We start from the raw sequence: 113,772 nt of genomic DNA, 5'->3' as shown, positions 1-113,772 counted from the left end.
ATGTCAGCTCTTGCGTCATCACTCATCTGGCCTCTGCCAGCCCATGGAGTGCAAAGATCTTCAAGCCCTCGCCGCATGCAGGAATGCCAGCGGCACAGGCCAATCGCCGTTCTGTTCAATATCATTGGTAGAAACGGCCGGCATGGAAGTCAAGCGTGACGCTTCCTGGGGGCATAAGCCGCCCGCGCCGAACCGGACTTTCCCCTATTTGGAGTAATCGGCCGGTCGTGCTACGCTCATCAGCGAGCGATACCCGTCCCGACGTCGTGCCCCGGTGGGGCCGCGCATCTGCAGGGCAATCCGCAGGGCGTTTCGGGCTCATTCTCATCGCTTATCCAAATTAATCTGCATTCGAACCTGAGCGGCATTTCTCCGCTCGTGGAGCCGTGCGCGCGAAAAACCGGCACGGATGACGTCGCGTCGTGACTGGCGACGCGACGTCATTTGTGGTTGGTCATCCTCTTGCGCATGCACCTCAGGGACGTGCCGGACGGGGCATCTCCGTGATCGATCGCGATCCGGGCGCCCCGGGGATACGTGCGCCCAAATGAAGCTGCGGGTCTCGAATGCGATCGCCCCCACCCCTGGCAGCAGGGATGGGCGGAAGAAGAAATGACGATGAGACCACGATGACTTACACCACCAATATCGGACGTCGACAGTTCCTCAAGATCCTTGGCGTTGGATCTGTTGCCGTCTCGGCCTCGGCACTGGGCCTGGGTACAGCCTGGGCGCAGGCGCCTGCCGGCGTGCGCCCCTACAAGCTGCTGCGTGCGAAAGAGACGCGCAACAACTGCACCTATTGCTCGGTCGGGTGCGGCCTGCTGATGTATTCGCTGGGTGACGGCGCCAAAAACGCGAAGCCCCGCATCTTCCACATCGAGGGGGATCCCGATCACCCCGTCAGCCGTGGTTCGCTCTGCCCCAAGGGCGCGGGGCTGCTGGACATCGTCCATTCGAAAAACCGGCTGCAGTATCCGGAATACCGCGCGCCAGGGTCGAAGGAGTGGGTGCGCATCAGTTGGGACGATGCGACCAGGCGCATCGCCCGCCTGCTGAAGGACGACCGCGACAAGAACTTCATCGCGCGCAACGACAAGGGCCAACTGGTGAACCGCTGGCTCAGTTCGGGCATGCTCGCCTCATCCGCGGCGTCCAACGAAACCGGGGTTCTCGACTTCAAGTTTGCCCGCTCGCTCGGCATGCTGGCGCTGGACTGCCAGGCACGCCTGTGCCACGGGCCAACGGTTTCCGCACTGGGGCCGTCCTTCGGCCGCGGCGCGATGACCAACCACTGGGTGGACATCAAGAACGCCAATGTCGTCATCGTCATGGGCGGCAACCCGGCCGAGGCGCATCCGGTCGGCTTCAAGTGGGTGATCGAGGCCAAGATCAGGAACAAGGCCAAGGTCATCGTCATCGATCCGCGCTTCAACCGCACCGCCTCGGTTGCCGACATCTTCTCGCCGATCCGGGCGGGGTCGGACACGGCCTTCCTGATGGGCATGGTCAACTGGCTGCTGCAGCACGACAAGATCCAGCACGACTATGTGCGCGCGTACACCAACGCGTCGCTGATCGTGCGCGAGGATTTCGGCTTCGACGAAGGGTTGTTCTCGGGCTTCGATCCGCAGAAGCTCGTCTACGACAAATCCTCCTGGAACTATGAGCTGGACGCGGCGGGAAATGCGAAACGCGATCCCTCGATGCGCCATCCGCGCTGCGTGCTCAGCCTGCTGAAGCAGCACGTGTCACGCTACACGCCCGAGAAGGTCGAGGAGATCACCGGCGTCCGCAAGGCCGACTTCCTGCAGATCGCCGAGATCGTCGGCTCGTGCTCGGCAAAGGACAAGACCCTGACCTGGCTTTACGCGCTCGGCTGGACGCACCACACCGGCGGCGCGCAGATCATCCGCGGCGCCGCGATGATCCAGCTGCTGCTGGGCAATGTCGGCATGTCCGGCGGCGGAGTCAATGCGCTGCGCGGGCATTCCAACATCCAGGGCTATACCGACCTTGGCCTGCTGTCGGTGCGGCTGCCGGGCTACATGGACCTGCCCACCGACAGGCAGCAGACCCTGAAGCAATACCTGGCCGATGCCACGCCCAAGGCCGTGCTGCCCGATCAGGTGAACTACTGGAAGAACCTGCCCAAGTTCTTCGTCTCACTGCAGAAGAACCTGTTCGGCAAGCATGCCACTGCCGAAAACAACTGGGCCTTTGACCTGCTGCCAAAGTGGGACCGCAGCTACGACATGCTGGCCTATTTCGACCTGATGTACGAGGGCAAGGTCAACGGCTATGTGGTCCAGGGGTTCAACCCGCTGGCGGCGATGCCTGACAAGAACAAGACCTCGGCCGCGCTGTCGAAACTGAAGTTCCTCGTGGTCATCGACCCGCTGGTGACCGAGACCTCCAACTTCTGGCGCAACGAAGGCAAGTTCAACGACGTCAAGACCGAAGAGATCATGACCGAAGTCTTCCGGCTGCCGTCGAGCTGCTTTGCCGAGGAAGACGGGACGGTCGTGAACTCCGGCCGCTGGCTGCAATGGCACTACGCGGGCCAGCAGCCGCCGGGCGAGGCGCGCCATGATCCGGCCATTCTCGGCGGCATCATGATGGAGCTGCGGCGGCTTTACGAGAAGGAAGGCGGCGCCTGCCCGGAGCAGGTGCTGCACATGACCTGGGACGAGGCGACCTATCACGATCCGCACAGCCCGCATCCCGAGGAAATGGCCAAGGAAGCCAACGGCTACGCCTTGGCAGACGTGTTCGACGAGACCGGCAAGAAGATCCTGCGCAAGGGCCAGCTGCTGGATTCGTTCGCGCAACTGCGCGACGACGGCACCACCTCAAGCTATTGCTGGATCTTCGCCGGTTCCTGGACCGAGGCGGGCAACCAGATGGCCAGGCGCGACAACACCGACACGGGCCTGGGCAACACGCCGGGCTGGGCCTGGTCCTGGCCCGCGAACCGCCGCATTCTCTACAACCGCGCCTCGATGGACGAGATGGGAAATCCCTGGGACCCCAAGCGCCAGATCCTGCATTGGAACGGCGAGAAATGGGTCGGCGCTGACGTGCCCGACTTTCCGCTCACTGCGGCGCCCGGCACGCCCGTCGGACCCTTCATCATGCTGCCCGAAGGCGTCGGGCGCCTGTTCTCGGTCGGCGGCATGATCGACGGCCCCTTCCCCGAGCATTACGAGCCGGTTGAAAGCCCGATCGCGAAGAACCCCCTGCACGACAAGGTCACGCACAACCCGACCGCCCGCATCTTCCAGAACGATGCGCAGCGGATGGGCAACCGCACCGAGTTCCCCTATGTCGCCACGACCTATTCCATCACGGAACTGTTCCGCCACTGGACCAAGCACTCGCACCTGAACGCCATGCTCCAGCCCGAGCAATTCGTCGAGATCGGCGAAAAGCTGGCCGCGGACAAGGGCATCGCCCATGGCGACACGGTGAAGATCACGACCAAGCGCGGCCATATCACTGCCAAGGCCGTGGTGACCAAGCGCATGCGCACGCTCCGGGTGGCCGGGCAGGCGGTCGATCAGATCGGCATCCCCTGTCATTGGGGCTTCGAGGGGGCGACCCGCAAGGGCTATCTCGCCAATACGCTTGCGCCCGGTGTCGGCGACGCCAATTCGCAAACGCCGGAATTCAAGGCATTCCTTGTAAACATTGAAAAAGTGGCGGGAGCGCAAGCATGAACTCGCAAAACATCATCCGTAGCTCGGCCTCGTCGGAGCTGACACCCGCCCCCCGCATCCGCGACCATCAGATGGAAGTGGCCAAGCTGATCGACGTGTCGATCTGCATCGGCTGCAAGGCGTGCCAGGTCGCTTGCAACGAATGGAACGACCTGCGCGGCGACGTGCAGGAGAATGTCGGCGTCTACGACAATCCGCGCGACCTGTCGCCCAATACCTGGACCCTGATGCGCTTCACCGAGCATGAGGACCAGGCGGGCAAGCTGGAATGGCTGATCCGCAAGGACGGCTGCATGCATTGCGAGGATCCCGGCTGCCTGAAAGCCTGCCCTGCGCCGGGCGCCATCGTCCAGTATGCCAACGGCATCGTCGACTTCCAGTCCGACCTGTGCATCGGCTGCGGCTATTGCGTCGCTGGCTGCCCCTTCGACGTGCCGCGTATTTCCAAGCTGGACAACAAGGCCTACAAGTGCACGCTGTGCTCGGACCGCGTTTCGGTCGGGCAGGAGCCTGCCTGCGTCAAGACCTGCCCGACCGGCGCCATCGCCTTCGGCTCGAAGGCAGAGATGCAATCCCTTGCCGGCGAGCGCGTGGCCGAGCTGAACGAGCGCGGCTATGCCAGCGCCGGCCTGTATGACCCGGCGGGGGTCGGCGGCACCCACGTGATGTATGTGCTGCAACATGCCGACGACCCGAAGCGTTACGCGGGCTTGCCGAAGGACCCGGAGATCAGCACAGTCGTTTCGGGCTGGAAGGATGGCCTGAAACCCGTCGCCGGCTTCGTCGGCGCGGCGGCGGTCGTGGGCATGGCGGCGCATTTCATGGCGGTCGGCCCCAACACCCCCGAAACAGACGACCACGACGCCCCGACTGACGGCGCGGCATAAGCGGAGACCGGAAATGGCGACCAACAACGACAGGATCCTGCGCACGAAATTCGCCGAGCGGCTGTGTCACTGGGCAATCGTGCTCTGCTTCTTCCTTGCAGCGGTTTCGGGAATCTCGTGGTTCTTCCCGACGGTGAGCTGGCTGAGCGGCTTCCTTGGCACGCCGCAGATGGCGCGGCTGCTCCACCCGTTCCTGGGCATCGCGGTGTTCGCGGGGCTTTGCTACATGTTCTGGCGCTTCGTCGGCCACAACATGCCCGCGCGCACCGACGCGATCTGGTTCCGCCGCGCCAGGGAAGTGCTGCTGAACCAGCATGGCGGCGAACCGCTGCAGATCGGCAAGTACAACGCCGGCCAGAAGGTGCTGTTCTGGCTCATCATGGCTTCGATCCTGGCCCTGCTGGTCTCCGGCCTGATCATGTGGCGCGCCTATTTTGCCGAGTATTTCCCGATTCCCGTGCTCCGCCTGGCGATCCTGGCCCATTCCGTCGCGGGGATCGGCCTGATCCTGCTGATCGTGGGCCACATCTATCTGGCGATCTGGGTCCGCGGCTCGATCACCGGCATGGTGACGGGCTACGTCTCGCGCGCCTGGGCCAGGCAACACCATGACCGCTGGTATGGCGAGTTGCAGGCAAAGAAGTCGAAAGCGGCGCAAGCGAAGGGGAACGAGGCATGAACCAGCATCAGACCACGCCGGGAACACTGCCATCGGACGAGGCCTCCCGGCATTTCACGCCGCTGATCCAGCCAGAACTTGCCGGTCTTTACAGCCGCCGCGCCAGGCGCCTGCGCGCGCTGGCCGAAGGGCACGACCTTGCCGATTACCTGCGCCTGGCCGCCCGCGTGGCCGAGGTGCAGGCGTCGCTTGTGCCCGAGACCGGTGGTTCCGGCCCGGCAGACGCCGGGGCCATCCCGCAGGAGGGGCATTGGGGCGCCCTGCTTGATCGGTTGATCGAGCGGCTCGCGCACGATGTTCCCGCCCCGGTCGCCCCGCATCTTGCGGCGCTGCGCGCCCTCCCCGCGGATGCGCGCCTTGGCGCCGCCCAGGCGCTGACCGAGGGCCGCTTTGATGCGGTGCCGGCGGCAATCGCGCCCTTCCTCTGGGCTGCGCTCTCGCTGCAATGTGCCAGCGCCGCGCGGGCGGCGCCCGTGCCCGACAGCGGCCCGGCCGAGCACGCCTCCTGCCCGGTCTGCGGCACTGCCCCCGTGGCAAGCCTGATCCTGATCGGCGACCGCCAGGGCATGCGCTATCTGCATTGCGCGCTCTGCGAGAGCCAGTGGCACATGGTGCGGGCGAAATGCACCAACTGCGGCGAAGCCTCGGAGCTTGACTACCTCAGCTTCGACACCGCCGAAGCCACAGTACGCGCCGAAAGCTGCGGCGTGTGCCACGGCTACCTGAAGGTCATCTCACTGGAACGCGACCCGCAGGCCGAGGCCGTGGCCGATGACCTTGCCACCCTGGCCCTGGACGATGCCGTGACGGCGGAGGGCTATCAACGGACCGGGTTCAATCCCTTTGCTCTGCCGGGATGAGGCGTTGCCCGACCTGTCCTGCTGGCGACCAGATTCTTCGCCTACCCGAACGCCCGCACGCCAGTCATCCATTCGTGAAGCACGAATCCGAACAGCACCCAGCCTGCCAGCCCCGCGACCGCCACCATCGCATCGCGCGCAGGTGTCCCGGCCGGGCAGCTGGTTCCTGCTTCCCGGTCCCGCCGGCGCGCTGACACGAAGTCCGCCACCGCCCACGCCAGGAATGCGCCAAACAGCACCACTGCCGCGAGTGTGCCGTTGGCAAGCAGGTGCCCCAGGGCCCAGGCCTGCACGCCTGCCAGCATCGGATGACCAAGCGCAGCCTTGATGCGGTTGCGAGGCACATAGGCCGCCGCAATCAGCACAAAGGCCGGGATCGCGAGCAATGCGGCAACGTACCGCCCCCACACCGGCGGCGTCCAGACCACCACAGGATCCGCGCTGGCCAGCCCGTAGCCCCAGACAACCAGCGCCAGGCCGGCAATCGAAACCAGGGTGTACAAGCCCTTCCAGCGACGGGGGCCGAGCCTGGCAATCTGCGCGGTGCGCCATGGGTCGGCAACCATGCGTACCGAGTGCGAACCCAGAAAAATGAGCAATCCCAGAACCAGTACCGTCATGCTGATACCCCTTTCTCTAGCGCCCGTCCCACGCCTAAGCTAGTCACATTGCGTTGCAGCGGTCCAGCCTTGACCAGGAGGGTTTCCCATGCTTCAGAACAGTGACGTCGCGGCCAGGATTCCTGCGCAAGACCTCGCACGAGCGAGATCCTTCTATTCGAGCAAGCTCGGTCTTGAACCAGTGGAGGAACGGCCCGGCGGCCTGCGCTACAAGTGCGGCAACAGCTACTTCGTACTTTTCGAGTCGGCTGGCTCGGCCTCTGGCACTCACACACAAATGGCCTGGGAGGTCGATGACCTCCAGGCAACCGTTAGCGAGCTGCGGCAGCAGGGAGTCGTGTTCGAAGAATACGATCTTCCCGGCCTCAAGACCATCAATGGGATCGCCGAGGTCCAGGGGAACTACCCGTCCAAGGGTGGCATAGGCGAGAAAGGTGCCTGGTTCAGAGACAGCGAGGGCAACCTCCTTGCCGTCGGGCAACCGATCAGGTGAGTCGATCGACCTGATGGAACTGTTCCTTCGGACACCGCAGTTCGCGTCGCCCTGAACCCGGAGAAGCAAGATGCCATACGTCACGTCCGACGGTGTTTCGATCCACTACGAGGTCAAGGGCCAGGGTTCGCCCGTGCTACTCCTGGCGGGGCTTGCGGGAGTCGGCGCATCCTGGGGACCACAGATCGACCTGTTCGCCGGGCATCACCAGGTGATCGTGCCGGATCACCGCGGCACCGGCCAGTCCGAGCGCACCGCGCGCGACATGACGATTGCGCAACACGCGCGGGACATGGCGCGGGTCATCGAGGCAGTCGGGTGCGGGCCGGTCCATGTGGTCGGGTCATCGACCGGAGGCGCCATCGCGCAGCTGCTGGCAATCAAACACCGCGAGCGATTGCGCAGCGCGACCATTGTCTCTTCGATTGCCCGCGCGGACGCGTTCTACCGCCGCCAGTTCGACATGCGGCGACGCATGCTGACCGATTCCGGCCTGCGCGCGTCCACCGAGGCGAACGCACTATTCCTGTTCGACCCGAAATTCAGTCGCGAGCACCCGGAGCAGGTACAGGCGTGGGTGAATGCGGCATCGGCCGGCACATTCGACCCGGAGATCGGATTTGCCCGGATCGACATGATCGTAGGACACGACGCCTTCGATGATCTTCCATCGATCACGACGCCGACGCTGGTACTGGTGGGCGAGCGCGACTTCTGCGCCCCGCCGCACTTCTCTGCGGAGATTGCAGCGCGGATTCCGGGAGCGGAGTTTGCCACCCTGGACGGTGGTCATTTCATCTTCCTCGAGAAGCCGGTACTACTGCACGACACTGTCGAAGCCTTCATTGCCAGGCACGAACGATGATCGGTTCGAGGGCGCGGCGCCAACATGCCATGTCATGGCTCGCCGCCGCCCGCCTCTGCCTGCGCCGGGGCCGCCCCGTCCTCGCGCAGCCAGACAATGAACTCCGCCCCCTGTCCCACCGCGCTCTCCACGGTAATGCGGCCGCCGTAGCGCTCCACCAGCGCATAGCTGATGGATAGCCCCAGGCCCGTCCCCATCTGCTTCTTGGTCGTGAAGAACGGATTGAACAGGTTGGGCAGGTCTTCTTCCCGGATGCCGTGGCCGGTGTCGCGCACATGCAGCGTCACGCCCTGCCCGTCCCAGTCGCGCGTGCCCAGCGTGAGCGTGCCGCCCTCGGGCATGGCGTGGATGGCATTGGTCAGCAGGTTGACCACCACCTGCTGCAACTCGCTGCGGCTGATGCGCACCTGGCGCGTGGCCAGGCAATCCAGCTCGACCCGGATCGACGCGCCCTTCAGCATGTGCTGGACCAGGTCGACGCAGCCGGCCGCCACTTCACTCACATCCAGGCGCTCGATATTGCCGGCGTAGGCCTCTGGCCGGACAAACTGCAGCAGCCGGCTGGTCAGCAGGTGGATACGCCGCACCTGCTCGTCGATCAGCCTCAACTCGTGCCGGACTGGCTCGGCAGCCGGGCCAAGAATCTCGCGCGCCACGTCCAGGTTGCCCTGGATGACCGCGATCGGATTGTTGATCTCATGTGCCACGCCCGCTGTAAGGTGCCCTGCGACGGCGAGCTTCTCCGACGTGATCAGCTGCTGTCGGGTGGCACGCAGCTCGGCGTTTGCGTCCTCCAGCTCGCGCGTGCGCTCTGCCACCTTGCGATCGAGCGAGTCCGCCCAGTCCCTGAGCTGGTCATTGCGCTGCCGCAGGGCCGACAGCAGCTGGTCGAACTGGCTGGCGAGCTGGCCCAGCTCGTCATCGCTGCGCACCGGGCCCACGCGCGCATCGGTGTCGCCCGCCTTCAGCGCCTGCATGGTGCCGACCATCCGCGCCATCGGCGCGAACACGCGCCTGGCCCAGAACAAGGCCAATAACGACCCCGCCACGCCCAGCAGCAGGAACAGGCCCACCAGCACCCCAAAAGCCAGGTTCTTCACCTGGCCGATGGGCCTGGCAAGATAGCCAACATAGAGCATGCCGATCCGCTCGCCGCGGCTGTCCACGATCGGCTCATAGGCGCTCATGTACCAGTCGCTGACCACGAACGCCAGGTCCAGCCATTTCTCGCCGCGCAGCAGCACCTTGTCGCGCACCTCGCGGGAGACCCGCGTTCCCAGGGCGCGCTCGCCATGGAACAGCCGCACGTTGGTGGCAATGCGCGTGTCGTCCAGGAACAGGGTCGCCGTGCCCTCGCTGCCACGAGGCAGCGATTCCGGCTGGTAGACCAGCGCGTTGATCGTGTCGATGAAGCCGAGGTTGTGGTTCAGCAGCGTGCCGCCATGCAGGATCGCCACCAGCGTTCCCGCCTGGTCAAATACCGGTGCGGCCGCGTGCATCACCATGCCGCGGCTTTCCTGGGTCCTGTCGGTCGGCGCTGCGTTGGCGGTGGGGCGTAGCGCCACCTGTGCGCGTCGGGCAAGCTCGCCGGAAACCGCGGCCAGTTGCGTGGCAGACCATGCGTCGGTGGCGGCGTCCGTGCGGCCGGCGGCGGCGCTGGCCACCACGCGCCAGGCTGCGTAATCCGCCCCTGCCGCGACAGCAGGCGCAGCGGCAAGCAGCCGCCCTTGCGGATCGAGCAACTGCAGGAAATCGAGCCCATGCGTGCGCCGCGCGTCAGCCAGGATCCCGGGCATGGCGCCGCCGCGGCGAAGTCCGTCCACCAGCGCATACGACCTCGCCTCCTGCAGGACACGGTCGCCCACGCCGCCGACCATATGCTCGAAGTACTCGTGGGCGACCAGCAGGTCGCTGTTGACCTTATAGGCAAGCAAGGCCTGGAACGCGCGATTGCCCCACAACCCCATGATCAGCAGCAGCGCCAGCAGCGCCACCAGCAGGGGCGCGACCACGATGGATACAAGCTTGGCCCGCAGCGAGGCGCGATAGCGGCGCAGCAGCGCAGCCGGGCTCAAGGACGCAGGCCCCACTGCAGGCACTTGCGGTCCAGCGTGCGGCGCGAGATGCCAAGCCGGCGCGCCGCTTCCACCCGGTTGCCGCCCTCGGCCGCCAGCACCTGCAGGATGTGCCGCCGCTCCACCGACTCCAGCAGGGTGCCGTCGTCGGCCGGCATGGCTGCATCCTCGCGCTCTTCTTCCGGAAGGTTGGCTTGAGCCGGATCGGCCTGGTGCGCCAGCAGCTCGACCGGGTATTCGCCAAGGATCAGCGCCCGCTCCACCAGGTTGCGCAGTTCGCGCGCATTGCCTGGCCAGTCGTAGCCCTTGAGCACCCGGATCAATGAGGGCGAAAGCGGCACCGCCGGCAGCCCGAGCTGGGCCGACAGCTGCTCCGAGAAATGCTCGGCCAGCGGCACGATGTCTTCCGGCCGCGTGCGCAACGGCGGGATGCCGACGGACACGACGTCGAGCCGGTAGAACAGGTCCTGGCGGAAGCGCCCGGCGGCGACCTCGTTGGCCAGGTTGCGGTTGCAGGCCGCGACGATGCGCACGTCCACGGCAATCTCGCGCTCGGTGCCGAGCGGCCGGATGCGCCGATCCTCGATCACCCGCAACAGCTTGGCCTGCATCGGCAGCGGCAGCTCCGAGATCTCGTCCAGGAACAGCGTGCCGCCGTCGGCATAGAGGAACAGGCCATGGCGCCCGCCGGCCGCGCCGGTGAAGGCACCCTTGGCATGGCCGAACAATTCGCTTTCGATGATCTCGGGCGCCATCGCGCCGCAGTTCAGCGGCACGAACTGGCCCTGCCGTCCGCTCAGGCGGTGAAGCTCGCGCGCCACCACTTCCTTGCCGGTGCCGGACTCGCCCGTCACCAGTACCGTCGATGGCATCGGTGCCACCCGCGCCACCAGCGCCACGACCTTCTTCATGGCCTCGGACTCGCCGATGAAGTGCTTGTGGATGGTGTACTTGTCCAGCTCGCGGCGCAGCAGGTAGTTCTCGCGCGCGAGCCGGGTCCGGTCGAAGCAGCGCCGGATCGCATTGAGCATCTGGTCGACGCGGAACGGCTTGACGATGAAGTCCGCCGCGCCCGAGCGCAGCGCGGCAATCGCCGTGTCCATGTCGGCGAAGGCCGTCATCAGGATCACGTCGGCGGGGTTGCCGGCCGCGCGCAGTGCCTTGAGCCACTCCATCCCGCTGGCACCGGGCAGCGCCACATCGAGCAGGATCAGGTCGAAATGCCGTTGCTCCAGCAGCGCGGCACCCGCTTCGGCGCTGTCGGCCGTCACCACGCTGCCCACCTTGCCTTCGAGCGCGCGCGACAGGAACGAACGCATGCCGGCCTCGTCGTCCACCACCAGGATCGTGCGACGCTGCCAGTTGTCGGCATCGGGCGGGTTGCTTTGTCTTTCGCTCATCACTTTAGTTGTTGCGGGCCAAGGGAAGAGTCTAGCGACAGTCGGCCACCCGGCTGTATTGGGAATTAAACCGAGCCGGCCGCCGCACATGGACATTTTGGCCCGGGCAAGGGGCCTCCGTCCGGACATTTTGTCCAAGGCTGCGCCCCGGCGCGCGGGGCCGCGCGACGCAATCCATTGACGACAAAGGGATTGCGCCTTGGGCATGGCTTTTGCTGAACCACGCACTCCAGCCCGTCGCATCACGCGCAAAAAGAGGCTGCCACTTCCAGGTAGGAGACACCTTCATGTCATACCCCGCGCAAGCGCAAACGCCCACGCAGAAGTCCCAGCACGCGTCGCCGTCCCGGCCAGCATCACGCCCGTCGGCCTTCTCCAAGGAGGCCATCATCGCCCGCCCCGGCTTCAACCGCTGGATGGTGCCGCCCGCGGCGCTGGCGGTGCACCTGTGCATCGGCCAGGCCTATGCCTTCTCGGTCTTCAACGAACCGCTGACCCGGATCCTCGGCGTCACGCAGTCCGCGCCGGGCGACTGGCAACTGACCACGCTGGGCTGGGTGTTCTCGCTGGCGATCTTCTTCCTCGGCATCTCTGCCGCCTTTGCCGGCAAGTGGCTGGAGAAGGTCGGGCCGCGGCGCACCATGTTCACTGCGGCGTGCTGCTTCGGCGGCGGCTTCCTGGTGTCGGCGCTGGGCATCTGGCTGCATCAGATCTGGCTGCTCTACCTGGGCTACGGCGTGCTGGGCGGAATCGGGCTGGGGCTGGGCTACGTGTCGCCCGTGTCCACGCTGATCCGCTGGTTCCCCGACCGCCGCGGCATGGCCACCGGCATGGCGATCATGGGCTTCGGCGGCGGCGCGATGATCGGCGCGCCGCTGTCGGTCGCGCTGATGAACACCTTCAAGAGCGCGACCAGCGCGGGCGTGGCTCAGACCTTCCTGGTGATGGGCGTGGTCTACTTCATCTCGATGTCGATCGGCGCGCTGGCCATCCGCATCCCGGCCCCGGGCTGGGCGCCCCCGGGCTACGTTCCCACCACCAAGGCCCGCAAGATGGTCACGCACGCCAACGTGCATATCGACCAGGCGCTGAAGACGCCGCAATTCTACCTGCTGTGGGTGATCCTGTTCCTGAACATCACCGCCGGCATCGGCGTGCTGGGCCAGGCTGCGGTGATGATCCAGGAAACCTTCAAGGGCAGCATCACTGCGGCAGCCGCCGCCGGCTTCGTCGGCCTGCTCAGCATCGGCAACATGACGGGGCGCTTCCTGTGGAGCTCCGCCAGCGACTACTTCGGCCGCAAGATCACCTATGCCATCTTCTTCGCCTTCGGCGCCGCGCTGTACATGGCGGTGCCGGCCGTCGGCTCGTCCGGCAACGTGGCCCTGTTCGTGGCCTGCTACTTCCTGATCCTGACCATGTATGGCGGCGGCTTCAGCACCATTCCCGCCTACCTGGCCGACATGTTCGGCACGGCCTACGTCGGCGGCATCCATGGCCGCCTGCTGACCGCCTGGGCCGCTGCCGGCATTGCCGGCCCGGCGCTGGTCAACTACATCCGCGAGCACAAGCTGGCCATGGGTGTGCCCAGGTCAGAGGTCTATGTCGACACCCTGCACATCATGGCCGGCCTGCTGGTGGCGGGGTTCGTCTGCAACCTGCTGATCCGGCCGGTGCATGAGCGCCACCACCTGCGCGAAGCCACCAGCGCAGCCTGAGCGCCACCCCGGCTTCCGATACCAATACACAGGAGACACCACCGTGCAAGACGACCGTACTTTCGGCAAGACGCTGCTGCTGCTCGCGTTCTGGGCATACGTGCTGATCCCGCTGGGCGCGGGGATCTGGTCGACCCTCGGCAAGGCCATGAAGCTGTTCAGCTGAGCGCTCGCGCCGGCCATCCGCTGCGTCCTGATCCATCTTCGCAGCGCACACCCGAGTGCCTCCTGACTGGTGCCGCGGGATCCTGTCGCATGACTGTGATCCCGCGCAATCGCGTCATCTGTACCGGTGGCGCGAAGTGCCTGGCAAGCGCTGCTTCCGGCCTGAAGAACTGAGCTTGAACGGTTCCGCAAGAACTGTATCCCTAGCGGGCAGGCTGTAGTCCTTACGCTTGTCCGTAGTCTCGCGCGACACGCCGTCGTGCCGGCGGCCACCCCACGGAGAGCACATCGATGTACGGACTCACAGCCCTGGAACTCGCTCGAATCCAGTTCGGATTCACGGTTTCCTTCCACATATTATTTCCCGCCATCACGATCGGGCTGGCATGTTTCCTGGCGTTCCTGGAAGCACGCTGGCTCTACACCAAGGACACGGTGTACAGGACCCTGTACCAGTTCTGGATCAAGATCTTCGCGTTGAACTTCGGCATGGGGGTCGTTTCCGGCCTGGTCATGGCCTATGAGTTCGGCACCAACTGGTCTGGCTTCTCGCAGTTTGCGGGGAGCGTCACCGGACCGCTGCTGACCTACGAGGTGCTGACCGCCTTCTTCCTGGAAGCGGGCTTCCTGGGCGTGATGCTGTTCGGCTGGAACCGGGTCGGGCCGGGGCTGCATTACTTCTCGACGGTGATGGTGGCGCTCGGCACCATGATTTCCTCCACCTGGATCCTGGCATCCAACAGCTGGATGCATACGCCGGCCGGCTACGTCATCGTTGCCGGCAAGGTGGTGCCGACCGACTGGCTCGAGGTGATCTTCAACCCGTCGTTCCCCTACCGCCTGGCGCACATGGTGATCGCCGCGCTGCTGTCGACGGCACTGTTCGTGGCGGCATCCTCGGCCTGGCAGCTGCTGCATGGCCGCGCCGTGCCCGCCGCCCGCAAGATGCTGTCGATGGCGCTGTGGATGGTGCTGATCGCTGCGCCGATCCAGGCGGTGGTGGGCGACGCCCACGGCCTCAACACGCTGGAGCACCAGCCCGCCAAGATCGCGGCGATGGAGGGGCACTGGGACACCGCGGCCAAGGATGACAAGGGCGGCTTCCCGCTGATCGTCTTCGGCATCCCCGACATGGAACGCGAGGAAACCCGCTACGCCATCGAGATTCCGCGCCTCGGCAGCCTGATCCTCACGCACAGCCTTGACGGCCAGATCCGCGGCCTGAAGGACTTCCCCAAGGAAGACCGCCCCAATGCCACGGTGCTGTTCTTCACCTTCCGCATCATGGTTGGCCTGGGCGTGGCGATGATCCTGTTCGGCCTGCTGGGCTGGGTGCTGCGCCGCAACGGCGCCCTGTACCGGTCCAAGGCTTTCCTGCGCCTCGCGGTGCTGATGGGCCCCGCCGGCCTGATCGCGCTGCTGGCCGGCTGGATGACCACCGAGATCGGCCGCCAGCCGTGGGTGGTCTATGGCCTGCTGCGTACCCATGATGCCGTTTCCGCGCATGCGGCCGGCCCGGTGGCGCTGTCGCTGGCGCTGTTCGTGGTGATCTACTTCGTCTGCTTCGGCGTGGGCATCCGCTACATGCTCAAGCTGGCCAGCGCCGGCCCCGCCCCCGACGCGCACCCGCACGAAGAGCCGTCCTACGGCCCCGGCAGCGTCGTCCCCGCCGCCATCGCCGCGGCTTCCACACCCAACCCGATGGCCCCGCACGGCCAGCGCGAATCCTGAACAGGTGATCAACATGGGTATCAACCTTCCGGTTATCTGGGCCGCCCTGATCTTCTTCGGCGTGATGATGTACGTCATCATGGACGGATTCGATCTTGGCATCGGCATTCTCTTTCCCTTCGTCGGCGACCGTCATGACCGCGACGTCATGATGAACACGGTGGCCCCGGTCTGGGACGGCAACGAAACCTGGCTGGTGTTGGGCGGCGCGGCGCTGCTGGGCGCCTTCCCGCTGGCCTACTCGGTGCTGCTCAGCGCCTTCTACCTGCCGCTGATGTTCATGCTGATGGGGCTGATCTTCCGCGGCGTGGCCTTTGAATTCCGCTTCAAGGCCAGCGACCGCAGCCGCCCATACTGGGATGCCGCGTTCACGTGGGGATCGGTGCTCGCCGCCTTCTTCCAGGGCGTGACACTGGGCGCCTATATCGACGGCATCGCCATGGAAGGCACCACCTTCACCGGCGGCGCGCTCGACTGGCTGGCGCCGTTCCCGATCTTCTGCGGCGTGGGCGTGGTGATCACCTATGCCTTCCTCGGGGTCACCTGGCTCATCATGAAGACCGAGGGCCGCCTGCAATGGACCATGCTGCGCGTGACCAACGTGCTGACCGGCGTGATGCTGGCAATGGTCGCGGCGGTGAGCGTGTGGACGCCGCTGACCCATCCGGAGATCGCGCAACGCTGGTTCGCGCTGCCCAACCTGTTCTTCTTCCTGCCGGTCCCGCTGCTGGTGCTGTTCTCGGCCTTCGGCATCTACCGGTCCCTGCGCAAGCACCCGAACGTGTCGCCGTTCCTGTATGCGCTGCTGATGATCTTCATGGGCTATACCGGGCTTGCCATCAGCATCTGGCCCAATATCATCCCGCCGTCGATCTCGATCTTCGATGCGTCGTCGCCCCCGCAAAGCCAGGGCTTCGCGCTGGTCGGCACCCTGTTCATCGTGCCGATCATCCTGGCCTACACCTCCTGGTCCTATTACGTGTTCCGCGGCAAGGTCAAGCGCGGGGAGGGGTATCACTGATGGCCAGGATCCTGCAATCGCGGCTGGCGGCCCGCCTGGGCTGGCTGCTGGCCCTGTGGCTGGCGGGGGTCGGCACGGTCTTTGTCTGCGCCAGCCTGATGAAGCTGCTGATGCGCGCAGCCGGGCTTGCCAACTGAAGCCATGCCGTCCTCTGGCCCGCTCTCCCGTCCCGCGCTGCCCGCGCGCACCGCCGGCGTGTTCGACACGCTCGCGGCAGCCTGGGCGGGACGCCCCGACCTTGCACCCTGGCTGCATTCGCTGAAGGTGTTCGGCGCGGCGATGCTGGCGCTCTACGTGGCGCTGGCGCTCGGGCTGCCGCGGCCCTACTGGGCCATGGCCACCGTCTACCTGGTGTCCAGCCCGCTGGCCGGCGCCACCTATGCCAAGGGCACCTACCGCGTCTTCGGCACGCTGCTGGGCGCGGTGTGCGCGGTGGCGCTGGTGCCCTGGCTGGTCGACGAGCCGGTGCTGCTGATGGCCGCGATCGCGTGCTGGACCGGCACCCTGCTCTACCTGTCCTTGCTGGAGCCGGCGCCGCGCAACTACATCTGCCTGCTGGCCGCCTATACGCTGCCGATCGTGGCGCTGCCGACGGTCACCAACCCGGCCACGGTCTTCGACGTGGCCCTCACCCGCATCGAGGAAATCGTCATCGGCATCGTCTGCGCCAGCGTGGTCAGCGCGGTGGTGTTTCCCTCGCGCACCACGCCGGCGCTGGCCGCGCGCGCGTCGGCGTGGCTGGACCACGCCTCGCGCTGGATCACCGACGTGCTGGCCGCCGGCGCCAGCGCGGGCCAGCGCCATGACAGCTTCAGCCAGCTGGCCGCCGATATCCTGGCAATGGAAACCCAGCTGGCGCAGCTGACCTATGAAGCCGACGGCGCCCTGACCCTGCGGCGCGCACGTGCCCTGCACCAGCGCATGACGGCGCTGCTGCCGCTGGTGCTGGCGCTGGCCGATGCCGCCAGCGCCTTGCGCCGGCATCCGGCGGGCATGCCTGACACCGTCGCGCAGCGCATGCGCGCCACGCTGGCCTGGATCGCCGGCGACGCCGGCGCGTCCCGGCCCCCGCCTTCCTGGTACCCGGCAGGCACCACGCCCGCCGCACCCGCGGACTGGCATGCACGGCTGGTCGCGGCGACCTGCACCTACCTGGATGGACTGGGCGATCTCTGGCAGGACTGCCGCTTGCTGCAGGCCAGCCTGCGCCAGGGCGGGAGCGAGCCCACCGCGCTGCGGTACCGCGTGGAACCCGCCGGGCAGGCCCGGCACCATGACCACGCACAGCTGTTGTTCCGCGGCGCCACCGCCGGCTCGGCCACCTTCGTCGCGGGCCTGCTGTGGATGGTGTCGGGCTGGGTCGACGGTGCGGTCCCGGTCGGCCTGGCCGCGCTTGCCAGCTGCTTTATCGCCACCACCGCGGAGCCGCGGCTGATGGCCGGCCGCGTGATCGCGTGGAGCATCGGCTGTGCGCTGCTGTCCTGGTATTACCAGTTCGTGGTGCTGCAGCTGGCCCATGACTTCGGCTCGCTGGCCGCCCTGCTGTCCGGGCCGTACCTGGTCATCGGCGCCATGACGACGCAGCCGCGCAATGCGCTGTTCGGCGTGTTGCTGGCGGTCACGGCGGCGTCGTTCCCGGGCCCGCAGCACCTGACCGCGGCCAGTTTCGCCGGCATCTTCAACAGCAGCCTGGCAAGCCTGGCGGCGCTGGTGTTCTCCGCCTTGTGGGCGGTCCTGATGCAGCCCTTCGGCCAGCAGCTGGTGGCCTACCGGCTGGCCAGGGCCAACTGGAACGAGATCGCGCTGGCGGCGCACCCGCGCGCGCCGGTCAACAGCGCACGGCTGCGTGGCCGCATGCTGGACCGGCTGCTGCGCCAGTGGCCGCCATTGACCCGCCGCAACAATGCCAGCGGCAGGCAGGCCGGCAGCGCCGTTGCCGACTTCCTGGTCGAATCCGCCGCGCTCGCGCTGCGGCGCGCCCCCGCTGGCGTGCCTGCGCCGCACCGCCGTGCCGTGGAGCGCGTGCTGGCCGGCGTGGCACGCCACTACCGCCAGTGCGCGCGCGCCGGCCATGCCCGCCCGCCCGCTCCGGCACTGGCGGCGCTGATCGACGCGGCCTTCGTGGCGCTGGCCTCGTCGGCGCACGGCAGCCCCCGCACCGCGCTGGCGGCACTGGCCACCCTGCGGCTGGCCCTGTATCCGCCTACCGAAGGAGAGCCCCATGCACGCCACTGAGTTCGACCTGTACGGCGTCTTCGTGCCGGCCACCGTGGTGTGGATGCTGGCCGCGTTCGCGGTAACCGCCGGCGTGCGCGCCGTGCTCGCCCGGATCGGCTTCTACCGCATCGTCTGGCACCGGTCCTTGTTCAATTTCTCGCTCTATATCCTCGTACTGGGCGCGATCGTCGCGCTCGTCTGGCAGGCTCCATCATGATTCGCAAGCTTTCGCTGCTCGGCCCGGTTGCGGTGACCCTGGCGGCCGTGGTCGCCGCGGCGCTGACCGCCTGGCATTTGTGGCAGTACTACACCGAGGCGCCCTGGACCCGCGACGGCCATGTGCGCGCAGAAGTGATCCAGGTCGCGCCGGATGTCTCCGGCCTGGTCACGGCCGTGCTCGTCGGCGACAACGCCCGGGTGCAACGCGGCCAGGTCCTGTTCGTGGTAGACCAGGAGCGCTTCAGCCTGGCCCTGAAACAGGCCCAGGCCGAAGCCGCTTCGGCGCGCGCCGCGCTGGCACTGGGCCGGCGCCAGGCGGCGAACGCGGCCGCCGTGGCTGCCGCGCAGGCGCGCATCGACGAAGCCGATGCCGCGGTGGACGTGGCCAGGCTCAACCTGGCCCGCTGCCGCGTGACCAGCCCGGTCGACGGCCATGCCAGCGACCGCCTGCCGCGCGTCGGCGACTTTGCCACCCGCGGCAGGCCGGCCCTGTCGGTGGTGGCCAGCGGCTCGCAGTACGTGGAAGGCTATTTCGAGGAAACCAAGCTGCCCGCGATCCGCGTCGGCAGCGCCGCCGAAGTACATATCATGGGCCAGCGCACTCCCTTGCGCGGACATGTGCAGAGCATTGCGCCCGGCATCGAGGACCAGGACCGCGCCATCGGACCCAACATGCTTCCCAGCGTCAACCCGACCTTCAACTGGGTGCGCCTGGCGCAGCGCATACCGGTGCGAATCGCACTGGACCAGGTGCCGGCCGGCGTCCATCTGATCGCCGGCCAGACCGCGACGGTGCGCATCCGGGCGCCGCGAGAATGAGGCGCCCGACGCAGCCATACCGGCCCCGCCGCAACTGTTCTGCTTCCGCTCCTGCCGATTTGTACGCCTGCCGGGCGGCCATCGGTCCCTACCATGGACGGCATGGCATGCGCCATGCCCCACCCCATTGCCCCCGGGAGATTCGCCATGCAAGCAGCGCTTGTGCAAGAAATGCCCGCCACCCGCAGTCCTGAGGCGCCCGCGCCGGACCATGCATCACCCGCCTGCCGGGACCAGCTGGGCCGTCCGCTGCGCGACCTGCGGCTCTCGGTGATCGACCAGTGCAACTTCCGCTGCACCTACTGCATGCCCAAGGAGCGCTTCGGGCGCGACTATCCGTTCCTGTCGCCCGAGCAGCGCCTGTCCGATGCGGAGCTGCTGCGCATCGTGCGCGCCTTTGTCGGCCTGGGCGTCGAGAAGGTGCGCCTGACCGGCGGCGAGCCGCTGCTGCGCAAGGGCATCGAGTCGCTGGTCGAACGCATTGCGGCCATGCGTACCCTGGATGGCCGGCAGGTGGAAGTGGCCATGACCACCAACGGCAGCCTGCTGGCCCGCAAGGCGCGTTCGCTGCGCGACGCGGGCCTGGGCCGGGTCACGGTCAGCCTGGACAGCCTGGATGACCAGATCTTCCGCGCCATGAACGATGTCGATTTCCCGGTCGGGCGCGTGCTGGAGGGCATCGACGCGGCCATCGCGGCGGGCCTGGCACCAGTCAAGGTCAACTGCGTGGTCGAGCGCGGCACCAACGACGCGCAGGTGCTGCCGATGGTGGAGCACTTCCGTGGCAGCGACGTCACGCTGCGCTTTATCGAATATATGGATGTGGAAGGCCCGAGCGGCTGGTCACAGTCACGCGTCGTCCCGTCCGACGAGATCCGCGGCATGGTCGAACGCGCGCATGCGCTGCTGCCGGTCACCCGGCGCGACGGCGAAACCGCCAGCAACTACCTGCTGGCCGACGGCAGCCTGAAGCTGGGCTTTATCTCCAGCGTTTCGCACCCGTTCTGCGGCGATTGCACCCGCGCACGCGTTTCGGTCGACGGCCGGCTTTACCTGTGCCTGTTCGCCACCAGTTCTGTCGACCTGCGCCAGCACCTGGGTGCCGCACGCCCCGATGAAGCCGTTGCTGACGCGGTCCGGCAAGCCTGGCAGGCCCGCGGCGACCGCTACTCAGAGCTGCGCGCGGACCGGCTGGCCAGCGGCAAGCGCCAGTACCCGACGGTGCGCATGTCGCTGGTAGGGGGCTGAGCCGCGGGCGCGGCTTTCGGTCACTCAGTCAGGATTCGGGAAAGCCTGCGCGGCAAGCTCCGCGCCGGCTGGCGTCAGGCTCGCGTGACCGCGGCCTTCCTGGTCGATCGCCACGTCCGCCAGTCCGGCGGCTTGCAGCTGCGTCAACACGCGCCGCAGCACGCTCATCGGCAGTTGTGCCCGCTTCGCGATCTTGGCCAGCGACCAGGGGCTGCCGCCACTCTCGCGCCCAGCCTGCCACAAGACCTGGAGCGCCGCGACCATGGCGGGATCGATGTCAGCGTCTTCCATGCTGGTGCTCCTCCTCGCCCGGCTCGCGGCTGCGCGCCAGCAGGTGCTGCGCGATCTTGCCCAGCGTCTGCACGGCGGACTCGATGCCGGGCGACCATTCCCCGCTGTAGTTCAGCCGGATGCAATGGCGGTAAGTGGCCCCGGGCGCAAACATATGCCCGGGCGCAATGGTGATGCGGTGCTCCAGCGCGGCGTGGTACATCTCCATCGCATCGATGCCCTCCGGCAGCTGCACCCACAGCACATAGCCCCCCGCAGGGCGCGACGGGGTGGTGCCGTTCGGGAAGAACCTGCGCACCGCGGCGGCCATGATGTTGGCCTGCTGCGCATAGGCCTTGCGCACCCGCCGCAGGTGGAAGTCGTAGCCGTCGTTCTTCAGGAACTCGGCAATCGCCAGTTGCGGAATGGCGGGCGTGGTCAGCGTGTTGAGGAACTTGAGCCGTTCCACCGCCTCGCGGTAGCGGCCCGGCAGCGCCCAGCCGATCCGGTAGGCATTGGTCAGCGTCTTGGAGAATGAGGAGCAATGCAGCACGATGCCGGCCTTGTCAAACGCCTTCAATGAACTGGGATGGGCCTCGCCGTAATAGAGCTCGCCGTAGACGTCGTTCTCGATGACGGGGATGTCCTTCTCGGTCAGCATGGCCACCAGCGCGCGCTTCTTCTCATCGGGCATCTGGAAGCCGAGCGGGTTCTGGAAATTGGGCATCACCATGCAGGCGGCCACGCCCTTTTCATCGATCAGCCGCGCCAGCTCGCCGAGGTCGATGCCTTCCACCGGATCGGTCGCCACCTCGATGGCGCGCATGCCCAGCCGCTCGATGGCATGGAGCATGGCGTAGAAGGTTGGCGACTCCACTGCGATGGTATCGCCCGGCCTGGCCACCGCCTGCAGGCAGAGGTTGATGGCCTCGGTCGCGCCGATGGTAACGATCACCTCGTTCGGATCGATGGCGTAGCCGTTCTCCAGGTAGCGGCGCGAGATCTGCCGGATCAGCTCGGGGCTGCCGGGCGGCAGGTCGTCGAGCATGGTCCACTTGGCATAGCGGCGCGCGATATTGTTGGCGTACTGGTTGATGCGCTGCCACGGAAACAGCGAAGGGTCCGGATAGGGCGAACCGAGCGGCACGGCATCATCGGAACGGATCGACCGCAGCGTGGAAAGCACCAGCGCGCTGACATCCACCGCCGAGGGCTTGGCACTGGGCCTGGACGGGCGCAACTCGACCACCGGCTCCCCCGGCCGCGCGCGCACGAAATAGCCGGACTGCGGCCGGCTTTCGATGATGCCGCGGCTCTCCAGCAAGACGTAGGCGCGGATCACGGTGGTGATGCTCATGCGGTGGTGCTGGCTGGTTTGCCGCACCGAGGGAATCCGCTCGCCGGGCAGCAGCACGCCCTGTTGCACCAATGCCTCGATGTCCGCAGCCAGTTTTTCATATAGTTTCACGCTGCGCTCCCCTTCCCATGTCCCTTGCGCCCGGCCGGTGCCTGGTCCGGTCCTTGCGCCGGGCTGCTGTCAGCTGAGCCAACGATGAAGATCATAGTACGGCAGGGGCAGATTTTGGAGTTGTCCGGCGCATTGGGGTTCGACCCGCACAAAGCCGCTGGCCTGGCCGAGCGCCGACACCGAGGCGGCACCCTGCTGTGCATTGACCTGCACGAAGCTCTCGCGGCCGCCGAGGTTGCCGAGTTCGCCCACGCGCCAGAAGGCATCGCCGCGGTGCGGGCGGGTGCCCGCCAGCGCCGCCCTGACCCGGCCTATCGGCGGGAACAGCTCCGCGCGCCCCTGCAGGCGGCGCAGCAGCGGCGTCACCAGCAGCGCGAAGGTGGCATAGGCTGCTGCCGGATTGCCGGGCAGGCACACCACGGGCTTGCCGCGCAGGCGCCCAACCGTGACCGGCTTGCCGGGCTTCATGTTGACGCCACGGCAAAGCAGTTCGCCGCCCGCCGAAGCCAGCGCCGCCGCCACCAGGTCGCGCTGGCCGACCGAGGCACCGCCGGTGACCAGCACCAGGTCGGCGTCGGCGGCAAGTTCCCGCAGCATGTCGTGCAAGGCGCGCTCGTCGTCCTGCACGTGGCGGTGGCAACTGACCACGGCGCCCATCGACTGCACCAGCGACTCGAGCATCGGGCCATTGACGTCATGCACCTGGTACACGTCACGCGGCTCGTCGTGCGCCGCCACCTCGTCGCCCGAAGTCAGGATGGCCACTTCCACCAGCCGGCAGACCGTGGCCTCCGTCAGTCCCTGCGACGCCAGCGCGGCAATATGCCCCGCATGCAGCAGGGTTCCCGCCGACAGCAGCAGGTCGCCCCGGCGGGCGTCCTCGCCCTTGCGCCGGATATGCTGGCCCGCCACGGGTGCGCGCGCGCAGACGACGCCGCGATAGGTCTCCTCGGCATTCTCCAGCGCGACCACGGCATCGGCGCCGGGCGGAATCACGCCGCCGGTGTAGATGCGGATGGCCTGGCCGGGCAACAGCGGCTGCGGCTGCGTGCCGGCGTAGACGACCTGCTGCAGCGGCAGGCAGGCGTCAGCGCGGCAGTCTGCGCAGCGCACCGCATAGCCGTCCATGGCGCTGCGGTCCGCCGCGGGCGTATCCATGACCGCGGCCACGTCGCCGGCCAGCACGCGGCCGGTCAGCAGGCCCAGCCACACGGTTTCGGTCTGCGGCACGGGCTCCGCGCACATCGCGAAGACCGCCTGCGCCTCGTCAAAGTTCAGCATGCTGCGCCTCCGCGGGCGGCGTCCAACGCGGCGCCGGTGTAGTCGACATAACCATCCTTGCGGCAGAAGCTGAGCAGGCGCAGGCCGGCCTGCTCGGCGATGCGTATCGCCAGCGAGGTCGGCGCCGAGATCGTCGCCAGCATCTGGATATTCATGCGCGCCACCTTGCGCACCAGTTCATAGCTGGCGCGGCTGGACAGCAGCACGAAGCCGTCGTCCATCGCCACGCGCTGCATCGCCAGGTGGCCGATCAGCTTGTCCAGGCCGTTGTGGCGGCCCACATCCTCGAACACGTGCAGGATCTCGCCGCCCGCATCACACCAGGCCGCCGCGTGGACACCGCCGGTGGCCTGCATCAGCCGCTGGTGCGACGGCAGCGCCGCGACCGCGCGCTCGATCATCTCGCGCGACGGCGTCAGCCGGGTGGCCGGCTCGGGCATGCGCGCGGGCTCCAGGTCGAGCAGTTCGATGCTCTCGATGCCGCAGACGCCGCAGCCGGTGCGGCCCGCAAGCGCACGCCGGCGGGCCCGCATGGTGGCAAAGGCGTGCTCGCTGATCTCCATCTGCACCTCGGCGCCGTGCTGGTGCACGTGCACTTCCAGGTCGTGGATCTCGGCATTGCGCCCGACGATGCCCTCGGTCAGCGAGAAGCCGACCGCGAACGCCTCCAGGTCCAGCGGCGTGGCCATCATCACGGCGTGCGAGATGCCGTTGTACACCAGCGCCACCGGGAGTTCTTCCGCCACGTTGTCCGTGGCCGGCTGCACCACGCAGTCCTTGTGCCGCACGATGCGGCGCGCTTCATAGCCTGAGTGTTCGACCAGTTCGGTGCATTCCATGGGGGTCTCTTGAAGAAAATTGATGCAGCGCTTGCATGCTGTCGGTTTTCTCCCCTCTCCCGCTGCGCGGGAGAGGGGAGTGTTCGCGAGGGGTAATGGCTAGCGTTCGCGGCGGTGGTGCACGAACGCAGGATCAGCCTGCCACAGCCGCGGGCTGGCGACGGGACGGCGTCAGCAACACCGGCACCGACTTCGACGTGGGCGTGCCGCAGCCATCGCCCGTGCTTTCCAGCGGCACCAGCGGATTGGTCTCGGGGTAGTAGGCCCCCAGGCAGCCTTGCGGGATGTCGTATTCGACCAGCACGAAGTCCTCGACCTGGCGCTGCACGCCGTCGTCCCAGACACTGGTGATGTCGACGTGCTGGCCCGCCTTCAGGCCAAGCCGCGCCAGGTCAGCGGGGCTGATGAAGACCACCCGGCGCAGGCCGAACACGCCGCGGTAGCGGTCGTCCAGGCCGTAGATCGTGGTGTTGTACTGGTCATGCGAGCGCGTCGTCATCATCACCATCAGCTTGTCGCCATACTTCTGGCGGGCCCGGCTGATGGGAGTGTCCTTGTCGATGCGGTTGACCAGGAACTGCGCCTTGCCCGACGGCGTATGCCAGACCCGGTTGCATGCCGCCGGCGTCAGGTGGAACCCGCCCGGCACCGCAACGCGCGCGTTGTAGCTCTCGAAGCCGTCGATCACCTGCTCGATGGCGTCGCGGATGCGGGCGTAGTCCTGCGCATACCAGAGCCAGTCGATCTTCTCCGAGCCCAGCGTGGCGGCTGCCATGCGCGCGACGATGGCAATCTCCGACAACAGGTGCGGCGACGCCGGCGCGTTCATGCCAAACGAGATATGGACCATGCAGACCGAGTCCTCGACCGTCACGCCCTGCGCCACGCCGTCCTGCTGGTCGATCTCGGTGCGGCCCAGCGTCGGCAGGATCAACGACTCCTTGCCGTGCACCAGGTGGCTGCGGTTGAGCTTGGTGGCGATATTCACGGTCAGGTCGCACTGGCGCAGGGCCTCGAAGGTGCGCGGCGTATCCGGCGTGGCAGTGGAGAAATTGCCGCCCAGGCCGACAAAGACCTTGACCTTGCCCTCGAGCATCGCCGAGATGGTATGGACCACGTCATAGCCATGCTTGCGCGGCGGCTCGAAGCCGAAGGCGGCCTGCAGGCGGTCCAGGAATTCCGGCTCGGGCTTCTCTTCGATACCCACCGTGCGGTCGCCCTGCACGTTCGAATGCCCGCGCACCGGCAGCAGCCCGGCGCCGGGGCGGCCGATGTTCCCGCGCATCATCATCAGGTTGGACAGGATCTGCACCGTCGGCACTGAGTGCTTATGCTGCGTCAGGCCCATGCCCCAGCAGGCGATCACGCGCTTGCCCCTGGCGTAGACCTGGGTCAGCGCATCGATATCTTCCTGCGGCACGCCCGACTCGGCGACGATGTCGGCCCAGCTCTCCGCGCGCAGGTCTTCGATGAAGTCGCCGAAGCCGATGGTGTGCTCGCGCACGAAATCCACGTCGATCAGGCGCTCGCGGCCGTGCCGGATGGCCTCTTGGTCGAGTTCGTCCAGGCGCTTGGCCATGCCCTTGATCAAGGCAAAGTCGCCGCCCAGCTTGGGCTGCACGAACATCGAGGCGATCTTGGTGCTGGAGCCGGTCAGCATCTCTACCGGGTGCTGCGGGCTGGTAAAGCGCTCCACCCCGCGTTCGCGCAGCGGGTTGATCGAGACAATGGTGGCGCCGCGCCGCGCGCACTCGCGCAGCTCGCCCAGCATGCGCGGATGGTTGGTGGCCGCGTTGTGGCCGAACAGCAGGATGGTGTCGGCATGCTCGAAGTCATCCAGCACCACGGTGGACTTGCCCACGCCGATGGTCGGCGGCAGGCCCCGGCTGGTGGCCTCGTGGCACATGTTCGAGCAGTCGGGGAAGTTGTTGGTGCCATAGGCACGCACGAACAGCTGGTAGAGGAATGCAGCCTCGTTGCTGGCGCGCCCCGACGTATAGAATGCCGCCTGGTTCGGATCCGGCAGCGCACGCAGGTGGCGCCCGATCAGCGCAAAGGCCTCGTCCCAGGCGATCGCACGGTACTTGTCGGTCTGCGCGTCATAGACCATGGGGTGCGTCAGCCGCCCGTGCTGCTCCAGCTCATAGTCCGTCTGCGCCATCAGCGACGTCACCGTGTGCTGCGCAAAGAACTCGGGGGTCACGCGCATGCTGGTGGACTCGGCGGCCACGGCCTTGACGCCGTTCTCGCAGAACTCGAAGGTGGAGGCGTGCTGCCGGTCCGGCCAGGCACAGCCGGGGCAGTCGAAGCCATCGGCCTGGTTCTGCTTGAACAGCATCTTGTACTTGCCACCGGCAACCTTCTCCTTGATCAGGTTGATGGCAACGTACTTCAGCGCACCCCAGCCGGCGGCGGGGTGGGTGTAGGGGGCGATGTGGCCTTTTTCAGGCGTCGGGGAGCTCATTGGCGTGGTGTCCTGTAACGACGGGGGCGCTGTCCGGCGGCCTGCCAGTGCTGTGACGGGCGGGGACCGGATCGTTGCGGTGTCACCAGATTAGATTTCCAGGGTGCCCCCGGGTACATACAAAGGGGCGCTTGCCCGGGGAGTACAGTTGCTTCAGACCAGCGGGAACGCCTTCACCAGGTGCCGCAGCAAGCTGTCAGCCACCGGGGACAGGTGCCGGCCGGCCCGGGTGATGATGTGGATGCGGCTATTGTTCAGGATGGGATTGGCCAGCGGCAGCGACACCAGTTGCCTGAACTGCGGCTCCTTCAGCGCCACCGAGCGTGCCGTCATGATGTAGCCCAGCCCCATCGCTGCATATTCCCACAGCACCTTGAACGAGTTGGTGACAAGCATCGGCTTCAGGGTGACGTGCTCGTCCAGTTCCGCCGCCTGGATATGCTTGCGCACACCAAACGATTCCGTCAGCGCCGCTCCCTGGTGCGGCGCCAGGTCCGCCAGCGTCAGCGCGCGGCGTCTGCGCGCCAGCGGATGGTCTTTGCGCACATGCACGCGGATCGGCGACAGCCGTGAATAGTGCGAGCGCAGGCGCACATCGTCGGGCGGCTGAAAGACGAAGCCGATATGCGCCAGGTCCTCCAGGATATGCCGGACCGTTTCATCGGTGCCGGCCACCTGGATGCTGCAGCTCACGTCCGGATGCTTGCGCAGGAAGCCCTGCAGCACGGGCTCCAGCACCAGGTCGACGAAGCCTTCGCCAAAGACCAGCTCCACGTGGCCGCGCCGCGCATTCTTCAGGTTGTTGACCTCGGCCAGGAAGGTATCGTTCAGGTCCTGCTGGCGCCGGGCAAACAGCGCCAGCAGGCGCCCGGCATCGGTGGCGACAACACCCCGCCCGCGCCGCTCAAGCAAAGTCAGCCCGGTGTCCTGCTCCAGTTTCGCCACGGCGCGGCTCACCACCGACGGGTCCAGCTCAAGCACCTCGGCCGCGCCGCGCACCGTGCCGGTCTCGATGATCTGCAGCAAGCACAGCGCCCGCTTGCGGTCCAGCACATCTTCCATGTCTTCCTCCTCTGGCTCGCGACGCCGCCTCGGGACGGCAGCGCGGATTTTTTAATGTTGCAAATTATGCAACGTTTCTCCCTCATCATTGTCATGGTTTCGGCAAGCGCCTGCGTGGAGAATGCTGTGGACGACCACGCTCCGATACCGCCATGAACCAGGCCCCGCTTGCCGATCTGCACCAATCCATCCAGACCCTGTCGCCGGAGTTCGTTGAGATCCGCCGAAAGATCCATGCGCACCCCGAACTGGCCTTTGAAGAGCGCCAGACCAGCGACCTGGTCGCCGGGCGGCTGGCGGCATGGGGCTACGAAGTGCATCGCGGCATGGGCACCACCGGTGTCGTGGGCAGGCTCAGGAAGGGGCAAGGCAGCAAGGCGCTGGGCATCCGTGCCGACATGGACGCGCTGCCGATCCAGGAAAAGACCGGCCTGGACTACGCCAGCACCATCGCCGGCAAGATGCACGCCTGCGGCCATGACGGGCACACGGCGATCCTGCTGTGCGCCGCCAGGTACCTGTCCGAGTCCGTTGATTTCAATGGCACGCTCAACCTGATCTTCCAGCCGGCCGAGGAGAACGAAGGCGGTGCGCTGCGCATGCTGGAGGATGGGCTGTTCGAGCAATTCCCCTGCGACGAGATCTATGCGCTGCACAATTCCCCGGGTCTGCCGGTCGGCCAGATCGGGGTCATCGCCGGCCCTGCCATGGCCTCGTTCGACCGCGCCACGGTCACGCTGCGCGGCCGCGGCGCCCATGGCGCCATGCCCCATCATGGCATCGACGCCATGCAGTGCGCCGCCAGCATCGTGCTCGGACTGCAATCGATCGTCAGCCGCGAGATCGATGCGCTCAAGTCGGCGGTCATTACCGTGGGCTCCATCCAGGCCGGCACGACCTACAACGTCGTGCCCGATAGCGCGACGATCAAGATCGGCGTGCGCACGCTGGACCCCCAGGTGCGCACGCTGGTCGAAGCGCGCATCAGCGAATTTGTAGCCGCCCAGGCCCAGAGCTTCCGGCTGCAATCCGAGGTCGTCTACGAACGCAAGTACCCCGTACTGGTCAACCACGACGCGCAGACCGAGCGCGCCCGCCAGGCCGCGATCCGGCTGGTGGGCGCGGACAACGTGGTCGAGCGCCCGCCGGTGATGGGGAGCGAGGACTTCGCCTACATGCTGGAACACCGGCCCGGTGCCTACATCCGGCTCGGCAACGGCCTCGGTGAAGATGGTGGTTGCATGGTCCACAACCCCTTGTACGACTTCAATGACAAGGCCCTGCCTGTCGGCGCCGCATTCTGGGCGCACCTGACGCAAAGCTATCTGGTTTGAACAACTATTCTTCGGGGACATCCACCATGGCTTCACTGAACCGCCGCCGCTTCCTTCAATACGCCGGTCTTTCCGCCGGCACCTCCGTGCTGGCCAGCCTGCCGGCCTTTGCCGCAGACAACTTCCCCGCCAAGTCGCTATCCCTGGTGGTGCCCTACCCGGCCGGTGGTGCGAGCGACACTTCGGCGCGCATCTTCGGGGAATCCATCAGCAAGAGCGTCGGGCAGCAGGTGGTCGTCGAGAACTACGGCGGCGGCACCGGGCTGATCGGCGCCAACAAGGTGCTGGGCGCGCCGGCCGATGGCTACACCTTCTTCCACGGCTCGATCAACGAGGTCTTCCTGGCCCCCATGCTCAACCCGGCGGCGCGCTACAAGCCGCAGGACTTCCAGCTGGCCGCGCCCATCAGCGACGCCAACATCGTGCTGATGGTCAGGAACGGCATTGCCGTGGATACCCTGGACAAGTTCCTGGACTATGCGAAGCAAAGCAAGGGCAAGCCGCTGACCTACGCCACGGTCGGCATCGACTCCATCTATCACCTCATGGGCGATGCCCTGGCTGCCCGGCTCGGCGTGCCCTTCCTGCACGTGCCTTACAAGGGCGGCGCACCAGCGCTGCAAGGGCTTGCCGGCGGCGAGGTCGACTTTGCCATCCTGCCCTACCAGTCCAGTTTCGACAGCATGCAGCAACAGGGCCGGCTGAAGGTGCTGAGCAGCTTCGCCAAGGCCCTGCCCCCGGCGCTCAAGCATATTCCGCTGATCTCGCAAAGCCGCCTGGTGCCCGACTTCGAGTACTCGATCGGCGGCGGCTACTTCGTCAGGCAGGGCACGCCCGCGAGCCGGGTGGCGGTGCTGCGCAAGGCGATTGGCGAAGCCCTGGCCAAGCCCGAGATCCGGGCCAAGCTGGAAGCCGAGGGACGTACGGTCGCACAGCCAATCAACAGCCAGGAGCAGGCGAATCAGGTCTTCGACCAGTACCTGGGACGTGTCACGCAACTGATCCGGAACGTGGGCCGCAAGACCAACGCGTCCTGAAGTCATGTCGCAGCGCGCGCCTTAGCTGGCCGGCCAGGCTGCCTTGGGTGACACACCCGCGGCAAGCCGTTCCGCCAGGAAGGCCTGCATTGCCGCCCAGGACCGGCGGTCCGCCGCCGCATCATAGGCAATGCCACGTTCCGGAAGATTCGCCCCCTCGAACGTGAATGCGTGCCGGGCATGGCCATGGGCATGCAGCTGCCAGTCGGCGCCGGCGCCGGTCAGCTCCGCTGCAATGCCGAGAACGTCGTTCGGCGGCGCGACCGGGTCTTCCCAACCATGCAGGAGCAGGATGCTGGAGGTGATGGGTGCTTGCGGGCCGATCCGCGGCGGGTGGAGCACCCCGTGGAAGCTGACGGTAGCCAGCAGGTTCGACGGGGCCGCGCGCGCCAGGTCCAGGGCGCACAGGCCGCCGAAGCAATACCCGAGCGCAGCCATGCGCTGTGCATCGACCCCGGGAAACCTGGTGGCCGCATCGAACCCGGCCAGCAGGCGCCGGCGCAACAAGCGGCGATCGGCCATCATCGGGCCCATGAGATGCGCGTTGTCTCCCAGCTCGTCACCACGGACGCCCTTGCCGTACACGTCTGCGGCAAAGCAGATGTAGCCCAATGCCGCAAGCCGGTCGGCGCAGCGGCGCATCGCGGCGTTGAGTCCGCTCCATTCGTGCGCCAGCAGCACGCACGGCGTGCGTTGCGCCAGCCCGGCGGGCCGCGCTACATACCCTTCGAAGACAGTCGTGCCATCCGTGTACTCGACCAACGATCGTTCCAGCGGCAGATTCCCAGCGTCCATAGCATTCTCCTTTCGAGCCGCCAGCATGCGGCAGGCGGGGAACGCTGTATTGAACGTTTGGGACGCCAGGTGTTGCGCGTCAGAGATAGAACGCCGGGGCATCGTCTGGCAGGCGTCCGAAGTACTCGGCAAGCGGCGATGGCCCGTTGCGCGCATAGTCGCCCGGCGTCTGGGCCAGGCGCCGCCGCCAGCTCCGGATCTGATGCGGCTGGTCGCTATAGCCTGACAGCGCGTCGCCCTCGCCGCGCTGCACGGCCTGGATGCTGGACTGCAATCGCTCCAGGTCCATCAGCTGCTTGGGGCCCAGGCCAAGGTGCCGCTCGAACCAGCGGTTCAGCAGGCGCCGGTTGACGGCGGTCAGGCTGGCGACTTCCTGCACCTGGCGTCCCTGGCGCAGCAGCGCATGCGCCGCCCTGATCGTCGCCAGTTCCGCAGCCGGCCGGATAGCCGTCATGCGCCGCAGCAACCACGCGTCCAGCCGGCAGGCAACCCGCGCCGGCGTCCAGGCGGCGCTCAGGTCGGCACTGAGCGCATGGGCCGCGCCGTCCCCAAGGTATCCGGCCAGGTCCAGCAGCTGGTCCTTGCAGTCCGGCCCGATGCCGGGGAACAGCCGCGCCAGGCCCGCGCCACTCAGCATCGCCATGACGAAATAGGTGTCCGGCCACGACCGCCATTGCCGGCTGGTCGACTGGAAGCCCAGCAGCGAGACCTGCGGCACGGTCGGGCCGCCCTCCATCGCATTCGGGCGCCCGAAGTTGACCGAGAGCACCGCCCCGGGGTACGGGCAGGTCATGATCCGCCTGCCCGCGTAAACACCCGCCATGTCCTCGACGAACCAGTAGCCGTTGACGTAGGGCGCCAGGGCGGCGCAAGGAGCAATCACCTGGAACATAGCGGACGTGGCGTGGCATGCGCCGGGAACAGGACAGCCGTACCTTTATCACAAGGCGCGCCGCCGCGGCGCCCACCGTCAGCCGGTCCCTCGTCCAGCACTGCCTTGGTGGCCGAAGCCACTTGCGATGGGCGGCTTTGGGGATTCTAATCCTACGGAGGAAGCGTCCCGAGGAGGGTCCCATGGCGCAAGTCACAATATGCGGATCTGAGAACGTTGACGCCATGCCAGCCTCGCAGTCAGGAAGCACCGGCTTGCCCATGATCCTGTTCGGCGCTTTCGATCGCCACAACTTCGGCGACCTCCTTCTGCCGCATGTGATACGAAGCCTGATCGGGCAGGCCAACCCGTTCTACGGGGGCCTGGCCGAGCGCAACCTGAGAATCCATGGCGGCCATCGGGTCCACACCCTGGCGCGGCTGGCAGCCACCGTGGGCGACAGCGCCGTCGATGTCATCCATGTGGGTGGCGAAACCCTGACCTGCTCGCTCTGGGAGGCGGCCGTGATGCTGCAGCCGCCCGAGCAGGCCCCGACGGTGGTGGCGCTGCTCGATGCCCGGCCGCACGAGCGGACGGCCTGGGCCCAGGCGCAGTTGGGCGTACGGGACCTGGTCCCCTACCTGTTGCCGGCCGGTATCTTTGCCAATGTCCGGCGTGTCATTGTCCACGCCGCCGGCGGCATTGAACTGGGATCGGTTGAGCCTGCCATGCGGGCCGAGGTGGTGGCCAAGCTCGGGGCCGCCACCAGCGTCGGGGTACGGGACCATCAAACCCGGGCCATGCTCGCGCAGAACGGCATTGCCTGCCGACTGGAACCCGATCCGGCCGTGCTGGTGGCCGAGCTGTTCGGCGACCGCATCCGCCGGCGCGCCCGCCAGGGCGAGTGCGCCCGCATCGTGTCAGGGCTCTCGGGCGGGTACCTGGCCGTGCAGTTCAGCGCGGATTTTGGCGACGACGATACCCTTTCACAGCTGGCGGCCCAGCTCGAACGTATCGCCCGGGCCAGGACCCTGGGCGTGGTCCTGTTTCGCGCCGGCGCCGCGCCCTGGCACGACGACCTGGCTTGCTACCAGCGCCTGGCGGCACGGCTGCGCGGCACGCCTGTGGTCCTGTTCGACTCGCTCAATCTATGGGATATCTGTGCGCTGATTGCGCGCAGCCGGGGCTTTGTCGGCAGCAGCCTGCACGGCAGCATTGTCGCCGGCGCCTTTTGCCTGCCACGGCTTGGCCTGCTCCGGCCCGCACAAGCTCCTGGCACCAGCAAGCAAGTCGCCTTTGCCGCCGCCTGGGGCGCGGCCGGGGCGCCGGCCGCGGTGACCGTTCAGGATCTTGCGGCCGGCCTGGACGAAACGATGGCAACCCGGACCGCGCAGCGTAGGGAATTGGCGTCGGAATGGGCCAAGGCATGCAGGACCGCATTCCAGCTGGTTCAGGAGAACTAGTGCCCTCCCGCGAGGTACCGGCTTGCCGGCAGAAGCGCCCGCCCGAGACGCAAGTCCCCGGTAGACGAAAAAAGCGGGCTTCCGAAGAAGCCCGCCCGGTTTGCTGCTAGACGCCTGTATATCGGCCGGTCAGGCTGGAACCTGCGTCCCCGCCGCCGCCGTCTCCTTCGAGAAAAGACTCCTTGAGGTAGCAACATGGCTGGCCAGCACCGGCCGCAAGACCATGATCGCCAGGAAGGCCGCGGTCAGGTCCATGGCCGCAACCGTGTAGAGCACCGTCGACCAGGTGCCGGTCGCCTCCATCATCAGGTTGCCGACCGGCACGAACAGTGCGCCGATGCCCTTGGCCGTGTAGAGCACGCCGTAGATCTTGCCGATGTGCTTGGTGCCGAAGGCATCGCCGGCCAGTGCCGAGAACAGCGAGTAGACCTCGCCCCAGGCCAGGAACACCACGCCCGACAGGATCAGGAAGGCGTACGGGTTGCTGCCGAAGTAGCCGAGCGCGATGATGCCAAGGCCTTCCAGGGTGAAGGCGATGACCATGGTCTTCTCACGGCCGATGTTGTCCGAGATCCAGCCGAACAACGGACGCGAGATGCCGTTCATGATCCGGTCGAGCATCAGCGCGAGCGGCAGCGCGGCCATCACGAAGAAGTGCAGGTCGACCTTGAACTCCTTCACACCCAGGTCCTTGGCAATGACGCCAAGCTGGGCCACGGCCATCATGCCGCCGGTGACGACCAGGATGAACATCACAAACATCAGCCAGAACAGCTTGGTGGACATCGCTTCCTTGAGCGTGTAGTCGCGCGTGGCCTGGACCAGCTTCTGCGATGCCTTCACCTCGCTGCCCTTCGGTGCGCGCAGGAACCACGCCGCGACAAAAGCGAGCCCGCCCTGCAGCAGGCCGAAGAACAGGAAGGTGTGCTGGAAGCCCTGCGACTCGATCATGGCCGCGATGGGCAGGATGGTCGCCGCGGAACCGGCGCCGTAACCGCCCGCGGTCAGGCCCACGGCAAGGCCACGGCGGTCCGGGAACCACTTGAGCGCGTTGTTGATGCAGGTGGCGTAGATCGAGCCCACGCCAAGGCCGCCAACGGCTGCGCCGACGTAGAAGCCCATCAGGGTAGTGGCCTGGGAGTTGATGCACCATGCCGCGCCGATGAAGACCGCGCCGAAGGCGACCATCATGCGCGGGCCGAACTTGTCGATGAAATAGCCTTCGATCGGCGCCAGCCAGGTCTGCACAAGGACGAAGACGGTGAAGGCGATCTGGATGCTGGCGCGCGACCAGCCGTAGGCCCCCTGGATCTCGGGGACGAACAAAGTCCAGGCGTATTGGATATTGGCGGTGGCGATCATGCAGATCACGCCGACAATCAATTGCAGCCAGCGTGTGCCTTCCGGAACCTGGCGATTAGCGCCCAGCGCTGCCGATGGATTACTCATTTGCGCGCTCCTTGAATCATTTGGCCATTCAATTGCGGGGGTGCGGGCGGATATGCTGACGCACTGCGCCTCAGCTTAAGGGTGGCTGCTGGCATTTCATGTCTCCTGTGTCATTGGCATTTATTTGCCTCTTATTCCGACGCCGACCTGAGGTCTCCGCCCTCACCTCTCTCAAGTTCGGAGTGGCGATGGGATACACAGTATGTGATATATCAAGTAAGTCAAGCGAAAGGGATGGCAGGGTTTTCACTGAATTTATGATGGCTTACGATGGGTGCCGGATATTCACGCTGAATATGCATCATCGACACCGGAAGAGGCCCTTGCCTGGCACTGCCGGATACCAGTGAAATCCTTTACTGGAGCCACTTCCAGGCGAATCGCTGCCGATAGATGAGGGTTCGTTTTGAATGGATGAGCAAAAGGACTTAAATCTCATCATTACGAATTTGTCATATTTGAAAGTGATCCATCCGGCCAGGTAGCCATGATTACGAAAATGTCATGATTACAGAAATGTCATGATTTTGAATGCGCCGGATGATGAGCAAAATAAATCAGAGCGATTAATACCGCATAAGCAGACCCACGCACCCCAAAAAAAATGCCCGCAGGCAAGCCTGGCGGGCGTAGGCATGATGCGTGACATCAGCCGCAGCATGTAGATGGAGTTATAGGCGATTATTGGAGCCGGGCAAATAAATAAAAACGCTTAGTCCGTGGTCGCGGCCAGGAACTCTCGAAAACCCTGACGGATTTGCCGGAAAAACCTGAATGCCATTTGGGCAGATTCAGAAGATGGCATTTTTGTCATGCGGGATTTCGATTTGCGGGCGATGCGCTGCGGCCTGGGCCGGCAAGCACTGTAGACAAGATCATCCGGGCTAACCGCGAAAGTAGATAAAACGGTAAGTGCTGTAGAACTCCTGGAAGGCCGGGCGGACCAGGTCGCCCACCCATTGCTATAGACAGAATCGAAAGCATTTTGGAGAAAAGTAGATGTTTTGGTAAATCCTGTAGGAACTCTGGTAAGCTCCCGGCAAACCGGCACCCAGGAATTGCGACCATCTATGTCTCATGCGCCACTTGGCTACGACGCGCTTATCCGCAAGTTCGGGTTGCGCGTGCCGCCGCTGCGCTCGACGTCCGCCCTTGCCGACAAGACCGGGGTCCTCAGCACGCACACCGGACCGGACGGCACCACGCGCACCGTGTATCCAAGGAACCGCTACCGCGGCGGCGACACGACCGTGGACCACCTGACTTTCGCGCTGAAGAAGGAGCAGCTCGACCTGACCGTGCTGGCGGCGCTGTTCGAGCATGCGCCAGCGGTGCAGGCGGTACGGGAGTGGCTGGCGGCCACCCCGACCTCGCGCTATGCGAGGCTGAGCGCGTTCTATGCCAAATGGCTTGCCGGGGCGCAATTCGACTACAAGCTGCCGGCCGGGGCGCCCAGGGTACTGGCGCTGGACGAGAGCCGGTACCTGACCGGCCCGGCAACGCCGGACCTGCAGTTCGGTATCCAGAACAACCACCTCGGCCCGGCCGCGTTTTGCCCCCTGGTACGCCGCACCGAGAAGCTGGCGCAGTACATAGCCGCCGACCTCCCCGGCCGTGTGGCCGCGGCCATCAAGCGGCTCGAGCCAGAGTTGCTGGCGCGCGCGGTGGACTACCTCTACCTCGCGGAGACACGATCGACCTACTCCATCGAGCACGAGATCCCCGATAACCAGCGGGTCGCCAAGTTCAGGCGGCTGCTGGAGTATGCCGGCAATCCCGCCCCGCTGACCGAAGCGCAGCTGTGCGAGTGGCAGAACGAAATCATCTCGGGGCTGCGCGCCGAATTCTCCTATCGCGACAAGCAGAACTGGCTGTCCCGCGGCGGGCGCATGCGCAACATCGCTGACTATATTCCCCCGCCGCCCGGGCAGCTTGGCGCGATGATGGACGGGATTGCCGCGGTCGCGGGCCTGGTCGAGGCACAGGCGGCAAACCCCATCGTGGCCGCGGCGTGCGTATCGTTTGGCTTTGTCTTCGCCCACCCGTTCTACGACGGCAACGGCCGGCTCCATCGATTCCTCATCCACCATTTGCTGCGGCAGGCCGGTGTCACGCCCGATGGCGTCGTGCTGCCGGTGTCGGCACGGATGCTCAAGCAGATCGATACCTATGCCGCGCTGCTGAAGTCCTATTCCGCCCCGCGGACGGCCCTGCTCAACTACGCGCTGGATTCGGACAGCGACACCATCCTGATCAAGTCGCCACAGCCCGGCTGGCTTTACGCATCCTTTGATGCGACGGCGCTGTGCGAATTCGTCTTCGAATGCATCGAGCAGTGCGTCGAGCAGGACCTTGCGCAGGAGCTCCAGTACCTGCGCGCCTACGATGCCAGCGTCGCACGCCTGGAAAGCTGGCTCGATCTGCGCCAGTCACGCCTGTCGAACCTGATCGACCTGATCGTCCAGAACCACGGCGAGCTGTCCAGGCGCAAGCGCAAGCTGTTCGAAGACATCACGGACGACGAGCTCGCCCGCATTGAAGCCGTCGTGCGCGACGAATTCACGGAATACCTCGAGCTCAACGGCAGCCGCTGAAGCGGCGGCACAGCATTGGCACTGCCCGGTGCCGCCACCATGGGGCGGCACCGGCGCCACTATGTATCGCTCTGTATCCCGGGCCGCGGCAGACATGAAAGCTTGCACGGATGCCGGGGCGCGGAAACAGCCCGGATACGTGCGGACGGTGGAATGCGTCTATCGCCAACACCGGGAGTTCTCCGCCATGTCCGTCGCCGCCATCCATCCGCCGCCACCCTGCCCCTGCCATCGTGCCTGCCACGGCACCGCGCACGCCGACGGGAGCCGTCCATGATCGACGCCTTCCTTGCCTTCGCCGCCGGCGTGCTGACCATTGCCTCGCCCTGTGTGCTGCCGGTGCTGCCCATGCTGCTGGCCGGCTCGGTGGGCGAATCCGGCCGGCTGCGCCCGCTGGCGATCGCGCTTGGCTTCGTCAGCGCCTTTTCCGCGCTGGGCATAGTCTTTGGCGCACTGTCCAGCGCCTTCAGCGAAGCCCCAGGCGTGGTGCGCAACGCGGCCATCCTGTTGCTGCTGGGTGCCGGCCTGTCACGGCTCTGGCCGGCGGGCTTCGAGCGCCTGGCGGCCCCGTTCGCCGGCGTGGTCGACCGCCTGGCGGGCGTCGGCGGCCGGACCGGCACCGGCGTGGCCGGCGGCTTTGTGCTGGGCATGACGCTGGGCGCGGTGTGGACCCCGTGCGCCGGGCCGGTGCTGGCGTCGATCCTCGCGCTGGTGGCCAAGGCGCAAGACCTGCATCGCGCTGCCGGCCTGCTGGCGTTGTTCGCGGCTGGCGCGGCCATCCCGATGCTGGGCATTGCCTATGGCGGCCAGTTCGCCACCACTCACGTGCGCCGGCTGGCGCGTCACACGCACCGGCTGCAGCAAGGCTTCGGCGTGCTGGTGGTGGCGACCGCCATCGCCATGTACTTCCAGTACGACACCCTTGCCGTCGCCTGGCTGACCTCGCTTTTCCCTGCCTCCCAACCTGGAGCCTGAACCATGCACCGCTTGCTTCGTACCCTGCTTGCCACTACCGCCATCGTCGCCGCCCAGCATGCCGCCGCCGCCCCTGCCGACTATGGCAAGGCGCCGGAATTCACCGGCATCGACAAGTGGCTCAACTCTGAACCGCTGACCGTTGCCGGGCTGCGCGGCAAGGTCGTGCTGGTCGATTTCTGGACCTATAGCTGCATCAACTGCATCAACACGCTGCCCCATGTGCGGCAGTGGTACGACAAATACCGCGACAAGGGCCTGGTCGTGGTCGGCGTCCATACCCCGGAGTTCCCCTTCGAGAAGTCCACCGCCAACGTGCAGGCAGCGCTCAAGCGCTTCGATATCCGCTACCCGGTAGCCCAGGACAACGCCTATGCCACCTGGAACGCCTGGCGCAACCAGTACTGGCCGGCGCTCTACCTGGTCGACGCCAACGGCTCCGTGGTCTACAAGCACTTTGGCGAAGGGAATTACGCCGAGACCGAAGCGGCCATCCAGAAGGCGCTGGCCGGGCGCAAGTAAGTATCAATTCGTCGAGCCTTGAGCAGCCGGTCAAGACCAACAACTTTGACATCCTCTCCTCCCTAAAGGGAGGAGATTCCCTCTGCAGGCGATCGATGTCCCGATCGGGCAAGGATATTTAGCGCAGCGTTCACATCGCGATCAGGTACAGCACCGCATCCACTGCATACCCACTGCCTTATTCCAAGGTCTGCGATACCTTTCGGCCTCTCCGGCGGCATCGCGTCGCACGAAGAGCAGACCTGGGTGGTGAAACGTTCGTCGACTTCCTCGTACCACGCGCCATGCGCAATCGCCTTGTACGCGAGCATTGTGCGGAAGGACGACCAGCCCGCATCGAGGACGGACTTCGCCATGCTGGTCCTGGCGAGGCCGGCGGCGTTCACATTCCCCACCGCAATGTAGTCGAAGTCCCGCACGATGCGATGCGAGAGCTTGTGCAGGAAGTCACGCCGCGCATTGGCGATGCGGGCGTGAAGGTTCGTGGCCTGTCGCCGCTTGCGCGCTCGCTGCGCTTTGGCCAGCGCTTGCTCGAGTCGGCCAAGGTGGCGCGGATTCCCGACCTTCTCGCCGGTGGACAGCGTGGCAAGGTCCTTCAAGCCCAGATCGATGCCAACGCCGCGTGCCGGGGAGCGGGCTTGGGTGTCGGCAACTTCAATCACGATGTTCAGGAACCAGTTGCCTCGCGCGTCGCGGGAGAAATTCGTCCCGTCCTTGATCTTGCCATCGGGAAGGGGGCGGGAGCTGAACACGCGAAACGTGTTGCCGGCAAAGCGGAATGCGTCGCCCGAGCGCTTGAGATCCCGGCCCTTGAGCGGCACCCAGCCGAGCGACTTGCGGCCGCGATAGCGCAGGTACGGCCGGCGATGCTGGCTACGCGACTTGGCGTACTGCTCGCAAACCGCGTTGACGGTGCCGGAATGGATGCGCAGTTCCTTGCAGCTGCTGGTGGTCAACACGTTCATATCGAAACCCGTGGGCCATTTCTTGCCCCACCTCCCGCGCAAGGGAGTTGATACAAATTGTATGCAATTTTTGTATCACGGAGTGCTTATCCCTGCTATTCTTGCTCCCCGGTTGCAGCCTGGAATCTGTTCCAGGCCACGCTCGCGGCAGGCGGCCTCCGCCTGCCCGTCAGCGCGCAATGACAGGGCCGGGGGCAGCCCCTTCCCCGGCGCCAGAAGAACAAGACAGTCCGGAAACCTATCCGGCCAGACAACAGGAGACATGAATGGCGCCCTTGCTATTCAAGGTGGAAGACCGCCCCCCTCGGCTGACGACGTTTTTGCTTGCGCTCCAGCATCTGCTGGCCGCCCTGGGCGGCATCATTGCGGTGCCGCTGGTCATTGGCGGTGCGCTGAAGCTGCCGCCGGACCAGGTCATTGCCCTGGTGAATGCGGCCCTGCTTGGCTCGGGCATCGTCACCATCATCCAGTGCAAGGGCATTGGCCCGGTGGGCATCCGCATGCCATGCGTGATGGGCACCAGCTTCGCCTTTGTCGGCGCGGCCATCAGCGTGGGCGTCGAACACGGCGTGGCCGGCATCCTGGGCTCGGCGCTGGCGGGTTCGCTGGTGATGATCCTGGGCAGCTTCTTCATGCCGGCGATCCGCAAGCTGTTTCCGCATACCGTCACCAGCGTGGTGGTCACCATGATCGGCCTGTCGCTGATTCCGGTGGCCATCGACTGGGCCGCAGGCGGCCAGGGCAGCAGCCGCTATGGCGCACCCGGCAACCTGGCGATTGCAGTCGCGGTGCTGGCGCTGGTGGTCGCGGTGGTGCAGTGGGGCAAGGGCATGCTGTCGGCCTCGGCCATTGTGGCCGGCATTGCCGGCGGCTACCTGCTCTGCCTGGCACTGGGCCTGGTCGACTTCACTCAGTTTCACCAGGCGCCGATCATCGCGGTGCCGCAGCCGCTGCACTTCGGGATGTCGTTCCCGGTCTCCGGCATCGTCGCCATGTCGATCGCTTACCTGGTGACCATCGTCGAATCCACGGGCACGTTCATGGCACTGGGCGCGGCCACGCAGCGGCCGATTTCCGGTAAATGCCTGTCGCGCGGCATCCTGTGCGATGGCTTTGGCTCGGCCTTTGCGGCACTGGTGTCGAGCCCGCCGCTGTCCACCTTTGCGCAGAACGTCGGCGTGGTTTCGCTGACCGGCGTGGCCAGCCGCCATGTGGTCGCGCTGACCGGCGTCATGCTGCTGCTGGCGGGGCTGTTCCCGGTGCTGGGCGCGCTGGTGGTGACGATTCCGCAGCCGGTGCTGGGCGGCGCCGGCCTGATGATGTTCGCGATGATCGTGTCGGGCGGGATCCAGATGCTCAGCACCGTCAAGTTCACGCAGCGCAATACCCTGATCGTGGCCGTGTCGATCGGCTGCGGCCTGGCGGTGACGTTCCGCCCGGAACTGCTGTCCAAGCTGCCTGCCTTCGTCCATGAAGTGTTTGGCTCCGGCATCACGGTGGGCTCGCTGTCGGCGGTGATCCTCAACCTGCTGCTGCCCGGCGGCAAGGACGAGCCGGCTGAAGAAGCCGGCCACGGCACCGTCGGCGAGGCTGCCTGAGCGGCCTGCCTTGAAACCCGCGGGCGGGCGCGCGCGCTAGCGTGCGCCGCCTCGCGCGGCCGCCCCGCCCCCTGGCGCTGGCGCCTTCAGCAGCGGGTAGGGATTGATCGCCCCGCCCGCGGTGTAGACGCCATAGTGCAGGTGGGGCGGCGTGCCCCGCGCATTGCCGCTTGTGCCGACATAGCCCAGCACCGTGCCGGGCACAATCACGTCGCCGGCACGCACGCCGGCGTAGTCGTCCAGATGGGCGTAGTAATGCAGCTGGCGCCCGGGCCCCATCACCCACACCACCTTCCCGCCCAGCTTGTTGGTGCCCACGCGCGTGACAATGCCCTCGGTAGCCGACACCACCGGGCGGCCGCGCGGCGCAAAGATATCGATGCCCTCATGCTTGCGTCCGCCGGAGCGCGCGCCGTGCCAGGTATCGCGCAGCGCCCCCGGGGCAATGCCCTCGACCGGCACCGGCAATGCCACCGGCGCGGGGCGGACCGAGAGCCGGGCCACGTAGATCGCGCGTTCGATTGGCGGCCGCAACCAGGGCCAGGCGAGCCAGATCAGGCAGATGCTCACGACCAGCCAGATCAGGCCGGCGAAAGCGCGGGGACGGGAAGACAGACGGGAGGCATGCATATGCCTTCGACGGCAGCCAGCCCCGCAAATTCCCCGTCAGGCGCGCCTGCGCGCCACATCAAGCGGCCCCGGCACCACTTTCGCAAGCATTTTCCGGTCGAACCATACGCGCTGGCGCCGGTCATACCCTGACTGTTTTCACTGCAATGAGGAGAAGCAATGGATTGTCCGGTGTGCCCGCAAACGCAACTCGTGATGTCCGAACGCCAGGGCATCGAGATCGATTACTGCCCGAAATGCCGCGGTGTCTGGCTGGACCGCGGCGAACTCGACAAGATCCTTGAGCGCTCCGTGGCAACCGCCCCCGCGCAGCAGGCGGCGCCGATGCAGCAAATGCCGCAGCAAACCCAACCCCCGCGACAGGAATACCAGCGCGGCCATGGCGACCGCGACCGGTACTATGAGCGCGAGCAGAAGCACTATAAGAAGAAGAGCATCTGGCACGAGCTGTTCGACTGACGCTGACTTGCCAGTGAGCAAGGGCGACGCAAGGTCGCCCTTTTTTGTTGCCGGCCGCAATCGCCAACCGCTATAACCCTGCGGCCAATCCATCTCCACGTGGATCCGTGGCGCCATACATCACGCCTGTCACTGGATCGATCAGGATGGCGCCCGCGTGGCCCATCGTGTCCGTGAACGCTTCCACGCGCCTGACCGGATGCCCGCGGCGAGCCAACTCGGAGGTCACGGCCTCCGGCACGCGGCCTTCAATCTTGAGGTCGTTCGACGACACGCCCCAGGTCCGCCCATACAGCCAGCGCGGCGCATTGACGGCATCTTGCGGCGACATGCCGAAATCCACGATCCGCGTCACCAGCGCGGCCTGCGTTTGCGGCTGCCCTTCCCCGCCCATGGTGCCGTAGACCAGGAACGGTTTGCCGTCCTTCAGCAGCAGTGCCGGGTTGAGGGTATGGAAGGTGCGCTTGCCCGGCGCCAGGTGATTCACGTGCGCGGGATCGAGTGAAAAGAACGAGCCGCGGTTCTGCAGCAGCACGCCGGTGCCCTTGGGTACGATGCCGGAACCGAAGTCGTGATACACGCTCTGGATCATCGACACCACGTTGCCGTCCTTGTCGGCGGTGCCGAACCACACGGTGTCGCCGTGCGGGTCCATCGGCTTCACGTCCATGCCGGCCCGCAGCATGCTGATGCGCCCCGACTGCACCTGCCCGTGCTGCGGCGACAGCAGCCGCGCCAGCGGGATCTGCACGAAATCCGGATCGGCCAGGTAGCGGTCGCGATCGGCAAAGGCCTGCTTGGTCGCCTCCACCAGCACGTGATAGTAGTCGGCCGTGCCTTCGCCGAGGGCGCGCACGTCGCGCTTGTCCAGGATGTTCAGGATCTCCAGCGAGGCAAAGCCTTGCGTGTTGGGCGGAAAGTTGACGGCCTGGTAGCCGCGGTAGTTCACGGTAATAGGCTGCACCCAGTCGGCGCGATGGCGGGCAAAGTCACCGTAGGTCAGCATGCCGCCGTGTGCCTGCAGGTCGGCCACGATCTTGCGCGCGATTTCCCCCTGGTAGAACGCCTTGGCGCCGCCCGCCGCGATCTGCTGCAGCGTTCCGGCAAGGTCGGGCTGGCGCAGGGTTTCGCCAACCCGGTAGGCAGAGCCGTCCGGCTTGAGGAATGTCTGGCGAAAGCCGTCGAAGCGCTGCAAGGCGCGGAACTCCTTGTCGGACGGATCGGTATTGATCCGGCTCCAGGTCACGAATGAAGATGAGACCGGAAAGCCCGTCTCGGCATAACGCACCGCATCGGCCAGCAGATCCGGCCAGGGCAGGCTGCGGCCCATGCCCTGGCGCGCGTACTGGTACGCCGCCTCCCAGCCGGCAACGGTGCCGGGCACGGTGTTGGCCGACAGGTAACCGCGGGCGGGGATCTTGTCCAGGCCTTTGCCTTGGTAGAAGGCGATACTGGCCTGCTCGCCGGCGCGGCCGCTGGCATTGAGCGCGCGCACCTCGCGGGTTCTGGCGTTGTAGATCAGCCAGAAGGCATCGCCGCCGATGGAGTTCATATGCGGGTAGACCACGGCGATGGTCGCAGCCACGGCGATGGCAGCATCGACCGCATTGCCGCCGCGCGCAAGCACGCGCAGCCCCGCCTGCGTGGCCAGGCGGTTGGACGACGTCACCATGCCGCCGGTGGCCATCGGGTTGACGCAGGCTGAAGGTGTATCGCAGTACTTGCCGCTCACATCGAAAGCCCACGCCGGCGCAGCCGGCAGGATGAGCGCGGCCAGCAAGCCGGCCCGGCGCAGTCGGGTGGAAAGTCGTATGCGGTGCATTGCAGGCTCCGTTGGTAACACAGCGAAGGGGGCATGCCGGACGCTGGGCAACCTGCATGCGTGGTAGAGCGGATTGCCCGGATTGCCTATGGGGCGAGCGCAAGTTAGCCTGCGGCAAATAATCTGGCTAACGGCAAAGTCGCATCCGGTATCGCCAATCGGACATCAGCAGCGGCATCGCCCACAGCGCCAACGGACACCGCATGCCTGCCCACGACCACGGCCTGCGCGCACTCGCGCGGCTGCCTCGCCCGCTATATGGCCATGTCGAAGCCCTGCCCAACCGCATACTGGGCTACCGCCACCGGCATCCGTGGTGCCAGTTCGCCTATGCCCTGGAGGGTGTGCTGGAGGTGCTGACCGACAGCGGGCGCTTTGTGGCACCGCCGCAGTGGGCGGTCTGGATTCCGTCCGGCATGCAGCACCGCGTGCGCTGCGCTGCCGGCACGCGCGTCCGCAGCCTTTACCTGGACAACGGGGTTTGCGCGGCGGCCTCGGGCCGCTGCCGTGTGCTCACGGTAAGTCCGCTGCTGCGCGAGCTGATCCGGGCCTTCAGCTACCTGCCCGCCGAATACGATGAGCACAGCGCCGACGGCCGCCTGGCGCGCGTGCTGCTGGACCAGCTCGGCGCCGCGCCGGAAGTGGAACTCATGCTGCCGCTGCCTGCCGACCCGCGCCTGCGGCTGGTCTGCAACGGCCTGCAGCGCCACGCGGACCGCGATACCAGCCTGGCTGCGTGGAGCGCCCGCCTGGCGGTGTCGGACAAGACCTTGACCCGGCTGTTCCTGCGCGAAACCGGGCTGACCTTCCGCGCCTGGCGGCAGCGCCTGCGCCTGCTCGACGCGGTCCCGCGGCTGGAGCGCGGCGAGGCCGTGACCGACGTTGCCCTGGATTGCGGCTATGACTCGCTGTCGGCGTTTATCGCGGCATTCCGCCGGCTGTACAACATGACCCCGGGCGAGCTGTCCCGCGCGAACCGGATCGGCACAAGCGGGGCGTAGCACACTGCCGTCACGCCGCCTTGCGCCTACGCCGTGACGCTTCCGCGGCAGCATCGCGCAGCTCTGGCGGCAACGCGCGCAGTTCGGCTGTGAAGAAGGCACGCTCGGCCGGCCGCAGCGCCGGCAGCTGGGCGGCCAGCCGCTCCACCGCGGCACACGCTATGGCGGTAGCGCCTTGCTCGTGGGTGAGGTACCAGGCCGATTCGAGCAGCAGGTTGGCCAGCTGCAACGGCCCCAGCCTGACGTGGCCGGCGTCATGGTCTTCCAGCGCGAACGCAGCCACGGCGGACCAGCGCACGAAGCCCTTGGCCGGTGCGAACGGCGCGTGGAACGGCCGCAGTGCGTCGACAGCGTCGGCAACGGACAGCGGGCGCTGGCGGCGGAACGCGGCCATGCTGTCGTTGGCCCTGGCTGGCCGGTCGGATGGCGGGGTATCGGGCCCGCAGCTGCCGCGTGCGATGCGCAGCAGGAAGATCGCGTTCCACGCCGTGCCGCCGCCCACGCCGAACCGGTCGCAGATCCACTCCGACAAGCCCAGCCAGCGCATCGCCTGCCGCTGCACCGCGCTGGCGGACAAGGTGCGCGCGGCATCGACCAGGCCGTGCTGCCAGAACAGCCACAGGCACAGGCCGATATTGGCCGCGGCATGCTGCACGGCGTCGACGGAATCGGCCTCGTAGGCGGCCTGCAGCGCGCCGGCGAAGGTATCCAGCGCCAGCTGCGCGGCCCGCGCCGTGCCGGCATGCCCGGCGCGCATGGCATCGGCCTTGTGCAGCAGCGCTTCCAGGTTCAGCACTTCAAAGCGCACGCGCGGGTTGTAGTGCACCACCAGGCGCAGTTCCGGATCGGACTGCAGCCCTTCCAGGCCGGCACGCGCGCCGTCGCTGTCACCGCGGGTATAGCGTTCCCAGGCCCGCACGATATGCGCCATGGCGCAGAACGCGGGCGTCGCCGCGCCGGCCTCGGCCGCCTGCACCAGGCGGTCGACACGCCTGAGTGCCGCCCGGCTCTGATCGAGGCGGCCGCAGCGGCGCCACGCCAGGCTTTCCTTGAGCAATGACAGCGCTTGCTGGAAACCGTCGCCGGCACTGCGGCCTGCCGCGCGGAAGGACTCGGCCACGGCTGAGCCGTGCATGCCTGCGTGGCCGTCCTGCGCGCCGCGCATGGCCTGGGTCAGCTCGCTCCAGAAGGCCATGTCGCGCATCACGTAGCCGACGCCGTCCGGCTGGCCCGCCGGCTCCGCTTGCGGCCCCGTGGGAAAGCCAAGGCGGCGGGCCAGCGCGGCCGGGCCCAGCGTGCGCCCGTCCGCCACAAAGCGCAGGCGCCGCGCGCTCGCTGCCGTGATCCAGAACGGCCCGCGGCTGCGCTGCGCCGGATTGGCCGCGGCCGGGTCGCGCTGGCGGTCGGCCCCCCATCCGACCGCCACCTGCCAGCGCGCAAAGTCCGCAAACGCGCGCGACACCAGCATGCGCAGGTTGGCCGCCGTCGGGAAGGCGCTGCGCACCACTGCCGCGGCGACACCGCCCTCCCCGGTGCGATGCGCATGCCAGATGCGCGCCAGCAGCCAGACCGACTGGTAGCGCGCGGGTTGGCCGTCGACCCGGTACGGGGCCGACACGTCGATACGGATCGGGGCAGGCGTGGCTGGCATCAGGTAGTCAGGGATCGAGTGAAAAGCGCTGGTGGCGCCCGTCATGTTACGCAAGTTACAGCCAGCGCGGTTGGCCTTATCCGGACGCTCTCCTATGCTGCGCACCACGGTCCGGGCCCGGATTGCCATCCCCTCAACTCTTCTGCAAGGCCATGAACAAACATCTTGCTCGTCTGCTGACACCGATGGCGATCGGCTTCGGCCTGCTTGCCTCCACCCTGCCCGCCCTGGCGGCACCGAAAGAAGTCCCGCTGGATGCCGCGGCGCTGTTCCGCCAGGCCGATACCACCGGCACCATGGTGATCTACGACCTGCGGCGCGACCGCATGCTGACCTACAACAAGCCGCGTGCGGCCACGCAGTACTCGCCGGCGTCGACCTTCAAGATCCTGAACTCGATGATCGGCCTGGAGAGCGGTGCCGTGGCCGACGTCGACCATGACAAGCTGCCGTGGGACGGCAAGGTCTGGCTGGTCGGCGGCAAGGCTGTCCTGCCCGACGCCTGCAACGCTGACGTGCCGCTGCGCGTCGCCTTCCCCAACTCCTGCGTGCCGGCCTACCAGGCGCTGGCGCGGCGGGTTGGCAGCGCGGCCTACCAGCGCTACCTGACCGCATCGCACTATGGCAATGCCAACAGCTCCGGCCAGGTCGACCGCTTCTGGCTGAACGGCACGCTGCAGATCTCCGCCTACCAGCAGATCGACTTCCTGAAGGGCGTGGTACAGCGCACGCTGCCGTTCTCGCCAACCACCTTCAAGGCCGTGGACGACATCACGGTGATGGAGCGCACCGCCGGCTACACCCTGCATGCCAAGACCGGCTGGGCCGATTCGGCCAAGCCCGCAGTGGGGTGGCTGGTGGGCTGGGTTGAGCGTGGCGACGACGACTACCTGTTTGCGCTCAATCTCGATCTGGTGCGGCCCGAACACGCCAAGGCGCGCATGGAGATTGCGCGCGCGGCGCTGCGGCAGGCGGGGGCGTTACCGGATTGACGCTGCCGAAGGCGGCCGCCGCACACGCGGCCGCCTGCAGTCACTGCCCTCGGACATTTCACACAGGCAATTTCTCCCCCGTATTTCAGATCCGTCTGATTTACCTGCCGACCCCGGATCGATAGCTTTGGCCGGTCGGCATTTCCCACCGCGTCGCCCGACGCAACCATTCCGTAGTGGGATCTGCCCGACGCCCGTATGCAACGGGACAGCCAGACCTTTCCCACAATCCGGAGGTGAAATCCAATGAGAAAAATAGCAATGCCGGCAGCCCTGCTGTCGGCCATCGCGCTGCTGGCCGCCTGTGGCGGCGGCGCGGACGACGCAACGACCACACCGGCGGCACAAACGCCACCGTCCGAAAATAATCCGGCACCGGCGCCTGCACCAAAGCCTGAGCCCTCGCCCGAAGCAGCACCGCAACCTGCGCCCACTGGCGAGCTGCCGCCGAGCCTGAGCGCACCGCAACCGGGCTCGACGGCAGCGGTCGGCAATGGCAGCGAAGGTCTCTGGGTCGGCCTCATGAACGCCACGCTGGTCGACAACAGCGGGAAGTTCGTGCACGCGAGACTGACGGGCGTGCTGGCAGGCGCGTTCCAGTTTTCTGGCTCGGCCTGGACGCTGGGCCCCGGCACGCTGTACGAAACCGGCTTTGCCTACCCGGCCACCGGGGCCGGCACCATTACCCCGGGGCAGCGCTTTGACGGCAATTTCGTCGCCACGCCAGGCAACCCTATCAATTTGCTATCCGGTACCTATGATCCGTCCAACGCGCTAGCCGTGGACCAGGCTGCCATCGCCGGCAACTGGAAGCAAGACGGCTTTGCCATGCAGATCGATGACGCGGGCAACGTCACCGGTACCTATACCAGCGGCACCCGCATTTGCGACCTGCAGGGCACGGCAACGCTTGCCACCCCGGGATCGGCCAAGAACCTGTATGCGGTCAGGATCGTAGCCGAAAACTCCATGCAGCCGGGCAGCACCGGCTGCGCGCTGTCGACCGGCGTGCCGCACAACGGCTTTGCCGCGATCCGCCTGATGCCGGCCGACGGCAGCATCATCGTGAGCAGCAGCACGCGCTATGCACGCACGCTGGTGATGGCCGCCAGCACCGGGACCGGCGGGTACTTCACCATGCAGATGTCCAAACAATAAGCCCGCCCCCCGCAACGCCCCGGGCGGTCCTCCTGCGGGCGGACCGCCGCTACCTTCTTCCTTCCGAGCCACGGCAGTGGCCTCACCATCACCTGACACCCAGGCGTCGCATCCGCCCTCCGGGTTTCCCCGCGGTTGAGTTCTGTGCTCGCATATCATTTAATTCAACGTGAATTAATTAATAGCGGACGGAGGCAAGATGACCGCATCCAAAGCGGGCCGTGGCGTGAATTCCGCCAGCCTGCGCCTGTACAACGAACGTGCGCTGCTGCTGGCGCTGCGCCGTGCCGGCGAGGCCTCCAAGGCTGACCTGGCGCGCATGGCGCAACTGACCAATACGGCGGTGGGCAGCATCGTGCAGACCCTGTCCGAGGAAGGCCTGGTCGAGCAGTCCGGACGCCGCACGGAAGGCCAGCGCGGCCAGCCCGCCAGCCTGATCCGGCTGCAGCCCAAGGGCGCCTTCGGCATTGGCGTGCGGCTGGACCGCGGCAGCATCGAGGTGGTGATGGTGGACTTTGCCGGCCATATCCTGGCCAGCCGCGCCCACCAGCTGGTCCTGCCCCACCCTGACCAGGCGCTGGAAATGGTGCGGCACGATATTGCCGAGCTGCGCGCCCTGCTCACCCCCGCCGAACAGAAGCGCCTGCTGGGCATCGGCGTGGCGCAGCCCTATAACCTGGGTGCCTGGCTGCGCGAGCTGGACGTGCAGGGCGAAGCCTTCCAGGCAAGCTTCCGCGCCTGGGACCAGGCTGACTTCCCGGCAATGCTCAACGCCGCCACCGGCTTGCCGGTCTTCGGCGAGAACGACGGCACCGCCGCCGCGGTGGCCGAGCTGTTCTACGGGCGCCACCATGCCCAGCATTTCCTCTATGTCTTCCTTGGCCCCGCCATCGGCGGCGGCGTGGTGCTCAATGGCGACTGCGTGCGCGGTGTCTCCGGCAATGCCGGCGATATCGCGATGATCCCGGTGCCGCCCAGCACCCTGCCCTCCGCGCCGGTTGCCACCGGCACCGGCAAGCGGCGCGACATCCTGATCTCGCGCGCGTCGCTCAACGCCCTGACCCGCCACCTGCGCCACCACGGCGTGGTGGTCAACGGCCATGCCGACCTGCAGCGCCAGGTAGAGCTGGGCCACCCTGCGGTCGAGGAATGGATTGCCGACTGCGTCGATGCGCTGGCGCCGGCGCTGCAGTCCGCCCTCGCCGTGCTCGACGTGCCGCTGGTGATCTTCGATGCCGATATCGACGGCGGCCTGGTCGCCACGATGATCGCGCGCCTGCAGCAGGCGCTGGATGAAAGCGCCCCCGAAGCCCGCGCGCCCGCCACCGTGGTGCGCGGCTGCTTTGGCGCCAACGCCGGCGCGGTGGGTGCCGCGTCGCTGCCGATGTTCATGAACTTCTCGCCACGCGCCGAGCTGCTACGGGGTGCGTCTGCCATCGTTCCGGAGGCCAGCCATGCCATTGTCTGAAGCACCGCGTACCTCGCCCATGCCAGCGCACCTGCATGGCGGCCATGCGGGCCCAGCGCCGCTGCTCGAGCTGCGCAATATCTCCAAGACCTTCCCCGGCGTGAAGGCGCTCAGCAACATGGAGCTGACCGTCTACGCCGGCGAAGTCCATGCCCTGATGGGCGAGAATGGCGCCGGCAAATCCACGCTGATGAAGATCCTGTCCGGCGCCTATATCGCCGACCCGGGCGGCGAGTGCCGCATCGACGGCAAGCCGGTGGCCATCGACGGCCCGGCCACGGCGCGCGCCCACGGCGTGGCCGTGATCTACCAGGAGCTGAGCCTGGCGCCCAACCTGAGCGTGGCCGAGAACATCTACCTGGGCCGCCACCTGCACCACCGCGGCATGGTCGACCGCACCGCCATGGCGCGCGCCTGCGAGGCCACGCTGGCCCGGCTGGGCGCGGACTTCACGCCGCAGACGCCGGTGCATACGCTGTCGATCGCGCAGCGCCAGCTGGTGGAGATCGCGCGCGCGGTGCATTTCGAGACCCGCATCCTGGTGATGGACGAGCCCACCACGCCGCTGTCCACCCGCGAGACCGACCGCCTGTTCGCGCTGATCCGCCAGCTGCGCGCCGAAGGCATGGCCATCATCTATATCAGCCACCGCATGGCGGAAATCGATGAGCTGGCCGACCGCGTCACCGTGCTGCGCGACGGCTGCTTTGTCGGCACGCTCACGCGTGAGGTTCTGACGCAGGCGGCGCTGGTCAAGATGATGGTCGGGCGCGACCTGTCCGGCTTCTACACCAAGACCCATGGCGAGGCCGCGCCGGGCGAGATCATGCTGTCGGTGCGCAATATGTCCGATGGCCGGCGCGTGCGCGGCTGCAGCTTCGACCTGCGCGCCGGCGAAGTGCTGGGCCTGGCCGGGCTGGTGGGCGCCGGGCGCACCGAGCTGGCGCGGCTGGTCTTCGGCGCCGATGCCCGCACCGATGGCGCCGTGTTCGTGGCCGGCACGCCGCTGGCCGTCACCGGCCCGCGCCAGGCGATCGATGCCGGCATTGCCTACCTGACCGAAGACCGCAAGCTGCAGGGCCTGTTCCTGGACCAGAGCGTGCACGAGAACATCAACCTGATCGTGGCCGCGCGCGATGCGCTGCGCGGCGGGCGCCTGAACCGCGCCAGCGCGCGCCAGCGCACCGCCGCGGCGATCCGCTCGCTCGGCATCCGCGTGGCGCACCCGCAAGTCAACGTGGGATCGCTGTCCGGCGGCAACCAGCAGAAGGTGATGCTGTCGCGGCTGCTGGAAACCCGGCCGCGCGTGCTGATCCTGGACGAGCCTACGCGTGGCGTGGATATCGGCGCCAAGGCCGAGATCTACCGGCTCATCAACGAGCTGGCGCGCTCCGGCGTGGCGGTGCTGATGATTTCCAGCGAACTGCCCGAGGTGGTCGGCCTGTGCGACCGCGTGCTGGTGATGCGCGAAGGCGAGCTGGCCGGCGAAGTGCCGGGCTGCGCCGATGCCGCCGCCATGCAGGAACGGATCATTGCGCTGGCGACCGGCGCCGGCGAGCAACCGCCCCCGGTCCTGCACTGAACCGCTGAATTCCCGAACAGGCCGGCACAGAACGGCCGCACCGGGGCGGCATCCCGCCTCGCAGCATCAGGAGACACTTATGCGCAATCCCCTCTCATCCACGGCCCATGGCGTCACCGCCCAGGCTGCCACGCCGGTGGCGCACGCCACCGGCCGCGCCACCACGCAGGAACGCCTGCGCGCGCTCGGCATGCTGCCGGTGCTGGTGCTGCTCTGCCTCGGCTTCACGCTGCTGACCGAGAACTTCGCCAGCCTGCAGAACCTGTCGATCATCGCCCAGCAGGCGTCGATCAACCTGGTGCTGGCCGCGGGCATGACCTTCGTGATCCTGACCGGCGGCATCGACCTGTCGGTGGGATCGATCCTGTCGGTGTCGGCCGTGGTGGCGATGCTGGTCTCGCTGATGCCGCAACTGGCGGCGCTGAGCGTGCCGGCAGCACTGCTGTGCGGGCTGCTGTTCGGACTGGTCAACGGCGCGCTGATCGCCTTCATGAAGCTGCCGCCGTTCATCGTGACGCTGGGCAGCCTGACCGCGGTGCGCGGGCTGGCGCGGCTGGTCGGCAACGACAGCACGGTCTACAACCCCGATATCTCGTTCGCCTTTATCGGCAACGGCGACCTGCTGGGCATTCCCTGGCTGGTGGTGATTGCCGTTGCGGTGGTCGCGGTGTCGTGGCTGGTGCTGCGCCGCACGGTGCTGGGGCTGCAGATCTACGCGGTCGGCGGCAATGCCGAGGCGGCGCGCCTGTCGGGCATCAAGGTGTGGGTGGTGCTGCTGTTCGTCTATGCGGTGTCGGGCGTGCTGTCGGGGCTGGGCGGCGTGATGTCGGCGTCGCGGCTGTATGCGGCCAACGGGCTGCAGCTGGGGCAGTCCTATGAGCTGGATGCGATCGCCGCGGTGATCCTGGGCGGCACCAGCTTTGTCGGCGGGGTGGGATCGATTGCCGGCACGCTGGTGGGTGCGCTGATCATCGCGGTGCTGTCCAACGGGCTGATCCTGCTGGGCGTGTCGGATATCTGGCAATACATCATCAAGGGCCTGGTGATCATCGGCGCGGTCGCGCTCGATCGCTATCGGCAGAAGGGCTCGGCCCGTACCTGAGCTGCGGCCGCACAGGAGACAGACCGTGATCCAACCCATCCTCAAAGCCCTTGCCGCGAGCGCGCTGGCAGCGCTGTGCGCGGTGCCGGCCCTGGCACAAGCGCCCGCGCAGACCGCGCCGGCTTCAGATGTCCAGTCCGTGCAGCGCCCGCTCAAGAAGGTCGGCGTGACCCTGGGCTCGCTGGGCAACCCGTATTTTGTCGCACTGGCCCGCGGTGCCGAGGCCGCGGCCCTGCAGGCCAACCCGAAGGCAAAGGTCACCGTGCTGTCGGCGGACTACGACCTGAACAAGCAGTTCATGCACATCGACAGCTTTATCGTCGCCGGCGTCGACCTGATCCTGATCAACGCCGCCGACGCCCGCGCCATCGAGCCGGCGGTACGCAAGGCGCGCAAGGCCGGCATCGTGGTGGTGGCGGTCGATGTGGCCGCCGCCGGCGCCGATGCCACCGTGCAGACCGACAACACCCAGGCCGGCGAACTCGCCTGCGGCTTTATCGCCGACCGGCTCAAGGGCCGCGGCAACGTCATCATCCAGAACGGCCCGCCCGTATCGGCGGTGCTGGACCGGGTCAAGGGTTGCAAGACCGTGCTGGCGCGCCACCCCGATATCCGCATCCTGTCCGACGACCAGGATGCCAAGGGCTCCCGCGAAGGCGGGCTGAACGTAATGCAGCTGTACCTGACGCGCTTTCCCAAGGTGGATGCGGTCTTCACCATCAACGACCCGCAGGCCGTGGGCGCGGACCTGGCCGCGCGCCAGCTCAACCGCCGCGGCATCGTGATTGCCTCGGTCGACGGCGCGCCTGACATCGAGGCGGCACTGAAGGCCGACACGCTGGTGCAGGCCTCGGCCAGCCAGGACCCGTGGGCCATTGCCCGCACCGCTGTGCAACTGGGCGTGGGCATGATGAACGGCCAGCGCCCGCCCAACCCGACCGTGCTGCTGCCGTCCACGCTGGTGACGCGTGCCAATGTCGGCCAGTACAAGGGCTGGGCCGCGCCGCGGTAAACGGCACGGCCGGTCCTTCCACCCTCTTTTCTATTTGCTGATTCCATGATGGCTAGCCCCCCTGCCGGCGCTCCGGCACCTGAACCCGCCCCGGAGTTCGATTTCGTACTGTTCGGCGCCACCGGCGACCTGGCGCGGCGCAAGCTGCTGCCGGCACTGTTCGATGCCCACGCCGCCGGTTCGCTGCATCCGCGCGGGCGCATCCTGGCACTGGGCAGCCAGCCGCTGTCGCATGACGCCTACCTGGCGATGCTAAACGACGAAGTGCTGCCAGCGCTGGCCGGCAACGCCGCGGCCGCAGCGTGGCAGGGCTTTCTCGACCGCATCGTGTACCTGCAGGTCGATGCCAACGCCGATGCCGGCTTCGATGCGCTGGCCGAGCTGGTCAATGCGCGCGCGGCGCCGGTGGTGGTGTTCTACCTGGCCACGGCCCCGCACCTGTTCGTCACCATCTGCGAGCAACTGGCGCGCGTGGGCCTGACCGGCCAGCGCAGCCGCATCGTGCTGGAAAAACCGCTCGGGCACGACCTGGCCTCGTCCGAGGCCATCAACGCCGAAGTGGCGCGGCACTTTGCCGAGGACCAGATCTACCGGATCGACCACTACCTGGGCAAGGAGTCGGTGCAGAACCTGATGGCGGTGCGCTTTGGCAACGTACTGTTCGAGCCGCTGTGGCGGCGTGAATGGGTGCGCCAGGTGCAGATCACCATCGCCGAAGAGCTGGGCGTGGAGCGCCGCGGCAACTTCTACGACGGCATCGGCGCGCTGCGCGACATGGTGCAGAACCACCTGCTGCAGCTGCTGTGCATGGTCGCGATGGAACCGCCCACGAGCCTGTCGGAAGACGCCATCCGCGACGAGAAGCTCAAGATCCTGAAGGCGCTGCGGCCGATCCGGCCGGAAGACGTTGCCGAGAAGGTGGTGCGTGGCCAGTACTCCCGTGGCGCCGCGGGCGGCGACCCGGTGCCCGGCTATGCCAGTGAACCCGGCATCGCGCCCGACAGCCGCACCGAGACCTTCGTTGCCATCCGCGCCGAGATCGCCAACTGGCGCTGGGCCGGGGTGCCGTTCTACCTGCGCACCGGCAAGCGCATGCAGTCGCGCGTGGCGGAGATCGTGATCCATTTCCACGACGTGCCCTACCCGCTGTTCCCGCACCCGCTGGGGATCATGTCCGGCAACCGGCTGGTGATCACGCTGCAGCCCGAGGAAAGCATCCGGCTGTATTTCCTGACCAAGCAGCCTGGCGACACGCAGGCGCTGATTCCCGCGTCCCTCGACCTGCAGCTGAACACTGCCGCCCCACGTGTACGGCGCGTGGGCGCGTACGAGCGCCTGCTGCTCGACGTGATCCGCGGCCGGCTGGGCCTGTTCGTGCGGCGCGATGAGCAGGTGCAGGCGTGGCGCTGGGTCGCGCCCATCCTGAAGACGTGGGAGAACTCGCCCACGCCGCCCAAGCCTTACACCGCCGGCACCTGGGGCCCGGCGGCCTCCAGTGCCCTGCTGTCGCGAGACGGCATGGCCTGGCATGAAGAGATGTAGCACACGTATCGCGGAGTATCCGACATGACCACTTCCCTACCCGCCTGGCAAGCCCTGCGCGCGCACGCCGACACCCTGCGCGGCACCCATATGCGCGACTGGTTCGACGGCCCGCGCGGCCCGCTGCGCGCCGAGCGCTTCAGCGCCGAAGCCTGCGGCCTGACACTGGACTACGCCAAGAACCGCATCACCGACGAAACGCTGGCGTTGCTGTTCACCCTGGCTGGCCAGGCACGCGTGGCCGAGCGGCGCGACGCCATGTTCGGCGGCGAACCGGTCAACACCACCGAGCACCGCGCCGCACTGCATATCGCGCTGCGCGCCTATCCGGAGGATGGCTATCGCGCGCTCGGCGTGCCCGTGGGCGCGGACGTCGCCGCGGTGTTGGCACAGATCGAGCGCTTTGCCGGCGCGGTGCGCAGTGGCGCCTGGACCGGCTTCGATGGCCGCGCGATCACCGACATCGTCAATATCGGCATCGGCGGCTCGGACCTGGGCCCGCGCATGGTCTGCCGCGCGCTGGGCGATGCGCAAACCACCGGTCCGCGCATGCACTTTGTCGCCAATGTCGACGGCAGCGATCTGGCACGCACGCTGTCCGGGCTGGATGCCGCCACCACACTGGTGATCGTCTGCTCCAAGACCTTCACCACGCTGGAGACCATGGCCAACGCCTGCACCGCGCGCGACTGGTTCCTGCAGCAAGGCGTGACCCGCGCCGGACTGGCGCGGCATTTCGTGGCGGTGTCGACCAACCGCGATGCGGTGGCCGAATTCGGCATCGACCCGGCCAATATGTTCCCGTTCTGGGACTGGGTGGGCGGGCGCTTCTCGCTGTGGTCGGCGGTGGGGTTGTCGATCGCCGTGGCCATCGGCTTCGGGCGCTTCCGCCAATTGCTGGACGGCGCGCGCGCGATGGACCTGCATTTCGCCAGCGCACCGCCCGAGCGCAACCTGCCGATGATCCTGGGCCTGCTCGATGTCTGGTACCGCAGCTTCCTCGGTGCCGGCAGCCGCTGCGTGGCGCCCTACTGCGAGCCGCTGGAACTGCTGCCGGCCTTCCTTCAGCAACTGGAAATGGAGAGCAACGGCAAGTCCGTGCGGCTTGACGGCGGCGCGCTCGATGCGGGCTCGGCCGCGGTGGTGTGGGGCACCACCGGCACCAACGGCCAGCACGCCTACTTCCAGATGATGCACCAGGGCTCGCAGCTGGTTCCAGTAGACTTCATCGCCACGCTGGAACCCGTGAGCGACTTGCCCGGCCACCATACCAAGCTGCTGGCCAACTGCTTTGCGCAGGGCGAAGCGCTGCTGCGCGGCCGCACCGCCGACGAAGTGCGCGCCGAAGGCGTGCGCGACGAAGCGCTGGTGCCGCACCTGGTATTCGAGGGCAACCGGCCCAGCAATACGCTGCTGCTGCAGCGGCTGGACCCGTACCACCTGGGTGCGCTGCTGGCGCTGTCGGAACACCGCACCTTCGTGCAGGGTGCGCTGTGGCAGATCAATTCGTTTGACCAGTGGGGCGTGGAACTCGGCAAGAAGCTGGCCGCGCCGATCCAGCGCGAACTGGAAGGCACGGCCGGCGCCGCCGCGCATGATGCCTCGACCGCCGCACTGATCCGCCGCGCCCAGGCAGTGCGGGCAACGGCCGCAAGCTAACGCGCGGCAGACAACACAGGAGACTCCGATGTCCACGCCCCTTCCCCGCTATGTCGTGTTCGGCGAAGCCCTGACCGACATGGTCCGACAGGCCGACGGCAGCTGGCTGGGCCTGCCCGGCGGCTCTTGCTGGAACGTGGCGCGCGTGGGCGCCCGGCTGGGCATTGCGACCGCCTTTGCCGGCGCCGTCAGCCAGGACCTGTTCGGCGATGACCTGGCGCAGGCCAGCGCTGACGCCGGCCTGGACAGCCGCTTCCTGCAGCGGGTGGCGCGCTCGCCGTTCCTGGCCTTTGTCGCGTCACGCCATCCGCCGCAGTATTTCTTTGTCGGGGACGACAGCGCGGACCTGCATTTCGATCCGGTCCGCTTGCCAGAGGGCTGGCGCCACGTGGCAGAGGTGATCCACTTCGGCTCCATCAGCCTGGTGCGCCAGCCGCTGGCGGCACGGCTGTGTGAAGAAGCCACGCTGGCCGCAACCGCGGGCAAGCGCATTGCCTTCGACCCCAATTTCCGGGACCTGATGCGCGCGCCGGGCTACGCCAACGTCCTCGCACACATGCTGCGGCTGGCCAGCTACGTCAAGATCTCGGACGAAGACCTGGCCGGGCTCTTTCCCGCGCTCGACACCAACGCAGCACTGGCGCAGGTACGCGCCATGGCGCCCGATGCAACCGTCATGCTGACGCGCGGCGCGCATGGCATGACGTTGCTCAAGGGCAGTGTTGTCGTCGAGCAGCCCGCGCTCGCAGTTGATGTGGCCGACACCGTCGGCTGTGGCGATGCGGCGATGGGCGGCTGGATGGCCGGCGTGCTGTCCGGCGCGGCGGGCGACCTTGCCGCACAGGCGCGGCTGGCTGCCGCGGCGGCGGCCATTGCCGCGACCCGGGCCGGCGCGTATCCGCCACGGCGCGAGGAAGTGGAAGAACTGCTGGCTGTTTGAAGGGCCAAGGAAAGCCGTTTGGGAAAGCTCTGAATATGCGCCAGATTTCGAGAAAGTAATCTCCTCGCTACATTATCGGTGGCGAAGTGCTGTGCTAGCCAGACGAGCCTTGGCCACAGGCAACGTTATTCTGCCGCCCTATGGGCATACGAAACTATGCAAAGCGGTCGGGCTCGCCATACTTATCACACTGTGATAGCATCGCTATGCGCGACCGTAGCCTCGACACACTGTTGGACCTGGATGGACTCCGCTTCGTCATGGATGACGAGAGCTTGCATTGGGTGACAATCGTGGTGCGCACCTGCCCTGTCTCGCAGGAACGCCCTCACGGACTGAGGTATTCGCTGACACTGCATGACAGGATTGGCTGCCGTTTGCTTGGCTTTGACAATGCGCACGGCATCAATGAGGGATCCGGGCCAGGAGTGCGGACGCGCATTGAATACGACCACCAGCACATGGCGGCGGGCATTCGATTCTACGACTACCAGGATGCTTCCACGTTGCTGGAAGATTTCTGGACAGAGGTCGACAAGATCCTGCAGCAAAAGGAGTGAATGATGAGCGGCAACCTCAAGATTGGCATCGCCTCACTGGAAGACTTCAAGGCCCGCACCATGGCCATCGCCCGCGGCAAACTCAAGCCCGGAAAGGATGAGCCCAAGGTCTGGTTTCAATCGCTGGACGTGCTGGCAAAGGTCCTGTCCCCAGCCAATCGCCAATTGCTTGCGCTGATCGCGGAAACCAATCCCGAATCGCTCGAAGAGCTCTCGCAGAAAACCGGACGCGCCGTGTCGAACCTGTCGCGGACACTCCGCACGATGGAGGGCTACGGCCTGATTCACTTCGAACAAGGGCCGCGCCGCAGGCTTGCTCCGCGCGTTGACTACAGCGGCGTGGAGCTTGAGCTTGCTTTCCACTAACGTCCGCTGACATGGCCGGCACGCTTGCCGCTACGGCAGGAACGCCGGCGACAGCAGCCGCAGCCCGATCGTAAAGAAGCGCGCACCGGTACCGCCGCCGAACACGTTGCCGTAGGTGGTATCGACCTGCACGCGGTCCTGCACCACCCAGAAACGGAATCCCGCCTGGAACGACGGCTTGCCGCGGTTCTCGCCGAAGGCCTCGGCGATCAGGAACACGCGCGGATGCAGTTCCGTCTCCGTGCCTGCGCCCCATGTCATGCGCGTCTGGTTGTTCTCGGTGTCGCGGTTGGCGCCCACGTTCAGGTGCGCGACGAAGCGGTCGTCGGCAAACGAGACCGACACCGGCACGTTGAGATACAGGTTGCCGAACAGCTTGCGTTGCTCGGCATTGGGATGATGGATAAGGCCGCCGGACAGCGCAATGCCGTAACCGTTGGTCTCCAGCGGCTTCAGCAGCGTCTTGGCCTGGAACTGCACATTGGTGGCATCCAGCCCGCCATCGATCCGCTGCAGCGACCCGCCCAGCGTCAGCTCCAGATTGCCGGTGGGGTTGCAACCCGGCAGCGCCCACAGTTCATTGCCGCCGGACTGGAACTGCATCCACGATTCCAGCTGGCAGGACTTGGGATCGACAATGCGGGCATCGTCAGTGATCAGCGGCCGGGCCGCAAGCGCCGGCCGGCAGGCCGCGGCCACGATGGCCACAGCGGCCAGACGCACGAAGAACTGGTGCCACACCATGGCAACCCTCCTGGCAAATACCGCCACATGGCCGCCAACCATACGCGCAGGCCATGACAAGACATTGAAGGACAGGAAGGGAAGAACGGCACCGGCGGGCACAGGCTTGCACCTGGCCACGGGGGACGCTGCAGGGCGCGATGCCATCACTGCAGCGAAAGACTGCAGTGGCTCAGCGCACCCCGACGGCCTGAGAAACTTCCCTTCCGCGAGAATGACTGGGACAACTGTCCACGGATAACTCCGCTGATAAGAACGGGGCGCAGTGTAACGGCAGGCCGGCATCACGGTCAACCCGAGCCATGCGCCACGCGCATGCATTCATGCGGAGATATCGCTACCGTCTGCGCCCCGCCTTCTCCTAACATCGGCTGCACCATCTGCCAGGCCGGCTGAGACGACACCGGCTCTTGCCCCCGGCAGCTGCCACAGAGGAGGAAGCACCCATGCAAAACAGCGCTGCGCCAACGAGCGCACCCTACACACCGGCAGGCCCAGCGGCGCCCGCCATCCAGCCCAGCCAGCGCCGCCGCGCCATCATCGCCACGGTGATCGGCAATGGCCTGGAATGGTTCGATTTCACCGTCTACAGCTTCTTCGCGGTCATCATCGCGAAGCTGTTCTTCCCCACCGGCGACGACCTCAGCTCGCTGCTGCTGGCCGTGGCCACCTTCGGCGTGGGCTTCTTCATGCGCCCGGTGGGCGGCATCGTGCTGGGCATCTACGCCGACCGCGTGGGCCGCAAGGCGGCACTGTCGCTGACCATCCTGCTGATGGCGCTCGGCACCACGCTGATCGGCATTGCGCCCACATACGACCAGATCGGCATCTTCGCCCCGCTGCTGATCGTGGTGGCGCGCCTGATGCAGGGCTTCTCCGCCGGCGGCGAGATGGGCGGCGCCACCGCCTTCCTGACCGAGTATGCCCCGGCGCGCCAGCGTGCCTACTACTCCAGCTGGATCCAGGCCAGCATCGGCGTGGCCGTGCTGCTGGGCGCGGCGGTGGGCACCTACGTCACCAGTTCGCTGAGCACCGAGGCGCTCAACAGCTGGGGCTGGCGCCTGCCGTTCCTGCTGGGCATCGTGATCGGCCCGGTGGGCTACTACATCCGCCACCACCTCGATGAAACCCCGACCTTCCGCGACAACGCCGAGCGCGCCGATTCACCGCTCAAGGAAATCGTGCAGGCCTACCCGCGCGAAACCCTGGCCAGCTTCTCGATGGTAATCCTGTGGACGGTGTGCACCTACGTGCTGCTGTTCTACATGCCGACCTACGCCGTCAAGGTGCTGAAGGTGCCGCAGGCCGATGGCTTTATCGCCGGCATGGCGGGCGGCAGCGCCATCATGGTGTTCGCGCCGCTGGTGGGCCTGCTGGCAGACCGCATCGGCCGGCGCGTGCTGCTGAGCGGCTCGGCGCTGCTGATCCTGGTGCTGGCCTGGCCGATGTTCGCGTATATCAACCATGCGCCCGGCCTGGCTTCGCTGCTGGTGTTCCAGCTGGTGTTCGGCGTGCTGATCGCCACCTATACCGGCCCGATCCTGGCGGCCTTCTCCGAACTGTTCCCGGCGCGCGTGCTGTCGACCGGCCTGTCGGTGGCCTACAACTTCGCGGTGACGATCTTCGGCGGCTTTGCCTCGTTCATCATCACCTGGCTGATCGCCACCACCGGCAGCAGCATGGCCCCGGCCATCTACGTGATGATCGCCGCCGCCATCAGCCTGGCCGGCACCCGCTTCGTGCGCGAACCTTCCTACCTGCAACAACGCTGATATGTCCCAGAGTCCCCAGATCCTTTTCCACGGCGGCGATGTGCTCGAACCCGGCACGGGCGAGCTGCTGCGCGGCCACGACGTGCTGGTTGAAGGCGAGCGCATTGCCGCGGTCGGCCCGGCCATCGATGCCCCCAACGCACAGCACATCGACGCGCGCGGCAAGACCGTGATGCCCGGCCTGATCGACTGCCACGTGCATGTGCTGGCCTCGCTGGCCAACCTCGGCCTGAACGCGGTGCAGCCCAACGTGCTGGTAGCGATCCGCGCGCTGCCGATCATGCGGCGCATGCTGGAGCGCGGCTTCACCACCGTGCGCGATGCCGGCGGCGCCGACTGGGGCCTGTCGCAGGCCGTTGCCACCGGGCTGGTGCCGGGACCGCGCATCTTTGCGTCGGGCAAGGCGCTGTCGCAGACCGGCGGCCATGGTGATTTCCGCCCGCGCTCTGACGTGCTGGAACCCTGTTCGTGCGCCTTCCGCGCCGGCGCCATCGCGCGCGTGGTGGACGGCGTCGACGCGGTGCGGCTGGCCGTGCGCGAAGAAATCCAGAAGGGCGCCAGCCAGATCAAGATCATGGCCTCGGGCGGCGTGGCCTCGCCCACCGACCCGATCGGCAACACCCAGTACAGCGAAGACGAGATCCGCGCAATCGTGGCCGAAGCCGAAGCCGCACAGACTTATGTGATGGCCCACGCCTACACCGGCCGCGCCATCACGCGCGCGGTGCGCTGCGGCGTGCGCACCATCGAGCACGGCAACCTGGTCGACCGCGCCGCCGCCGACGAGATGCGCAGACACGGCGCCTTCGTGGTGCCGACGCTGGTCACCTACGACGCGCTCGCGCGCGACGGCGCCCGCCTGGGCCTGCCGGCCGACTCCGTGGCCAAGATCGAGACCGTGCGCCAGGCCGGCCGCGACTCGCTGCGCATCTATGCCGATGCCGGCGTGCCGATGGGCTATGGCTCGGACCTGCTGGGCGAGATGCACGACCACCAGTCCGAAGAGTTCCGCATCCGCGCCGAGCTGCTCGGCAACCTGGAAGCGATCCGCTCGGCCACCTCGATCGCCGCCGCCATCCTGCAGCGCGAAGGCGAGCTTGGCACCGTGCGCGCCGGCGCGCTGGCCGACCTGCTGCTGGTCGACGGCAACCCGCTGGCCGATATCGGCCTGATCGCCGGCCAGGGCGAGCGCCTGAGCGTGGTGATGCAGGCCGGCCGCATCCACCGCCGCGCCGGCTGATCCGGGCGGCGCGCCCCACCCGCTGGCCCGCGCCCGCGGTCTATCATGGGGGCTTCTCTGACCGGAAGCCCCCATGCGCATTTCCCCGCTCCCGCCCCTGCCCAACCTGGTCGCGTTTGAAGCCGCGATGCGCCACGGCAGCTTCACCCGCGCCGCGGCCGAACTGCACCTGACCCAAAGCGCGATCAGCCGCCAGGTGGCCCAGCTGGAAGACTTTCTCGGGCGCAAGCTCTTTATCCGCGAACCGCGCGCGCTGCGCCTGACCGTCAGCGGCCAGCGCTATGCCGAGGTGGTGCAGCGCCTGCTGGTGGGCTGCGCCGAAGCGACCGAAGACGTGATGAAGGTGCGCAGCCATACCGCCCTGACGGTGGCGTGCTCCAGCGGCGTGGCGGTGCTGTGGCTGACGCCGCGGCTGGCCTCGTTTCGCGAGGCGCACCCCGAGATCCAGCTGCGCCTGACCGTCAACGACAGCCTGGCGTCACTGTCGCCGGCGGAGTTCGATATCGCCATGTACTACCTGCGCGAGGGCCCGCCGCCCGGACTGGCGGCGCGACGGCTGTATGGCGAGGAAGTGTTCCCGGTGTGCGCGCCGGGCTATCTGAACGGCCGCACGCTGGCCCCGGCCGCGCTGGCCAATGAAACGCTGCTGATGCTCGACGACGGCCAGCGCCAGTGGATGTCCTGGCAGACCTGGCTGGCCAACCAGGGCCTGCCCGATGCCACGCTGCGCAACGTGCTGACCTCCAACCAGTACCCGATCCTGCTGCAGCTGGCCATGGAAGGTCAGGGCATCGTGCTGGGCTGGCGCCATATGATCGACGCGTGCCTGCGCGAAGGCCTGCTGGTGCGCGCCAGCGAGGCCAGCGCCAGCCTGGGCGGCGGCTACTACGCGGTGTGGCCGCGCGACCGGATGGAACCGGCCGCGGCGCGCGCGTTCCGCAGCTGGCTGGTGCGGCAGGCGACGCCTGCACCAGCCTGATTGCTCAGGAACCCGCCTTGTAGTTCGTATCCTTGACGATCTTCGCCCACCTTGCCGCATCCTCGGCAATGGTCGCGGCGAACTGCTCCGGCGTGCCGCCCACCACCTCATAGTCGATCGCTGCCAGGCGCTGCTTGATCTCGGGCTGCGCCAGGATGCGGTTCACCTCCTGGTTCAGCCGCGTGACGATTTCCTTGGGCGTGCCAGCCGGTGCCAGCAGCCCCGCCCAGGAATTGAAGGCCATGCCGTCATAGCCGGCCTCATGCATGGTCGGCACGTCCGGCAGCGCGGGCGAGCGCTTGGACGCGAACACCGCCAGCGGGCGCAGCTTGCCGGCCTTGATCATCGCCATGCCGTTGAACGGGTCGATGGTCATGTCGACCTCGCCCGCCACCACCGCCTGCATCTGCGGCCCGGTGCCGCGGTAAGACACGCTGACGACGTCCGGCGTGCCCGCCGCGGACTTGAAGGTGGCACCGATCAGCTCAATCATGCTGCTGCCGGCCGACAGGCTCAGCGGCTTGGTCTTGGACTTGGCCAGCGCTACGAACTCCTGCACGGTCTTGGCCGGCACCGACGGATGGACCACCATCACGAAGCCGATATTGCTGATCTGCGAGATCGGCGCAAAGCTCTTCAGCGGCTCATAGCCCGCCTTGTACAGCACCGGGCTGAGGGTCTGCGCGCCGGCGCTGTTCAGCAGCAGCGTGTAGCCGTCCGGCGCCGCGCGCGCCACGATGTCCGTGCCGATGATGCCGTTGGCGCCGGGGCGGTTTTCCACCACCACCGACTGCTTGAGCGCTTCGCCCAGCTTCTGCGAAATCAGCCGCGCCACCACATCGGTGGCCCCGCCTGGCGCAAACGGCACCACCATGCGGATGGGCTTGCTGGGATAGGTGTCACTCCAGGCCAGCGCGGGCATCGCGCCCAGCATGGCGGCGCACAGCATCAGGCGGCGGCGCGAGTTCGGTTTCATCGGGTTGTCTCCTGGACGGCGGTTGTCGGAAGCCGGCACCGGCATGGCCAGCCATGGCTGGCACCTGCCTTTATTCATATTTGTGAATTGGATTTTACGCACATAAATTATCCCGTCAACCGAGGGTATGTGCGGACAGGCGAGTGCTGCCATGCGTTTACATGCTGCTCGGCCTGTCGCCTGAGGCTGGCGGCGTCTACACGCTATGCACTAGGGCGAGCCGCGGGGGGGCGCCAGCGTTGGTGCATACGCCCGGCGCGATCGCCGCGGCGGCACTTATGCGGAAAGTCAGAGTCTTCTGCCGTTCAGGGAAGTCGGCCGGCGCCATTCCCTGTCAGGAATTGTTTCCACATTCACCTCTCGAACTGTGGGAGTTGGTGAACTGATATGGCATCGGACGGCAACAGCAACTTGCCTGCCGCCTCCCCGTGCGCGACTCAGCTATTGCAATCACATGCTGTTCCCAAAGCTTGTGACACCCCGCACGCTCATACCAGCTACCAACGAATCCGCATGCCAAGATTCCCCGTCCATGCCTGGCGGTAGTCGCCCGACACATCGGTCAGGTAATCCACCTCGGCATACAGGCTGACGCGCTCCTGCACGCGGGCCGCCACGCCCAGGCCGAACTGCAGCGAGGTCGAGCCGAAGCGCGTGGGCACGGCAGCCGCACCGTTGTACACGGTCTCGTCAGTACCGGAGAACTCGCGCCACAGGTTGACGCGCAGGTAGGGCTCCACCAGGCGGCCGCCGGAGTCGAAGGTGCGCTTCAGCCGCAGACCAAGCCGGCCCACGTAGGCGTTCGATTCATTGAAACTGACTTGCGCCGCGCCGTCGTTGAAGCCATTCATCGACACGAACTGGGCAATGAGCTGCGCCTGCGGCTCCAGCGTCAGCCCGCTGCCGAGCGCCAGCGGATAGCCGCCTTCCAGCGACAGCGTGGTAGCGGTGCCGCGGGTGCTGCTGTCCATGCCGTCGCGCGACTTCATGTCGGCGGACAGCCAGGTGACCATGGCCACGGCGTCGGTGTACCAGTTGGTGGGGCCCACGTGGGTCCAGTAAGCGCCCAGGCTGTAGCCGTCGATATCCAGCGAGCCGCTGAGCAGGCCGGACTGCGCCAGCGTAAAGCCGCGCACATCGCCCTTGGCCCGCGCATAGCTGGCGAGCACGCCGACGCGGTCCTGGTGCTGGCTGTCGCGCTGCCAGGTGTAGAGATCCTGCCCCAGTTGGAAGCCCGCGATGTGGCCGTCGAACTGCGGCGCGGCGTCACCGCTGTAGCGGTTGTCGGTGCTTTCGCCGAAGACCCGGCCCCAGGCACCGGTCCAGGCGCCCTTGCCGGTCAGCAACGACTGCTCGCCCTGGCGCTGGTGGAAGGTGTCAAGGGTGGTGATCGCCAGCTGACGCGACGTAGCCACCACTGCGCTTTGCACCGCCACCTCGGCGCGGTAGATCGGCACTTCCAACGGCGCGTCCTGCGGTTGCGCCAGCACGATCGCGGAGGGCAGCACCACCGGCGCGCCGGGGGCCTGCTGCGGTATCGGCTGCTGCGCGGTCACCACCGGGACGGTCGAGCGCAGGTACCAGTTGTCCTGCGATCCGCTGCTGACGCCGCCCTTGTACAGGAAGTACTGGTACGGGCCAGCCTTGACCGTCTGCGGCATGCTGAACGCGGCGGCATCACTGGTCGCGCCGTTGGTGGCCTGCACCACCATGATGCCGTCTGCAACAGTCGCCGCCCCGCCGCCGCCCACATTGTTGACCGACAGCAGCGACTGGCCGCCGATGCGCCCCTGCGACACGATCAGCCGGTCGGCCGCAGCGCCGTCGCCGGCCAGCACCGCATCCACCTTCAGCGTGCCGCCGTTGCCGGTGTAGTTGCCGGCGATAGTGAGCCGGTTGGCGGCGCTGCCGCCGGTGAGGTCGATGGTGCCGGCATTGGTCACGCTGGCAAGCTGCCCGGCGGTGATGCCGCGGATGGCCGCCGCCGTGCCCGGCACTGCCTTCAGCGAGCTGGTGGCATCGAGCGTCAGCGCGCCCGTACCGGTGCCGCTGTCGCCGAGCACCAGGTCGCCGTCCATCGACAGGCCGGAGCCGCGCTGCAGCGCCATCGATTCCCAGTTGACAAAGCGCGCCACGCCGCCGGCCTGCGCGTTGTCCAGCGTCAGCGCATCCGCGCCCAGGCCGCCGTCGAAGGTGGCCGTCGGCGCCAGCTTTGCAGCATCCAGATTGCGCAGCGTGGCGGTGTCGTTGTCCGGGCCCATGTCGATGCGGCCCAGCACGGTGCCGCCGCCGTCCCATGTCAGCGTGTCGCTGCCGAAGCTCAGCAGCGCCGAGCCTTCGAGCCGCCCGCCGGTGATGGTGAGGCTGTCGGTGCCGCCGCTGACGCTGATGTTGCCCCCGATCACGCCGCCGGACAGGAGGATGGTGTCGTTGCCAAAACCCGCCACCAGGTTGCCGCGAATGGTGCCGCCTGACATGTCGAAGATGTTGTTGTCCAGCTTCATGTCGACGCGGCCGATGGTGCCGCCGGTCATGGTCGCGACGTCGCCGTCTTCGAACGCCCCCACGATGGTGCCGCCCGCCATGAAGAAGGTGTCGCGGGTATCGCCCTGCTGCAGCGAGCCGATCTGGCCGCCGGTCATGCGGAAATCGTCGGACATGGCGCCCTGTGCCACCGCACCCGTGATGACGCCATCGGAGATGACGGCGCGGTTGCGGCCATCGCCCTGGCTGACGGCACCCTCGATCCTGCCGCCCTCCATGGTGAAGCTGTCCGCGCCCGCACCGAACTGCACGGCATTAGCGCCGCTGCCCTGGATATTGCCGCTGTTGACCAGGCTGCTGTCGCCGCCGCTCAGCGACACGCCGGGGCCAGCCGTGCCGGTGACCTGGCCGCGGTTGACCACCGCGTTGCCGCTGCCGACGCCGAGCACGCCAGTGCCGCCGCTAATCGTGCCGGTATTGGCCAGCGTGTTGCCGTCGCCGGCCAGCGATACCCCGGCGAACCCGGCTGCGGCGGTGATCTGGCCGGCGTTGGACAGCGTACTGGCGTTGCGCAGGCGGACCGCATCGGCACCGGCGACGTTGAGCGCCGCACTCTGGTCCACGGCGACGTTCACGTTGCTGCTGCCTGCCACGGCGTCGATCCGCTGCGGGTCGGGGTTGGGCGCGCCGCTGTTGCAGGTCACGGTCTCGCCGGAGGCCGGGTTGTACGGGTCGCCGGTGCCTGTCGTCGTCACGCAGGCGGCGTGAACCTTGCAATTCAGGGCAGAAGCGGCAATCAGCGACGCGTAGACCAGATGTCTAGCCACGATGGTCCTCCCGGGGGCGTTTGTTTTGCGTTATTCGGGCAAGAGCAAGTGCAGCTCTCGTCTATGAGCAGCAAATATGCATTACCGGTGGCATCATCCGTATTGAATTATTTTGAGGAGTGATTTTCGAAAGATAAAAGGAACCCTCCATCTGTATGTTTTTCTACAAATGGGGATCTGGAGGTCTTGATGTGAAATTACGCCATTCTTGCTGGATAAGAACTCGGCTCATATATTCCCAATCAGATTTGTCGCTCAACAACTTGTTGCGACAATCTGAAAGCAACACTATGGCCGTACTCGCATCTCCTCCGGGTTTGAACGAAAGGACGCGACGGCAAGCATGAATAATGGCGCCAAAATGCCGGCCTCCACTTGGCGGTGAACAGCACCACGCCCACGCCGGTGGTGACGCGCAGCTGGTGGCGCATGGCCGAGCGCGTCGCAGCCCGGTCGTTGGCGGGCCGACGCGAGGCTGAGGGAAAGCAGGGCTATCGAGAGACGATGTCCTTCCTCATTGGCCCTAGCATGCCGAGCAGTTCTTTCTGTTCCTGAGGCGGAACCTTGAATTTGGTGAGCGACTTCACCAGGTCTTCCACCAGCGCATCGAACTCGGCATTGGTGATGCCCATGCCGGCGTGGGCGGTCCTCATGTCACGCCCGGAGTAAGTGCATGGCCCCCCTGCGCCAGCACAAATCTGTTCAACCAGTCTAGTCTTCAGGCGCGGAATATTGGCCGTGGCGAACTTCGCATTGATGCGCGTGTCGGCAGCAACATTTCCAACAAAATCGTCGACGACCGCGGTAATTGCCTGCATGCCACCAAGCCGTTCATATAGCGAAGACGTGGCTGGCTTCGGCTTGTCCGGCATGGCGCAACCGCCGAGTCCAATCAATGCGGCTAGCAGAACGCCGTACAGGGAAGGTGAAATGCGCATGGTCGTCTCCTCGTGCAGGATTCAGACTCCCCCGGACAGATTTGAAAACAGTTGCTGGCGCAATCGGCAATGATGAACTGCCGACGCCGGCTGATATGGGCAATTCCGCTGGTTCAGCATAGCAGATTGCGGGGCTTTCTCATGGCCCTTGCGAGCAGGGAAATCCGCCGCTATCCGGATGCTCGAAGGCGCGTCACAGCATTGATCGCTACCATGGAATCGGCTGGCGATCGCGGAAGAAGCCGCCGGTGGGACCATCGTCGGGCAGCGTTGCCAGCCAGATCACCGTGTCGATGCACTGCTCCGGCGAGCGCGGCGCATCGGGGCCGCCCAGGTCGGTGCGGCACCAGCCGGGGCACACCGAGTTGACCTTGATACCGCGATCGGCCATCTCGGCGGCCAGGATACGCGTGACGGCATTCAGCGCCGTTTTCGAGATCCGGTAAGCTGGCACGCCACGGCCCATCTCCGCCAGTTGTCCCATGCCCGAAGCCAGGTTGACCACCCGGGCGGCGCGGCTGGCGCGCAGCAGCGGTGCCAGCGCCTGGGTAGTCCGGAGCACGCCGAACAGATTGGTTTCCAGGGTGCGGCGCAGGGTCTCGAGCGGCAGTTCGAGCAGGCTGGTGTGATAGTGGTCGAGTGAAACACCAGCGTTGTTGATCAGCACGTCCACGCGCCCGAAGCGTTCGGTCAGCCAGTTGGCCAGCGCGGCCGCCGAGCCTTCTTCCGTGACGTCAAGGCGGTGGCATGCGATCGGATGCCCCGCTAGCCGGAGCTCTGCCTCAAGCCCCGCGAGGTCCGCCGGCGTGCGCGCCGTGGCGACGACCAGATGGCCTTCAACAGTGGCCAGACGACGCGTGGCTGCGCGGCCCAGGCCGCGGCTCGCGCCAGTGATGACGGTAATCGGTTGGTTGGCCATGCCTGAGGTCCTCCTCGCTGGCGCAGATAACCATCTATACACCGTCGACTGCGACTTTTGGCAGCGGCTTTCCGCATCCCGGCCTGATTTGAAACAGGGATGCCGGAACAAATCCGGACCGAATTGGTTCTAATTTAAGAAATACCGGTGGCGACAATGCTCAGACTTAGCAAGCTGACTGACTATGGCACGGTGATCATGACGCACCTGGCGCGAAACCCGGGCCGGATCTACAGTGCCGCCGAGGTCGCCGCCGCGATCGGTGTGGCGGCTCCGACGGCAAGCAAGATTCTGAAAATGCTGGCAAGGCACCACTTGCTGGAGTCGTTGCGCGGTGCCAATGGCGGCTACCTGCTGGCACGACCGCCGGAACAGATTTCGATCGCACAAGTGATTGACGCCATGGAAGGCCCGGCCGGCATGACCGAGTGCAGTGTCGCTGCCGGCCTGTGTGCGCAGGAAGGCCTGTGCGCCATTCGCGCCAACTGGCAATCGATCAATCGAGTCATCTTTAGCGCACTGAATGGCGTGACGCTGGCGGATATGGCGCAACCGGTATTACACCCGGTGGATATCGGCGCCTTGCATGCCCGACGCGCAAACGGGCCGCAAGCTGACATTTTGTGATTCAGGTGACAGTGGCAAGCGAAGGCAGACCATGGCAACCCCGGCACGCAAGCTCGATGAACTGATCAGCCAAGGCTATAAGCATGGCTTCTACACCGCCGTTGAGACGGACACGGTGCCGTGCGGGCTGGATGAGGACGTGATCCGCATGATCTCGGCCATCAAGGGCGAGCCGGAGTTCATGCTGGAGTGGCGTCTCAAGGCCTTCCGCCACTGGCTGACGATGTCCGAGCCGCACTGGGCGACGGTGACGCACCCGCCCATCGACTACCAGGCAATCGCCTACTATGCCGCGCCGCGCTCCCAGAAGGCCGGACCGAAGTCGCTGGCCGAGGTCGATCCGGAGTTGCTGCGCACCTACGAAAAGCTGGGCGTGCCGCTGCACGAGCGCGAGCTGCTTGCCGGCGTGGCCGTGGACGCGGTATTCGACAGTGTCTCGGTGGCCACCACCTTCAAGCAGAAACTGGGCGAACTCGGCATCATCTTCTGCTCGTTTTCCGAGGCGGTGCGGGACCATCCGGCGCTGGTGCAGCAGTATCTCGGCTCGGTCGTGCCCTATACCGACAACTTCTTCGCCACGCTCAACTCCGCCGTGTTCAGCGACGGCTCGTTCTGCTATATCCCGCCCGGGGTACGCTGCCCGATGGAGCTGTCGACCTACTTCCGCATCAATGCCAGCAACACCGGCCAGTTCGAGCGCACCCTGATCATCGCCGACCAGGGCGCTTACGTCAGCTACCTGGAAGGCTGCACCGCGCCGATGCGCGACGAGAACCAGCTGCATGCCGCGGTGGTGGAGCTGATCGCGCTGGAAGACGCACAGATCAAGTACGCGACCGTGCAGAACTGGTATCCGGGCGACAAGGATGGCAAGGGCGGCATCTATAACTTCGTCACCAAGCGCGGCGACTGCCGCGGCGCACGCTCGAAGATTTCGTGGACCCAGGTGGAGACCGGCTCCGCCATCACCTGGAAGTATCCGAGCGTGATCCTGCAGGGCGACGATTCGGTCGGCGAGTTCTATTCGGTCGCGCTGACCAACCACTACCAGCAGGCCGACACGGGAACCAAGATGACCCACCTCGGCAGGAACACCAGGAGCACCATCCTTTCCAAGGGCATCTCGGCCGGCCACGGCCAGAACGCGTATCGCGGGCTGGTGAAGATGGGCCGGAGCGCGGTCGGCGCGCGCAACTACTCGCAATGCGATTCGCTGCTGCTGGGCGACAAATGCGCCGCCCACACCTTCCCATACATCGAGGTGAAGAACGCCACCGGCCAGGTCGAGCACGAGGCCTCCACCTCGCGCATTGGCGAGGACCAGTTGTTCTACTGCCAGAGCCGCGGCGTCAGTGCGGAGGATGCAGTCTCGATGATCGTGAACGGCTTTTGCAAGGAAGTATTCAAGGAGCTGCCGATGGAATTCGCGGTGGAAGCCCAGAAGCTGCTGGGCGTGAGCCTGGAAGGCAGTATCGGATGAAAGAAGGCCGCCATGCTTGAGATTCGCAAGCTGCATGTCAGCGTAGACGACAAGCCCATCCTGCACGGCATCGACCTCAGCGTGAAGGCCGGCGAGGTGCACGCGATCATGGGCCCGAACGGTTCGGGCAAGAGCACCCTGGCCCACGTGCTGGCCGGGCGCGACCGCTTTACCGTGACAGAGGGCGAAGTCCTCTATGACGGCACCAACCTGCTTGGCATGCCGCCGGAGGAGCGCGCCCGCGCGGGCATCTTCCTCGCTTTCCAGTATCCGGTTGAAATTCCCGGCGTCTCCAATATCTACCTGCTCAAGGCGGGGCTCAACGCAATCCGCAAGCACCGCGGCGAGCCGGAGCTGGACGCTATGGATTTTCTCGCCCTGGTCAAGGACAAGCTCCAGCTCATGGAGATGGACCAGGACCTGCTTTACCGTTCGGTGAACGAGGGCTTCTCCGGCGGCGAGAAGAAGCGCAACGAGATCCTGCAGATGGCAGTGCTGGAGCCGCGGCTCGCCATTCTCGACGAGACCGACTCCGGCCTCGACATCGATGCGCTCAAGATCGTCGCCAGAGGCATCGAGGCCATGCGCAGCCCGCAACGCGCGATTGTGCTGGTCACGCACTACCAGCGCCTGCTCGACTACATCGTGCCGGACCAGGTCCACGTGCTTGCGCAAGGCCGCATCGCCAGGTCCGGCGGGCCGGAGCTGGCGCGCGAACTGGAGCGGCACGGCTATGCCGCGATGGAGTCTTCGACATGAGCGCAAGCGGACTGGAGCACTATCTCGCCGAGTTCGCCCGCGTCGAGGGCGCACTGCCCGGCCGCCGTCTGGGCTGGCTTGCGCACGCGCGGCGGCAGGCGCTGGATCATTTTGCCCAGGCCGGGTTCCCGACGCTGCGCCAGGAGGACTGGAAATACACCAGCGTGGCCGCACTCGAGCGAAGCCGCTTTGCCGTGGCACTGCCGCAGGCCGGCGACAGCCTGGACCCCGCGGTGGCAGCCCGGATCGAGGCGCTTGCCCTGGCCAGCGCGCACCTGATGGTGTTCGTCAATGGCGCGCACCAGCCGCAATGGTCGCGCATCGGCACCCTGCCTGCGGGCATGGAGCTGGCCAGCCTCGCCGCGACGCTGGAGCGCGCGCCGGACTGCCTGGAAGCGCTGCTGTTGCGTCGCGCAAGCGACTACCCGTCCGGCTTCGCCGGCTTGAACATGGCGTTCATGACCGACGGTGCCTATATCCGCGTGGCGGCCGGCATCGTCCCGGAACAGCCGATTCACTTGCTGTTCCTCGCCACGGCTGGCGAGGTGGCAATCCATGCGCGCAACCTCGTGGTGGCGCAAGCCGGCAGCCAGGTCTGCATCGTGGAGCACCACGCGGGCCTGGATGGCGTGGGCTATTGCACCAATACCATCACTGACATCGTTGCCGAGCGCGATGCTCTGGTCGAACATCACAAGCTGCAGCAGGAGAGCCTCAAGGCCTTCCATATCGCCGGCGTGAACCTGGACCAGCGGCAGGGTAGCCGCTGCGCCTCCAGTTCCTTTGCCCTGGGCGGCGCCCTGGCGCGGGTCGACATCGAAGTCGGGCTCAATGCCGAGCATACCGAGTGCTCGCTGGACGGGCTGTATATGACCGCGGGGCGGCAGCATGTCGACCACCATACCCGCGTCGACCACGCCAGCCCGCACAGCAAGAGCCGCGAGTTGTATAAGGGCGTACTGGCGGGCGCCTCGCGCGCCGTCTTCAACGGCAAGGTGGTGGTACATGCCGATGCCCAGCACAGCGATGCGCACCAGTCCAACCGCAACCTGCTGCTGTCCGACCAGGCCGAGGTCGACACCAAGCCGCAACTGGAGATCTATGCCGACGACATCAAATGCGGCCACGGCGCCACCGTCGGCCAGCTCGACGCCGAGCAGATCTACTACCTGCGCTCGCGCGGGATGGACGATGCCGCGGCGCGTGCCCTGCTGACCTTTGCCTTCGCCGAAGAGGTCGTCAGGCGGCTCGGCCCGGCTCCATTGCGCACGCGGCTGGAAACGCTCTTGCGCGGCAAGCTGCCTGAGCCTGTGAAGGAGCTGCCATGAACACGGCAGCGCATGAACTGATGGCCGTGGAGCGCGCCTTGCCGGTCGCCAGCCTGGAGGTAGAGCGGCTGCGGCAGGATTTCCCGATCCTGCGCCAGACCATCAACGGCAAGCCGCTGGTCTACCTGGACAACGCCGCTACCACCCAGAAGCCGCAAAGCGTGATCGCTTGCGAGGCGCATTACTACGGCGCGCTCAACGCCAATATCCACCGCGGCGTGCATACCCTGAGCCAGCGCGCCACCGATGCCTACGAGGCCGCGCGCGACGCAGTGCGAGACCTGATCAGCGCCGCCGGGCGCGAGGAAATCGTGTTCGTGCGCGGCACCACCGAGGCCATCAACCTGGTGGCGGCAAGCTTCGGCCAGCGCCTGCGTCCGGGCGACGAGATCCTGATCAGCGCGATGGAGCACCACTCCAATATCGTGCCGTGGCAACTGGCGTGCCAGCGCACCGGCGCCTTGCTGCAGGTGGCGCCGATCAACGATGCCGGCGAGCTGATGCTGGAGGAGTTCGCGCGATTGCTCGGCCCGCGCACCAGGCTGGTCGCGCTGACGCACCTCTCCAACGCGCTGGGCACCGTCAACCCGGTGCGGCACATCATCGAGCTGGCGCATGACCATGGTATCCCGGTGCTGATCGATGGCGCCCAGGCCGTTCCGCACCTCAAGGTCGACGTGCAGGCCCTCGATTGCGATTTCTACGCGTTTTCCGGGCACAAGCTTTACGGGCCCACCGGCGTCGGCGTCCTCTACGGCAAGGCCGCGCTGCTCGATGCCATGCCGCCTTACCAGGGCGGCGGGGACATGATTCGCGAGGTCACGTTCCGCAAGACCACATACAACGAGCTGCCTTACAAGTTCGAGGCCGGCACCCCCAATATCGCCGGCGTCATCGCACTTGGCGCCGCCATCGGCTATGTACGCGCGCTCGGCCTGGAAGCCATCGCCGCCCACGAGCACGCGCTGCTCGCCTACGCCAGCGCACAGGCAGCGAAGATCGCCGGCCTGCGCATGATCGGCACGGCAGCCGACAGGGCGAGCATCCTCTCGTTCACGCTGCACGGCATCCATCCCCACGATGTCGGCACCATCCTCGATCAGCACGGCGTGGCGGTCCGTGCCGGCCACCATTGCGCCATGCCGGTGATGGAGCGCTTCGGCGTGCCGGCCACGGTGCGCGCATCCTTCGCGCTGTACAACACGCGTGAAGAAGTGGATGCACTGTTTGCTGCCGTGCGCGCGGCACAGGAGGTATTCGCCTGATGCCTGACCTGCGCAACCTCTACCAGGAAGTGGTCGTCGACCACAGCCGCTCCCCGCGCAATTTCGGACGGCTGGCGGCAGCGAACCGCAGCGCCGAGGGCTTCAACCCGCTGTGCGGCGACCGGCTGACGCTGTACCTGAGAATCCGCGACGGGGTGATCGAGGACGCCAGCTTCGAGGGCTCGGGCTGCGCCATCTCCACTGCCTCTGCGTCGCTGATGACGGAAGCGCTCAAAGGCAAGACCGAGGCCCAGGCGCGAGTCCTGTTCTACAGCTTCCACGCGCTGGTGACCGGAGAGCCGGGGCAGTCCGAAGTGCCGATGGGAAAGCTGGAGGTCCTGGCCGGCGTGCGCGAGTTCCCGGCACGCGTGAAGTGCGCCACCCTGGCCTGGCATACCATGCAAGCCGCTTTGGAGAACAGCGCCAGGCCGGTCTCAACGGAGTAAAACCATGAGCATGATCGATTGGCTGCACAAGGCCAGGGACCACGAAGACAGGTTCGAGGCTGAGCCGGACAGCCTCGAGGGGCGGGTGATAGCGGCCTTGCGCACGGTGTACGACCCCGAAATCCCGGTCAATATCTACGACCTTGGCCTGATCTACCAGCTATCGGTGGACGAAGCCAGCGGCAAGGTGGGGATCCGCATGACGCTGACCGCGCCGGGCTGCCCGGTGGCGCAGACCTTCCCCGGCGTGGTGGAGAGCGCCGTGATGGAAGCCAGCGGGGTGGACGAGGTCGAGGTGGAACTGGTGTGGGACCCGCCCTGGTCGAGGGAACGGATGAGCGAGGCGGCACGCCTGGAACTGGGGCTGCTCTGAGATGAGCGAGTGGATCGATGTCGCCCGAGCCGAGGACTTCGCGCCCGGCACTTGCCGCAGCGTCGATGTCGATGGCGTCCAGGTCGCGGTATTCAATGTGGATGGCACTTACTACGCCATCGAGGACCTCTGCTCGCATGAGGCCGAGCCGCTCTGCGGCGGCGACGTGGAAGGCCAGGAAGTCGTCTGCCCGCGCCACGGCTCGCACTTTTCCCTGCTGACAGGCGAGGCGCTGTCCCCGCCCGCCTACGAGCCGGTGGCGACGTTCCCGGTCCGGGTGGCGGACGGCAAGGTGCAGGTCAGGGACGAGCGCGGGGAATAAGCGCACGCCCCGATCAGTCACCTGGCCTGGGGCGGCCTGGACGCGCTGTCACCAGGCGGCACCGCCTTGCCATCCCCGCCGATCCCGCCTCTAATAGTCTTGAGTACCGTCCAGGCGACCAACGACGGCCAGGAGGCGAAATGCGCTGCACCAGTTGCGGTTTCGCGAACCTTGCGGGAGCCAACTTCTGTGAGGCGTGCGGGGCGAAGCTTGGCCGAGCCTGCCCTCAGTGTGGCGAGGAGGCCACTGCAGCCGCGAAGTTCTGCCGCGCTTGCGGCTTTGCGCTGTCCGACACACCGGCCGGCACCGTTTCCATGCCAATGCCGGCCGCGGCCACGGCCCCGGTCCTCTACACCCCGCCCCACCTTGCCGGGCGCATCCTGGCCGAGCAGGCGGCAATGGAGGCCAGGGGCGAGACTGCCGGCGAGCGCAAGACCATCACCGCGCTGTTTGCCGACATGGCGGGCTCGACCGCGCTGACGCAGGACCTCGACCCCGAAGACGCGCGCCGGCTGATCGACCCCGTGGTGACGCTGATGATGGAAGCCGTCCACCACTATGAGGGCTATGTGGCCAAGTTCCTCGGCGACGGCATCCTGGCGCTGTTCGGCGCCCCGATTGCCCACGAGGACCATGCCTTGCGCGCGCTGTACGCGGCGCTGCGCATGCAGGACGCGATGCATCGCCACAGCGACCGGGTGCGGCTGGAGCAAGGCATCCCGCTGCAGATCCGGATCGGCGTCCATACCGGCGAAGTCGTGGTGCGCTCGATCCGCAAGGATGACCTGCACACCGACTACGATCCGGTCGGGCACACCATCCATATCGCCTCGCGCATGGAGGGGATTGCCACGCCGGCGTCGATCCTGGTCAGTGAATCGACCCACAAGCTCACCGAAGGCTATTTCGAGTTCACCGCGCTGGGGACCACCCATGTCAAGGGCGTGCGGGATCCGCTCGCGGTATATGAAGTCGTCGGCCTGGGCGCCTTGCGCACGCGCCTGCAGGTGGCGGCGCACCGCGGCCTGGCCAGGTTTGTCGGGCGCCAGGATGAGCTGGCGCACTTGCACGCGGCGCTGGGGCAGGCCAAGGCGGGGCACGGGCGCATTGTTGCAGTGGTCGGCGAAGCGGGGGTCGGCAAGTCCCGGCTGTTCCATGAATTCAAGGTCAGGTCGCAGCAGGGCTGCCTGGCGCTGGAGACCTTCTCGGTCTCGCACGGCAAGGCGTTTGCCTACCTGCCGCTGATCGAGATGCTGAAGAGCTATTTCCAGATCACGGCGCAGGACGGCGACCGCAGCTGCCGCGAAAAGATGACCGGCAGGCTGCTGACGCTGGACCGTTCGCTGGAAGAACACCTGCCCTACCTGCTCTACCTGCTCGGCACCATCGAGCCCGACTCGCCGTTGCCGACCATGGACCCGACCATCCGGCGCCAGCGCACCTTCGAGGCGATTGCGCGGCTGCTGGTCCGGGAAAGCCTAAACCAGCCGCTGGAAGTCATTTTCGAAGACCTGCAATGGCTGGACGGTGAGACCGAGGCCTTCCTCAACATGCTGATCGACCATGTGCCCGGCGCGCGGATCCTGCTGCTGGTGAACTACCGGCCGGAGTACAGCCATCGCTGGAATGCGGACGGGCATTATTCGCAGCTGCAGCTGCAGCCGCTGGGGCAGGCGGAGGCGCAGGAACTGCTGACGGCCCTGCTCGGGGACGACCGCAGCCTGGTGCCGCTGAAGCGGCTGATCCTCGACAAGACCGAAGGCAACCCCTTCTTCATGGAGGAAGTGGTCCAGACCCTGGCCGAGGAAGGCGCGCTGCTCGGCCAGCCCGGCTGCTACCGCATCGAGACCGCGCCGGCCCTGCTCCATATCCCCACCACCGTGCAAGGCGTGCTGGCCGCCCGTATCGACCGGCTGCCGCTGGCCCAGAAGGAGCTGTTGCAGACCCTGGCCGTGATCGGCAAGGAGTTCCCGCTGAGCCTGGTCCTGCGCGTGACCGGCTTGCCGGAAGACCACTTGCATCCGCTGCTGTCCGACCTGCAGGCTGCGGATTTCATCTACGAACGGCCGGCATTCCCTGAGGTCGAGTACGCCTTCAAGCACGCGCTGACCCAGGAGGTGGCCGGCAGCTCGCTGCTCACCGAGCGGCGCAGCGCCTTGCATGAAAGCTCCGCCCAGGCCATCGAGGCGCTCTTCCATGGCCGGCTCAAGGACTACTGCAGCGAACTGGCGCACCACTATAGCAACAGCGGCAACATCCCGAAGGCGGTCGAGTACCTGCACTGCGCCGGCCAGCAGGCCCTGCTGCGCTCGGCGCAGGCCGAAGCGATCCGGCACCTGAGCTCCGCCATCGACCTGCTCAAGCGGCAACCCGACAGTGCCGAACGCGCGCGCCAGGAACTGACGCTGCTGCTTGCGCTCGGGCCCGCCCTGATTGCGGCCAGGGGCCAGGCATCGCCCGAAGTCGAGGGCAATTACCGGCGGGCGCTGGCCTTGTGCGAGCAAGGCCAGCAGACGCCCTACCTGTTCTCGGCACAACTGGGGCTATGGGCCTTCTATCAGCTGCGTGCGCAATACCAGGTCTCGCTGCCTTTGGGCAAGCGGCTGCTTGCGCTGGCCATGAAGTCGCAGAAACCCAAGCAGCTGGCGGAGGGCCATCGCGCGATCGGCGCCACGCTGTTCCGCCTTGGCATGCTGGACGCCGCGCGCAAGCATGTTGAGGCGGTGCTCGCGGTGCCGCATCCTGAGCAACCGGCGTACGACTTCCTGACGGGCTACGGGCGCGACCCGGCCGTCCACGCCACCAGTACGCTGGGCTGGATCCTGTGGTACCAGGGGTTGGCGGACCAGGCACTGGCGCGCTGCCAGGAGGCGCTGGCCATGGCCCGCTCCCGCCCGGATGCGTACAACCTTGCGCTGTGCCTGGTGTTTGCCGCGGAACAGCATCGCTGCCGGCACGAAGTCCGGCTGACACAGGAATACGCCGAAGCCGCCATCGCCATCTCGGGCGAACAGGGTTTTCCGATCTACCTGGCGTGGGGCACCGTGCTGCAGGGCTGGGCCATGGCGGAGCTCGGCAGTCACCAGGAAGGCATCGCGCTGATGCGCCAGGGCGTGGCCGCCTATGAGGCCACCGGCGGCAGGCTGGGCATGCCGAACCTGCTGGCCCTGGTTGCCGATGCCTGCGGCAAGGCCGGCCAGATCACCGCCGCGCTGGACGTGCTAACGCAGGCACAAGCGCTGGTGGAAGAGACCGGAGAGCGGCTCGACGAGGCAACCGTGTACCGGCTGCGCGCCGAGATTCTGCTGCAGCTGTCGGCAGAGCGCCCTCCGTCGCCGGCCGCGCAGGAGGAAGCCGAGGCCTGCTTCCAGCGGGCCATCACGGTCGCCCAGGAACAAGGTGCAAAGCCGCTGGAGCTGCAGGCCACCCTGAGCCTGGCCCGGCTGTGGCGGCAACAAGGCAAGGTCGACGCGGCGCGTGAAGTGCTGGCGCGGGTCCACGGCAGCTTCAGCGAGGGCACCGACACCGCGGACTGGCAGGAGGCCCAGGCGCTGCTTGCAGCGCTGGCGGCCGACCTGGCCAATACCCCGGAGCGCCCCCACGCATGACCTCGACGCCAGGCCTCCCCCTACAAGACCGCTTCGTCGCGCTGTGGACACGTGCGGGCGGCACGCACGCGGCCGACGCCTATGCAGATCTCGCCCGTTGCTACGGTGAGCCGACGCGGCACTACCACACCCTCGACCATGTCCGCCGCTGCCTGCAAGACCTGGACTGGGCGCGCAGCGCGATACCGGATACCGACGAGGTGGAACTGGCGCTCTGGTGCCACGACGTCATCTACGTGCCCGGCGCCACGGACAACGAGCAACGCAGCGCCGCATGGTTGCGCCATTGGTCGGCTGGCAGCATCGCCGCCGCCGCGCGCGTGGCCGCCCTGATCCTGGAAACCACCCACGCCGAAGTGCCGGCTAGCCTGGCCGGCCGCTTCACCGCCGACATCGACCTGGCGGCGCTGGGCTGCAGCCGCGCGCGCTTCCAGGAAAATGGCGCCAACCTGCGCGCCGAACGCACCGACCTGGACGACGCCGCCTATGACGCCGCCGAGCGCGCCTTCCTGGGTGCGCTGCTGGCCAGCCCGCGCATCTACACCACCGACCTGTTCCAGGCGCGCTACGAGGCGCAGGCACGGGCCAACCTGACGTGGCGACTGGCGCAGCCGGCCTGGCCTACAGGAACTCTCCGCTGATATCGATGCTGGAGCGCTGGCCCACGCTGTCGTAGTGCTGCTCCAGCCACCGGCTCGCTTCTGCGCGGCCCTTGTCGCGCAGCGAGCACAGGAAATCCCAGTCGGCGTTGTACTTGGTGGAGACCCCCAGCGCGGCCATGGTCTGGTCCGAGCGGATCGAATGGATCCACACCTCCTTCATTTCAGTGCCGTCGAGCTTGCCCTGCTGGATCAGCGACGTGACGAAGGCAATGGCGCGCATCTCGCGCATCAGCGACGAGTTGAAGCTGACCTCATTGACGCGGTTCAGGATATCCGCGGCCGTGGTCGGCACGCCGTGGCGCACGATCGGGTTGATATGGACGATCACCACATCGTGGGTCTGGCAGTGATAGATCAGCGGGAAGATCGCCGGGTTGCCGACATAGCCGCCATCCCAGTAGTGCTGGCCGTCGATGCTGACCGCCTGGAACAGCGTGGGCACGCAGGCCGAGGCCAGCACGGCGTCGATGCTGAGTTCCTCGGGCGGGAAGATGCGTATCCGGCTGGTCTCGATATTGGTCGCACACAGGTACAGCCGGATCGGGCAATGCTCGCGCAGTGCCGCAAAGTCGACCTGGCTGCCGAGCACGTCGCGCAGCGGATTGAGGTTGTTGGGATTGAACTGGTACGGCGACAGCAGGCGCAGCGCGATGTCGGCCATCGCATACATCGGCGAATGGTTCAGGCCCAGCGTATGGCTGCTCTTGAACCAAGGCAGCCACCGGAACGGGTTGTAGCGCTGCGCCGAGTGCGCGATCGCCTCCCAGAAATCATGCAAGGCCAGGCGTGCGCCGTCACTGCCGCCCTGCAGCAGCCCGTAGGCCAGCACGGTGGCGTTCATGGCCCCGGCACTGGTGGCGCTGACGCCTTCGATCGCCAGCCTGCCGTCCTCCAGCAGCCGGTCGAGCACGCCCCAGGTAAAGGCGCCATGCATGCCGCCGCCCTGCAGGGCGAGCGCCACAGGCTTGGGTTGTGCAGGCTCTGGCTGCATGCGTTCTTCCCTTCAGCGGCGGCAACCCGCCATGCTCAAGTGTAGGGAAGAACTGTGCGTGCAGCGTAGTGCCGGACGCGCGCAGTGGCACACAGCAGGTATGCCCTGGCCAGATGGGAGCCAGGGCCGCAAGCTCCGGCGCTGGCGCATAACGCAACTGAGCCAGGCTGCGGCCAGGTACTACAATGGCCGCATAAAAAGCAGAACAGCTTTCCTTCGTGCGTCAAATACCTCACTTTCCGGCCCGCAAAGCCACTTTCCGCCCGGCCTCCCTGATCGTTGCCGCCAGCCTTGTCCTGGTCTGCATGATCGCGGCCCTTGGCGCGCTCGCCCTGGTGCAGATGCGCAGGGATGCACTGGACAATGCCGGCGAGGCCTCGGCCAACCTGGCGCTGACGCTGGAACGCAGCATCACGCGCAACCTGCAGATCCACGAGCTGGCGATCGGGGGCGTGGTGGAAGCCATGCACGACCCCGCACTGCTGGCGCAGCCGCCGGCGCTGCGCCAGCGGCTGCTGTTCGACCGCTCGATCAATGCCGAAGACATGGGCTCGCTGCTGGTCACCGACGCCAACGGCACGCTGGTGTTCGACTCGCACCAGTGGCCGCCGCGCCCGGTCAACGTCTCCGACCGCGACTACTTCCAGGCCCACCGCAGCGGCGATCACAGCGGCCTGTTCCTGAGCCGGCCGTTCCAGCCGCGCCTGACGCCGGAAAACAAGTCCATCGGCATCAGCCGGCGGCTCTCCGGGGCGGACGGCAGCTTTGCCGGCATCGTGGTCGGCACCTTGCGCCTGAACTACTTCCGCAAGCTGTTCGATGGCGTAAGCCTTGGCGCGGGCGGCACCCTGACGCTGCTGCGCACGGACGGCACCATCATCATGCGGCGGCCCTATGAAGCCGAATCGATCGGGCGCGACATCTCCGGCAGCCCGTCGTTTGCACCGCTGCTGCAAGGCACGCAAGGCACGTTTATCGGCGTCGCGGCAGTCGACGGAGTGCAGCGGCTCTACAGCTTCAGGCGCATTCCGGGCTTTCCGCTGCTGGTCGTGGTGGGACGCGCCACCCACGACGTGCTGGCACCGTGGTACAAGCGCGCCTGGGTGTTCGGGGCGCTGATCATCGCGCTGGACGCCGCCATCATCGCGCTCTCGGTATTGCTGTCGCGCCAATGGCGGCGCCGCGCCGAGATGGAAGAGCACCTGCGCTGGATGGTCAACACCGATGGCCTGACCGGTCTTGGCAGCCGCCGTGCGCTGGACGACGCCGCCGACGTGGAATGGCGGCGCGCGCGCCGCCACAGCCAGCCTTTGTCGCTGCTGATGCTGGACGTCGACCACTTCAAGGAATTCAATGACCGCTACGGCCACCAGGCCGGTGACGATGCGCTGGCCGCGGTGGGCGCCTGCATCCAGCGCCAGGTGCGGCGGCCGGGCGACTATGCGGGGCGCTATGGCGGCGAAGAGTTTGCCATCCTGCTGCCGCACACCAACGCTGCCGGCGGGGCCGCCATGGCGGAGGCCATCCGCGCCGCCATCGAGGCCTTGCAGATTCCGAACTCGGCCGGCGCCGACGGGCACTTGACGGTCAGCATCGGTGCGGTGACCGATGCCAACAGCCCCGGCAACGAAAAGGATTTCGCGGAGCTGCGCGCCTTCCTCCGTGCCGGCGACGAAGCGCTTTACCTGGCCAAGCGCTCCGGGCGCAATTGCGTTGCAACCTTCGGCACGACGATGGCAGTGGCAACGGCGCCTTGAACCAGGCAGGATGAGGACGAAAAGGCAGGCCGTCGCATCTGCTGGCAGTAGCGGAATATTCCGCATGACTGCCATGAACTGTCTAAATTTTCCGGTTTTCCGAAATGTCTTCGAACCTGGTCTGCTGACTTCGATTGCCGAGCAAAGGAAGTACCTGGGTAGCCGCTACCCGCAATTGACGACCCTGCGCGAGGGCAAGCACACGGTCGGCGTCTGGCAAGGCGAAGAATCCCTGGTCCGCCGTGCGGATGGCACACATGACTTCGAGTGGGAAGCTGTTGGCAGGGAGCGAACGACGCTGCATCCGGCAGTGATCGGCGCCAAGATGTACACCAAGGTGGCGGCCAATCGCATCGGCGCTGCGGATCAGGCCTCGCTGACGGACGAGGAAGCTGTAGCCCTCTGGGACAGGCTGCTGGATGGTGTGCGCTTCCGCGTGAACGCACCGCCGACGCAGACCGGCGATCCGGTCACGGTGCGCTCAGGCGAAACCACACCTCTGTCCGGCATCTGGCGCGCCTCGCTTCCGACCGGACACCCTCAGGCGGATTGGGTGGCCAGCAAGTCCGGCATCCTGCGGCAAAAAGGAATGCCGATGATCCGCTTCGGGCTTTTGCCGGCCGACGAAGCGCTGGTTGTCTGGACGTGGATGGACGAGGCCAGCACGTGAGCCCCTGCCGCATCATCTTAGGCCCGCCAGACCTGCAGCAGATCCCACGCCGGCTCCGGCCCTTCGGACTGTGGCAACGCCTGTGCCTCAACCAACATCGAGCCGGCCTGCGCCTGCAGCTTGTCCAGGCAGCGCGACAGCACGCGCGCCTCTTCCGCCGTCAGGCATGCAGCCAGCCGCGTATTGAAATCCCGCGCCTGCGCGAACGCCGCACGGTAAACGGCTTCGCCTTGCTCGGTCAGCGTGAAGGCTGCGGCGCGCCGGTCCTGGGTGCGCGTTTCGCGCCGGACCAGGCCGCGTTCCACCAGGGCGTGGACGGCGCGGCTGGCCAGCACCTTGTCAAGGCCGGCGCTTTCGGCCAGTTCGGTCAGCCGGGTTCCGGGCTGCTCGCCAAGGAAGGAGATCATGCGCCATTCGCGCCGCGTGACGCCCGCCCTGGCGCGCAGGTGCAGCGCCGCGGCGCCCAGCGCGACGCGGTTCAGGTGGTAGACCCGGTAGTTGATGAAATCTGCCAGCCGCTGCGGACGCTGCAGGCGGGTGCCGCTGTTGTCGTGTGCCATGCCACATCTGCCAGTTAGTTGACTTTGTCAATTATATCGACGGGTGTTAGCTTGCATCGACGCCGCTCGCCGGCGGACAACAAACTGGAGACATCGTGAGCCCTCGCACCCTACTTCCCCGCTTCGCCGCGTGCCTGCTGGCCGTTGCCGCGGCATGGTCCGCACCCGCCAGCGCGCAGTCGGACCGTCCGCTGCGCATCCTGGTGGGCTACCCGGCCGGCGGCACCGCCGACCTCGCCGCACGCCTGGTCGGCGACAAGCTGCGCGAGACCCTGAACCAGACCGTGGTCATCGAGAACAAGCCCGGCGCCGGCGGGCGGCTGGTGATGGACTACGCGCGTACGCAGCCGGCCGACGGCAATACCCTGGTGGTGGCCAACTCGGCGGTGATGACGATTGCGCCGCTGGTCTACCGCAAGCTCAACTACGATATCCAGCGCGATTTCACGCCCGTGGCGCAGGCCGCCAACTTCCAGCTGGCGCTCGCCACCGGGCCGGGCAGCCCGGCGCGCACGCTGAAGGACTATGTGGCATGGCTCAAGGCCAGCCCCCAGAACAACTCCTACGCCTCGCCGGCGCTGGGCAGCATCCCGCATTTCTTCGGGCTGATGGTCGGCAAGCAGGTTGGCATCGACATGCTGCACGTCCCCTTCAACGGCTCGGCGCCGCTGATGAGCGCGCTGGTCGGCGGCCAGGTGCCGGCTTCGGTCGATACCCTTGCCGACCTGACCGAAATGCACCGCGCCGGCAAGATCCGCGTGCTGGCGACTTCCGGCACGCAGCGCTCGGTGGCGCTGCCCGATGTGCCGACCTTCACCGAGCTTGGCTACAAGGGCATTGAAGGTGAAGGCCGCTACGGCCTGCTGGCGCCCGCGGGCACGCCGCGCCCGGTGCTCGACAAGCTCAACGCCGCCATCGTCAAGGCCGTGCAGTCGCCGGACGTGCGCGAGAAATTCCTCAAGCTGGGGCTGGAACCCGCAACCGGCCCGGCCGACGCCTTTGCCGGCGTGCTCAAGGCTGACGCCGGCAAGTGGGCACCGGTGGTCAAGGCGTCCGGCTATACCGGCGACTGAAGCGCGGCAAACCGACCATGACGATCCGCAATACCCTCTTCATCATGTGCGACCAGCTGCGGCGCGACCACCTGGGCTGCTACGGGCATCCGGCGCTGCGCACGCGCAATATCGATGCGCTGGCCGCGCGCGGCGTTCGCTTCGACCGCGCCTTCGTCGCGTCCGGGGTCTGCGGCCCCAGCCGCATGAGCTTCTATACCGGCCGCCATGTCAGCAGCCACGGCGCCACCTGGAACCGCGTGCCGCTGTCGGTGGGCGAAGTCACGCTGGGCGAATACCTGAAGCACAGCGGCCGCGCGCTGGCGCTGGCGGGCAAGACCCATGTGATGCCCGACAACGCCAACCTGAAGCGGCTCCACCTGGATGGCGGCACCGAGCTGGAAACGCTGCTGCGCAGCGGCCACTTCACCGAAGTCGACCGCCATGACGGCCACCACGCCGAGCCGCACAGCGCCTACGCCGACTGGCTGCGCCAGCAAGGCTACGACAGCGCGGATCCGTGGACCGACTACGTGATCAGCGCCGAGAACGAACGCGGCGAGATCGTCTCCGGCTGGCACATGCGCAACGCCGGCCTGCCCGCGCGCGTGGCCGAGCCGCACTCCGAGACCGCGTACACGGTCGACCAGGCGATGCGGTACATCGCCACGCGCGGCGACGATCCGTGGGTGCTGCACCTGTCGCTGGTCAAGCCGCACTGGCCCTACCTGGCGCCCGCGCCCTACCACGCCGCGTATTCGCTCGATGACTGCCTGCCGCTGCAGCGCCACGACGCCGAGCTGGAAGACCCGCACCCGGTGCTGTCGGCCTACCGCACGCAGGAAGAATGCGCCAACTTCACGCGCCAGGAAGTCTCGGACACGGTGCGCCCCGCCTACCAGGGCCTGATCCAGCAGATCGACGACCGGCTCGGCCAGCTCTGGGAACAGCTCGAACGCCTGGGCCGCTGGCAGGACACGCTGATCGTCTTCACCGCCGACCACGGCGATTTCCTGGGCGACCACTGGCTGGGCGAGAAGGAGCAGTTCTACGACACCGTGCAGAACATCCCGCTGATCGTCTACGATCCCTCGCCGGCAGCGGATGCCACGCGCGGCACCGCGCAGGCCAGCATGGTCAGCGCGGTCGACGTGGTGCCGACGGTGCTGGACGCACTGGGCCTGCCGCCGGCCGACCACCGCATCGAGGGCCGCTCGTTGCTGGACCTGACGCGCGCGGGCGAGCGCGCCGATGCCGGCAGCTGGCGCGATTTCGTCATATCCGAGCTGGACTACGCCTATCGCGGCGCTCGCGTTGCGCTGGGCCGCCACCCCGGCGAGTGCCGCGCCTGGATGGTGCGTGACGCGCGCTGGAAATACGTGCACTGGCAAGGGTTCCGGCCACAGCTGTTCGACCTGCAGAACGATCCGCAGGAGTATTTCGACCTGGGCAGCGACCCCGGCCACGAAGCCGTGCGCAGCGCCATGCGGTTGCGGTTGCTGGAATGGTTCTGCACGCTCAAGCCGCGCGTGACGGTAACCAACGAAGAGGTGGCGGCCAAGACCAATGTGTACAAGCAGGCCGGCGTGTTCTTTGGCGTATGGTGACAGATCGGCATGCCGGGGCCTGAAAAAGTTGCACAGCATCCCTGTCGATACTGCAACGGCATGGCCCTTGCGGCATCTGATGCTTGGCCCGGCGCCATCTGCGGCCCCGCCTTGTGCCCCTGCCCCGATGGCGTACCCCTTGCATCGAGGGCATGAGGCCCCGTGTTCGGGCCCGCAACCGGAGCGATCATGAAGAACATCTGGATCCTTGTGGCGGACGAATCCCTCGCCCGCATCTTTGCCTCGCACGCCGATAGCGCACCGCTCGAAGTGGTCGAGGAGATCACCGACGCGGCCGCGCATGCCGACCGCGCCGACCTGCGCCGCGACGCCTATGGCCGGCGTGGCCACGCTTCCGCGCAGGGAGACGTCGGCCACCCCGGTGCCCACCAGGTCGGACCTTCCACGGTCACCTCCTCGGCCGGGGAAGATGAACTGCACCAGGAAGCGCAGTTGTTTGCCCGCCGCGTGGCGGACTACCTTGCCGATGCGCGCAACAAGCAGCGCTTTGACTCACTGGCGCTGATTGCCGCGCCGCGTTTTCTCGGCCTGCTGCGCAAAGCCCTTCCCGCCGGGGTCACCGACGTCATCACGAAGGAAATTGGCAAGGACTTCACCCACGTGCCCAACAACGACCTGCAACAACGGCTCGCGGACGAAGACATCGTTCCCGCGCGCCGCGACGCGCGCGTCGTTACCGGCCGGGACCGATAGCGAAGCCGCGCAGCCGCCGGTGCCAGGCCACCGGCGGCTGTGCGCCGGCGTCAGCGGGCAGTGCCCGAGCCGCTGGCTGCACCGCTGCTGCCGCTCGAGGTGCCGCTCGGGCTGGTAGTGCTGGTGGCGCCGGACGTGCCGGTAGAAGTGCTTGTGCCAGGGGTGGTGCTGCGGCTGCGGCTCTGTTCGGTGACCGAACCGGAGCCGGACAGCGAGCCGGAGCCGGTGGTGCTGCCGGTGGCGGTGCAACCCGCCAGGATGCCAAGTGCGAGCAGGGCTGTGCCGATGCGTAGGGTTGTTTTCATGTCGTCCTCCATCTAGCAGGTTGGCGGCAAGCCTAGCTGCACGGCGCAGGCTGCCGGCGAGCGCGCTGGAACGCAGCTCTGCTGCGGAAGACGCAACTGACGTACCAGCGGCGCCATGTGACGATCGGCGCGAGTCCGTTGACCACGCGGCACCCGGCAATGCAGGAAAGGACATGACTGCGGCCCGGCCGCAGTAAGAAGTGCGCGCCGCGGGTAAAAGTTACCACGCCGGCGCAGTTCAGTTTCGACTGAAGATGGCAGACATCCGCGCTATCGCGTCAGTGTCCACTTATAGGCATAGCGGTCCGGACGGAACAGCAGTTCGCCGCACAACAACGGTGTGTCCTCGATGTCATGCGGCGTGCTGCGCAGGCGCAACAGCGGATCGCCCACGCCAACACCGAGCCGGCGCGCCACGTCCGCGGGCGCGGCGACGGCCGTGGCTTCCATCGCCACTTCCTTGAACCGGTATCCCAGCCGGCTCTCAAACAGCGCCATGGCATCGTTGGTTTCCAGGTCCTCCTGCACCAGGCGGCGCATCAGCGGCTCAGGACCCATCAGGGTGAAATGCGCCACGGCCGCGTCGTCCCAGTACCGCACGGTAGCCACGCTCAGCACCTTCTCGCCAGGCTGCAGACGCAGCGCCGCCGCCACATGGGCCGGCGCCCGCACCAGCCGTACCGACACCAGCTTGCCGTAGGCAAGCTGGCCACGGGCGCGTCCGGTTTCATAGAAGCCGGTCAGCGCGCCTAGGCTGGGCGTGTCCGAGGGGCGGGTCACGAAGCTGCCCTTGCCGTTGACCTTCTCGATCAGGCCGGCGTTGTGCAGCCCGGACAGGGCCTGGCGCACGGTGATCCGGCTGACCGCGAATTCCGTCACCAGCTCGGCCTCGGAAGGCAGCTTGGCGCCGGGCGCCCATGTGTTGCTGGCAATCCGCTGGCGAATCTCGTTTTCTATCTCTTTGAACCTGGGCAGCGCCACGTGTGTTCCGCCCTGGGCGGCTCCGAATGCTGGGTGGAACGGATTATACCTATCATGACAGGTCGAGGCGAAACCCTATTGACCTGTCATAACAGGTAATGGCAGTATCGCCCATCGGCAGCTACCTGCACCCACAGGAAAGCACCGTCAAAAGCCGCTCAGGAGACACAGAAATTGAAGACCAACGCATCGCAGGGCGCCGCCACTCCGGCGGCTGAATTCGACTACATCGTGATCGGCGCCGGGTCAGCCGGTTGCGCCGTGGCTGGGCGCCTGGCCGAAGACACGGACGCAACCGTGGCGCTGCTCGAGGCGGGGCCGCATGACCATCACTTCTCGGTCTGGGCGCCGGTGGGCATTGCCGCGGTCGTCCCCAAGGCCGGGCCACGCAACTACGCCTACTACACCGAACCGCAACCGGGCCTGAATGGCCGCCGCTCCTACCAGCCGCGCGGGCGCGGCCTGGGCGGCAGTTCCTCGATCAACGGCATGGTCTATATCCGCGGCCATCGGCACGATTACGACGGCTGGGCCGCGCTCGGTTGCCGGGGCTGGGGCTTCGACGACGTCCTGCCCTACTTCCGCCGCAGCGAGCGCAATCCGCGCCTGGCCAGCCAGGAACATGCGCTGCACGGCAACGACGGGCCGCTGCACGTGAGCGACCTGCGCTCGCCCAATCCGTTTGCGCAACGCTTTGTCCAGGCAGCGATCCAGGCCGGCCTGCCTCACAACGGCGACTTCAATGGCCACAGCCAGGAAGGCGCCGGCCTGTACCAGGTAACGCAGCGCAACGGCGAACGCTGGAACTCGGCGCGGGCCTACCTGCACAGCGGCAATGCCGCGGACACGGCGCTGAATGGCGGCCGTCGCGGCCTGGCGGTGCTGACCGATACGCAAGCGCTGCGGATCGTGTTCGAAGGCAAGCGCGCTGTCGGGGTGGAAGTCGTGCGCGGTGGGGCGGTGCAGATCCTGCGCGCACGGCGCGAGATCGTGGTCAGCGGCGGCACCTTCAACTCGCCGCAGTTGCTGCTGGCATCCGGCATCGGCCCGGCCGCGCAACTGCGCAGCTTCGGCATCGACGTGGTCCATGACCTTCCGGGCGTGGGCGAGAACCTGCAGGACCACCTCGACATCATCATCAACAAGCAGCTGCAAACGACCGAGCTGTTCGGCAAGACTGGCCGCGGCATGCTGCGCCTGGCGCGCGAGGTGATGCGCTACCGGCGCAACCGCACCGGCATGGTCTCGTCCAATATCGCCGAGGCCGGTGCCTTCCTGCGCAGCCGCCCCGAGCTGGACATCCCGGATGTGCAGCTGCACTTTGCCGTGGCGCTGCTCGGCAACCGCAACCTGGGCAAGCTGGGCCACGGCTACTCCTGCCACGCCTGCGTGCTGCGCCCGAAGAGCCGCGGCCATGTGCGCCTGCGCAGTGCCGACATGCGCGAGACGCCGGTGATCGATCCGCGCTTCCTGTCGGCCGAGGAAGACATGGCGGGCATGGTCGCAGGCGTGCGGGCGATCCGCCGCATCTTTGCGCAGCCCGCGCTGGCGCAGCACGGCGGGCGCGAAGTCCTGACCGACGCTTTCGGCCCCGACAGCAGCAATGAAGCCGCCATCCGCGACTTCGTGCGCACGCACGCGGACACGGTCTACCACCCGGTCGGCACCTGCAAGATGGGCGTCGACAACATGGCGGTAGTCGACCCGGAACTGCGCGTGCACGGCGTCGAGGGCCTGCGCGTCGCTGACGCATCGATCATGCCGACGCTGATCGGCGGCAACACCAACGCCCCCGCCATCATGATCGGCGAAAAGGCTGCGGACCTGATCAGGGCCTCGCACCGCTGAGCCGGTCATTCCCCCCTGCATTGGCAACACAACACCGAGGAGACACCCCATGCAAGCCACTGCCGCAACCACCATCAGCCCGCAAGCCTACCGGGCGCAGGACAACGAAGACTTTCCCTTTACCGTGCGCCGCTGCACGCCGACGATCGGCGCCGAAGTCGAAGGCATCGATTTCCGCGAGACGCTGGACCACGAAACCTACCTCTCGCTGCGCCGCGCACTGCTGAAGTACAAGGTGCTGTTCTTCCGCAAGCAGGCGATCACGCCGGCCCAGCACGTAGCCGTGGCGCGCCGCTTCGGCGAGCTGGAAGTGCATCCGATGCTCACCAACCACCCGGAACATCCCGAACTGGTTGTATTCGGGCGCGATGGCACGACGCGCGGACGCGAGAACCTTTACCACTCGGACGTTACCTGGCGCATGGTCCCGTCGATGGGTTCGATGCTGCGCTGCCTGGAATGCCCGGAGGTCGGCGGCGATACCATCTGGATCAATATGGTCGCGGCCTATGAAAACCTGCCGCAGGACATGAAGGCCCGCATCGCCAACCTGAAGGCCGTGCACGACGCGATGCCGACCTTCGGCTCGGCGCTGAACGAAGAAAAATACGCGGAGATGCGCGCCAAGTTTCCGCCGATGGTGCACCCGGTGGTACGCACGCACCCGGAAACCGGCGAGAAGATCCTGTTCGTCAACGAAGCCTTCACCACGCATTTCGCCAACTTCGCCAAGGAACAGCCGTACCGCATCGGCTCCGACTACCGGCCCGCGGAACTGGACCTGCTGCAGTACCTGTACCGCCAGGCCGCCGCGCCGGAGTACCAGGTGCGGCTGCGCTGGCAGCCGGACACCATCGCGCTCTGGGACAACCGCTCCACGCAACATTACGCGGTGCAGGATTACTTCCCGGCCGTGCGCCATATGAACCGCGCCACCATCATCGGCGACCGTCCGGTCTGACCCTATCCACCCACAAACTTCCGAGGCAACCGGCATGAACATCGTCGACAAGTTCTATATCAACGGCAAGTGGGTGCAGCCCGCAGCGGGCGCGACCCAGGCCGACATCATAGACCCAACCACCGAAGCGGTCGCCGGCGAGCTCGCCATGGGCACCCCGGCGGACGTGGACCAGGCCGTGGCCGCAGCGCGCGCGGCATTCCCGGCCTGGTCGGTGTCCACGCGTGAAACCCGCATCGCCCTGCTCGAGCGCATCATCGCCGCCTACCAGGCGCGCATCGGCGACCTGGCGCAGGCGGTGCGCCAGGAGATCGGCGCACCGATCACGCTGGCCACCAACGTGCAGGCCGCGATCGGCCTGGCACAGTTGCAGGCAACGCTGCAGACGCTGCGCGGCTTCGAGTTCGAAACCACGCGCGGCAAGAGCTGCATCCTGCGCGAGGCCATCGGCGTAGCGGCGCTGATCACGCCGTGGAACTGGCCGCTGAACCAGATCGCGGCCAAGGTGGCGCCGGCGCTGGCGGCGGGCTGCACCGTGGTGCTCAAGCCGTCCGAGATCGCGCCGCTGGACGCCCGCATCTTTGCCGAGATCATGGATGCCGCGGATACGCCACCGGGTGTCTTCAACATGATCTATGGCGAGGGCCGCACCGTGGGCGCGGCGCTATCGTCGCATCGCGACGTCGACATGGTGTCGATCACCGGCTCGACCCGCGCCGGCGTGGAAGTGGCCATCAGCGCCGCGCCCACGGTCAAGCGCGTGGCGCAGGAGCTGGGCGGCAAGTCGCCGATGATCAGCCTGGACGATGCCGACCTGCAGGCGGCGGTGACCAGCGGCGTGGCGCAGTGCATGCTCAACACCGGACAGACCTGCATCGCGCCGACGCGCATGCTGGTGCCGCGCTCGCGCTATGGGCAGGCCGTGCAGATTGCCGCCGCCGTCGCCAGCGCGGTCAAGGTGGGCGACCCGTCCGACCCCGAGACCAAGATGGGCCCGATCTCCAACCGCGGCCAGTACGACAAGGTGCAGCGCCTGATCGGGGTGGGCATCGAGGAAGGCGCGCGCGTGGCCGCAGGCGGCCCCGGCCGCCCCGACGGGCTGCAGCGCGGCTTCTATGCGCGCCCGACCATCTTTGCCGACGTGCGCAATGACATGACCATCGCGCGCGAAGAGATCTTCGGGCCGGTGATATGCCTGCTGCCGTACGACTCAGAAGACGAGGCGGTGGCAATCGCCAATGACACCGAGTTCGGCCTGGCCGCCTACATCGCGTCGTCCGACGCGGCGCGGGCACGCAAGCTGGCCGCCCGCCTGCGCGCCGGCAGCGTGCGCATCAACGGCGCGACAATGGACCTCACCGCGCCGTTCGGCGGCTACAAGACGTCCGGCAACGGGCGTGAATACGGCCCCGAAGGCATTGCCGAGTTCCTTGAAACCAAGACGGTGACAGGTTGAGCCTGCGCGCTCCCGCCTGCAGTCACCGTACCGCCCGGTCGTGCAGCGCCATGCTGCCGGCCGGGCGGTGTCGCTTGTAAGGCGCCTCGCTGCCGCGCTTGTCTGACATGCGCAGGCGGCGGCGTCCGACAGCCGCAGCCTGCCGGCCAGCTATCTTCATAGCAGCGCCAGGCCTTTTGCCAGGGCGCCCGACTATGTCGACCATCCCCGATTCCGCGCCTTCTTCGCTGCCCCCTGCCCCGCCCGTTCCGTTGCCCGCCGACGGCAACCCGCATGCGGGCGCCGACAACGAGGGCGCCGCCGGGCCGCGCACGGTGGCGGAGATGCCTGACACAGTCGCGCCAGCCGATGCCGTCAACGCCTCGCTGCACCGTGCCAGTGTGGCGCTGGTGGTGCTGGCCACGCTCTTTTCGCTGTACGCCGTGCATATCGCACGCGAATTCCTCATTCCGGTGGTGCTCGCGATCGTCCTGGCCTACCTGCTGGACCCGCTGGTCTGCGCGTTGCAGCGGCTGGGCCTGCCGCGCGCGCTGGCGGGCACCGTGGTGTTGCTGGCCGTGCTGAGCGCCCTGCTCAGCGGCGCCTACCTGCTGCAGGGGCAGGTGGAGTCGATCGTCAACAGCCTGCCCGAGACCGCCAGCAAGCTGTCGCGCTCGGTCGGCGCGCTGATGAGCGGCGACGATTCCATGTGGCAGAAGGTACGTCGCGCCGCCACTGTCCTCAGCGGCACCGGCCAGCCCCCGCCCGCACGCGGCACGCAGGTGGTGGTGGAGCAAGCGCCCGCCCAGATCCACAACATGCTGCTGGCCGGCTCGGTCAGCATCTTCACCATGGCCGGACAGGCGGTGGTGGTGGTCTTCCTGCTGTACTTCCTGCTGCTGGCCGGCGATACGTTCAAGCGCAAGTTCATCAAGATGGTCGGGCATACCATTTCCGAGAAGAAGATCAGCGTGCACATGCTGGACGAGGTCAACCGCTCCATCCGCCGCTATATGGGCATGCTGCTGGTGACCAATACGGCCCTGGGCGCCTGTACCTGGCTGCTGCTCAAGTGGCTGGGCGTGCACAACGCCGGCAGCTGGGCAATTGCGGCCGCGGCGCTGCACCTGGTGCCCTACTTCGGCGCCCTGGCAATCGCGGTCTGCCTGGGGGTGGTGACCTTCATGCAGTTCGGCACGCTCGGCATGGCAGCCGCGGCAACGGTCGGATCGCTGCTGATCGCCACGCTGATCGGGTCGGTCGTCACCACCTGGATGACCGGCCGCATGGCGCGCATGAACGCGGTGGCCGTATTTGTTGCACTGCTCCTGTTCACCTGGCTCTGGGGCGTATGGGGCATGTTGCTCGCCATTCCGCTGATCACCATCGCAAAGGTGGTTGCCGATCACATTGAGGGACTCGAAGTGGTGGCAGAGTTCCTTGGCGAATAGCCGCGCGCCGTCGCCCAACGGCACTATCGATCCGCCGCTATACTGGAAAAGCGAATGCTGCACCACAGCATTCTTGCTACGCCGGGGATCGTGCGGAGGAAAACAATGATGTCTATATGCGACCTGTGCGAGTCGCAGCTGGACCGGCCGGGCCACGTGCCGCCGCATCCCAGGCTGGTGATGTCGGCGACCTTGCGCACCGCCAGCGGCCAGAATGCGTTTGTGTACCGTTGCGCGCACTGCGGCCAGACACTGCTGCTGGCCTCGCCCGATGGCGAGGCGCCCGACCGCTGGACCCGGCTGGATGCCGACGGATGGGACTGAGCGGGATGGCTCCCGGCTGACTTGCGCTTGCGATTGCGCAAATCGACGGCTCGCGGGTGTGGGCATAATCGTCTCAGCAGTTTCCCAACCGCAAGCCATGGCCAAGAAATTTCCCCTGCATCCCCGCCACCCCGAGCGCATCTGCTGGGGCTGCGACAAGTACTGCGCCGTAGACGACATGGGCTGCGGCAATGGCTCCAGCCGCACGCAGCACCCGGTTGAACTGCTCGGCGACGACTGGCTGGAGTACGGCGACTGGGGTATCGAGGCACCGTCAGCGGCCTCGCCTGCGGCGCCACCCAAGACCTCAACCTAGGCCGCCGGATTACAATCGTTGTCTCAGGCTTCCACAAGACGCCCGGCACCGCCGGCATCCACCGAGACAACCATGCTGAAACTCCAGGACTCCTCGCTGCTGCGGCAGCAGTGCTATATCGACGGCCGCTGGATCGACGGCGAGCGCCGCATCGACGTCACCAACCCGGCCACCGGCGAGCGCGTGGGACAGGTCCCGCAGCTGGGTGCCGATGAAACCCGCCAGGCCATCGAAGCCGCCAACCGCGCGCTGCCGGCATGGCGCGCCCGCACCGCCAAGGAGCGCTCGGCGCTGCTGCGCAAATGGTTCGAACTGATCCTGGCCAGCCAGGAAGACCTGGCGCGCATCATGACCGCCGAACAGGGCAAGCCGATCGCAGAAGCGCGCGGCGAAATCGCCTACGCAGCCTCGTTTATCGAATGGTTTGCCGAGGAAGGCAAGCGCGTCTATGGCGACACCATCCCGGCGCCGGTCAGCAACCAGCGCATTGTGGTGACCAAGGAGCCGGTGGGGGTATGCGCGGCCATCACGCCGTGGAACTTCCCCGCTGCCATGATCACACGCAAGGCCGGGCCGGCCCTGGCGGTGGGTTGCACCATGGTGCTCAAGCCGGCATCGCAAACCCCGCTGACAGCGCTGGCGCTGGTGGCCCTGGCCGAGCGCGCGGGCATTCCGGCCGGGGTGTTGTCGGTGGTGACCGGCTCGGCCGGCGCCATCGGCGGCGAGATGAGCAGCAACCCGCTGGTGCGCAAGCTCACCTTCACCGGGTCGACCGAGGTTGGCCGCGTGCTGATGGCCCAGACCGCGTCGACCATCAAGAAGGTGTCGATGGAGCTGGGCGGCAATGCGCCCTTTATCGTGTTCGACGATGCCGACCTGGACGCGGCGGTTGAAGGCGCGATCGTGTCCAAGTACCGCAATGCCGGCCAGACCTGCGTCTGCGCCAACCGCATCTACGTGCAGGCGGGCGTGTACGAGGCGTTTGCGCAGAAGCTGGTGGCGGCGGTGGCTGCCCTGAAGGTCGGCAACGGCATGGACGACGGCGTGCGCATCGGCCCGCTGATCGACGACAAGGCCGTGGCCAAGGTGGAAGAGCATATCGCCGACGCGCTCGGCAAGGGCGCGCGCCTGCTGCAGGGCGGCCAGCGCCATGCGCTGGGGCATTCTTTCTTCCAGCCGACCGTGCTGGCCGACGTCGGCCCCGGCATGCTGGTCGCGCGCGAGGAAACCTTCGGCCCGCTGGCGCCGCTGTTCCGCTTCGAAACCGAGGATGACGTGGTCGCCATGGCCAACGACACCGAGTTCGGCCTGGCCAGCTACTTCTATGCCCGCGACCTGGGCCGGGTCTGGCGCGTCTCCGAACGCCTGGAATATGGCATGGTGGGCGTCAATACCGGCCTGATTTCCAACGAGGTGGCGCCGTTCGGCGGCGTCAAGCAGTCTGGCGTGGGCCGCGAGGGCTCGCACTACGGCATCGAGGATTACCTGGTCATCAAGTACACCTGCATGGCCGGTATCTGACCTTGCCGCGCCTCAGCACGCCGTGTCCGCGCACACGGCGTGCCGGGGCTCGGGGCAGCGCCCGCCGTGCGGGCAGGTGTCGCGAAAGCGCGCGATCCGCTCATGGACACGCTGCATCTGCTCCAGCTGATAGCTGGCGCGCGCAGCGCTGTAACTGGCGCCGAACTCATACAGGGCACCATCCGCGGCGCGGGATAGTCCTTCCAATGCCTGCGCCAGCTCCCGCCCTTCCACGCTGCGGTGCCGGCGCAGGCGCCAGGACAAGGCCTCCTGGCCCTGCGCGAGCAGGCTCTGCTCAAGGTAGCCAAGCTGCTCGGCAACGGCCTGCGCGCCATGCAGCGCCGACAGGTAGGCACACACCACCGCCAGGCGCTGGTTCATCTCCCCGCCGCGGCCCAGCAGTTCGCTGGCACAGGTGCGCAAGGTATCCGCGTCAAACGCTTTGCCTTCGTCGGTGGCTTCCTGTGCATAGGCGGCCAGCGGCAGCACCGTGACTGCCAGCCCCGGCGGCAGCACGCTGGTGAAACGGCTGGCGATCGCGTGCTGCAAGGTGCTGTCCAGTTCGCAGCAGGTCGGCACAGCGGCATCGACATAGAATTCCAGCGCCGGCGGCCGCCCGTGGTCCATCGACACCACGGCACGCGCAGGCGGGTGCCCGGCCATCGCAAGCACCTCGAGGCCGGCCTCGACACAGCGCTGCTCATCGGGCTCCGCCCCCAGCGCCTGGACAATATCCTGCATCTGCAGCGTGCAGGTGATTTCCATGCGGGTTGGCCCGGGCGGGTGGTCGCCCCTGCGGCCGCGGTCGAGCGCCATCCGCTTCCATTCGACTTGCGTCATCGCATTGCCCGTCATACAGCCTCCGATTTTGGTTCCACTAGCCGCGCTGCGCGGCCATCACGATGGCCGCGTGCATGTTCTGCAGGGCATGCAGCGGCTCGGTGCCGGTCAGCGCGGCCACCAGCATGCTGTCTTCCAGCCGGAAACGGCACAGCACCAGGTTGGAGCGCGCCAGTGCCACCATCTGCAGCGGCGTGAGCGCGGCCAGCACACGGCCCACTTCGCGCTCGATGCCGAGCCGGAACAGGGCCTCGGCCTCGTTCTCGCGCATCAGCCGCTGCACCAGCAGCAGGTAGGAGAGGTTCAGGTCCGTGATTTCCCGCAGGCTCTCGCCGACCAGGTCGCTGGCCGTCCCTTCAGCCGCGGTGCCGGCCGGTGTTGCATGTTCCATTCGGTCCTCGCGCTGGCCGGGCTTGGTCATTCGACTGCCACAGCCTGGCCACCGGCCGCGCGCGGTGCCAGCCGGCGGGCATCGTGCGGGCCGCGCCGGGGCACCTGCTGATCGCACGCAGGCGCGTGCGCGGAGATCATCGGGCGCTCGGCGATGGCCCGCAAGGCGGGCTTGTCGAGCAGCGAGATGGTGCGGTGCCTCACCCGGATCAGCCCGCAGTCCGCCAGCCGCGAGAACTGCCGGCTGACTGTTTCCAGTGTCAGGCCGATATAGCTGCCGATTTCCTCCCGGCTCATGCGCAGCACGAACTCCGAGGACGAGAAGCCGCGCGCCGCAAGGCCTTCAGCCATCCATAGCAGGAAGGTCACCAGCCGCTCTTCGGCGGTCATCAGCGCCAGCATGGTCTGCAGCGCGCGTGCGCGCTGCGCCTGTGCGCCGAGCGCCAGGAACAGCTGGTTGGCAAGCTCCGGCATGCCGGCGGCGGCGCCGCGCAGCGCGTCCATGCCGAGCATGCACAGCTTGGTGTCTTCGAGCGCGGTGGCGTAGGACGCATAGTGCGGATGCGCCAGGCTGTCCAGCCCGACCAGGTCACCGGGGAAGTGGAAGCCGACCACTTGCGTGCGGCCGTCTTCCGTGGTCACGTGGGTCTTGACCGTGCCGACGCGGATTGCGTAGAGCGAGGTCACGGGGTCGCCCAGCAGGTACAGGCACTGGCCCTTGCGCAGGCGCACCGTGCGGTGGATGCCCCGGGCGCCGCCCGGCAGCCCCCGTGCGCCTCCCAGGCAGAAGCGGGCCAGTTGGCAATCTGCGCTGCACGGCATGCCGTCGCACGGCAGGTGGCATTCGTCTAACTGTGTCATTGGCGCCTCTGGATGGAAGAGCTGAAAGCCCTTGTGCGACCATTCTATGGAGCCAGTTTCCCCAGACAATCCGCACATTCTGATTTGCAGTACAGAAGCTTCTGATCCGGACCTGCGCTGCCGGGGCCACCGGCATCCCCCGCCATTGGCCCTGCCAGGCTGCTGGCGGGGGTATCCTTGCTACAAGACCAGGACCGGATGCGCTGGCGGGCCACGCCGGCAGGACGCCGTTCAGGACATGCCATGACACGACACCCCGAGAACCCGCAGCAACCCGCCGGAAGCGTACCTCGCCCCGACGCTGGCGAGCCATCGGGCGGGCGTTCGCACGAGATCCGGGCCGACCTGCCCGATGTGCCTTACCAGACCCTGGTGGATTCCGTGCAGGACTACGCCATCTTCACGCTCGACGTCGGCGGCCATGTCTCCAGCTGGAACAAGGGCGCGGCGCGCATCAAGGGCTATGCCCGCGAGGAGATCCTGGGCAAGCATTTCTCGCAGTTCTACACGCCGGATGCGATCGCCCGGAGTTGGCCGCAAGCCGAGCTGAAGGCCGCGGCCGAACAGGGCCGGTTCGAGGACGAGGGGTGGCGCGTGCGCAAGGACGGCAGCCGCTTCTGGGCCAACGTCGTCATCACCGCCCTGAAGGACGCCGAGGGCCGGCTGATCGGCTTTGCCAAGGTCACGCGGGACATGACCGAGCAGCGCCGCGCCGCCGAGGCCCTGCGCCAGAGCGAAGAAACCCTGCGGCTGCTGGTGGAGGGGGTCAAGGATTACGCCATCTTCATGCTCGATCCCGGCGGCCATATCGTCAGCTGGAATTCCGGTGCCTCTTATATCAAGGGCTACCGCCGCGACGAGATCATCGGCCGTCATTTCTCGGTGTTCTATCCGCAGGAGGATGTCGCCGCCGGCAAGCCGTCACGGCTCCTGGCGCTGGCGCGGCGCGTCGGGCGCGTGGAAGACGAAGGCTGGCGCGTGCGCAAGGATGGCTCGCTGTTCTGGGCCAATGTCACCCTGACAGCGGTATACGACGAGTCACGCACGCTGCGCGGCTTTGCCAAGGTGACGCGGGACATGAGCGAGCGCCGCCGCCGCGAAGAGCTGGAACGCTCCAGCCAGCGCATGAATGAGTTCCTGGCCACGCTTTCGCATGAACTGCGCAATCCGCTGGCGCCGGTGCACAGCGCGCTCGCGGCGATGCGGCTGGCGCCGGAGGACGCGGTGCTGGCAAACCGGAGCCTGGCCATGATCGAGCGCCAGGTGAACCACCTGAGCCGGTTGGTGGACGACCTGCTCGACATCGGGCGCATCACCTCCGGCCGCATCGAGCTGCGCATGGAGCCGGTCGAGTTCAACGAGATCATCGCGCTCGGCGTCGAGGCAGCGCAGCCGGCGCTGGATGCCAAATCGCAGTGCGTCGAAGTGCGGACCCATGCCGGCTCGATCCCAATGCGTGCCGACAAGACGCGGCTGGTGCAGGTCATGCAGAACCTGGTGCTCAATGCGTCGAAGTTCTCGCCGCCCGGGTCGTCGGTGACGATCGCCACCACGATCCAGAACCGCACACTGCAGGTCCAGGTGACGGACCAGGGCTGTGGCATCGGGCCCCAGGCCATCGACGAGATCTTCAACCTGTTCATGCAGGAAAGCCGTCCGGGCACCGACGTGCATGGCGGGCTGGGCATCGGCCTGTCGCTGTGCCGGTCACTGGTCGAGCTGCACGGCGGCACCATCGCTGCCGCCAGTGCCGGGCCGGGACAAGGCAGCACCTTCACGCTGCGCCTGCCGCTGCCGGCCTCGCGCAAGGATGACGCCCGCTCAGGAGCCGCACCGCGGGCCCTGGGTCCGGCCACGCCCGAGCAGCAGGCGCAGCGCATCCTGCTGGTCGACGACAACCGCGACGCCGCCGACAGCCTGGCCATGCTGCTCGAGATTTGCGGCCACGAGGTGACCATTGCCTACGACGGCGCCGAGGCCCTGCATGTGGCGCCGCGCTGCCGCCCGCATATCGCGCTGATCGACCTGGCCATGCCCGGCATGGACGGCTTCGAGGTAGTGCGCGCCATGCGCGGCGTGGCCGGCACCGAGCTGACGCGCTTCGTGGCGCTGACCGGCTTCGCCCAGCCGGCGGACCGGCAGCGTACCGAGGCAGCCGGCTTCGACGCGCACCTGGTCAAGCCGGTGGAGCTGGAAACGCTGTTCGGCACCATCGCCCGGCTGCGCCCGCCGGAGTGACCCGCTCCGGCACCGAACCCGACCTTCGCCAATCCCAAACACGCGCCTGCCGGCGCTGCGACACACTGACAGCCATTCCATCGCAACAGATCACAGAAAGGAGACAGCGATGCAGGGTTGGATCAGGCGTGCAGCCGCGGGGCTGGTATTTGCGTTCGCGGCCACGGCCGCCGGTACCGCGCTGGCGGACTATCCCGACAAGCCGGTGCGGCTGGTGGTGCCCTTCCCGCCCGGCGGCGCCACCGACCTGCTGGCGCGCGAGATCGGCAACGCACTGTCGGCGCGGCTGCACCAGCCGGTGGTGATCGACAACCGGCCCGGCGCCGGCGGCAACCTGGCGGCCATCGCGGTGGCGCGGGCCCCGGCCGACGGCTATACGCTGCTGTTCGGCACCTTCGGCTCGCTGGCGGTCAACAAGAGCCTCTATGACAAGCCTGGCTACGATCCGCTGAAGGACTTCGCGCCGGTGGCTTCGGTCGCCTACCTGCCCAACGTGCTGGTGGTGCATCCCAGCGTGCCGGCGCGCACCGTGCAGGAGCTGCTGGCGCTGGCGCGCAAGGAGCCGGGCAAGCTGACCTATGGCTCGTTCGGCAACGGCTCCTCGTCGCACCTGGCGGGCGAGCTCTTCACCCACCTGGCGGGTGTCAATATCACGCACATTCCGTACAAGGGCAGCGCCGCGTCGATGACCGACCTGATCGGCGGGCGCATCACCATGATGTTCGACAGCGTCTCGACCGCGCTGCCGTATATCCGCGACAACCGCGTGCGCGCGCTGGCGGTGACCACGCAGAAGCCCTCTGACCAGCTCCCCGGCGTGCCCACGCTGGCCGCCGCCGGCGTGCCCGGCTACGAGCTGACCGCGTGGTTTGGCGTGGCCGCGCCGGCCGGCACGCCCAAGGCAGTGATCGACCGCCTCAACGGCGAGATCGTGGCGGCGCTGAAGCAGCCTGACCTGGCCGCCAGGCTGGCCAGCCAGGGCACCGTGCCCTTCCCCGCCACGCCGGCGCAGTTCGGCAGCTATATCCGCGCGCAGTACGAGAAGTGGGACAGCCTGATCAAGTCGGCCAACATCAGGCTGGACAACTGATGGCCTGAGCTCAGGCCGTGTCCGGCGCGCCGAAGCGCCACGACAGCCGGCGCGCCGCCTGCCGCACCAGCGCGGCAGTGGCGCCTGCGGTGCTGCTGTCAAAGCTGCCGCTCGAGCCCATCACGGCGATCACCAGCGCCAGGCTGCCGGTGTGGTCGAATACCGGCGCCGCCAGCGTGTCGATGCCCGGCACCGGGTGGCTCAGCGCATTGTCGAGCCGGGCCGCGCGCACCTGTGCCAGGCGCCCGGCGTAGGCCGGCGCCAGCTTGCCGCCGGGTTCAAGCACTTCGGCCGCGGCGGCGCCGGCCATGCGCAATTCGTCCTTTTCCAGCAAGCCCGCCAGCACGTTGGCTGGCAGGTATGCCGCGGCGGTGCGGCCAATCGCGGTATGGACCAGCGACAGCACCGTGCCCACGCGCAGGCTTACGTGCTGGGGCCGCGCCGATTCCTCCAGCCGGACCACCGTGGGCCCCAGCGGCCCCAGCACTGCCATGGCCACGCTCAGGCCGGTGGCGCCGGCCAGCTCGATCACCTCCGGTTCCGCCTCACGCGTCGGCGACAGCCGCTGCAGCGCGATCAGTCCCAGCTCCAGCCCCAGCGGTCCGCACAGGTAGTTGCCCGCGGCATCGCGCGCCAGCAGGCCGGTCTTCTGCAGGCTGACCAGATGCGGGAACGCCTTGGCCGGCGGCATGCCCGCGGCCAGCGCCAGGTCGCGCAGAGCCAGCGGCCGGCCTGCGGCCACCAGTGCCACCAGCAGCTGGCCGGTGCTGTCCAGCGACTGGATGCCGCGCTGCGGCTTGCCGCCTTCCAGGTCTTGCTGGGCTTCTGTCGCGCTGCTCATGCCGGGCGTCCCTGTTCATCACGCAGCGCGGCGCCGATGTCCGCCGCTGCGGCCAGCAGGGCCTGCGCCGCCGCGCCGCGCCAGTCCACCTCGATGGCACCGGTCGATCCCACCAGGGTCAGCACCAGCCGCAGCACGCCAGCGGCGTCCAGCACCGGCACGCTGAGGCTGCTGACGGCCGGGCTGGGCGTGTCGATGCTGCGCTCGATGCCGCGCGCTCGGATTTCTCCCAGCCTGGCGCTGAAGGCGGCCAGGTCGGACTCGGCCGCGCCCGGCTGCTGTGCGCGCCACAGCGGCTGCCACAGTCCCGGCGGCTGGAACGCACAGAACACGCGCCCGGTAGCCGTGGCGGCCAGTGCCATCACCGTGCCCACGTGCAGGTTGACATGCAGCGGCGCGCTGGCCGGCACATAGCGCACGATGGTCGGGCCCTGTGGCCCGGCAATGCTGATTGCCACGCTGAAGCCGGACGCCTGCGCCAGCGCATCCACCCGGGGTTGCGCGGCGCGCCAGGCGGCGTCCTGCTCCAGGTGCAGCATGCCCAGCTGCAGCGACAGCGGCCCGGGCTCGTAGCGGCCGGAGAGGTGGTCGCGCTTGATCAGGCCCAGCCGCGTCAGGCTGACCAGGTAGGCATGCGCCTGGGCCGGCGCCAGCTGCGCCGCCTCGGCCAGCGCGGCCAGCGGCATTGGTGCGCGCGCGGCGGCCAGCGCCGCCAGCAGGCGCCCGCCCACCTCCACGCTCTGGATGCCGCGCTGTGCCTTGTCGGCACGCGCAGCGGGCTCGTCCGCCTGCGTTCCTGCTTCCCCAGCCTTGCGCCTGGCCATTGCCATCCTGTGTGATCGGAAAACCCGGATATTAATCGAACGCCTCCCGTTGCCGTGCACACGGGGGTTTACCCGAACAAGCTCCACCTGCTTCTGATGGCGCTTTCGGCACGCCTCAATTATTTGTCATAGGCTAATCATTTCGCTATTGATTAATTTTTCAACGTTTCCTAAGATTGCACTACCCCGTCCGAACACGGCGACCCACGCCGTCAGACATCCATAGAAACGGGGGCGAGACAGCCCGCGCGGCCAGCGCAACGCAGCCATCGTGCCCCGACCGGTGCCGTCTCGCCTCCCCACACAAAGGAAAGACGCCATGTCCAAGGCATTCGCATCGCAGGCCGACCTGGAAGCCAAGCAGGTCACCTTCACCCAGCTGTCGGAAAACGCCTGGGCCTACACCGCCGAGGGCGATCCCAATTCGGGCGTGGTCATCGGCGACGACGGCGTGCTGATCGTCGACACCACCGCCACGCCGGCCATGGCGCAGGACCTGATCGCCCGCATCCGCACCATCACCGACAAGCCCATCAAGTACGTGGTGCTGTCGCACTACCACGCGGTGCGCGTGCTGGGCGCGTCGGCCTACTTCGCCGAAGGCGCGCAGCAGGTCATCGCCAGCCGCGGCACCTACGAGATGATCGTCGAGCGCGGCGAGGCCGACATGAAGTCCGAGATCGAGCGCTTCCCGCGCCTGTTCGCGGGGGTCGAGACCGTGCCCGGCCTGACCTGGCCGACGCTGGTGTTCGAGAAGGAAATCACACTGTTCCTGGGCAAGCTGGAAGTGCGCATCGCCCACCTGGGCTCGGGCCATACCAAGGGCGACACCGTGGTCTGGCTGCCGCAGCAGAAGGTGCTGTTCTCCGGCGACCTGGTCGAGTACGACGCCGCCTGCTACTGCGGCGACGCCCAGCTGGAAGACTGGCCGGCCACGCTGGACGCGCTGCAGGCACTCAAGCCGGAAAAGCTGGTGCCCGGCCGCGGCCCCGCGCTGACCACGCCGGAGGAAGTGGAGAAGGGTATCGCCTACACCAAGGACTTCGTCACCACGCTGTTCCAGGCCGGCAAGGAAGCCGTGGCCGAGAAGCTCGACCTGAAGGCCGCGATGGCGCACACCCGGCGCGCGATGGACCCCAAGTTTGGCCAGGTCTTTATCTACGAGCACTGCCTGCCCTTCGACGTCTCGCGCGCCTATGACGAGGCCAGCGGTGTCCGCCACCCGCGCATCTGGACGGCCCAGCGCGACAAGGAAATGTGGGCCGCACTGCAGGACTGACCTCCAAAAAGAACAAGTCGGGCAACAAGCTATGGATGGAGACACAGGCATGAGCAGCATCGATTACCAGCGGCTGTCGTTCGAGTACCAGCCCTGCGCCGAGCAACAGAAAGGGGCCGATCCGGCCGCCCACCCGGTCGTCGTGGTCGGCGCCGGGCCGGTCGGCCTGGCCACCGCCATCGACCTGGCGCAGCGCGGCGTGGCCGTGGTGCTGGTGGATGACGACTGCACGCTGTCCACCGGATCGCGCGCAATCTGTTTTTCCAAGCGCACGCTGGATATCTTCGACCGGCTGGGCTGCGGCGAGCGCATGGTCGACAAGGGCGTGCGCTGGCACGTCGGCAGGGTGTTCCTGCGCAACCAGCAGGTCTACAGCTTCGACCTGCTGCCCGAGAGCGGCCACCGCCGCCCGGCCTTCATCAACCTGCAGCAGTACTACCTCGAAGGCTACCTGCTCGAGCGCGCGCAGGCGCTGCCCAATATCGATATCCGCTGGCGCAACAAGGTGGTCGGGCTGCAGCAGCGCGCCACGCCAGAGCCCGGCGTGGTGCTGACCATCGAGACGCCTGAAGGCTGCTACCCGCTGGCGGCACGCTACGTGGTGGCCGCCGACGGTTCGCGCAGCCCGATGCGCAAGCTGCTGGGCCTGGACAGCAAGGGCCGCACCTTCCGCGACCGCTTCCTGATTGCCGACGTGAAGATGGAAGCGGATTTCCCGAGCGAGCGCTGGTTCTGGTTCGACCCGCCCTTCCACCCGAACCAGTCGGTGCTGCTGCACCGCCAGCCGGACAATGTCTGGCGCATCGACTTCCAGCTCGGCTGGGACGCCGACCCGGAGCTGGAGAAAACACCGGAGCGCGTGATCCCGCGGGTGCAGGCGCTGCTGGGCAAGGACGTGAAGTTCGAGCTGGAATGGGTCAGCGTCTATACCTTCTCCTGCCTGCGCATGGACAGCTTCCGCCACGGCAACATCCTGTTCGCCGGCGATGCCGCGCATGGCGTGTCGCCGTTCGGCGCGCGTGGCGCGAACAGCGGCATCCAGGACGCCGAGAACCTGGCCTGGAAGCTGGCCTATGTGCTGCAGGGCCATGCCTGCGACAAGCTGCTGGACACCTACGCCAGCGAGCGCGAATACGCCGCCGACGAGAACCTGCGCAACTCCACCCGTTCCACCGACTTCATCACGCCCAAGAGCGCGGTCAGCCGCGTGTTCCGCGATGCGGTGCTGACCCTGTCCAGGCGCCATGCGTTTGCGCGCACCCTGGTCAACAGCGGGCGGCTGTCGGTGCCCGCGGTGCTGCAGGATTCGCCGCTGAACACCGCTGACGACGCCCAGGACTATGCCTGCAAGCTGGTGCCTGGCGCGGTCTGCTGCGACGCGCCGGTATCCGGCGCGCAGGGCGCGGGCTGGCTGCTGTCGCACCTGGGCGGGGACTTCACGGTGCTGGTGTTCGGCAGCCCTGACGCCATCGATGCGGCCACGCTCGCCGGCCTCGCCGCGCTGAAAGACAGCGGCGTGCCGCTGCAACTGGTCTACGTGACCGACGCCGCGCAGCCGGCGGTGACCTGCACCAATGCCACCGTGCTGCGCGACGACGAGGGCCTGGCCGCCGCGCGCTACGGTGCCACGCCCGGCACCTGCTACCTGGTCCGCCCGGACCAGCATGTCTGCGCCCGCTGGCACCACCCCGACCCGGCCGCGATCCGCGCCGCGCTGGCGCGCGCCACCGGTGCCGATCTGCGCGCCCCGCAGCCCGGCCGCATGGCCGCCTGAGACCGGCCAGACCTCACCGCGGAGACTCCCGTGCCCAATATGCTCAACACCCAACCCAACCTGGCGCGTCCCGACGACTTCTACGAAGCGCTGATCGAGATGCACCGCGACCTCGACGAGGTACAAAGCCAGGCCGCCAATGCGCAGCTGATCCTGCTGCTGGCCAACCATATCGGCGACCACGATGTGCTGCTGGCCGCCATGGCCACCGCGCGCGAAGGCGTGACCGAAATGCCGGCCGCCACGCCAGCCTGACCCGACACAGGCGCGGCACCGCCGCGCCTGTGCTGTTCTTTTCCCGGCACCATCCCGGGCCAACGCGCGCAAGACGCTGCCCACTGGCGGAACCCTCCGGCTGCCCGCCGCCGCAGCCACCACCGTACGGAGACAACGTTCATGAGCCATCCGGTCTCAGGGGATCTTTCGTCCCTATCCAGCCTGACGTCCCCCACCCTGCCTCCCGCAGCACTGGCTGCGCACGATGAAGATGCGCTCTACCGCAAGGTCTGGCTGCGCATCATCCCGTTCCTGTTCGTCTGCTACGTGGTGTCGTTCCTGGACCGCATCAACATCGGCTTCGCCCAGTTGCAGATGAAGCAGGACCTCGGCTTCAGCGACGCCATGTACGGCCTGGGCGCTGCTGTCTTCTACGTCGGCTACGTGCTGTGCGAAGTGCCCAGCAACATGCTGCTGGCGCGCTTTGGCGCGCGGCGCACGTTCACGCGCATCATGGTGCTGTGGGGCCTGGCCTCGGTGGCGATGATGGCCGTCTCCACCCCGGCGCAGTTCTATACGCTGCGCTTCCTGCTGGGCGTGTTCGAAGCCGGCTTCTTCCCCGGCATCGTGCTCTACCTGACCTACTGGTTCCCGGCGCGCCGCCGCGCCGCGGTGATGGCGGTCTTCTTTGCCGGCGTGGCGGTGGCGGGTGTGCTGGGCGGGCTGGTGTCCGGCTGGATCATGCGCGACATGGCCGGCGTGCTCGGCCTGCAGGGCTGGAAGTGGATGTTTGCGATCGAGGGCGCGCCCGCGGTGCTGCTGGGCCTGCTGGCCGCGCGCTGCCTGGTGGATGGCCCGCAGCAGGCCGGCTGGCTGACCGACCGCGAACGCGCCCACCTGGCGCGCGACACCGCCGCGCAAGCACATGCCGGCGGCCATTCGCTGCACGCGTTGCGGCAGGTGCTGCGCAACCCGCGCGTGTACCTGTTCGCGTTTATCTATTTCTCGCTGACCTGTGGTTCGCTGGCGCTGAGCTTCTGGATGCCGCTGATGATCCGCGACTTCGGCATCACCGACGTGATGTCGGTCAGCCTGTATTCGGTGGTCCCCAATGCCGTGGGCGCGGTCGGCCTGCTCCTGATCGCGCGCCATTCCGACCGCACCGGCGAGCGCCACCGCCACTTCCTGCTGTGCACGGCAGGCGGCGCGCTGGCCCTGGCGGCGCTGACCCTGCACCTGCCCAGCCTGGCGCTGATGCTGGCCATCCTGTCGGTGGCCGCGGTGCTGATCTTTGCCGCGCTGCCGGTGTTCTGGTCGCTGCCGCCCAGCTACCTGCCGGGCGCGGGCACGGCCGCCGGCATCGCCTTCATCAGCAGCATCGGCATCACCAGCGGCATCGTCAGCCCGTGGGTGATCGGGCAGATCAAGACCCGGACCGGCAGCCTGGACCATGCGCTCTACCTGCTGGCGGCGCTGCTGCTGGCCAGCGGCCTGGCCATGTGGCTGGGCGTGCCAAGGCAGCCCGCGCGGCCGGCCTGAACCGGGCCGCAGGCATCGTCAAGACCGGAATGTCCGCACCCGCGGGGTGCGGCGTTCAGTGAGATCGGCCGCAGGGGATGACCGAGGCGATTTCCTCGCGCATCACCTCGACCACGTCGTCGATCTCCAGCCCTTCGGCCGTGACCAGCACGTCCTGGCCGCGGCCGATCGCGTAGACCACGCCGCGCCAGCGGCCGGGCTCGACGGCCTCGCACAGGCGGATATTGAATTCGGTGTCCTGATCCTGGCTATACACCGTCACCAGGTCGCCCACCTGGGGAGTGCGCACCGCTTCTCCGTCGAACGCCCGGGCCACCACGGTCACCGGCGACTGCGTCAGCCCCCTGGCAAATCTTGCACGCATGGTCCGCTCCTCTTTTTGCGATCCAAGTCCAGCTTACAAGAGGCCCGACAAATAACCAGGGATTTCCATCGAAAAGTGGAACCCGGTGCCCTTTGCGCCTGTCAGACGGCGCCGGATAGACAGCGCGCACAGATGCGCCACAATGAAAGCATCGATCATCGAGGAGACCCACCATGGGCAGCAACATACACGTCGTACCGCACGACGAAGGCTGGGATGTGATCCACGAGGGTGCGCGCTATGCAGAATCGCACCACGCCACCCAGGAAGAAGCAGTTGCGGCCGGCACCACGAAGGCGCAGAGCGAGCATGTCGAGCTGCTGATCCACGGCCGCGACGGCCAGATCCGCTCGCGCAGCAGTTTCGGCCACGATCCGCGCACCATTCCGGGCTGATCCCGGCCACGGGTCAGGCCCCGCTGAGGACTCCGGCGCTGTTATCCCGGATACCGATGCGACATGCCACACCACCGGGCTGACCCCCGCGCCGCCGCCGCGATTGCGGCCGCGGCGGTTCCGTTGCCGCCCATCGACGACCCGGCGGCAAGCCCGTTCCGCGGTCCGTTTGCCAATGCCACCGGCGTGCTGGCCGATTTGCTGGCCCGACACCGCGTGGTGCTGCTGGGCGAGAGCACGCATGGCACCGCCGAGTTCTATCATGCCCGCGCCGCGCTGACGGCGCACCTGGTGGCCCGGCACGGATTCCGCATCATCGCGGTCGAGGCAGACTGGCCAGATGCCGCGGCAGTCGACCGCCACGTGCGCGGCCGCCCGCCACAGCCGGCCGAATCACCCGGCGCAGCCTTTACACGCTTCCCGGTCTGGATGTGGCGCAACCTGGAGGTGGCGCGCTTTATCCGCTGGCTGCACACGCACAATGAAACCCTGGCGCCTGCGCAGCGCACTGGATTCTTCGGCCTCGATATCTACAGCCTGCGCGCTTCCATGGCTGCAGTGCTGGCCTACCTGGAGGGCGTAGATCCACAGGCCGCCCGAGCGGCGCGCGAGCGCTATGGCTGCCTGGAACCGTGGGGCAGGGATCCGGCGCGCTATGGGCGTGCCGTGCTGCACGGCACGCATGCCGACTGCGAGGATGCCGTCGTCGCACAGTTGCAGGCGCTGCTGGACAAGCGGCTGGCCTATGCCCGGGCGGGCCACGAGGACTTTCTCGATGCCGCGCAGAACGCGCGCCTGGTCGCTTCAGCCGAGCGCTACTACCGCGTGATGTATCACGGCAGCGACGACAGCTGGAACCTGCGCGACACACATATGTTTGAAACCCTGGCGCATCTGCTGCAGGCGCATGGCCCGCAAGCGCGCGCGGTGGTATGGGCGCACAACTCGCATATCGGGGATGCTTCGCAGACCGAGATGGGCGCCAGCCAGGGGCAGCTGAATATCGGCCAGCTGTGCCGCGAGTCCTTCGGCGACGCCGCCGCGCTGGTTGGCTTCAGCACTTACGACGGCACCGTCGCCGCGGCGACATCGTGGGACGGCCCGATGGAAATCAAGCAAGTGCGCCCTGCCCGTGCCGACAGCTACGAGCACCTGTTCCATGCGGCCGGCCATGCGCAAGCCTGGGTCGACCTGCGCGGCCCATCCGGCGCCGCCAACGGCGGCGTGCTGGCCGATGTGCGTCAGCTGCTGATGCCGGCCCGGCAGGAGCGCTTTATCGGGGTGATCTACCGCCCCGAGACCGAACTGCAGAGCCACTATGCGCGCGCCACGCTGCCGCGGCAATTCGATCTGCTGTTGTGGTTCGACCGTACGCGCGCGGTCCCGGCGCTGCCGGCGGAGCCCGCGCCGGGCGCGCCGGAGACCTGGCCTTACGGGCTCTGAAGTGGCCGCCTGGTCGCTTGTACGGAAGCTCATCCGCCGGTGCGGTCCGGCGCAACCTGGATGCGATTGACGATCTCGCGCACGCCGTCACAGCCGCGGACGCAGGCTTCGACTGCATCGCAATCGGCCTGCGCGCCGATCGCGCCGCGCAGCGTCACGCGGCCTTGCGCCACGTCCACGGCCACCTCGCTCACGTCGAGGCCGGCGTCCCACAGGCGCGAGCACAAGGCCGCCTGCAGCGCGATATCCGCTGCAGTCGCGGCATTGCCACGGGGATTGGCTGGGTTCGGGGAACCGGTCATGCGCGCACTCTCCCGTCCGTGGGAACAACGCCTCAGTAGGTACGCATGCCGTGGCCCGGATGCGCTTGCGCTGCGCCAGTGCGCGCCACGTGCAAGTGGTTGACCAGATCCTTCACGCCGAAAACCTCGTCGGCAATATCCTCGATCCGGTACTTCTGCAGCCGGTCCGGCACACTGCCCTCCAGCGTCACCACGCCCTGCTCGACCCGGACTTCGACATCGTTGAGGTCCAGCCGCGCGCTGCGCGAGAGCTGCTCGCACAGGTCTTCGAGAATGCGCTCGTCCGTGCGCTGGTAGTTGCGCGGCCCCACCGGACGCGCCCGCTGCGGCCCGCCCCGGTAGAGATCCATGCGCTCGTTGTAGCCGGTGAACTGGCGGTAAGGATCGGCCTGGCCCCGGGCGCGCGGCGCCGGCGCGTCCGGCGGCAAGCGCTCCGGGCGCCATTCCCAGGCCCCGCGGCGCCCGCCAGACTCGTCCGGGTCCACCGGCTCGTCATAGTCGTAGACCCCGTAGGCGCCCACGTAGTGACTGCGCATATCGGCTTCAGGCACCGCGCTCTCGTGCCATGGCTGGCCGCGCCAGTTGTCTCTGCGATCCATCGTCGTCTCCGCTTGCCCCGATTCGTCAATCAGTCTGCGTCCCGCTACTTCTGCCGCGGCGGCACCAGCCCGCGGTCCGGCGCGCGCAGTTCGCCCTTGCGCAACTGCCGCACCGCGCACGCCAGCGCGCGCGCCACGTTGTCCACTTCGCCCTGCACGCCAGTGTCTTGGTCCAGTGCCACGTGGCTGGTGGCATAGGGCTCGTAGTAGCCGATATACCGGTCCAGCCGCGCCTGCGGGCCCGCGTCGATCAGGCCCATCCAGTCGAGCCAGTCGGCCAGCGCGCGGCGCACGCCCTCGGTGCCGGCCACGTCGCCGTGCACCACCAGCCCGTAGGCGCGCCCGGACAGGTGCTTGGGATAGTCCCAGCCGGACAGCTCCATCGCCTTGGCGCGCACCACGTCCTTGCCATGCGTGCTGGTGGGATCGGGATTGCCGCCGTCGGCACAGACCAGCCGGTCCATCATCAGCTTCAGCGGGCTGGCGGCCTGGTACCAGTACACCGGCGTCACGATCAGCACGCCGTGGCAGGCCGCCCAGCGCGGATAGATTTCATTCATCCAGTCGTTGACCTGGCCCAGCGCATGGTTGGGATAGCAGCTGCACGGCCAGTGGCACAACGGCATTGCCGTCGACACGCACGCCTTGCACGGATGGATGCGCAGGTCGGCATCCGAAGCGAGGAGGCTCAGGTCGAGCAGGTCGACCTCGATGCCGTCCGCCTCCAGCCGTTCCCGTGCGCGCGCGGCCAGGCGCCAGGATTTCGATATCTCGCCCGGGCAGGTGTAGTCGTTGCGCGCCGCGGCGCACACCAGCAGCACGCGCGACGGCGTGGCGGGATCGGCCTGGCGCTCCTGTGCGCTCCGCA

General features: G+C 67.2%; 102 protein-coding genes and 1 pseudogene (2 of these 103 running past the window's edge). 68 read left to right on the top strand and 35 right to left on the bottom strand.

Annotated features, from left to right (window positions below; all coding sequences use genetic code 11):
- On the bottom strand, positions 1-19 hold the beginning of the coding sequence (locus AC3WLE_RS00990; protein ID WP_492317013.1) for a hypothetical protein. 308 nt of this gene lie to the left of the window's left edge; only the first 19 of its 327 coding nucleotides appear in the window; the start codon lies at positions 17-19; its stop codon lies beyond the left edge, outside the window.
- Positions 20-629: 610 nt separating this feature from the next.
- Between AC3WLE_RS00990 and fdnG the strand changes: the two genes are divergently transcribed.
- From fdnG to fdhE, 4 genes are read left to right on the top strand one after another with little or no spacing between them, the layout of a single operon-like run.
- Positions 630-3,719, top strand: a complete 3,090-nt coding sequence (gene fdnG / locus AC3WLE_RS00985) for a formate dehydrogenase-N subunit alpha (RefSeq protein ID WP_492317012.1) — start codon at positions 630-632, stop codon at positions 3,717-3,719.
- Complete coding sequence (fdxH, locus tag AC3WLE_RS00980; protein WP_492355761.1) at positions 3,716-4,606, top strand: formate dehydrogenase subunit beta; 891 nt, start codon at positions 3,716-3,718, stop codon at positions 4,604-4,606. Before fdnG ends, fdxH begins: the two co-directional genes overlap by 4 nt.
- A gap of 13 nt (positions 4,607-4,619) precedes the next feature.
- On the top strand, positions 4,620-5,285 hold the full coding sequence (locus AC3WLE_RS00975; RefSeq protein ID WP_492355760.1) for a formate dehydrogenase subunit gamma: 666 nt from the start codon (positions 4,620-4,622) through the stop codon (positions 5,283-5,285).
- Entirely contained in the window at positions 5,282-6,145 is an 864-nt protein-coding gene (fdhE, locus tag AC3WLE_RS00970; RefSeq protein ID WP_492317009.1) for a formate dehydrogenase accessory protein FdhE, read from the top strand. The genes AC3WLE_RS00975 and fdhE overlap by 4 nt, the downstream gene beginning before the upstream one ends.
- Positions 6,146-6,186: 41 nt before the next feature.
- Here fdhE and AC3WLE_RS00965 read toward each other — a convergent pair whose 3' ends face one another.
- Positions 6,187-6,765, bottom strand: a complete 579-nt coding sequence (locus tag AC3WLE_RS00965) for an NnrU family protein (RefSeq protein ID WP_492317008.1) — start codon at positions 6,763-6,765, stop codon at positions 6,187-6,189.
- Between the two features lie 88 nt (positions 6,766-6,853).
- On the opposite strand from AC3WLE_RS00965, the gene AC3WLE_RS00960 reads away from it, so the two are divergent.
- Together AC3WLE_RS00960 and AC3WLE_RS00955 are read left to right on the top strand one after the other, a co-directional pair.
- Positions 6,854-7,258 (top strand): VOC family protein, encoded by a 405-nt coding sequence (locus AC3WLE_RS00960; RefSeq protein WP_492355759.1) that lies wholly within the window; start codon positions 6,854-6,856, stop codon positions 7,256-7,258.
- Between the two features lie 70 nt (positions 7,259-7,328).
- Entirely contained in the window at positions 7,329-8,123 is a 795-nt protein-coding gene (locus AC3WLE_RS00955) for an alpha/beta fold hydrolase (protein ID WP_492351288.1), read from the top strand.
- 32 nt (positions 8,124-8,155) lie between these two features.
- On the opposite strand, the gene AC3WLE_RS00950 is transcribed toward AC3WLE_RS00955, so the two are convergent.
- Positions 8,156-10,198: a sensor histidine kinase gene (locus tag AC3WLE_RS00950; protein ID WP_492355758.1), complete on the bottom strand. Its 2,043-nt coding sequence runs from the start codon at positions 10,196-10,198 to the stop codon at positions 8,156-8,158.
- Entirely contained in the window at positions 10,195-11,598 is a 1,404-nt protein-coding gene (locus AC3WLE_RS00945; protein WP_492355757.1) for a sigma-54-dependent transcriptional regulator, read from the bottom strand. The genes AC3WLE_RS00950 and AC3WLE_RS00945 overlap by 4 nt, the downstream gene beginning before the upstream one ends.
- Positions 11,599-11,885: 287 nt before the next feature.
- Between AC3WLE_RS00945 and AC3WLE_RS00940 the strand changes: the two genes are divergently transcribed.
- From AC3WLE_RS00940 to moaA, 9 genes are all read left to right on the top strand, one after another.
- A complete protein-coding gene (locus tag AC3WLE_RS00940) occupies positions 11,886-13,316 on the top strand; it encodes an L-lactate MFS transporter (RefSeq protein ID WP_492355756.1) in 1,431 nt (476 codons plus the stop codon).
- Positions 13,317-13,359: 43 nt separating this feature from the next.
- On the top strand, positions 13,360-13,482 hold the full coding sequence (locus AC3WLE_RS00935; protein WP_010809255.1) for an MFS transporter small subunit: 123 nt from the start codon (positions 13,360-13,362) through the stop codon (positions 13,480-13,482).
- 290 nt (positions 13,483-13,772) lie between these two features.
- Positions 13,773-15,212 (top strand): cytochrome ubiquinol oxidase subunit I, encoded by a 1,440-nt coding sequence (locus AC3WLE_RS00930; protein ID WP_492351285.1) that lies wholly within the window; start codon positions 13,773-13,775, stop codon positions 15,210-15,212.
- A 13-nt stretch (positions 15,213-15,225) separates the two neighbouring features.
- Complete coding sequence (cydB, locus tag AC3WLE_RS00925) at positions 15,226-16,233, top strand: cytochrome d ubiquinol oxidase subunit II (protein WP_492355755.1); 1,008 nt, start codon at positions 15,226-15,228, stop codon at positions 16,231-16,233.
- Complete coding sequence (locus AC3WLE_RS00920; RefSeq protein WP_492317000.1) at positions 16,233-16,370, top strand: DUF2474 family protein; 138 nt, start codon at positions 16,233-16,235, stop codon at positions 16,368-16,370. Before cydB ends, AC3WLE_RS00920 begins: the two co-directional genes overlap by 1 nt.
- On the top strand, positions 16,360-18,468 hold the full coding sequence (locus AC3WLE_RS00915; RefSeq protein ID WP_492355754.1) for an FUSC family protein: 2,109 nt from the start codon (positions 16,360-16,362) through the stop codon (positions 18,466-18,468). Before AC3WLE_RS00920 ends, AC3WLE_RS00915 begins: the two co-directional genes overlap by 11 nt.
- Complete coding sequence (locus tag AC3WLE_RS00910) at positions 18,455-18,667, top strand: DUF1656 domain-containing protein (RefSeq protein WP_018313632.1); 213 nt, start codon at positions 18,455-18,457, stop codon at positions 18,665-18,667. Before AC3WLE_RS00915 ends, AC3WLE_RS00910 begins: the two co-directional genes overlap by 14 nt.
- A complete protein-coding gene (locus AC3WLE_RS00905; RefSeq protein WP_058696775.1) occupies positions 18,664-19,488 on the top strand; it encodes an HlyD family secretion protein in 825 nt (274 codons plus the stop codon). Before AC3WLE_RS00910 ends, AC3WLE_RS00905 begins: the two co-directional genes overlap by 4 nt.
- Positions 19,489-19,635: 147 nt before the next feature.
- Positions 19,636-20,736, top strand: coding sequence for a GTP 3',8-cyclase MoaA (gene moaA, locus AC3WLE_RS00900; protein ID WP_492351283.1), 1,101 nt, complete (start codon positions 19,636-19,638; stop codon positions 20,734-20,736).
- A 24-nt stretch (positions 20,737-20,760) separates the two neighbouring features.
- Here moaA and AC3WLE_RS00895 read toward each other — a convergent pair whose 3' ends face one another.
- From AC3WLE_RS00895 to AC3WLE_RS00870, 6 genes are all read right to left on the bottom strand, one after another.
- Positions 20,761-21,027, bottom strand: coding sequence for a transcriptional regulator (locus AC3WLE_RS00895; protein WP_492316998.1), 267 nt, complete (start codon positions 21,025-21,027; stop codon positions 20,761-20,763).
- On the bottom strand, positions 21,014-22,474 hold the full coding sequence (locus AC3WLE_RS00890) for an aminotransferase-like domain-containing protein (protein ID WP_492316997.1): 1,461 nt from the start codon (positions 22,472-22,474) through the stop codon (positions 21,014-21,016). Before AC3WLE_RS00890 ends, AC3WLE_RS00895 begins: the two co-directional genes overlap by 14 nt.
- Positions 22,475-22,543: 69 nt before the next feature.
- Positions 22,544-23,755, bottom strand: a complete 1,212-nt coding sequence (locus AC3WLE_RS00885) for a molybdopterin molybdotransferase MoeA (protein ID WP_492355753.1) — start codon at positions 23,753-23,755, stop codon at positions 22,544-22,546.
- Positions 23,749-24,594, bottom strand: a complete 846-nt coding sequence (fdhD, locus tag AC3WLE_RS00880) for a formate dehydrogenase accessory sulfurtransferase FdhD (protein WP_492351281.1) — start codon at positions 24,592-24,594, stop codon at positions 23,749-23,751. Before fdhD ends, AC3WLE_RS00885 begins: the two co-directional genes overlap by 7 nt.
- A gap of 133 nt (positions 24,595-24,727) precedes the next feature.
- On the bottom strand, positions 24,728-27,058 hold the full coding sequence (locus AC3WLE_RS00875) for an FdhF/YdeP family oxidoreductase (protein ID WP_492316994.1): 2,331 nt from the start codon (positions 27,056-27,058) through the stop codon (positions 24,728-24,730).
- Between the two features lie 153 nt (positions 27,059-27,211).
- Positions 27,212-28,120, bottom strand: coding sequence for a LysR family transcriptional regulator (locus AC3WLE_RS00870; RefSeq protein WP_436223262.1), 909 nt, complete (start codon positions 28,118-28,120; stop codon positions 27,212-27,214).
- Positions 28,121-28,272: 152 nt separating this feature from the next.
- On the opposite strand from AC3WLE_RS00870, the gene AC3WLE_RS00865 reads away from it, so the two are divergent.
- Complete coding sequence (locus tag AC3WLE_RS00865; RefSeq protein ID WP_492316993.1) at positions 28,273-29,454, top strand: M20 aminoacylase family protein; 1,182 nt, start codon at positions 28,273-28,275, stop codon at positions 29,452-29,454.
- A 26-nt stretch (positions 29,455-29,480) separates the two neighbouring features.
- Complete coding sequence (locus AC3WLE_RS00860; RefSeq protein ID WP_492316992.1) at positions 29,481-30,491, top strand: tripartite tricarboxylate transporter substrate binding protein; 1,011 nt, start codon at positions 29,481-29,483, stop codon at positions 30,489-30,491.
- A gap of 21 nt (positions 30,492-30,512) precedes the next feature.
- Here the strand turns inward: AC3WLE_RS00860 and AC3WLE_RS00855 are convergent, their stop codons facing one another.
- Both AC3WLE_RS00855 and AC3WLE_RS00850 read right to left on the bottom strand, forming a co-directional pair.
- On the bottom strand, positions 30,513-31,286 hold the full coding sequence (locus tag AC3WLE_RS00855) for a dienelactone hydrolase family protein (protein WP_492351279.1): 774 nt from the start codon (positions 31,284-31,286) through the stop codon (positions 30,513-30,515).
- A gap of 79 nt (positions 31,287-31,365) precedes the next feature.
- Positions 31,366-32,178, bottom strand: coding sequence for a helix-turn-helix domain-containing protein (locus AC3WLE_RS00850; protein ID WP_492351278.1), 813 nt, complete (start codon positions 32,176-32,178; stop codon positions 31,366-31,368).
- 224 nt (positions 32,179-32,402) lie between these two features.
- Between AC3WLE_RS00850 and AC3WLE_RS00845 the strand changes: the two genes are divergently transcribed.
- On the top strand, positions 32,403-33,620 hold the full coding sequence (locus AC3WLE_RS00845) for a polysaccharide pyruvyl transferase family protein (protein WP_492316989.1): 1,218 nt from the start codon (positions 32,403-32,405) through the stop codon (positions 33,618-33,620).
- Positions 33,621-33,749: 129 nt separating this feature from the next.
- Here the strand turns inward: AC3WLE_RS00845 and oxlT are convergent, their stop codons facing one another.
- Positions 33,750-35,069, bottom strand: a complete 1,320-nt coding sequence (oxlT, locus tag AC3WLE_RS00840) for an oxalate/formate MFS antiporter (protein ID WP_492355752.1) — start codon at positions 35,067-35,069, stop codon at positions 33,750-33,752.
- Positions 35,070-36,139: 1,070 nt separating this feature from the next.
- Between oxlT and AC3WLE_RS00835 the strand changes: the two genes are divergently transcribed.
- From AC3WLE_RS00835 to AC3WLE_RS00825, 3 genes are all read left to right on the top strand, one after another.
- Positions 36,140-37,663, top strand: coding sequence for a Fic family protein (locus AC3WLE_RS00835; RefSeq protein WP_492316987.1), 1,524 nt, complete (start codon positions 36,140-36,142; stop codon positions 37,661-37,663).
- A 273-nt stretch (positions 37,664-37,936) separates the two neighbouring features.
- A complete protein-coding gene (locus AC3WLE_RS00830; protein ID WP_492316986.1) occupies positions 37,937-38,638 on the top strand; it encodes a cytochrome c biogenesis CcdA family protein in 702 nt (233 codons plus the stop codon).
- Positions 38,639-38,641: 3 nt separating this feature from the next.
- Positions 38,642-39,160 carry a thioredoxin family protein gene (locus tag AC3WLE_RS00825; protein WP_492351274.1) on the top strand — a complete coding sequence of 173 codons (519 nt, stop codon included), beginning with the start codon at positions 38,642-38,644 and terminating at the stop codon, positions 39,158-39,160.
- A 62-nt stretch (positions 39,161-39,222) separates the two neighbouring features.
- Here AC3WLE_RS00825 and AC3WLE_RS00820 read toward each other — a convergent pair.
- Positions 39,223-40,158, bottom strand: a pseudogene (locus AC3WLE_RS00820) (RNA-guided endonuclease InsQ/TnpB family protein); the annotation flags it as partial.
- A 233-nt stretch (positions 40,159-40,391) separates the two neighbouring features.
- On the opposite strand from AC3WLE_RS00820, the gene AC3WLE_RS00815 reads away from it, so the two are divergent.
- The gene (locus AC3WLE_RS00815; protein WP_492355751.1) at positions 40,392-41,723 is read left to right on the top strand and encodes a nucleobase:cation symporter-2 family protein; all 1,332 of its coding nucleotides are present in this window, start codon (positions 40,392-40,394) and stop codon (positions 41,721-41,723) included.
- Positions 41,724-41,759: 36 nt separating this feature from the next.
- Here AC3WLE_RS00815 and AC3WLE_RS00810 read toward each other — a convergent pair whose 3' ends face one another.
- On the bottom strand, positions 41,760-42,353 hold the full coding sequence (locus AC3WLE_RS00810) for a M23 family metallopeptidase (protein WP_492355750.1): 594 nt from the start codon (positions 42,351-42,353) through the stop codon (positions 41,760-41,762).
- 159 nt (positions 42,354-42,512) lie between these two features.
- Between AC3WLE_RS00810 and AC3WLE_RS00805 the strand changes: the two genes are divergently transcribed.
- The gene (locus tag AC3WLE_RS00805) at positions 42,513-42,812 is read left to right on the top strand and encodes a TFIIB-type zinc ribbon-containing protein (protein WP_492316982.1); all 300 of its coding nucleotides are present in this window, start codon (positions 42,513-42,515) and stop codon (positions 42,810-42,812) included.
- Positions 42,813-42,882: 70 nt separating this feature from the next.
- Here the strand turns inward: AC3WLE_RS00805 and ggt are convergent, their stop codons facing one another.
- Entirely contained in the window at positions 42,883-44,499 is a 1,617-nt protein-coding gene (gene ggt, locus AC3WLE_RS00800; RefSeq protein ID WP_492355790.1) for a gamma-glutamyltransferase, read from the bottom strand.
- A gap of 338 nt (positions 44,500-44,837) precedes the next feature.
- Between ggt and AC3WLE_RS00795 the strand changes: the two genes are divergently transcribed.
- Entirely contained in the window at positions 44,838-45,635 is a 798-nt protein-coding gene (locus AC3WLE_RS00795) for an AraC family transcriptional regulator (protein WP_492316981.1), read from the top strand.
- A gap of 10 nt (positions 45,636-45,645) precedes the next feature.
- Here the strand turns inward: AC3WLE_RS00795 and AC3WLE_RS00790 are convergent, their stop codons facing one another.
- Positions 45,646-47,286 (bottom strand): hypothetical protein, encoded by a 1,641-nt coding sequence (locus AC3WLE_RS00790; protein ID WP_492355749.1) that lies wholly within the window; start codon positions 47,284-47,286, stop codon positions 45,646-45,648.
- Between the two features lie 152 nt (positions 47,287-47,438).
- On the opposite strand from AC3WLE_RS00790, the gene blaOXA reads away from it, so the two are divergent.
- The 11 genes from blaOXA to AC3WLE_RS00735 all read left to right on the top strand — a co-directional run bounded on the left by blaOXA (position 47,439) and on the right by AC3WLE_RS00735 (position 59,667).
- Positions 47,439-48,278 carry an OXA-1206 family carbapenem-hydrolyzing class D beta-lactamase gene (gene blaOXA / locus AC3WLE_RS00785; protein WP_492351269.1) on the top strand — a complete coding sequence of 280 codons (840 nt, stop codon included), beginning with the start codon at positions 47,439-47,441 and terminating at the stop codon, positions 48,276-48,278.
- A 246-nt stretch (positions 48,279-48,524) separates the two neighbouring features.
- Positions 48,525-49,436 carry a hypothetical protein gene (locus AC3WLE_RS00780; protein WP_492351268.1) on the top strand — a complete coding sequence of 304 codons (912 nt, stop codon included), beginning with the start codon at positions 48,525-48,527 and terminating at the stop codon, positions 49,434-49,436.
- A 199-nt stretch (positions 49,437-49,635) separates the two neighbouring features.
- Entirely contained in the window at positions 49,636-50,904 is a 1,269-nt protein-coding gene (locus AC3WLE_RS00775) for an ROK family protein (protein WP_492355748.1), read from the top strand.
- 19 nt (positions 50,905-50,923) lie between these two features.
- Positions 50,924-52,486, top strand: a complete 1,563-nt coding sequence (locus AC3WLE_RS00770; protein WP_492317176.1) for a sugar ABC transporter ATP-binding protein — start codon at positions 50,924-50,926, stop codon at positions 52,484-52,486.
- A 79-nt stretch (positions 52,487-52,565) separates the two neighbouring features.
- Positions 52,566-53,588, top strand: a complete 1,023-nt coding sequence (locus AC3WLE_RS00765; RefSeq protein ID WP_492355747.1) for an ABC transporter permease subunit — start codon at positions 52,566-52,568, stop codon at positions 53,586-53,588.
- A gap of 25 nt (positions 53,589-53,613) precedes the next feature.
- A complete protein-coding gene (locus tag AC3WLE_RS00760; protein ID WP_010814485.1) occupies positions 53,614-54,600 on the top strand; it encodes an ABC transporter substrate-binding protein in 987 nt (328 codons plus the stop codon).
- A gap of 45 nt (positions 54,601-54,645) precedes the next feature.
- The gene (gene zwf, locus AC3WLE_RS00755; RefSeq protein WP_492355746.1) at positions 54,646-56,142 is read left to right on the top strand and encodes a glucose-6-phosphate dehydrogenase; all 1,497 of its coding nucleotides are present in this window, start codon (positions 54,646-54,648) and stop codon (positions 56,140-56,142) included.
- Positions 56,143-56,166: 24 nt separating this feature from the next.
- The gene (gene pgi / locus AC3WLE_RS00750; RefSeq protein ID WP_492316974.1) at positions 56,167-57,801 is read left to right on the top strand and encodes a glucose-6-phosphate isomerase; all 1,635 of its coding nucleotides are present in this window, start codon (positions 56,167-56,169) and stop codon (positions 57,799-57,801) included.
- A 28-nt stretch (positions 57,802-57,829) separates the two neighbouring features.
- Complete coding sequence (locus tag AC3WLE_RS00745) at positions 57,830-58,741, top strand: carbohydrate kinase family protein (protein ID WP_492355745.1); 912 nt, start codon at positions 57,830-57,832, stop codon at positions 58,739-58,741.
- A gap of 206 nt (positions 58,742-58,947) precedes the next feature.
- Complete coding sequence (locus AC3WLE_RS00740) at positions 58,948-59,301, top strand: toxin-antitoxin system TumE family protein (protein WP_492355744.1); 354 nt, start codon at positions 58,948-58,950, stop codon at positions 59,299-59,301.
- Positions 59,302-59,304: 3 nt separating this feature from the next.
- The gene (locus AC3WLE_RS00735; protein WP_013953158.1) at positions 59,305-59,667 is read left to right on the top strand and encodes an HVO_A0114 family putative DNA-binding protein; all 363 of its coding nucleotides are present in this window, start codon (positions 59,305-59,307) and stop codon (positions 59,665-59,667) included.
- A gap of 30 nt (positions 59,668-59,697) precedes the next feature.
- Here the strand turns inward: AC3WLE_RS00735 and AC3WLE_RS00730 are convergent, their stop codons facing one another.
- Positions 59,698-60,411, bottom strand: a complete 714-nt coding sequence (locus AC3WLE_RS00730) for a PA4824 family protein (protein WP_492316971.1) — start codon at positions 60,409-60,411, stop codon at positions 59,698-59,700.
- Between the two features lie 446 nt (positions 60,412-60,857).
- Here AC3WLE_RS00730 and AC3WLE_RS00725 point away from each other — a divergent pair, with 446 nt between their 5' ends.
- The 3 genes from AC3WLE_RS00725 (at position 60,858) to AC3WLE_RS00715 (ending at position 64,402) form a co-directional block, all read left to right on the top strand.
- A complete protein-coding gene (locus AC3WLE_RS00725) occupies positions 60,858-62,183 on the top strand; it encodes an MFS transporter (RefSeq protein ID WP_492351082.1) in 1,326 nt (441 codons plus the stop codon).
- A 1-nt stretch (position 62,184) separates the two neighbouring features.
- Positions 62,185-63,423, top strand: coding sequence for a metal-dependent hydrolase family protein (locus tag AC3WLE_RS00720; protein WP_492351081.1), 1,239 nt, complete (start codon positions 62,185-62,187; stop codon positions 63,421-63,423).
- A 73-nt stretch (positions 63,424-63,496) separates the two neighbouring features.
- Positions 63,497-64,402, top strand: coding sequence for a LysR substrate-binding domain-containing protein (locus tag AC3WLE_RS00715; RefSeq protein ID WP_492316968.1), 906 nt, complete (start codon positions 63,497-63,499; stop codon positions 64,400-64,402).
- Positions 64,403-64,406: 4 nt separating this feature from the next.
- Here the strand turns inward: AC3WLE_RS00715 and AC3WLE_RS00710 are convergent, their stop codons facing one another.
- The 4 genes from AC3WLE_RS00710 to AC3WLE_RS00695 form a co-directional block, all read right to left on the bottom strand.
- Positions 64,407-65,378 (bottom strand): Bug family tripartite tricarboxylate transporter substrate binding protein, encoded by a 972-nt coding sequence (locus AC3WLE_RS00710; protein WP_492316967.1) that lies wholly within the window; start codon positions 65,376-65,378, stop codon positions 64,407-64,409.
- A gap of 497 nt (positions 65,379-65,875) precedes the next feature.
- Positions 65,876-68,689: an autotransporter family protein gene (locus AC3WLE_RS00705; protein WP_492355743.1), complete on the bottom strand. Its 2,814-nt coding sequence runs from the start codon at positions 68,687-68,689 to the stop codon at positions 65,876-65,878.
- A gap of 491 nt (positions 68,690-69,180) precedes the next feature.
- Positions 69,181-69,627 (bottom strand): group I truncated hemoglobin, encoded by a 447-nt coding sequence (locus tag AC3WLE_RS00700; protein WP_492316965.1) that lies wholly within the window; start codon positions 69,625-69,627, stop codon positions 69,181-69,183.
- 208 nt (positions 69,628-69,835) lie between these two features.
- On the bottom strand, positions 69,836-70,546 hold the full coding sequence (locus AC3WLE_RS00695) for an SDR family oxidoreductase (RefSeq protein WP_492351079.1): 711 nt from the start codon (positions 70,544-70,546) through the stop codon (positions 69,836-69,838).
- Positions 70,547-70,702: 156 nt separating this feature from the next.
- Between AC3WLE_RS00695 and AC3WLE_RS00690 the strand changes: the two genes are divergently transcribed.
- The 10 genes from AC3WLE_RS00690 (at position 70,703) to AC3WLE_RS00645 (ending at position 81,395) form a co-directional block, all read left to right on the top strand.
- Positions 70,703-71,173 carry an SUF system Fe-S cluster assembly regulator gene (locus AC3WLE_RS00690; protein ID WP_492316963.1) on the top strand — a complete coding sequence of 157 codons (471 nt, stop codon included), beginning with the start codon at positions 70,703-70,705 and terminating at the stop codon, positions 71,171-71,173.
- 31 nt (positions 71,174-71,204) lie between these two features.
- Complete coding sequence (sufB, locus tag AC3WLE_RS00685; RefSeq protein WP_492355742.1) at positions 71,205-72,653, top strand: Fe-S cluster assembly protein SufB; 1,449 nt, start codon at positions 71,205-71,207, stop codon at positions 72,651-72,653.
- Positions 72,654-72,665: 12 nt separating this feature from the next.
- Positions 72,666-73,412, top strand: coding sequence for a Fe-S cluster assembly ATPase SufC (gene sufC, locus AC3WLE_RS00680; RefSeq protein ID WP_492316961.1), 747 nt, complete (start codon positions 72,666-72,668; stop codon positions 73,410-73,412).
- Positions 73,409-74,740, top strand: a complete 1,332-nt coding sequence (gene sufD, locus AC3WLE_RS00675) for a Fe-S cluster assembly protein SufD (RefSeq protein WP_492355741.1) — start codon at positions 73,409-73,411, stop codon at positions 74,738-74,740. Before sufC ends, sufD begins: the two co-directional genes overlap by 4 nt.
- Positions 74,737-76,005 carry a SufS family cysteine desulfurase gene (locus AC3WLE_RS00670; RefSeq protein ID WP_492351076.1) on the top strand — a complete coding sequence of 423 codons (1,269 nt, stop codon included), beginning with the start codon at positions 74,737-74,739 and terminating at the stop codon, positions 76,003-76,005. Before sufD ends, AC3WLE_RS00670 begins: the two co-directional genes overlap by 4 nt.
- Positions 76,005-76,451: a Fe-S cluster assembly sulfur transfer protein SufU gene (gene sufU / locus AC3WLE_RS00665; RefSeq protein ID WP_492316958.1), complete on the top strand. Its 447-nt coding sequence runs from the start codon at positions 76,005-76,007 to the stop codon at positions 76,449-76,451. The genes AC3WLE_RS00670 and sufU overlap by 1 nt, the downstream gene beginning before the upstream one ends.
- 4 nt (positions 76,452-76,455) lie before the next feature.
- Positions 76,456-76,824 (top strand): SUF system Fe-S cluster assembly protein, encoded by a 369-nt coding sequence (locus AC3WLE_RS00660; RefSeq protein WP_492316957.1) that lies wholly within the window; start codon positions 76,456-76,458, stop codon positions 76,822-76,824.
- A gap of 1 nt (position 76,825) precedes the next feature.
- Positions 76,826-77,146, top strand: a complete 321-nt coding sequence (locus tag AC3WLE_RS00655) for a Rieske (2Fe-2S) protein (RefSeq protein ID WP_492316956.1) — start codon at positions 76,826-76,828, stop codon at positions 77,144-77,146.
- Between the two features lie 140 nt (positions 77,147-77,286).
- Positions 77,287-80,754 (top strand): adenylate/guanylate cyclase domain-containing protein, encoded by a 3,468-nt coding sequence (locus tag AC3WLE_RS00650; protein ID WP_492355740.1) that lies wholly within the window; start codon positions 77,287-77,289, stop codon positions 80,752-80,754.
- A complete protein-coding gene (locus AC3WLE_RS00645) occupies positions 80,751-81,395 on the top strand; it encodes an HD domain-containing protein (protein ID WP_492351074.1) in 645 nt (214 codons plus the stop codon). Before AC3WLE_RS00650 ends, AC3WLE_RS00645 begins: the two co-directional genes overlap by 4 nt.
- On the opposite strand, the gene AC3WLE_RS00640 is transcribed toward AC3WLE_RS00645, so the two are convergent.
- Positions 81,376-82,407 (bottom strand): patatin-like phospholipase family protein, encoded by a 1,032-nt coding sequence (locus tag AC3WLE_RS00640; protein WP_492316953.1) that lies wholly within the window; start codon positions 82,405-82,407, stop codon positions 81,376-81,378. The genes AC3WLE_RS00645 and AC3WLE_RS00640 overlap by 20 nt on opposite strands.
- A 305-nt stretch (positions 82,408-82,712) precedes the next feature.
- Here AC3WLE_RS00640 and AC3WLE_RS00635 point away from each other — a divergent pair, with 305 nt between their 5' ends.
- Positions 82,713-84,164 (top strand): sensor domain-containing diguanylate cyclase, encoded by a 1,452-nt coding sequence (locus AC3WLE_RS00635; protein WP_492355739.1) that lies wholly within the window; start codon positions 82,713-82,715, stop codon positions 84,162-84,164.
- A 64-nt stretch (positions 84,165-84,228) separates the two neighbouring features.
- Positions 84,229-84,834, top strand: coding sequence for a T6SS immunity protein Tli4 family protein (locus tag AC3WLE_RS00630; RefSeq protein ID WP_492355738.1), 606 nt, complete (start codon positions 84,229-84,231; stop codon positions 84,832-84,834).
- Positions 84,835-84,851: 17 nt separating this feature from the next.
- Here AC3WLE_RS00630 and AC3WLE_RS00625 read toward each other — a convergent pair whose 3' ends face one another.
- Complete coding sequence (locus AC3WLE_RS00625) at positions 84,852-85,394, bottom strand: MarR family winged helix-turn-helix transcriptional regulator (RefSeq protein WP_492316923.1); 543 nt, start codon at positions 85,392-85,394, stop codon at positions 84,852-84,854.
- A gap of 95 nt (positions 85,395-85,489) precedes the next feature.
- Here AC3WLE_RS00625 and AC3WLE_RS00620 point away from each other — a divergent pair, with 95 nt between their 5' ends.
- From AC3WLE_RS00620 to AC3WLE_RS00610, 3 genes are all read left to right on the top strand, one after another.
- Positions 85,490-86,467: a Bug family tripartite tricarboxylate transporter substrate binding protein gene (locus AC3WLE_RS00620; RefSeq protein ID WP_492351071.1), complete on the top strand. Its 978-nt coding sequence runs from the start codon at positions 85,490-85,492 to the stop codon at positions 86,465-86,467.
- Positions 86,468-86,484: 17 nt separating this feature from the next.
- Positions 86,485-88,053 (top strand): sulfatase-like hydrolase/transferase, encoded by a 1,569-nt coding sequence (locus tag AC3WLE_RS00615; protein ID WP_492355737.1) that lies wholly within the window; start codon positions 86,485-86,487, stop codon positions 88,051-88,053.
- 189 nt (positions 88,054-88,242) lie between these two features.
- Positions 88,243-88,767 carry a host attachment protein gene (locus AC3WLE_RS00610; protein WP_492316920.1) on the top strand — a complete coding sequence of 175 codons (525 nt, stop codon included), beginning with the start codon at positions 88,243-88,245 and terminating at the stop codon, positions 88,765-88,767.
- Positions 88,768-88,817: 50 nt separating this feature from the next.
- Here AC3WLE_RS00610 and AC3WLE_RS00605 read toward each other — a convergent pair whose 3' ends face one another.
- Both AC3WLE_RS00605 and AC3WLE_RS00600 read right to left on the bottom strand, forming a co-directional pair.
- Positions 88,818-89,072, bottom strand: a complete 255-nt coding sequence (locus tag AC3WLE_RS00605) for a hypothetical protein (RefSeq protein ID WP_492316919.1) — start codon at positions 89,070-89,072, stop codon at positions 88,818-88,820.
- A gap of 270 nt (positions 89,073-89,342) precedes the next feature.
- Positions 89,343-90,053 (bottom strand): GntR family transcriptional regulator, encoded by a 711-nt coding sequence (locus tag AC3WLE_RS00600; RefSeq protein WP_492316918.1) that lies wholly within the window; start codon positions 90,051-90,053, stop codon positions 89,343-89,345.
- Positions 90,054-90,227: 174 nt separating this feature from the next.
- Between AC3WLE_RS00600 and AC3WLE_RS00595 the strand changes: the two genes are divergently transcribed.
- The 7 genes from AC3WLE_RS00595 (at position 90,228) to gabD (ending at position 97,909) form a co-directional block, all read left to right on the top strand.
- A complete protein-coding gene (locus AC3WLE_RS00595; protein WP_492316917.1) occupies positions 90,228-91,901 on the top strand; it encodes a GMC family oxidoreductase in 1,674 nt (557 codons plus the stop codon).
- Positions 91,902-91,950: 49 nt separating this feature from the next.
- The gene (locus AC3WLE_RS00590; RefSeq protein WP_492355736.1) at positions 91,951-92,862 is read left to right on the top strand and encodes a TauD/TfdA dioxygenase family protein; all 912 of its coding nucleotides are present in this window, start codon (positions 91,951-91,953) and stop codon (positions 92,860-92,862) included.
- Between the two features lie 34 nt (positions 92,863-92,896).
- Positions 92,897-94,318: an aldehyde dehydrogenase family protein gene (locus AC3WLE_RS00585; protein ID WP_492355735.1), complete on the top strand. Its 1,422-nt coding sequence runs from the start codon at positions 92,897-92,899 to the stop codon at positions 94,316-94,318.
- Positions 94,319-94,512: 194 nt separating this feature from the next.
- Entirely contained in the window at positions 94,513-95,748 is a 1,236-nt protein-coding gene (locus AC3WLE_RS00580) for an AI-2E family transporter (RefSeq protein WP_492316914.1), read from the top strand.
- A gap of 108 nt (positions 95,749-95,856) precedes the next feature.
- A complete protein-coding gene (locus tag AC3WLE_RS00575) occupies positions 95,857-96,072 on the top strand; it encodes a hypothetical protein (RefSeq protein ID WP_010814521.1) in 216 nt (71 codons plus the stop codon).
- Between the two features lie 97 nt (positions 96,073-96,169).
- Positions 96,170-96,388, top strand: a complete 219-nt coding sequence (locus tag AC3WLE_RS00570) for a DUF3079 domain-containing protein (RefSeq protein ID WP_492316913.1) — start codon at positions 96,170-96,172, stop codon at positions 96,386-96,388.
- Between the two features lie 72 nt (positions 96,389-96,460).
- Entirely contained in the window at positions 96,461-97,909 is a 1,449-nt protein-coding gene (gene gabD / locus AC3WLE_RS00565) for an NADP-dependent succinate-semialdehyde dehydrogenase (RefSeq protein WP_492355734.1), read from the top strand.
- Positions 97,910-97,921: 12 nt separating this feature from the next.
- Here the strand turns inward: gabD and AC3WLE_RS00560 are convergent, their stop codons facing one another.
- Genes AC3WLE_RS00560 through AC3WLE_RS00550 form a run of 3 tightly spaced genes read right to left on the bottom strand, consistent with a single transcriptional unit; the run spans position 97,922 to position 100,000 of the window.
- A complete protein-coding gene (locus tag AC3WLE_RS00560) occupies positions 97,922-98,749 on the bottom strand; it encodes a hypothetical protein (RefSeq protein ID WP_492363559.1) in 828 nt (275 codons plus the stop codon).
- Positions 98,750-98,786: 37 nt separating this feature from the next.
- A complete protein-coding gene (gene flhD, locus AC3WLE_RS00555; RefSeq protein ID WP_492355732.1) occupies positions 98,787-99,140 on the bottom strand; it encodes a flagellar transcriptional regulator FlhD in 354 nt (117 codons plus the stop codon).
- A 26-nt stretch (positions 99,141-99,166) separates the two neighbouring features.
- Complete coding sequence (locus AC3WLE_RS00550) at positions 99,167-100,000, bottom strand: helix-turn-helix domain-containing protein (protein WP_492316909.1); 834 nt, start codon at positions 99,998-100,000, stop codon at positions 99,167-99,169.
- A gap of 243 nt (positions 100,001-100,243) precedes the next feature.
- On the opposite strand from AC3WLE_RS00550, the gene AC3WLE_RS00545 reads away from it, so the two are divergent.
- A complete protein-coding gene (locus AC3WLE_RS00545; RefSeq protein WP_492316908.1) occupies positions 100,244-102,238 on the top strand; it encodes a PAS domain-containing hybrid sensor histidine kinase/response regulator in 1,995 nt (664 codons plus the stop codon).
- 109 nt (positions 102,239-102,347) lie between these two features.
- Positions 102,348-103,328, top strand: coding sequence for a Bug family tripartite tricarboxylate transporter substrate binding protein (locus tag AC3WLE_RS00540; RefSeq protein WP_492316907.1), 981 nt, complete (start codon positions 102,348-102,350; stop codon positions 103,326-103,328).
- Positions 103,329-103,338: 10 nt separating this feature from the next.
- On the opposite strand, the gene AC3WLE_RS00535 is transcribed toward AC3WLE_RS00540, so the two are convergent.
- Both AC3WLE_RS00535 and AC3WLE_RS00530 read right to left on the bottom strand, forming a co-directional pair.
- Positions 103,339-104,169: an IclR family transcriptional regulator gene (locus AC3WLE_RS00535; protein ID WP_492316906.1), complete on the bottom strand. Its 831-nt coding sequence runs from the start codon at positions 104,167-104,169 to the stop codon at positions 103,339-103,341.
- The gene (locus AC3WLE_RS00530) at positions 104,166-104,993 is read right to left on the bottom strand and encodes an IclR family transcriptional regulator (protein WP_492355731.1); all 828 of its coding nucleotides are present in this window, start codon (positions 104,991-104,993) and stop codon (positions 104,166-104,168) included. Before AC3WLE_RS00530 ends, AC3WLE_RS00535 begins: the two co-directional genes overlap by 4 nt.
- Positions 104,994-105,312: 319 nt before the next feature.
- Between AC3WLE_RS00530 and AC3WLE_RS00525 the strand changes: the two genes are divergently transcribed.
- From AC3WLE_RS00525 to AC3WLE_RS00510, 4 genes are all read left to right on the top strand, one after another.
- On the top strand, positions 105,313-106,272 hold the full coding sequence (locus tag AC3WLE_RS00525; protein WP_492316904.1) for an MBL fold metallo-hydrolase: 960 nt from the start codon (positions 105,313-105,315) through the stop codon (positions 106,270-106,272).
- A 49-nt stretch (positions 106,273-106,321) separates the two neighbouring features.
- Positions 106,322-108,046 (top strand): FAD-dependent oxidoreductase, encoded by a 1,725-nt coding sequence (locus tag AC3WLE_RS00520; RefSeq protein ID WP_492340428.1) that lies wholly within the window; start codon positions 106,322-106,324, stop codon positions 108,044-108,046.
- Positions 108,047-108,076: 30 nt separating this feature from the next.
- On the top strand, positions 108,077-108,301 hold the full coding sequence (locus AC3WLE_RS00515; RefSeq protein ID WP_492316902.1) for a DUF2783 domain-containing protein: 225 nt from the start codon (positions 108,077-108,079) through the stop codon (positions 108,299-108,301).
- 141 nt (positions 108,302-108,442) lie between these two features.
- Complete coding sequence (locus AC3WLE_RS00510) at positions 108,443-109,801, top strand: MFS transporter (RefSeq protein ID WP_492351063.1); 1,359 nt, start codon at positions 108,443-108,445, stop codon at positions 109,799-109,801.
- Positions 109,802-109,856: 55 nt separating this feature from the next.
- Here AC3WLE_RS00510 and AC3WLE_RS00505 read toward each other — a convergent pair whose 3' ends face one another.
- The gene (locus AC3WLE_RS00505; RefSeq protein ID WP_010814535.1) at positions 109,857-110,165 is read right to left on the bottom strand and encodes a hypothetical protein; all 309 of its coding nucleotides are present in this window, start codon (positions 110,163-110,165) and stop codon (positions 109,857-109,859) included.
- A 173-nt stretch (positions 110,166-110,338) separates the two neighbouring features.
- On the opposite strand from AC3WLE_RS00505, the gene AC3WLE_RS00500 reads away from it, so the two are divergent.
- Together AC3WLE_RS00500 and AC3WLE_RS00495 are read left to right on the top strand one after the other, a co-directional pair.
- A complete protein-coding gene (locus tag AC3WLE_RS00500; RefSeq protein WP_010814536.1) occupies positions 110,339-110,560 on the top strand; it encodes a DUF2188 domain-containing protein in 222 nt (73 codons plus the stop codon).
- 63 nt (positions 110,561-110,623) lie between these two features.
- Positions 110,624-112,003: an erythromycin esterase family protein gene (locus AC3WLE_RS00495; RefSeq protein WP_492316900.1), complete on the top strand. Its 1,380-nt coding sequence runs from the start codon at positions 110,624-110,626 to the stop codon at positions 112,001-112,003.
- Positions 112,004-112,032: 29 nt separating this feature from the next.
- On the opposite strand, the gene AC3WLE_RS00490 is transcribed toward AC3WLE_RS00495, so the two are convergent.
- The 3 genes in view from AC3WLE_RS00490 to AC3WLE_RS00480 are tightly spaced (at most 44 nt apart) and all read right to left on the bottom strand, a layout consistent with a single transcriptional unit that may run on beyond the window.
- Positions 112,033-112,305: a BON domain-containing protein gene (locus tag AC3WLE_RS00490; RefSeq protein ID WP_492316899.1), complete on the bottom strand. Its 273-nt coding sequence runs from the start codon at positions 112,303-112,305 to the stop codon at positions 112,033-112,035.
- A gap of 32 nt (positions 112,306-112,337) precedes the next feature.
- The gene (locus tag AC3WLE_RS00485; protein ID WP_492316898.1) at positions 112,338-112,904 is read right to left on the bottom strand and encodes a BON domain-containing protein; all 567 of its coding nucleotides are present in this window, start codon (positions 112,902-112,904) and stop codon (positions 112,338-112,340) included.
- A gap of 44 nt (positions 112,905-112,948) precedes the next feature.
- Positions 112,949-113,772, bottom strand: partial view of a flavodoxin family protein gene (locus AC3WLE_RS00480; RefSeq protein WP_492355730.1) — the 3' portion only. The gene runs 319 nt beyond the window's last position; only the last 824 of its 1,143 coding nucleotides appear in the window; the start codon falls outside the window, past its right edge — the gene reads right to left on this strand; it ends in the stop codon at positions 112,949-112,951.

This window comes from Cupriavidus sp. FW306-1B-F12B (assembly GCF_058781795.1).
The sequence above is the reverse complement of the archived record's forward strand: the minus strand, read 5'-3'. Positions and strand labels throughout refer to the sequence as shown.

Coding starts and splice junctions, on each gene's coding strand:
- AC3WLE_RS00525 (WP_492316904.1), top strand. CDS start 105,313: ATGTCCAAGGCATTCGCATCGCAGGCCGACCTGGAAGCCAAGCAGGTC.
- AC3WLE_RS00975 (WP_492355760.1), top strand. CDS start 4,620: ATGGCGACCAACAACGACAGGATCCTGCGCACGAAATTCGCCGAGCGG.
- AC3WLE_RS00655 (WP_492316956.1), top strand. CDS start 76,826: ATGAGCGAGTGGATCGATGTCGCCCGAGCCGAGGACTTCGCGCCCGGC.
- AC3WLE_RS00930 (WP_492351285.1), top strand. CDS start 13,773: ATGTACGGACTCACAGCCCTGGAACTCGCTCGAATCCAGTTCGGATTC.
- AC3WLE_RS00490 (WP_492316899.1), bottom strand. CDS start 112,305: ATGACCGGTTCCCCGAACCCAGCCAATCCCCGTGGCAATGCCGCGACT.
- fdhE (WP_492317009.1), top strand. CDS start 5,282: ATGAACCAGCATCAGACCACGCCGGGAACACTGCCATCGGACGAGGCC.
- AC3WLE_RS00580 (WP_492316914.1), top strand. CDS start 94,513: ATGTCGACCATCCCCGATTCCGCGCCTTCTTCGCTGCCCCCTGCCCCG.
- AC3WLE_RS00590 (WP_492355736.1), top strand. CDS start 91,951: ATGCAAGCCACTGCCGCAACCACCATCAGCCCGCAAGCCTACCGGGCG.
- sufU (WP_492316958.1), top strand. CDS start 76,005: ATGCCTGACCTGCGCAACCTCTACCAGGAAGTGGTCGTCGACCACAGC.
- pgi (WP_492316974.1), top strand. CDS start 56,167: ATGACCACTTCCCTACCCGCCTGGCAAGCCCTGCGCGCGCACGCCGAC.
- AC3WLE_RS00745 (WP_492355745.1), top strand. CDS start 57,830: ATGTCCACGCCCCTTCCCCGCTATGTCGTGTTCGGCGAAGCCCTGACC.
- AC3WLE_RS00585 (WP_492355735.1), top strand. CDS start 92,897: ATGAACATCGTCGACAAGTTCTATATCAACGGCAAGTGGGTGCAGCCC.
- AC3WLE_RS00700 (WP_492316965.1), bottom strand. CDS start 69,627: ATGCGCATTTCACCTTCCCTGTACGGCGTTCTGCTAGCCGCATTGATT.
- AC3WLE_RS00835 (WP_492316987.1), top strand. CDS start 36,140: ATGTCTCATGCGCCACTTGGCTACGACGCGCTTATCCGCAAGTTCGGG.
- AC3WLE_RS00520 (WP_492340428.1), top strand. CDS start 106,322: ATGAGCAGCATCGATTACCAGCGGCTGTCGTTCGAGTACCAGCCCTGC.
- AC3WLE_RS00905 (WP_058696775.1), top strand. CDS start 18,664: ATGATTCGCAAGCTTTCGCTGCTCGGCCCGGTTGCGGTGACCCTGGCG.
- AC3WLE_RS00695 (WP_492351079.1), bottom strand. CDS start 70,546: ATGGCCAACCAACCGATTACCGTCATCACTGGCGCGAGCCGCGGCCTG.
- AC3WLE_RS00615 (WP_492355737.1), top strand. CDS start 86,485: ATGACGATCCGCAATACCCTCTTCATCATGTGCGACCAGCTGCGGCGC.
- moaA (WP_492351283.1), top strand. CDS start 19,636: ATGCAAGCAGCGCTTGTGCAAGAAATGCCCGCCACCCGCAGTCCTGAG.
- AC3WLE_RS00495 (WP_492316900.1), top strand. CDS start 110,624: ATGCCACACCACCGGGCTGACCCCCGCGCCGCCGCCGCGATTGCGGCC.
- AC3WLE_RS00485 (WP_492316898.1), bottom strand. CDS start 112,904: ATGGATCGCAGAGACAACTGGCGCGGCCAGCCATGGCACGAGAGCGCG.
- zwf (WP_492355746.1), top strand. CDS start 54,646: ATGATGGCTAGCCCCCCTGCCGGCGCTCCGGCACCTGAACCCGCCCCG.
- AC3WLE_RS00610 (WP_492316920.1), top strand. CDS start 88,243: ATGAAGAACATCTGGATCCTTGTGGCGGACGAATCCCTCGCCCGCATC.
- oxlT (WP_492355752.1), bottom strand. CDS start 35,069: ATGAGTAATCCATCGGCAGCGCTGGGCGCTAATCGCCAGGTTCCGGAA.
- AC3WLE_RS00505 (WP_010814535.1), bottom strand. CDS start 110,165: ATGCGTGCAAGATTTGCCAGGGGGCTGACGCAGTCGCCGGTGACCGTG.
- AC3WLE_RS00920 (WP_492317000.1), top strand. CDS start 16,233: ATGGCCAGGATCCTGCAATCGCGGCTGGCGGCCCGCCTGGGCTGGCTG.
- AC3WLE_RS00545 (WP_492316908.1), top strand. CDS start 100,244: ATGACACGACACCCCGAGAACCCGCAGCAACCCGCCGGAAGCGTACCT.
- sufB (WP_492355742.1), top strand. CDS start 71,205: ATGGCAACCCCGGCACGCAAGCTCGATGAACTGATCAGCCAAGGCTAT.
- AC3WLE_RS00860 (WP_492316992.1), top strand. CDS start 29,481: ATGGCTTCACTGAACCGCCGCCGCTTCCTTCAATACGCCGGTCTTTCC.
- AC3WLE_RS00865 (WP_492316993.1), top strand. CDS start 28,273: ATGAACCAGGCCCCGCTTGCCGATCTGCACCAATCCATCCAGACCCTG.
- AC3WLE_RS00550 (WP_492316909.1), bottom strand. CDS start 100,000: ATGACACAGTTAGACGAATGCCACCTGCCGTGCGACGGCATGCCGTGC.
- fdhD (WP_492351281.1), bottom strand. CDS start 24,594: ATGGAATGCACCGAACTGGTCGAACACTCAGGCTATGAAGCGCGCCGC.
- AC3WLE_RS00740 (WP_492355744.1), top strand. CDS start 58,948: ATGCGCGACCGTAGCCTCGACACACTGTTGGACCTGGATGGACTCCGC.
- AC3WLE_RS00965 (WP_492317008.1), bottom strand. CDS start 6,765: ATGACGGTACTGGTTCTGGGATTGCTCATTTTTCTGGGTTCGCACTCG.
- sufD (WP_492355741.1), top strand. CDS start 73,409: ATGAGCGCAAGCGGACTGGAGCACTATCTCGCCGAGTTCGCCCGCGTC.
- AC3WLE_RS00795 (WP_492316981.1), top strand. CDS start 44,838: ATGCCTGCCCACGACCACGGCCTGCGCGCACTCGCGCGGCTGCCTCGC.
- AC3WLE_RS00940 (WP_492355756.1), top strand. CDS start 11,886: ATGTCATACCCCGCGCAAGCGCAAACGCCCACGCAGAAGTCCCAGCAC.
- AC3WLE_RS00645 (WP_492351074.1), top strand. CDS start 80,751: ATGACCTCGACGCCAGGCCTCCCCCTACAAGACCGCTTCGTCGCGCTG.
- AC3WLE_RS00630 (WP_492355738.1), top strand. CDS start 84,229: ATGACTGCCATGAACTGTCTAAATTTTCCGGTTTTCCGAAATGTCTTC.
- AC3WLE_RS00810 (WP_492355750.1), bottom strand. CDS start 42,353: ATGCATGCCTCCCGTCTGTCTTCCCGTCCCCGCGCTTTCGCCGGCCTG.
- AC3WLE_RS00875 (WP_492316994.1), bottom strand. CDS start 27,058: ATGAGCTCCCCGACGCCTGAAAAAGGCCACATCGCCCCCTACACCCAC.
- AC3WLE_RS00735 (WP_013953158.1), top strand. CDS start 59,305: ATGAGCGGCAACCTCAAGATTGGCATCGCCTCACTGGAAGACTTCAAG.
- AC3WLE_RS00885 (WP_492355753.1), bottom strand. CDS start 23,755: ATGCTGAACTTTGACGAGGCGCAGGCGGTCTTCGCGATGTGCGCGGAG.
- cydB (WP_492355755.1), top strand. CDS start 15,226: ATGGGTATCAACCTTCCGGTTATCTGGGCCGCCCTGATCTTCTTCGGC.
- AC3WLE_RS00815 (WP_492355751.1), top strand. CDS start 40,392: ATGGCGCCCTTGCTATTCAAGGTGGAAGACCGCCCCCCTCGGCTGACG.
- AC3WLE_RS00945 (WP_492355757.1), bottom strand. CDS start 11,598: ATGAGCGAAAGACAAAGCAACCCGCCCGATGCCGACAACTGGCAGCGT.
- fdxH (WP_492355761.1), top strand. CDS start 3,716: ATGAACTCGCAAAACATCATCCGTAGCTCGGCCTCGTCGGAGCTGACA.
- AC3WLE_RS00715 (WP_492316968.1), top strand. CDS start 63,497: ATGCGCATTTCCCCGCTCCCGCCCCTGCCCAACCTGGTCGCGTTTGAA.
- AC3WLE_RS00765 (WP_492355747.1), top strand. CDS start 52,566: ATGCGCAATCCCCTCTCATCCACGGCCCATGGCGTCACCGCCCAGGCT.
- AC3WLE_RS00790 (WP_492355749.1), bottom strand. CDS start 47,286: ATGCCAGCCACGCCTGCCCCGATCCGTATCGACGTGTCGGCCCCGTAC.
- AC3WLE_RS00720 (WP_492351081.1), top strand. CDS start 62,185: ATGTCCCAGAGTCCCCAGATCCTTTTCCACGGCGGCGATGTGCTCGAA.
- AC3WLE_RS00530 (WP_492355731.1), bottom strand. CDS start 104,993: ATGGCCAGGCGCAAGGCTGGGGAAGCAGGAACGCAGGCGGACGAGCCC.
- AC3WLE_RS00850 (WP_492351278.1), bottom strand. CDS start 32,178: ATGTTCCAGGTGATTGCTCCTTGCGCCGCCCTGGCGCCCTACGTCAAC.
- AC3WLE_RS00510 (WP_492351063.1), top strand. CDS start 108,443: ATGAGCCATCCGGTCTCAGGGGATCTTTCGTCCCTATCCAGCCTGACG.
- AC3WLE_RS00830 (WP_492316986.1), top strand. CDS start 37,937: ATGATCGACGCCTTCCTTGCCTTCGCCGCCGGCGTGCTGACCATTGCC.
- AC3WLE_RS00635 (WP_492355739.1), top strand. CDS start 82,713: ATGATCGCGGCCCTTGGCGCGCTCGCCCTGGTGCAGATGCGCAGGGAT.
- AC3WLE_RS00730 (WP_492316971.1), bottom strand. CDS start 60,411: ATGGTGTGGCACCAGTTCTTCGTGCGTCTGGCCGCTGTGGCCATCGTG.
- AC3WLE_RS00910 (WP_018313632.1), top strand. CDS start 18,455: ATGCACGCCACTGAGTTCGACCTGTACGGCGTCTTCGTGCCGGCCACC.
- AC3WLE_RS00575 (WP_010814521.1), top strand. CDS start 95,857: ATGTCTATATGCGACCTGTGCGAGTCGCAGCTGGACCGGCCGGGCCAC.
- AC3WLE_RS00640 (WP_492316953.1), bottom strand. CDS start 82,407: ATGCAGCCAGAGCCTGCACAACCCAAGCCTGTGGCGCTCGCCCTGCAG.
- gabD (WP_492355734.1), top strand. CDS start 96,461: ATGCTGAAACTCCAGGACTCCTCGCTGCTGCGGCAGCAGTGCTATATC.
- AC3WLE_RS00960 (WP_492355759.1), top strand. CDS start 6,854: ATGCTTCAGAACAGTGACGTCGCGGCCAGGATTCCTGCGCAAGACCTC.
- AC3WLE_RS00710 (WP_492316967.1), bottom strand. CDS start 65,378: ATGAAACCGAACTCGCGCCGCCGCCTGATGCTGTGCGCCGCCATGCTG.
- AC3WLE_RS00870 (WP_436223262.1), bottom strand. CDS start 28,120: ATGGAAGATGTGCTGGACCGCAAGCGGGCGCTGTGCTTGCTGCAGATC.
- AC3WLE_RS00895 (WP_492316998.1), bottom strand. CDS start 21,027: ATGGAAGACGCTGACATCGATCCCGCCATGGTCGCGGCGCTCCAGGTC.
- AC3WLE_RS00570 (WP_492316913.1), top strand. CDS start 96,170: ATGGCCAAGAAATTTCCCCTGCATCCCCGCCACCCCGAGCGCATCTGC.
- AC3WLE_RS00805 (WP_492316982.1), top strand. CDS start 42,513: ATGGATTGTCCGGTGTGCCCGCAAACGCAACTCGTGATGTCCGAACGC.
- flhD (WP_492355732.1), bottom strand. CDS start 99,140: ATGGAACATGCAACACCGGCCGGCACCGCGGCTGAAGGGACGGCCAGC.
- AC3WLE_RS00625 (WP_492316923.1), bottom strand. CDS start 85,394: ATGGCACACGACAACAGCGGCACCCGCCTGCAGCGTCCGCAGCGGCTG.
- AC3WLE_RS00725 (WP_492351082.1), top strand. CDS start 60,858: ATGCAAAACAGCGCTGCGCCAACGAGCGCACCCTACACACCGGCAGGC.
- AC3WLE_RS00690 (WP_492316963.1), top strand. CDS start 70,703: ATGCTCAGACTTAGCAAGCTGACTGACTATGGCACGGTGATCATGACG.
- AC3WLE_RS00955 (WP_492351288.1), top strand. CDS start 7,329: ATGCCATACGTCACGTCCGACGGTGTTTCGATCCACTACGAGGTCAAG.
- AC3WLE_RS00780 (WP_492351268.1), top strand. CDS start 48,525: ATGAGAAAAATAGCAATGCCGGCAGCCCTGCTGTCGGCCATCGCGCTG.
- AC3WLE_RS00500 (WP_010814536.1), top strand. CDS start 110,339: ATGGGCAGCAACATACACGTCGTACCGCACGACGAAGGCTGGGATGTG.
- AC3WLE_RS00650 (WP_492355740.1), top strand. CDS start 77,287: ATGCGCTGCACCAGTTGCGGTTTCGCGAACCTTGCGGGAGCCAACTTC.
- AC3WLE_RS00605 (WP_492316919.1), bottom strand. CDS start 89,072: ATGAAAACAACCCTACGCATCGGCACAGCCCTGCTCGCACTTGGCATC.
- fdnG (WP_492317012.1), top strand. CDS start 630: ATGACTTACACCACCAATATCGGACGTCGACAGTTCCTCAAGATCCTT.
- AC3WLE_RS00775 (WP_492355748.1), top strand. CDS start 49,636: ATGACCGCATCCAAAGCGGGCCGTGGCGTGAATTCCGCCAGCCTGCGC.
- sufC (WP_492316961.1), top strand. CDS start 72,666: ATGCTTGAGATTCGCAAGCTGCATGTCAGCGTAGACGACAAGCCCATC.
- AC3WLE_RS00855 (WP_492351279.1), bottom strand. CDS start 31,286: ATGGACGCTGGGAATCTGCCGCTGGAACGATCGTTGGTCGAGTACACG.
- AC3WLE_RS00825 (WP_492351274.1), top strand. CDS start 38,642: ATGCACCGCTTGCTTCGTACCCTGCTTGCCACTACCGCCATCGTCGCC.
- AC3WLE_RS00560 (WP_492363559.1), bottom strand. CDS start 98,749: ATGACGCAAGTCGAATGGAAGCGGATGGCGCTCGACCGCGGCCGCAGG.
- blaOXA (WP_492351269.1), top strand. CDS start 47,439: ATGAACAAACATCTTGCTCGTCTGCTGACACCGATGGCGATCGGCTTC.
- AC3WLE_RS00660 (WP_492316957.1), top strand. CDS start 76,456: ATGAGCATGATCGATTGGCTGCACAAGGCCAGGGACCACGAAGACAGG.
- AC3WLE_RS00845 (WP_492316989.1), top strand. CDS start 32,403: ATGCCAGCCTCGCAGTCAGGAAGCACCGGCTTGCCCATGATCCTGTTC.
- AC3WLE_RS00670 (WP_492351076.1), top strand. CDS start 74,737: ATGAACACGGCAGCGCATGAACTGATGGCCGTGGAGCGCGCCTTGCCG.
- AC3WLE_RS00540 (WP_492316907.1), top strand. CDS start 102,348: ATGCAGGGTTGGATCAGGCGTGCAGCCGCGGGGCTGGTATTTGCGTTC.
- AC3WLE_RS00770 (WP_492317176.1), top strand. CDS start 50,924: ATGCCAGCGCACCTGCATGGCGGCCATGCGGGCCCAGCGCCGCTGCTC.
- AC3WLE_RS00535 (WP_492316906.1), bottom strand. CDS start 104,169: ATGAGCAGCGCGACAGAAGCCCAGCAAGACCTGGAAGGCGGCAAGCCG.
- ggt (WP_492355790.1), bottom strand. CDS start 44,499: ATGGCCACCGGCGGCATGGTGACGTCGTCCAACCGCCTGGCCACGCAG.